Raw genomic sequence first — 115,343 nt, 5'->3', positions numbered from 1 at the left:
TTAAATCTTCAAAGATATTTTTGGATCCAAATTTAATTCTTGCCCACTCTGCAATGCAGAAACACAAAAGATAAACAGTGACATCTAAAATTGATAAGCCCTACGTTTTAAGAGTTGCAGAACTAATATATACTAAAATAATTGAGATAAAAAATGAAAATCCTGAAGTTAATAACATCCAAGCATTTGAGATTTTCATGACAACAAAAGATTATGATTTTATTAGCTCAGGAGAATTTCATGAAAATTGGATATCAGAATTAAAAGATAACGATTTTATTGATAAAATTACTGGTAAGAAAATTAATGAAGAAACATTAAGACTTTTAGATATTCAAAAAGATTCTATGGTTAAATTTTTGCTTAAAATACCAAAGTTATACTACACAAAAACCCATTTCCCTCTGGAATTATCTCAAAGAGCCTTTAATCATCTTTGGAGAGTTTGTGAAAGTTATGAAATGTGGTGTAAAGAAACTAAGCAAAAAAATTTGATTAAATTAAATTTAATTGATTAAATTTAAATTTATTAATTACAGTGATTAAAGTATTCCCATTTATATTTATTTTACTTTGGTCATCAGCATTCATAACTACAAAACCAATCATTGATTACAGCGATCCTTTTGCTGCATTAGCCTTTAGATTTGCACTAGTAGCATTTGGTTTTTTAATTTTTTCTATTTATTCAAAGCAGAAAATAATTGTAAGTAAGAAAAATTTTTTACAATCTTTTTTTAGTGGAGTTCTTTTTCATGGATTTTATTTAGGAGGTGTTTTTTATTCAATTTCTATTGGAATGCCCACTGGCCTTGCCGCTTTAATTGTAACACTTCAGCCAATACTAACTAACGCATTAAGTGGACCAATACTTAAAGAGAAGGTTTCTATTAAACAATGGATAGGTGTTTTGCTAGGATTTATTGGAGCATCATTGGTTCTTGGTTTTGAAATTGGGTCAAAAATTCCAACTGCTGGATTAATTGCAACTATTATAGCTTTGATAGCAATAACAAGTTCAACTCTTTGGCAAAAAACAATAAGCAACAACCTACCCTTATCAGTAAGTAATATGAACCAAGCACTTGGAGGTTTTTCATTTCATTTATTAATTATAATTTTTTTTGCTGATCCTTACATTGAATTTTCAAAAACATTTATAATTGCAATGAGTCATCAAATTTTTTTAGTGTCCTTTGGAGCATTCACAATACTCATGTTCTTAATTAAAAAAAATTCTGCAAGCAAAACAGTTTCAATATTTTTTTTAATTCCTACTACATCTGCATTCATGGCATGGTTATTTTTAAATGAGAAATTATCTAATTTAGATCTTTTAGGATTTTTTATAGCTACTATTGGTGTTTATATTGCTACTAGAGAAAAATAATTACTTTGCAATATATCCAAATTCTAAAGATGCATCTGTTATTGAGTGATAAAGAGATTCACCAAAACTTCTTAATCCAAATATTCTAAATTTATCTGGATCATCATCAAGCATGTCTATAGTAACCGACATTCCGTTGTAAGTAGAATTTAAACATTGATTTTTTTCTAGCTCACCAAAATTAAATGGGCATCCTTTTTTTAAAACTTCCTTGGCTTCCTTACCTTCAATTTCAATTATTGCTTTTGAATGAGATATGTCTGTTATTGCAAAATCATTATCATTAAATTTTTGCTCTATTTCATTTAAAGTGTCCTTTTTCTTAGAAACTAAAATCCAATTTCTTGGACCGTTCCAAAGTATTCTTGTGTTATCATTGGAGCTAACTATAGATGGATTATCTCTTAAATTTAGGCCATCTACCTGCATATTGTCTAATGATGAGTTTGAACTTTTATACTGAACTATCTGTACAATTAATAAATTAGTAGTTTCAGATATTGAAAGTAAATTTTTATCATCTTTACCTTCAAAATCTCCAAATTGACCTTTTGCATGCACATTATTTAAAGCTGAAATTAAACTCATGATCTAACTCTTTCTCCTTTTGGATCAACATAATGTGATGAAACTATTTCTACTGGAATAACTTTGTTTTTTAATGGAGACATTACAAATAATTTTTCTCCAATCATATTTTTTCCATCTTTTAATATTGCTAGTGAAAATGGATTATCATGCTCAACACTCCAACAAGAGGCTGAGATATGACCTAATTTTTTATTCGGCAAAGGAGCCTTAGCGTCTTTAACTAAGTGTGAACCTTCTGGAATACTAGTTTTTTTATCCAATGGAACAACGCCTACAATTCGCTGTCTATCTTCAGCTACAAAAGCTGCTCTCTGCAATGATCTTTTTCCAATAAAGTCTTTCTTTTTACTCAATAACCCTTCTAATGCATTGTCGTAAGGAATTGTTCTTCCATCTAATTCAGAACCTGCAACATGCCCCATTTCAATTCTAAGTGTAGACAGTGCTTCAGTTCCATATGGTTGAATTTGAAACTCTTCTCCAAGTTCAATTATTTTTTCCCACATAAATCTTCCGTTATCAGACTCAACATTAACTTCGTAAGCTAATTCACCTGAGAATGAAATTCTAAATATTCTAGCTTTAACACCAAATAAATCACCCTCGACATACCCCATAAATGGAAGACCTTCATTAGATACATCTGTTTTAGGAAACAATTTCTGTAATAAATCTCTTGATTTAGGACCAGCTATGGCAGCTCCCGCCCATTGCTCAGTTGTTGAAACTACATTTACATTAAGTTCAGGCCAAACAAGTTGCAAATAATACTCTAAATGCGAAAGCACATTCGCTGCTTGAGCAGTAGTTGTTGTCATGTGATAGTGGTTTTCTGAAATTCTAGTAGTTGTACCATCATCCATCACTATCCCATCTTCTCTTAACATCACTCCATATCTTGCTTTTCCAACAGGTAACTTCAACCATGCATTTGTGTATACTCTGTTTAAAAATTCAGCAGCATCAGGACCTTTAACGTCGATCTTACCAAGAGTTGTTACATCACAAACACCAACATTTGTTCTTACATTTTTCGCTTCTCTCTTTGAAGCTTCGAACAAAGTTTCGTTTCCTCTTTTATAGTATCTTGGTCTTAACCAAACTCCTGCATCAACAAAAACAGCGTTATGCTCTTCATGCCAATTGTGAATTGGAGATTTTCTTGTTGGTTTTGAATGCTTTCCTACTTCTCTACCAACAATAGCACCTATTGAAATAGGTGTATAAGGAGGTCTAAAAGTTGTGTGGCCAACAGACGGAACAATTTTATTTTCAATCTCAGATACTAATTGTAATCCATTTAAATTACTTGTTTTTCCTTGGTCTGTTGCCATACCTAAAGTGGTATATCTTTTTACATGTTCAATTGATCTATAACCTTCTCTTAATGCAATCTCTACATCAGAAACAGCAACATCATTTTGAAAATCTAAAAATCTTTTATAACTTTTACCTTTTGGTAATGGAACACACCAAAACTTATCATGTTTAGAATATTTTTTTTCAACTACATTTGGAATAGATATTTCGTTATCTTTCTCAGTAATTTTTTTTGATAATTCTTTTCCTTTTTCAAATGATGTTTTTAAAGTTTCTTCTAGTGTAAATACACCATTAGCAGCTCCCAAAGTTGTTTCATTTTGTTTTGAAACTCCTGGAACAAACGCGTCTATCTCTTCATTAAATTTAGTTTTATTTCCTGATTGTGATGCCAAATGAATTGTAGGTGTCCAAAATCCAGAAACACATATACAATCACAATTTATATTCTCTATTTTACCAAGTGTTTTCTTGTCTTCAGAAATAGTTGCCACATCAGCTGATTTTACTTTTTTATAACCTTGTGCTGCAACTACTACATATGAATTTTTAATATTAATTCCTAAATTTTTTGCTTCATCAATAATTTCTGATTGTGGATTTGATCTTGAATCTAAAACTATAGGCTCAACTCCATGTTTTTTAAATTCAATTGCAGTTTCATAGCCACTATCATTGTTTGTAAATACTAAAGGTTTTTTTCCAACTAAGACGCCATAAACTTTTAAATATTCTTTAGCTGCAGATGAAAGCATTACACCAGGCGTATCATTATTTCCAAAAACAATTGGTCTTTCAATTGAACCAGATGAAATTAGAACTTCTTTTGCTCTAATATACCAAAGTCTTTTGTTTGGATGATATTTTTTAGTTTTAGGTAAATGATCACTAACTTTTTCAGACATTACTAACATGTTGTGATCATAGTATCCAAAAACTTGAGATCTATTTTTTACGGTTACATTAGGCATCTCTTTTAATTCTGAAATAATACCGTCTGCCCAATCTTTTCCAGACTGGTTACCGATATTCACATCGCTCGTTAATAATGAGCCGCCATATCTTGGTTTATCTTCAGCTAAAATAACTTTGGCTCCATTTTTAGCTGCAGAATAAGCGCTCGCTAAACCTGATGGTCCAGATCCAGCAATTAAAAGATCACAATACTCATATTTATGTTCGTATCTCTCTTTATCGTGTTTTGTTGAAGCTACACCTAATCCAGCTGCTTTTCTGATAAATGGCTCATAAATTTTATACCAAAAGCTTTTTGGCCACATAAAAGTTTTGTAATAAAATCCAGCAGGTAAAAATATCTTTAAAAAATTATTTATTGCTCCAATATCAAAATTGACACTTGGCCAACAATTAACACTGCTTGCCTCTAATCCTTCAAACAATTCTTGTTCGGTTGATTTAATATTTGGCTCCGTTTCACCATTTCTATAAAGTTGTACAACAGCGTAAGGTTCATCAACACCTGCACCAAAAAACCCTCTAGGTCTGTGATATTTAAAGCTTCTACCAACTAAATGAACACCATTTGCCAGTAAAGCTGAAGCTAATGTATCACCTTCGTATCCAAAATAAGATGTACCGTTGAACTTAAAAGAAATTTTTTTATTTCTATTTATTAAGCCACCTGTTTCTATTCGATAACTCTGAGTCATTAAGCAATTTCTTCGTTAGCTTTATAAGTTTTAAAAATTTCGTGTGTTGCAGTATCTCTTTCAACTTTTATCCACTGTCTGCAACCAGATAAATGCTGCCAAAGTTCTAAATGTTTTCCTCTGGGACTAACTCTATTGTATACGAAATTATCCCATTCTTGATCTGTAACTTCTTTATTAAGTTCTGGTCTTTTAACAGTAGCATCTCCGCCATAAGAAAATTCATTTTGAGATCTCATTCCACAATGTGGGCATTTAATATGTAACATTTATGAAATCCAAGTTTTTGTACCAAGACCTTTTTCATCAATAAGATGACCTGTGCTAAATCTATTCAAACTATATCCTGCATTTAATTCATGTACTCTATCTTGAGCAATGGTATGTGCAAATGTCCATCCTGATGCTGGAGTTGCTTTAAAGCCTCCGTAACACCATCCACAATTTAAATACAAACCTTCAATGTGAGTTTTATCAATTATTGGTGAACCATCCATTGACATGTCCATGATCCCGCCCCAAGTTCTTAACATTTTTAATTTACTTAAAAATGGCATCATCGCAATTCCTTCGGTTAAAACATGTTGTAATGTTGGAAGATTGCCTCTTTGAGCATAACTATTGTAACCATCAAGATCTCCACCCATTACCATTTCACCTTTATCTGATTGACTAATATAAAAGTGGCCTGCACCAAAAGTTACGACTTTATCTAAAACTGGTTTTACTGGTTCAGAAACACAAGCTTGTAAAAGATGAGTTTCAATTGGCAAAGTCATATTTAGTTTTTCTGCTAAAATATTTGTGCTACCTGCAACGCATAGACCAACTTTTTTTGCCTTAATATTTCCTCTAGATGTTCTGATCCCTTTTATTTTTCCTGCGGAAACATCAAAACCTGTGACTTCACAATTTTGAATTATATCTACCCCCATAGAGTCTGCTTGACGCGCATACCCCCAAGCAACTGCATCATGACGAGCAGTTCCAGCACTTGGTTGCATCAATCCACCAAAGATCGGAAATCTTACGTTATCTGAAAAGTCAGCCATTGGAATTAATTCTTTTACTTCTTCTCTGTTTAAAAGAACTGCATCAATTCCGTTTAATCTCATCGAATTTCCTCTTCTTGCGTATGCATTCATTTGTGCATCTGAGTGTGCAAGATTAATAATTCCTCTTGGAGAAAACATTACGTTGTAATTTAAGTCCTGACTCATCTTTCTCCATAAATCCATTCCGAACTCACTGAAAAGACCATTTTCATCATGCATGTAGTTTGATCTGATAATTGTAGTGTTACGTCCAACGTTTCCACCGCCAATCCATCCTTTTTCAATGATGGCTACTTTTGTAATTTGATGCTCTTTAGCTAGATAATACGCTGTAGCCAAACCATGACCACCACCTCCGATGATAACAACATCGTACTCTTCTTTTGGATTTGGATCTTTCCAAGCTAAATCCCAATTTTGATGGCCTGTTAATGCATTTTTAACCAAGCTAAAAATAGAATACTTTTGCATACTAGAATTTTATATTAATGAATTTAAATAGTTCTTATTTTTTTTATATATATATTTTAGAAGTTTCGAAAAATCTCAAATAAGATAATTATTATGCAAAAAAATTTACAATAAAGGATAACGAATGAGCGAAGTAAAATCAGATATACAGATAGCTAGAGAAGCTAAAATGCAACCAATAAATGATATTTTAGCAAAGATAAATGTACCTGATGAAAGCTCTGCGTTTAGTCCTATGGGCAGACATATTGCAAAAATAAATTTAGAATATTTAGAGCAACTAAAAGACAAGCCAGATGGAAAATTAATTTTAGTCACTGCTATTACTCCAACCCCAGCAGGAGAAGGAAAAACTACAACTTCGGTTGGATTAAATGATGGTTTAAATAAAATTGGAAAAAAATCTATCGTGTGTCTTAGAGAGCCAAGCTTAGGTCCTTCTTTTGGTATGAAAGGTGGAGCAGCTGGTGGAGGTTATGCTCAAGTCGTTCCAATGGAACAAATAAATTTACATTTCACAGGTGACTTTCATGCAATTACATCTGCTCATAATTTATTATCAGCATTGATCGATAATCATATTTATTGGGGAAATAAACTGGATATCGATGTTAGAAGAATTGTTTGGAAAAGAGTTATGGACATGAATGATAGATCGTTAAGATCTATAAATATAAATTTAGGTGGTGTAGCAAATGGTTTTCCAAGAGAAGATGGATTTGATATTACAGTTGCATCAGAAATAATGGCAATCTTTTGCTTATCAAATGATTTGGAAGATTTAGAAAAAAGAATTGGAAATATAACTATTGGTTATACTAGAGATAAAAAACCAGTTTATGCGAAAGACTTAAATGCTCAAGGTCCTATGACAGTTCTTTTAAAAGAAGCTATCAGACCTAATGTTACACAAACTTTAGAAAACAATCCTGCAATTATTCATGGTGGTCCATTTGCGAATATTGCTCATGGTTGTAACTCAGTTATTGCAACAAAGACTGGTTTAAAATTAGCAGACTATGTTGTAACCGAAGCAGGATTTGGTGCTGACCTTGGTGCAGAAAAGTTTTTAGATATTAAATGTAGAAAATCAAATTTAAAACCGAGCTGTGTAGTAATTGTTGCAACTATAAGAGCTTTAAAAATGCACGGTGGTGTTGCTAAAGATGATTTAAAAAATGAAAATGTTGAAGCTTTAAAAAAAGGGTTAGTAAATTTAGAAAGACATATTCAAAATGTTAAAAAATTTGGTTTACCTGTAGCTGTAGCAGTTAATCATTTTATAAAAGATACTGATAATGAAGTAAAAGCACTTATAGATTTTTGTGATAATTTAGGTGTTAAAGCTAGTCTATGTACTCATTGGGCAAATGGTGGTGAAGGTACAAAAGAATTAGCAGCTCATGTTTCAGAATTGTGTGAAAAAGATGAAGCTAAATTTCAATTTTTATACGAAAGCAAAACACCTTTGTTTAAAAAAATAGAGACTATTGCAAAAGAAATTTATAGAGCAGATGAAGTAATCGCTGATACAAAAATTAGAGATCAACTTAAGAATTTTGAAGAAGCTGGATATGGTGATTTACCAATTTGTGTTGCAAAAACTCAATACAGTTTTTCAACAGATCCAAATCTTAAAGGAGCGCCGACAGGTCATGCTTTACCAGTGAGAGAAGTAAGGCTATCATCAGGAGCAGAGTTTATTGTGGTTATTTGTGGTGCAATCATGACTATGCCCGGATTACCTAGAGTTCCTGCAGCTGACTCTATTAAACTTAATGAAAAAGGTGAAATTGAAGGATTATTCTAAGTTAAGATAATTTAACCAATTCTCTAATTCTCTCATTCTGGAAATTTTATCTAATTTTTTATTTTCTATTTCTATATTTTTAATGTGATCATCGATATGATTTTGGTCTTCAAAAGCACCACGTTCTATAAGTCTATCTTTTCTAAAAATAATTAAGTTAATCATCTTGTTGTAAGTAATTTCTGGATGATACTGAAGGCCCCACACATCACAATTTCCAATTTTAAAATTTAAACCTTGAACGTTATTAATTGGGTTCGAAGCGAGCAGTGTTGAATTTTCTGGAAGAGTTACAACTTCATCAAAATTAAATGCTGGAGTATTAAACTTTTTATTTTTGTTTTTATATAATGGATGATTTAAACCATTTTCATTAATTTCAATATCTCTTGCAATCCCTCGGTGTGACCCCTTCTCAGCTTTTTTTACCTCACCACCAGCAGCAGTTACTGCAACTTGCATTCCCCAACAAATCGCTAGAACTTTTTTAATTTTTTTCTGACACTCTTTCATAAATTCTATTTGTCTTAAAATTTCAGGTGTCTTGTTATAAATATTTAAACTACTTCCACCCCAAATAAGACCATCATAACTTTCTAATGGATCAATATTCTCGCTTATATTTTCATCTGAAGATGGATTGACTACATCTATATTTAGTTGATCAGTAAAATGAGAAAGACTATGTTTTAAGCTTTCAGTATGAGTTTGAATACCTGCTTCTGTAAAACTTTGATTTTCCTCTTGTAAATTACCTTCTACTACCAAAATTTTCTTCATTAAAATAATTCTCCTGAAATACTTTTTTTATACATCTCTTTTAAATCTTCTTTTGTTATTTTTTTTGGATTGCCTCCTGTAGATGGATCTTCAAATGCCATTAAAGAAAGTTTTTCTAAATCAATTTCATTACAATCCATAACATCTGAAAGTTTATGAGGAATATTTAATTCTTTACGCAAATTTAATATCCATTCTAAAAAGTTTTCAAATGTACTATTTAGATTAAGATAATTACAAATAGACTTAATTCTGTTTTCAATAACTGATTTATTAAAAGTTAGAACATAAGGCATAAATATAGCGTTACTTAAACCATGATGTACATCAAACTGTGCATTTATTGGATGACTTAAAGAATGTATTGCACCAAGACCTTTTTGAAAAGCAGTAGAACCCATGCTAGATGCCGCTAACATTTCAGATCTAGCTTCTATGTTCTTACCATTTTTATAAACTTCTATTAAAGAATTTTTAATTAATCTCATACCCTCAAGTGCAATTCCATCTGCCATTGGATGAAATCCAGGTGCACAAAAAGCCTCGAGATTATGAGCAAGTGCATCCATTCCTGTTGCAGCTGTTATTCTTGGAGGAAGATCTTTGGTTAAATTTGGATCTAAAATTACAATAGAAGGTAAAATTTTTGGATGAAAAATTATTTTTTTTATTCCTGTTTCTTCATTAATGATGGCTGAAGCTCTTCCTGTTTCTGAGCCTGTTCCTGCGGTAGTTGGAACCGCTATAATTGGAGAAATTTTATTTCCATCAGCTCTTGTCCAATAATCACCTATATCTTCAAAATCCCATATAGGTCTTTTTTGACCGCACATAAAAGCTATCCCCTTTCCGACATCTAATGCACTACCTCCACCAAATGTAATTACTCCATCACAGTTTTTTTCTATATATAAAGAGACCCCTTCCATTACGTTTTTTCCAGTTGGGTTTCCTGAAAATTGTGAAAATACTTGTAAATGATCAAAGTCATTTTTTAATTTTTCAATTACTTTTGAAGTCATTGGTAGATTTAAAAGATCCTTGTCAGTTACAAAAAGTGGACTTTTAATTTTTAAGCTCAAACAAGCGTTTGAAAGATCTTCAATTTTACCTGCTCCAAACCAAATAGTAGTAGGATAATTCCAATTCATATTATTTTTATAAAAAGAATATATATATTTGATTAATTAATCACTTAAAAATTAATTATTGATTAAATCTAAATATAATGCAGCAGACCAAGAAAAATTATTAGCTCCATAAGGAGTTCCTGATTTACAACTGTAGTATTCATGAAAATCCTTTTCATGTATTAAATCCAATGTGTGTGATTTTATTTTATTAGCAAATTCTAGATCTTTTTCTAATAATCCTTTGTATAAAATCCAATTACAATTAATCCAAACAGGTCCTCTCCAATATCTTATCTCCTCAAAATATTTGCTATCAGGTTTTATTGACGAAAAGAAATATTTTTCATTCGAATTATACTTTTTTAAACTTTGAATTACCGAGTTATTTATTTCTTCATTTTTTAAATCTGCAAACAATATGAAATAATTTGTAATTGAAGGGATTTCTAATGATTGCTTATTTAAAACATCAAATGAGTAAAATGAATTATCACCTTTGTTATATAAACTAATTAATTTATTTTCAGTTTTTGTTATTTTTTTTTCAATTGAAGTACATTCAATATTATTTTTTGTAGCAATATAAACTAGATCTTTGCAAGCTTTCAAAAACAAAGAATTAAAACCTATATCAGCAACATTAAACATTGAAATATCATAGAGTTTTTCAGGATTATATTTTTCATTTCTGAACTTATTTAAAAGAGTAATGTAACAATCATAATCTCTTTTAAGCGGTCGTACGTCACTGCTTGAAACATCTAAATCTCTTCTTTTGTATTCTAGATTTTCTTCAATTAAAATTTTACTTAAAGGAAAATCCCATAAAGGTGAATTATCTGTGCCACTTTCCCAAGGATGTAATATAGAAACTAAACCAGTATCATTTGGGTCTCTAAATTTGTAAAACCATTCTAAATAATTTTTTGTTTTTTTTACTAAATTCAAAATTCTTTCCATTTCACTAGAACTAAATTCATGCTTATCCAACATTAATTTTAAAATACTTGAGACTATAGGTGGTTGAGTTATTCCAGATGATGGAATTTTATCACCACACTGCCAAGTATTATGATTTGGAAAATAATTTTCATCCTTATGATGAAATAAAATATGAGGAACCATACCATCAGACCATTGTCCCTCGAACAACTTTTCTAGCTCAACTATTGCGTATTCTTTATTAAAATAAGAATAACCAAGTGCTATATATGCTGAGTCCCAATTCCATTGTGCTGGGTATAACTTATTATTTGTAGGCAGAGTGTATCCCTCACGCCTATTATTTAATAAAATATTTTCAGCTTCTCTTTTTAACAAACTCATTAACCCTTAACGCTCCCTGATGTTAATCCACTAACTAAATATTTTTCAAAATAAACAAAAATAAATAAAATTGGTAAAGTTACAACTACTGAACCAGCCATTAAATATTGTCTTGGCGTTTCAGCTCCTACATTTAAGAACTGTATCGCTCTTGATAGTGTAAATGAGCTAGGGCTATCTAAAAACATCAGTGAAAATAAAAATTCATTCCAAGCAATCATAAATACATATAATGCTACAGAGGCAATTGCTGGTAAACTTAAAGGTAAAATGATTTTAACAATTATTCCAAACCAATTTTGTCCATCCATTATACCTGCCTCTTCAAGTTCTTTTGGTATGCTTTTGAAATATCCTTGGAGCATATAAATTGCAACTGGCAGTGTTGTGGCAGTATAAATAATTAATAATCCAAATACAGAATTTCTTAAACCTAACTGGCTAAAAACAGTGTAGAGAGGAATTACTAACACTATCGCAGGAAACATATATATAATTAAAATAGATGTAGACAAAAAGTGTTTTCCAAAAAAGTTTAATCTTGCAACTGCATAAGCTGCTGGGATCCCAAGTAACAATGTAATTATAACCGTACCTACTGAGACAATTGAACTATTAAGCATATACTTACCAAAATTATATTCAGTAAAAACTATAATATAAGATTTGAATAAAGATTTTATATTTTGTGTAAAATCGATACTGAAATCTAAAGGATTAATTAATAAAAGAGCTTGAGTTTTGAAACTTGTTACTAACATCAAGTAAAATGGGAATAAAATTACAAAAGAAAAAAAGATTATTCCAAACAAAGTTAGAAAATCAAAAAATATAATTTGTGCTGAAAAATCATAACTAAAATGTTTCTTGTTATAATTAAATAGCTTATTAACAAAAAATAATAGGATCAGAAATGTACCTATATAATGCCAAATAGGTAAAGAACTATTAATAAAATAATCAATCAATACAAACATAGATGCTAATAAAATTACTTTAAATAACTTGTTTAATTTTTCACTTAAGAAAATTGAAACAATAGAAATTATAATTCCGCTTAAAAAATAAAAATTGAAATTTAAAGTTTTAAGTTCAATTCCTTGTAATGTAGAAAGAATTTTCCAAATAGAAATTAGAGAAAATAAAAAAAATGAAGAAATTAAACTAAAAGTAATAATTGATTTAACTCTCATTGGCTCTTTTTCCTATCAGTTTAAAATAAATTAACATGAAAAATAAAAGTAATATTACAATCACCATTGATACTGCCGATCCCATACCAATATTTCCTATTGAAAACCCCTGTTCATAAACATTAATTGGAAGTGTTCTGGTACCTGATGCACCACCTGTTAATAGAAAAATATCCTCAAACTTGTTAAAATTCCAAATAAATCTAATCATAAATAAAATTGAAATCACTGCTGTAATCTGCGGCAATGTTATATTCATAAATTTGGTGTAAGGACCTGCTCCATCAATATCTGCCGCCTCATAAAGTTCTTTAGGAACTGCTTGAAGTCTTGCTAAAATAAAAAGGAAAGCCAAAGGAAAATATCTCCAGATTTCAAAAATAATAACAGTTGTTAACGCTAATCTTAATTTAAATTCAAAACCGAAAATAAAAATAGATACATACTTTTGACCTAACAAATTTATTGGCTTATCTATAATATTATAATTCAGTAGCAGGTTATTTAAAGTACCACTATTAGGATCCAATAAAAGCTCCCAAGTAAATGCCAAAGCAACGACAGGAGCTACATAGGGAAATAATAACGTACTTCTAACAAAGCTTCGACCTCTAAACTTTTGATTTACCATTTGGGCTGACAAAATTCCAAAAACAATTGCACCCAGTGTTCCAAAAAAAGTATAATAAAATGTTGTTAATAATAAATCTTTAAATTCATAGTTTGTGATTACTTTTTTAAAATTTGACAAAGTAAAATCACTTGTCAAAAGAATGTTATCTGCTTTTCCTTTTAAATTAGGTTTATTTAATTTAAATTGTTTTTTATCAATTTTTTCACCATTTTTTGTTTCAAAAAAAATTACAAATTGCTCTCTGTATTTTTTTGACCAATTACCAAAATCACACTGAACTTTATTTGATAGAAACTTGCATCTCTGATCTAAATCAATTGGTTTAACATTACTTGGGAATTTATCGTGGAATTTAACATTTCTAATATCTTGAATTAAGGAACTATTTCTTAATTTATAGATAATCTTAATTTTTGTATCTTCGTTTTTAATTGATTTGACTAATTTTTTTGCTCTTGGCTCTGGAATTCTTATATCTTTTAATTGAACTTCTTTAAAACTAATCCAAACGTTTGAAAATATTGGAAATAATACTATTGCAAATACAATTAGAACTGCTGGCAAAGTTAAAGCATAAGCAGTTCTTTTTTCTATTTTTGAAAGTGAATTACTCATAAAAAAAGCGGATAATTAATATTATCCGCTTTTTTATAAAATTAAAATTAATTGAACTGTGCTAATGCAGTATTGATCATATCAACTGCCTCATCAACATCAATTTGATCATCAATATATAATCTTGTTATTCTATTAATGAATTGAGAATTGATAACTTTAGAAGCTCTAGAAAGTTCACCTTCTTTAACTCCCCATCTGCTAGCAGTATCTAAACCAGCTACAATGTTATCGATAACATCTGCTGAATAAAGATCAGTTAATGGAGCCTTTCTATCCACTCCTACTGGAAGTTTTGACCAAGCTTTAGTATACGCAGCTGGATCACTTGCATTACCTCTTCTTACAGGAAATTTTCCTTCAGGAGCAATTGCTAAAGTTGAAGTATATCCTTCATCCATTGAATAAAGAATAAACTGTTTAGCTTCATCAGTATCTGCATCGGCTGTTATACCAAAGTATCTTACGTCTGCCCAAGCAGCACCTTTTTTATTGTTCGGTCCACTAAAGTTTGTAATGAAACCAGTTTTTGATGCTAACTCACTTGAAGTTGGATCGTCATTTATTGTTGGAGGAGCAGAGTCTCTTAAACCTGCTAACTCATCCATAATAAATGGAGACCAGATAATCATTGGAGTTTTACCTGCAAAATATAGTTCTCTAGATTGTTTCCAGTATAATTCACCTTCTGGACTAGCTTTTGCAATTGTTTTGTAAAACTCTAAAGCTTTTTTAAGTTTGTTTCCTTGTTTTTTGATACCACCTTTTTTAACTACGTTAACTCCATTAGCCAACAATACATGTTCTAAAACCTGACTCATAAAGTTTTCGTCCGTTTTTGTAGCAGCAACAAATCCAAACATATCATTTGATGATAGTGTTTCTATTGCTTTAGTGATATATGCATAACTAGTTGGTGGCTCTAAACCAGCTTTCTCAAAAAGATCTTTTCTATAAACGATCATTTGAGTCCAACCATCAACTGGAACAGCAGCAATTTTTGATCCTTGCTTAGCCATATTTAAAGCACCAGGTGCAAAAGTTTTCTTACCTAATTCTTTAACAACATCATTGTTAGCATCAACATCTAAAATTCCTGCTTCAGCCCATGGCAATACATATTGTAGTGTATGATAAATTACATCAGGTAAATCACCTGCTGCAGCTGCAGCTGTTGCTCTTTTACCTAATTCTTTTTCATCGATTGGAATAACTTCAACTGCAATACCAGTTTTTGCTTCAAAGGCTTTGGCCATATCTTCTTGCTTCGCCATTCTTGCTGGTTGAGTTTCAGTTGTCCAAAACTTGATATCTGCAAAAGCAACATTGTTTATAAAAAATGTTACAGCAGATAATAATATTAAAGTTTTTTTAAACATAATTACCTCTTGTTAATTATTTTTTTTTAAACCTTAATATTTTTTAGAAAAAATTTCTTATGCAATAGTGTCATCCCTGTTATGGGGTAATTTTAAAAACTATAAAAAAAAACCTTTATTTAAAGGCTAAATTATTGCTGTCGAATAAATGGCATTTGCTCAGATCAAACCCCAAACTAAGACTATCTCCAACGTTGACTTTACTGGCACCATCAGTTTGGACTACTAATGGCTCCCCCTCTTTTTCTAGATATAAAAAAGTAGATGAACCTAATTTTTCAATCACGAATACCTTACTCTCCCAACATTTTTCACCACTATTTATTAAGATATGCTCAGGTCTGATACCAATTTTTACGTTATCTCCAGGTGAAACTTTATCTGAAGTTTTTGGAACAATAATTTTTCCTTGTCCTGAAATTTCAACTTCTGTTCCAGAATTATTGGAACTTATAACTTTAGAATTAATAAAGTTCATCTTTGGAGAACCAATAAATCCACCTACAAACAAATTTTCAGGTTCGTTGTAAAGTTTTAAAGGTGATCCTTTTTGAGAAACAATACCTTGATCTAATACAACTATATCATCTGCAAGTGTCATTGCTTCTGTTTGATCGTGTGTAACATAAATCATCGTCGCATTTAATTGATCATGTAATTTAGCCAATTCTACTCTCATCTGAACTCTTAAAGCTGCATCTAGATTAGACAAAGGTTCATCAAACAAAAATACTTTTGGTTTTCTTGTAATGGCTCTACCAATTGCAACTCTTTGTCTTTGTCCTCCTGACAATTGCTTTGGTTTTCTCTCTAAGTATTCTTCAATTTGAAGAATTTTAGCAGCTTCCATAACCCTTTCTGTAATTTCTTCTTTAGATTTTTTTTCAATCTTTAATCCAAAAGCCATGTTATCAAAAACAGTCATATGTGGATACAATGCGTAAGATTGAAATACCATTGCGATATTTCTTTCTTTAGGAGGAAGATCATTCACAACTTGTCCATCTATTGAAATTGTTCCTGAGTTGATCTCCTCTAAGCCTGCAATCATTCTTAACATTGTTGATTTACCACATCCGCTTGGTCCAACTAATACAGTGAAAGATTCACTTTTAATATCTAGAGACACATCTTTGATCACATGTGTAGATCCAAAAGATTTATTTATGTTCGAAATATTTATCTCAGCCATCTTAAATTAATATTTATATTGTATTTTTAGTTTATTTTTGATTATATTTATTTAGCATATTTATAAACTGGAGAAAACACAATGAGCAAAATTGCAATTATTGGAGCAGGACCCTGTGGTCTATCAATGTTAAGAGCATTCGAACACTTAGAAAATAAAGGTGAAAAAATTCCTGAAATAGTTTGTTTTGAAAAACAAGAAGATTGGGGAGGTTTGTGGAACTATAATTGGAGAACAGGTAGTGACCAATATGGAGATCCAGTTCATAATAGTATGTATAGATATTTATGGTCAAATGGGCCTAAAGAATGTTTAGAGTTTGCTGATTATTCTTTTGATGAACATTTTGGACAACCAATTCCTTCTTTTCCGCCAAGAGAAGTTTTGCAAGATTATATTCTTGGAAGAGTAAGCAAAGGCAAAATTAAAAATAAAATAAAACTAAACACAAGAGTTACAAATATAACTTTCAGCAATGAAAAATTTGAAATAACCTATCAAGACAAAGTTAAAGATGAAATTTCAAAAGATACATTTGATTATTTAGTTGTTTCTACTGGTCATTTCTCAGTTCCTTTCATTCCTGAATATAAAGGAATGAATTCTTTTCCAGGAAGAATAATGCACTCACATGATTTTAGAGATGCCGAGGAATTTAGAGGAAAAGATGTGATAGTTTTAGGAAGCAGTTATTCAGCTGAGGATGTTGCTCTGCAGTGTAATAAATACGGGGCTAAAAGTGTAACTATTGGATATCGAAATGCACCTATGGGATTTAAATGGCCTAAAGGTATGAAAGAAGTTCATTATCTAGATAGATTGGAAGGAAAAAAAGCAATTTTTAAAGATGGTACTGAACAAGATGCAGATGCAATAATCTTGTGCACAGGTTACTTGCATCATTTTCCATTTTTAGATGAAAGTATTAAGTTAAAAACACATAACAGATTATATCCGCCGAAATTATATAAAGGAGTTGTTTGGCAAGATAATCACAAACTTTTATATCTTGGTATGCAAGACCAATTCCATACTTTTAATATGTTTGATTGCCAAGCTTGGTTTGCAAGAGATGTAATTATGGGAAAAATTAAAATGCCAAGTGCCGATGAAATTAATAAAGATATCAATAAATGGGTTGCTATGGAGGAAAAATTAGAAAACCCAGATCAAATGATTGATTTTCAAACTGAGTACACAAAAGAACTTCATGATATGTCTGATTATCCAAAAATAGATTTTGAATTAATCAGAAAACATTTCAAAGAATGGGAACATCATAAAGTAGAAGATATCTTAACTTACAGAAACAAATCATTTTCATCGCCTGTCACAGGTTCTGTTGCACCTATACACCACACTCCATGGGAAACTGCAATGGACGACTCGATGAAGACATTTTTAAATAAATAATTAATAGTTAACTTTTAATTTTTTATTTTTTGTGATTGCACTTAATAGTGCATGCATAAGTGGTATTTTATTTTTATTAATTTTTTTCAATATATAGGGTGCTATCTCTCTAGCAAGATCTGCGCCCTCAACTGTATCATTTTGCATAAATTTATTTTTTGCAACTTTAAAGGTAAAACCTTTTCCTAAATATTCACCCATTTTACTGTTTCTACCTCCAACAGCACTAACATATAAGTCGCCCACTCCAGCTAACCCATGAACTGTTTCTTTTTTACCTCTGAAATATTTTATTAAATATTCCATTTCATCTAATGATTTTCTAAATAAAGCTGAAGCAGTATTTTCACCTTCGCCCGATCCAATAATCATTGAATATATATTTTTAATTGCAGATGAAAATTCAACACCTTTTACATCACTTGAATATTCTGTTTTGTAATATTTAGTTGAGATTAATTTTCCTATATTTTTTGCAATATTAATATTCTTGTTTGCTATCACGGTGTAACTTTTGATTTTTTTTGCTAACTCTTTTGCCAAACAAGGTCCTTTTAAAACTGAAATATTTAAATTTTGATTTCCTTTGTTTAGCTGCTCAGACATAGTAATAATTTTTTTATTATTTCGATCATATTTAAGACCCTTGGTCAAAATGAGAATAGAAACTTTTCTCTTTATATTTTTTAAATGCTTTCTAACCATTTCAATTCCAATAGAACTTACTGCAACAACAACTAAGTCCCATTTTTCATTAAGTAAGTCTGATGAAAATTTTTTGACAGAAACTCTTTTAGATAACTTAAGTTTTAATGCTGGATGAAATTTTTTTTTGGTTATTAATTTATTTAAGAGATCTTTACTGTAAGGCTCGGTTAAAGTTACTTTATGATTATTATCAGCAAGGGGAAAAGTGAATGCAGCACCCATTGCGCCAGCTCCTATTATTAAAACTTTTTTCATAAGACTAGTTACGCTAAAGTTTTTTTAATTGCTAGTTTCCATCCTGCTAAAAGTTCATTTCTTAATGTTTTTTTAATATTTGGTGAAAAAACACGATCTTTTTTCCACATATTTTTGATTTGATTTAAAGTTTTATATTCTCCTATTTGAAGTCCAGCTAATAAAGCTACACCCAAAGCAGTTGTCTCTAATATTTTTGGTCTAACAACTTTTAAATTAATAATGTCAGCTAAAAATTGTGTGAACCAATTATTTGCAACCATTCCACCATCTACCTTAACTATTCTTGGTTTCAAACCATCTTTATTCATTGAATCAAACAAATCAAAACTTTGATAACCAACTGATTCTACTGTTGCTCTCACTATACTTTTCCAATCACTATCTCTTGTTAGTCCTGTAATTACTCCTCTAGCATCTGGTCTCCAATAAGGTGCTCCCATTCCACTAAAAGCTGGTACAACAAAAACACCGTCATTAATTTTAGATGATTTTGAAATCTTTTCAGTTTCAGGTGCTTTTTTGATCAATTTTACTTTATCTCTTAGCCATTGTACTCCTGCACCAGCTATAAAAATTGAACCTTCTAAGGCGTAAGTATTTTTATTATTTAATCGATAACAAATAGTAGTCAGTAATTTATTTTTTGAATTAATTTTCTTTGGACCGGTATTCATAATAACAAACGCACCAGTACCATACGTGCTTTTTATAGATCCTTTTTCAAAACAAGTTTGTCCAAATGCTGCTGCTTGCTGATCACCAAGAACTGCAGAAATTGAAATTTCAACTCCTGTAATTTTTTTGTCTGTTTTTCCAAAATTATCTGCTGAGTTTTTAACTTCTGGTAAAATTTTTTGTGGAATATTTAGTTTTTTTAAAATTTCTTTGTCCCATTTATTATTATTGATATTATACAGCATTGTTCGGCTTGCATTAGATGCTTCAGTTAAATGCTGCTTACCTTTTGTTAATTTCCAAATCAAAAATGTATCTACAGTCCCAAATAATAAATCATTTGAACTAAGAAGTTTTTTTGAAATTTTAACATTGTCTAAGATCCATTTAATTTTAGTTGCTGAAAAATATGGATCTATAAATAATCCAGTTTTATTTCTAAATGAATTTTCATAATTTTTTTTCTTAAGTAATTTACAGTAGTCTTGAGTTCTTCTATCTTGCCATACAATCGCATTATAAATTGGCTTTCCTGTTTTTTTATTCCATAGAATTGTGGTTTCCCTTTGATTTGTAATTCCAATTGTAAGTATGTGACCTTTTAATTTTTTTGCTTTATTTATAACTTGTTTTAAAGCTCTAAGTGTTGTGGACCAGATTTCATTCGGATTATGTTCTACCCATCCATTTTTTGGAAAATATTGTTTAAATTCATATTGTGAAACAAAAACAATATTACCTTTTGTATCAAATAAAATTACTCTTGAAGATGTTGTTCCTTGATCGATAGAAATAATAAATTTTTTCAACGGACTAAGCTATACCTAAGTGTTTTTTTCTTTTCTCAACCCAAGTTCTAATTAAATTATCAAAAATCAATCCTATGAAAGCAACACAGATACCTAAAGTTAAGCCTATTCCAGCTCCGTTTTTATCTGACAATGCCTTTAAAATGTACTGACCAAGATCTTCTGTTCCAATAAAAGCTCCGATAATGACCATAAATAAAGCAAATACGATTGTTTGATTTATCCCAAGCATCATATGTGGGAAAGCTAATGGAAATTCAATCTTAGTTAATCTTTGAAATTTATTAACGCCAGACATCGTTGCTGCTTCATGCAAACCAGCAGGTACACTTCTTAACCCTTCAATAGTATATCTGGTTGCTGGAATTGTAGCGTAAACAATTACAGCAATTAATACTGAAGTATCTGTAATTCCAAACAGCATCATTACAGGAATTAGGTATACAAATGATGGGAAAGTTTGAAAAATATCACAAACCCCTAACATAAATGCTGCAGACTTTTTGTTTTGAAAACATAAAGTTCCAACCGTAAAGCCTATTAAACAAGAAACGACTACTCCAAAAGTTGCCATGTACAATGTAACCAATGCTCTATCCCACCAAGGACTTAATGCTATAAATAAAGTTAAAGCAGCAACAACTAATGCTGATCTAATTCCTCCAATTAAATAACCAGCACCTACAGCTAACACTAAAGTAGCAACAGCTGGCATTCTTAAATATAAAGCTCTCATTGGTTGAAGCACTTCTGTAATTAACCATGTATTAAATGCTTTTATATAAACAAAAAATGTATCAAAAATCCAATCTACACCTTTATTCCAAAAATCAGCTGTTGAAAATCCTTTGTTATGTGGAACTTCAAATAAATAATTAAATGTATCTTTAAAAATAAATGTTCCGATATAAGCAAGAATAGCTCCAACAATTATTGATCCACCAAAAAATATAATATTTTTATTTCTTTGGAAGAAAGTAAGATTGCCGAAATAATCTTGTTGTTGATTTGCCCACGCTAATGACATTTTATCTAATAGAATTGCAATCAAACTAATACATAAACCTGCTTCAAGAGCTAACCCGATGTTAAGTTGGTTTAAAGCAAGCAATAGATTAAATCCTAATCCTTTAGCACCAATAAACGCAGAGATTACCGCCATTGAAAAGCAAACCATTATCACTTGGTTAACTCCAATTAAGATATCCCTCCTTGCAGTTGGGATAAGAACTTTGGTCATTAACTGCCAATTTGTACAACCACTCATTCTTCCTGCTTCGATGACTTCTGGAGGAACTGCTCGTAGTCCAAGAATAGTTAATAAAATCATTGGAGGTACTGCTACTACCATTGTAATTATTACAGCTGCATGATCACCAACACCGAACAAAACAAGGGCAGGAACTAATACTGCGTATTGAGGCATTGTTTGCATCACTAAAAGAATTGGATACAAAGCATTTTCAACTCTTTTACTTTTGTAAGCAGCAATACCTAAACTGATACCGAATGCAAATGACAGAGGAACAGCTACTAATATAAAAGAAAGTGTTTGCATTGAAGGTTTCCACTGACCAAAGATTGAAATATAGACCATTGTTAAACCTGCAAATAAAGCAAGTCCTATACCACTCAGTTTATATGCAAGTATTGTCGCTCCGGCTGCAACGATAGTCCAAGGTAAACCTGGTAATTCTAACCAAGGATAAGCATCAATAAAATCCCAGCTAGTGAATGCTACTATAGTTTCTAATCCACCAAGCAAAATTTCTCTAATCAACTCAATCAAAAACGTCATAAAAGACGTTAAATTTCTACTAATTTCTAATAACAGTGGTCTCGTTTTAAACTCTTGAGTATCTTCATTCCAAAACTCCATTGGCATCCACTCATTCATCAAGAAAAATAAAGTGTCGTTTATCCAAATGGGCAACCAACCAAGTAAAGGTGGTAATCTCCAAAACACATCGAAAGCATAATATCGGACTTCTTTACCTAGAAAAAAATAAACACTTTGGTTAGGATCTTTTACAAATTCTGCTTGGCCTCTTATAAATTTATAAGTTTCAGGAACATCTATTGCAAAACATAGAGCAAAAAATACAACCAGCAAAAATATCCATTGAAACAACTTTGGGTATTTTTTTAAATATTCCATGGTTTAGCTACTATTTTTTCTTCCTCCAAAAACTGTATCAATGATTGTTGAAGGTTTTATTGAACCAATAATATTGTTATTAGAGTCAACCACTCCTACAATTTTTTCTTGGGTAAGAATTTTTTCTGCAACATTTTCGATAATGTCGTCTTTTGAAACTTTTATATCTCCTAAATTATCTTTATTTGAACTATCCATTACATCTTCAATGACTAAAACTTTTTCTCTTGGAACTTCTTCAGTAAATTTTCTTACATATTCTGTAGCTGGATTTAAAACAATGTTGGCAGGTGTATCTAACTGTTCTATAATGCCATCTTTCATGATCGCAATTCGATCAGCTAATTTTAAAGCCTCGTCAAAATCATGAGTAATAAACATAATTGTTTTTTGTAATTTTTCTTGCAATCTTAAAAACTCGTCTTGCATTTCTTTTCTTATTAGTGGGTCTAATGCTGAAAACGGTTCATCTAAAAACCAAATATCAGGTTCCACTGCTAAAGATCGAGCAATCCCAACTCTTTGTTGTTGACCTCCTGAAAGCTCTCTTGGAAAATAATTTTCTCTTCCATCAAGTCCAACTAGTTTAACCATTTCCATTGCTCTACTAATACTATCCTCAGTCTTAATACCCTTTATCTGAAGTGGGAAAGCAATATTTTCTACAACCGTTTTGTGAGGCAACAAGGCAAAGCTTTGGAAAACCATTCCCATTTTATTTCTTCTAAGCTCAATTAATTCTTTATTATTCAATTGAAGTAGATCTTGACCTTCTATGAAAATTTTTCCTCCAGTTGCGTCTGTTAATCTTGAAATACATCTTAGTAATGTTGATTTACCTGAACCAGATAAACCCATTACTACTAGCATTTCTCCTTTTGAAACTTCAAACGAAGCGTTGTTAACTCCAACTATGCAGCCGTTTTCTTGAAATGTTTTTGCATCTACATTACCGTTAGATTCTTCAAGCATTTTTTTGGCATTCTCACCAAAAATTTTATAAACTGACTCACACTTAATAACGGTCTCAGACATAAATCTTCTCAAAGTTATATGAAATTCAATAAAATTTAAATGTTAATTATTATAACCTTTCATCATTAAAAATTCTTAATATAGTAAACTCTAGTATCAATACCTGTACTTAAAAAACTCAAAGCTTCTCCACTAACAGTAATAGTTTCATCTACCCCAACATTGTTTCCACTTACCGTAAAACCTGCATAACACTTGCCTTTTTCTTGATCCCATTTGACAAAAGTTTCATCAATTTTATTTCCGTTTATTGTATAAATCTCGTGTGCTCTAAAATTTAAAAAATTAGCACCCATAATTGCTCGTTGTGGAATTAATTTCGTAGCTTTACATACTTGCTCATATACCTCATCAGTTAATCTATAGTGGTCAGTTCCATCGAAGGATACTAAAATTCCTGAAGGTAATTTAGATATTAATTCACTTAGTTTTCTTTCTTCAGCAATTCTTTGTTCTTCCAATTTCATTTTTTCTACAAGCTCGTCTCCCCCTCCAAATATTCCATTTAAAACAGCAAAAAAAGCTATCACTATTGCAGTAACAATAACTAAACCAATAAATTGCTTTGTTGAATTTGAATTGTCCTCAGTTTTATTTAAACTATTTTCGTTCGACATTACTCTTGTAACTTTCCGTTTATCCAAGTACCTGATTTTTGTTTACCGTCTGCCCAAGTAAATGTTCCTTGTCCATTCATGAAACCGTTGGACCATTCACCTTCATAAGTAGATCCATCAGGAAAAGTTAAAATTCCTTTTCCACTCCATTGACTATTTTTAAATTCACCTTTGTAAATATATCCGTTAGGCCATGTCTCAACTCCTTGACCTTCTTTTTTTGTTGCAACCCACTCACCTTCATAAGTTGTCTTGTCGGTATAAATCCATTTGCCAAAACCATTTTCACAGTTTCCTTCTTTGCATCCTGTACTTCGAGCAAATGCAGATGAGTTAATTAAAGAAATTAAAAATATGAAAATTAGAAATTTTTTCATTTTGTCACTTTACACAAATTAGAATAAAAAAAAATCCCCCCCAAACAAGTTGGGGGAGATTTTAATTTTTTTAACTTTTACCCTTATTTAGTAAAAGGTTTCCAAACTGACTCGTTGTCAGCTAACCATTTTTTAGCTGCATCTTCGTGAGTCATTTTATCAACATCAACTAAAGCTGCCATTGCACCAATATGACTTGTTGAGAATGACATCTTTTTAAATGCTGCTGCTGCATCTGGGTGAGTTTTTGGGAAATCCTCATGAACAGCTTTTTTCAAGTATCCATCAGGAGAACCACATTTACCATCACCACCATCTTCTGGTCTGCAACCTGCTGTGTATGGAGGGAAGTCAATAAATGTAAAACCAGCACCATCTGTAAAGTTTGGTGTCCAGTTAAAGATTATAGTTCCTCTTCCTTCTTTTTCAGCAGCTGCTAATTCAGCCCAAAGTGCATCTGCACCTCCAGCAAATTTAACCCACCAAAGATCACCTAAACCTAAAGCTTCAACTCTTTGCGGAATTAAATCACCATGCCAACTTTGAGGTCCTTCCAACATTCTTCCTTTCCCATCTGGAGAGTCAGGTGTTGTAAAGTTTTTAGCACAGTCTGGATTTTTTAAAGCTGTCCAATCTGGTAGACCTGGGCACAAACCTTTTTCAACAACCCAGTTTGGGTAACCCATATCTTCAAGAGTTCTTGCCTCATGATCACCCCAGTCAAGTAAACCACCTTTATCTAGAGCAGTAGTAAATGACTTACCGAATGCAGACTCCCATACTTCGTGAGAAATAGTTACGTCTCCAATTCTTATTGATTCATAAACTGCTTGTGAGTCAGCGTTTACATATTTTACGTTGTTACCCATGCTTTCAAAAATTCCACCAATAACGTAAGCCATTACAATTTGAGATGACCAGTTATGAGTTGGTATTACGATGGGCTTTTTGCTATCAGCGTTAGAAATTCCTGAGAAACTTACTACAGAAATAACTAGAGCAGATAATAATGACATTATTTTTTTCATTTTTTTCCCCTCTATTAATATTAATATTAACACTTTATGTTAAAACGAATAGCTAGGTAAAGAATTATTAGTTCTAAAAAATATATATATATTTAATCAATAAAAATGGTGATAAAAAATATATCAATATTAAAAAATTTTAAAAATGTTTGGAACAAGTAAAGACATTAAAAATCCTGGACTAAATATTTTACCACCTGGAGTTGAACGACATATTGTAAATGGTGGCGCTCTTACTGCTTTTCAAATTTTTCCAGATGATGAAATAGAAATAATCAACGATGAAGGAAATCAAATTTGTGAAATAATTTGTTTTAATAAAGATGGAAAGTCAGAATTAGGAATTTTAAATTTAAGAGAAAACAGTCAAAAAAATTTCATAAGAGACATTTTATATGGAAAAGATGAAACAATCTTAGCAACAAATTATCAATTAAAAAAAAGAAACTTAAATATAAAAGAGTCTAAATCATCAATAGTTTTTGATCTTGATACAAAAGCTGATGAAAAGATTAAACTTAAGTCAAAAGATAAATGTTATGCAATCTTTGCTGCACCAGGTGAGGATATGGACGTTACCAAACAAAATCCACCAACAGATTTAACTATTTTTATTAAAAGAGCGAAAGTTATAAATGATAAAGAGTTGAGTGTTATACCTGATCCAGTTTTTGAACCACTTTATGAAGAAAACATAGATAAAGAAACTTCAACATCATATCAGGTTAAAGAAGGAGATTACATTCAAGTTATAAGTCCTACTGGAAGACAATGTTCAGACTTTGTAGCATTTGATACAAAAAAATTAGAAAAAGGAATAGAAAAAGGATTGGATTGGCAAACAACTAGAACTTTTATGGGAAATACTTTTCCTGGTCCTGGATTACATTCAAAATTTTATGATACTGATCATGAACCCTTAGTAGAGGTAATAAGAGATACAGTTGGTAAGCATGATACTTTTAATCTTGCATGTACTTCAAAATATTATGAAGATGCTGGTTATTTTGGTCATCCTAATTGCTCTGATAATTTAACTGAGAGTATGTCTAAATATGGAGTTCAAAAACAAAAGGGATGGCATGCAATTAATTTATTTTTTAATACATCAGCTGCTGGATTAAATTCAGTAATATCTGATGAATCTTATTCTAGACCTGGTGATTATGTAATGTTTAGAGCATTAAAAGATTTAACAATCGGTACTACGGCTTGTCCTAGCGATATTGATGCTTGTAATTCATGGAATCCTACTGAAATTTTTGTTAGAACTTACGATAAAAATAAGGAATTTAGAAAATCTTTTGCTTTTCGAATGAAAACAGATTCAGAAAAAAAACTAACTAGAAATTCAGGTTTTCACGAACGTACATCTCAACTTACAAGAAATTTTGTTGATGCAAGAGGTTTTTGGCTTCCAAATGATTATACAAAACACGGAATAGTAAATGAATATAATGCCTGCAGAAACGATGCGGTATTAATTGATTTATCTTCACTTAGAAAATTTGAAATAATAGGTCCGGATGCTGAGGAATTATTAAACTACACACTTACCAGAAACATTAAAAAATTATCAGTTGGCCAAGTTGTATATTCTGCAATGTGTTATGAAAATGGAATGATGTTTGATGATGGAACATTATTAAGATTAAGTGAAACAGGATTTAGATGGATATGTGGTGATGAGTATGATGGAGAATGGTTAAAAGAAATAGCGAAGAAAAAAAATTTTAATGCGAATGTTAAAAATTCAACCGACCAAATTAGTAATGTTTCTATACAAGGTCCAAAAAGTAGAGATATTTTAAAAAAGATAATTTTTACACCACCCACTCAACCATCTATTGATGAACTTGGTTGGTTTAGATTTACAATTTGTAGAATAGAAGAATTACAAGGTATTCCACTAGTTGTTTCTAGAACTGGTTATACAGGTGAGCTTGGTTATGAAGTATGGTGTCATCCAAACCATGCTCCTGAAGTTTGGGATAAATTAATGGAAGCAGGAAAAGATGACGGTTTAATTCCTGCTGGTTTTGCTGCTCTTGATAAGCTTAGAATAGAAGCTGGATTAATTTTATTTGGAAATGAATTTGATGGTCAACAAGATCCCTTTGAAGCAGGGATAGGTTTTGCGGTTCCTTTGAAAACTAAAGAAGAAGACTTCATTGGTAAAGAAGAATTAATTAAAAGAAAAAACAATCCTCAAAAAAAATTAGTTGGCTTAGAATTGATTGGAAAAGAAATTGCAGGTCATGGTGATTGTGTTCATATTGGTAGAGCTCAAGTGGGCATTGTTACAAGTGGATGTCTATCATCAACTCTAAATAAAAATGTAGCTCTTTGCAGAATAGATGCTCAATATTCAGAAATTGGAACAGAAGTTGAAATTGGAAAAATAGATGGTCACCAAAAAAGAATTAGTGCAAAAGTCGTAGGATTTCCATTCTATGATCCAACTAAATCAAGAGTAAGATCTTAGAAAATGCCAAAAGAAAAAAAGACCCTTTTAGATTTTTGGGAAGAACAAATGAAACAGTCCCATACCTCTAGTAATTATTTTTTTAGAAAGTCACCTTCTCACTATCACATGATGTTATTAGTTATGTCAGCTTTTAAAGAAGGAACAAAATTATCTGTTGAAGAATTAAAAACAAAATTATTTAAAACATCTAGGCCAAAATCAGCATTAATAATTACAGAGGCATGTGAAAAAGGATTCTTTAAACTGGAAAAAACTTCAACTGACCAGCGAATTAAAAATATAGTCCCAAGCGACTCGTTTATTAAAGAGTTTAATGACTATTTAGATACGCTCAAAAACATTAGTTATTAAATAAATTTTGATAACTGAAAAAAATATCTAATTTTTATATATAAAATTTACTTCTATAAATAATTATATTAATTGCTCGCATCAAAAAATAGTGTTTTGATATGACGACATTACCTTCAAAAGCAAAAGTAGTGATAATCGGTGGTGGAATACACGGTTTAAGTACTGCATGGAAACTTTCAGAAACTTACAAAAATCCTGGCGACATAGTTGTATTAGAAAAAAAAGATACAGCCGCTGGTGCAAGTGGAATTGCATGTGGAGTTGTAAGAAATAATTATTTTCAGCCAGCAATGAGAGAATTGATGGCTCATTCTGTTTCGGTTTGGGAAAGTGATCCTAAAGCATTTAAATATAATCCAGTTGGATATTTGCAAATATCTCCGGAAGTAATGCATGAAGATGTTGCAAGTATTTATGAACAACAAAAAGCAATTGGATATGAGTCAGTTTTTATTGAAGGTGAAAAAGATTGCACAAATTACATGAAGGGAATATTTGATGATTGGCAGGCTCAAGGCATTACTTCTGTACTTCATGAGAAAAAAGGTGGATACGCATTTAATAAAGACTCAATTAAAGCCCTAGAGAACAAATCTACATCTAATGGTGTTCAAGTTATGAAAGGTGTAAGAGTAACTGGTTTTAAAAAAGGAAGTAACAGTCAAGCAGTAACTGGTGTTGAAACTGACAAAGGAACTATTGAGTGTGAACAAGTAGTTGTTGGTGCAGGACCATGGGCTAGAGATTTTTGGAATATGTTAGAGTTACCAAAGACAGCTCACATAAAAGGTAAAGATGGTAAGATGCATGAAACAGATATGTGGACTTACTGGATGCTTCAAGAAGGAGTGATCGGTGTTGAACCAGATTTCTTAAAAACAAATGACGGTAAACAACCGCCTGTAGTTCACGTTGACTCAACAGCTCCTTTATACTCTGACAAAACAAAAAAATTACTAACAGATAAAATTTGGGGAATTTATTATAAACCTGATATTGAAGGTTTAGGTGTACAAGGTGGAACTTCTCCTTACATTGTTAAAAAACATTTTGATCAAGTAAATGTTGATCCTTATGGAATTGAATCTCCAGAGTATCAAACAACAGACGCTTTTAGTGAAATGTGGTGTTCAGCACTTGCACATTGCCAAAAAAGATTTGAAGGAAAATCAGACTTATACAGAAAAGGACCATCAGGTGGTTTAGGATGTATGACACCAGACTCTTTTCCTATCTTCGATAGATTTTTTGAAAACGTTTACATGATTGCTGATGCTAATCACGGATATAAAATGATTGGTGTTGGTGAACTTGTTGCAAAAGAAATTCTTGGTACTGAAAGTGATTTATTGAAGCCGTTTAGATTCAACCGTTACGAGAAGGGTGAACTTCATCCTACTTCTAACAGTCCGTTCCCTTGGAGTTAAACTCTAAGCCTAGACACAAATAAAGTTTTCAGCTACGCTTGAATAATTAATAATTCATTGAGGGGTGAAAATGACAGATCTAGAAAAACATGTTAACCAGCCAGGTAGAGCCAAACTAGTAAAAAAAGTTCGAGAAAAAATTAACGAACTTGGAATAACTTATATTTATTATCAATTTATTTCTGTAACAGGAAGAGTTGTAGGTAAAGGTATACCTGCAGACCACTGGGAAAGAACAGCAGAAAAAGGATTTCAATTAGTTTACGGAGCAACAGCAAACTTATTTTTAGATCGTCATAATAACTACATTGGTTATGGTCCAGAAGCTATGGAGCTTGTTGGAATACCTGATCCTGAAACTTTTGTGCAATTACCTTGGGACAAAAGAGTTGGAAGAGTTTTTGTAACATGTTTTAGAAACAGAGAAGAAAGACAAAATCCAGGCGGTCACTTAACTTCAGACTGTAGAGGAAATCTAAGAATTTTCATGGATGAATTTAAGAAAAAACATGGTCTAGAATTAAGAGTTGGTACTGAGCCTGAAATGATGTGGTTAACAAAAAATGAAGATGGTACCCCTACAGGTAAAGGTTTTTCTAAACCATTCTGTTATCACATTGATCAATTTGAGTCGTTAAGACCAGTATTTATGAAGGTAATTGAATATGCAAAAGCGATGGGACTCGATATGATTCAAGGGGACCACGAAGATGCACCAGGTCAATTAGAATTAAACTGGACTTATGATAACGTCTTAAGAAACGCAGATAGATTATCTACATACAGACAAATTTGTGCTCAAGTTGCAAGGGAACATAACTTGATAGCTTGCTTTATGACTAAACCTTTTATGGGAGTTTCTGCAAGTGGATGTCATACTAATATGTCTTTGTGGAAAGGTGGAAAGGTTAAAGTAAACAAACTTGGAAACAAAACACTTCCAGGTGTCGAAGAAGTATTTAGTTATGTAGAGGGTGGAACAAATACTTTTATGCCTGATACTAAAGACATGCAGCTACCAGGTAAAATTGGTTTGCAATCAATTGCAGGTATCATGGAACACTTGCCGGCACTAACAGCATTGGGATCTTCTACAGTTAACTCTTATAGAAGATTATGGGACCAAGGTTTCTGGGCGCCAGTTTATGCTGACTGGGGATACCAAAATAGAACATGTGGATTAAGGGTTTCTGCACCAGGTAGATTTGAATACCGATCAGTAGACTCTATGCATAATCCATACTTATTAGGTGCAGCGTTACTAAAAGCATGTGATCATGGAATTAGTAAAAAATTAAAACCAGCTGCTCCTGAGTCTAGAAATATTTACGAAGCTCAAAAGGCTGGTAAAGATGTTAAGAAACTTCCATTAAGTCTTGGTGAAGCTTTGGCTAGACTTGCAGAGGATGAAGTAATTAAATCTGCAATGCCAGATGAAATGTATAAAGTTTTCCATTGGTACAAAAATGATGAGTGGGAAAGATTCTTGGGTGCTACAACTCAATGGGATCTGGATACTTATCTTGATTGCTTACCGTAGGTCGTTAATTAATAGATAGATAGAAAGGTATAAAGAATATGTGTGGGATAGCAGGATTAATTCATAGAGGAAAATCCTCAAATGTTGGAAGCGAATTACAAGGAATGCTTCAAGCGTTAAAACATAGAGGTGAAGACTCAACTGGATATGCTTTGTATGGAGATACAGATGGCAAAAATTTCATCATGCGTTTTAAAGTTGGTGAGAACGTTGGAGAAGGAAGTTCGTCTATTATGGAAGATGTTTCTGTATATGATGAAAGAAAAAAAGTTGTAGATCAAACTCTAGCTGAGATGGGAGCTAAAGTTGTTAAAGAAGAAAGAACACTTCCCTACTCTTTAAGATATGAGATTGATTACAACACAAAAGATTTGTTAGATTTTTCTCAAAGAATAGAAAGCATTCCAGGTGTAGAGATTCTATCTATGGGTAAATCATTAGAAGTTATTAAAGATTTAGGTAACGCGAAAATGGTTTGTGACAGATATAGCTTAGATAAAGTTGTTGGAACTCATGCAATAGGTCATGCTAGAATGGCAACTGAGTCTGGTGTTGATATCAAATCTGCCCACCCTTTCTGGGGCTATCCTTTTAGTGACGTTTCTGTAGTTCACAATGGTCAGTTAACAAACTATTGGAACAACAGAAGAGTATTGGAAAATAAAGGAATGAGATTTATGTCTGAGTGTGACTCAGAATTAATCGCAGTTTATCTTGCTGAAAAAATGAGAGATGGCGCAACTTTAGAAGAAGGTATGAAAGAAAGCTTAACTGGTTTAGATGGTGTATTTACTTACTTCGTAGCGACAAAAGACTCTTTAGGTATGGCAAAAGACACTATGGCTGCAAAACCTTTGGTTTTATATGAATCAGATGATTTAGTTGCAATGGGATCAGAAGAGATAGCTATTAGATCTGTGTTACCACAAGAAATAGACACATATGATCCATTTGATGGGGAGGTTAAAGTATGGCAAATCTAAAAACAGTATCTAAAAAATCTAAAGCCCAATCAATGGGTATGCATACTGAGGTTTTAACAGGAAGAACTCAACAAAAATTCTTTAATCCTGATGAAGCTGAAAACTTTTATTATTTTGGAACATACGATGTAGATTTTAATAAAAGAACTGAGCTTGATGTAAAAGATATGACAGCTCCAGAAGCTAATAAGGAAATTGATAATTTAATGAGCCAAGGTTACGGAACAATTGTGATCAAAAACCCTCAAGGAAAACACAGTTTAGGTGTTGGTATTTTAAATAAACTTAATTTAATTTTTGAAGGAAGTTTAGGATACTTTGGCATGGGTTCGTGCGATGGTCCAATCGTTAGAATTAACGGAAGAGTTGGTTGGTCATGTGCTGAAAACCTTATGGCTGGAAAAGTAGTTATTGAAAAAAATGCTGGCTCTTGTTTTGGTGCGGCTATCAGAGGTGGAGATTTAATCTGCAAAGGTAGCGTTGGTGCTAGAACTGGTATTGATATGAAAGGTGGAACTATCATTATTGGTGGAGATGCTGGTGCATTCACTGGTTTCATGATGCAGAGAGGAAGAATAATAATTCTTGGTAATGTTGGAATTAATTTAGGAGACTCGATGTACGATGGAACTATTTTTGTTGGTGGTGAAATTGGATCTTACGGAAGTGATGCAGTAGACGCTGAACTAACAGATAGTGACCAAGATTGGTTAAAAAGAAAATTAAAAGTTGCAGAAATTGGTGAAAATTTTGATGTAAGTAAAATGAAAAAAATTGTAGCTGGTAAAAAACTTTGGAATTACGATAATTTAGAACCTACAGAGAAGAAGGGAGCAATTTAATGCCTAAGAAGAAAAGTAAAAAAAATGGTAAAGGTGTTGGTGGAAAAGCTGATGTCCATGCACATGAAGAAGGAAAAAGAAATAAAAGTCTACTAGGACATAATGCTATTTTTACTCCTGAAGTAATAGACGACATTCACATTAAATCTCAATTAGGAAGATACAGAATGCGTGGAATGGCATTAATGAAAAAAATTCCAACATTCGATGATTTGGTATTTTTACCTGGAACACTTACAAGATTTGTAATCGAAGGTTATAGAGAAAAGTGTGAAACTAAAACTGTAATTGGTCCAAGATGTGAAAACCCAATTGAATTAGATATACCTGTTTACATTACAGGAATGAGTTTTGGTGCACTTTCATATGAAGCAAAAACAGCTTTAGCAAGAGGAGCTACTATGGCAGGAAGCGCTACTTGTTCAGGTGAAGGTGGAATGATACCAGATGAAAGAAGATATTCAGAGAAATGGTATTACCAATGTATTCAATCAAGATATGGTTTCAATCCACATCATGCTCAATTAGCAGATGGAATTGAAGTGTTTATTGGACAAGGACAAAAAGTTGGTATGGGTGGACACTTAATGGGTCAAAAAGTAACTGACCAAGTTGCTGAAATGAGATCATTACCCTCTGGTATTGACCAAAGATCACCAGCTAGACACCCTGACTGGTTAGGTCCAGATGACTTGGCTCTAAAAGTTGAAGAGTTAAGGCAGTTAACAAAAAATAAAGTTCCAATTCAGTTAAAACTTGGTGCATCAAAAGTTTACGACGATGTACGTATGGCTGCAAAATGTGATCCAGACTCTATTTATTTAGATGGTATGGAAGGATCTACTGGAGCAGGACCTCACATTGCTGCTGCAAACACTGGAATTCCAGGAATTGCTGCTATTAGAGAAGCAAGAAGAGCAATTGATGATGTGGGTAAAACTGGAAAAGTAACATTAATTTATGCAGGTGGAATAAGAGATGGTGCTGATATGGCTAAAGCTTTAGCACTTGGTGCTGATGCAATTGCAATTGGTACTGGTTCAATGATTGCACTTAATTGTAATAAAGATATTCCAGAAGCTGATTTCGAAAAAGAAATGGGTGTAAAAGCTGGAGAGTGTTATCACTGCCACACTGGAAGATGTCCAGTTGGTGTTGCTACACAAGATCCTAAATTAAGAGCAAGATTAAATCCTGATGATGCAGCATTGAGAGTATATAACTATCTACACTCAATGACTTTAGAAGCTCAATTATTAGCTAGAGCTTGTGGTAAGACGAATATTCATTCGTTAGAACCAGAAGATTTAGCAGCTTTAACTTCTGAAGCTTCTGCATTAGCGAAAGTTCCACTAGCAGGTACAAACTACACTGTTGGTGTTGATAACTATCATAAAATATAAGAGGTAACGATGGCTAAAAAGAAAACTAAAAAAACTAAATCAAAAGCTAAAGTTTCAAAAGTTAAGTTTGGAGAAAAAAAACAAACTGCTAGAGAAAAAATGATAGGCCAGTCGATTGGTTATAGATATGACGTTAATCTGTTGCCTGATTATAAAAAAATAACTCCATTCTTAAAAAAATATATTGAGGCAATGGGATGGGATGATTTAAATTGGTTGGAAGATGTACACATGGGTTACGAAGAAGGAAGACCTGCTGTGTTTTGTAGAAATGCAAATGGATGGGTAACAATTCCAAAATCAATTAAACTTCCTAACAATCAACAAGACAGAGACATGATTGCAAGAGAGCTTTTAGTTAAATTTCAAATGTCTCCAAAACATCCTCTTGTTGATTTGAAAAAAGCTTATTTAAAGTTTTAATACTACAATCAAAAGTTGATTTATTTTAAAAAAACCTAGTTTAATAACTAGGTTTTTTTATGCTCTTTATATTTGTATCGAACCATAAAATTTTATATGATTTTTAAAACTAATATGGGGAGAGAATAATGACTGATCAGTTAGCTGCTCTTACTACCATATTTACAGAATTCTACTATTGGGTAACAGTAGTACTGATGTTTTTAATTCACGTCGGATTCTGTATGTATGAAGTTGGAGCTTCTCGATACAAACACCATCAACATACTCTTATGAAAAACACAATGCTGATACCTTTGGTAACAGTAACTTGGTTTTTATTTGGTTGGTGGATTTACTGGGCTTTTCCAACAGGACCTGGATTAGCACCTTCAATAATGAATGAGAGTACTGCTCTAATCACAGATGAGTCTGCGTTTAGTGCTACTTGGTATACAGCTACAAGTGAACTTATGGCAATCAATCTAGGAGATCACATTTCTGGTGTCTTCTGGGCTGCTTTCCTTCTGTTTTCTTGGACAGCTGCTTCTATCGTTTCAGGAGCAATCATTGAAAGAATTACAACTTTTGCATTTGGTATTCTAGCAATTGCAATCGGATCTGTATTTTGGACAATTGATGCTGCTTGGGGATGGCACTTTGATGGATGGATGTTAAAACTTTTAGGATATCATGATGCATATGCATCAGGAGTAATTCACGCAATTGCAGGTGGATTTGCTTTAGGTGTTCTTGTGGTTTTAGGTCCAAGAATTGGAAAATTCTCATCAAGTGGTGAACCTAGAAACATAGGGCCTAGAAATCCTTGGTTGGTAACAGTTGGATTATTTTTAATTTATACTGGTTTCTGGGGATTTTATGCTGCATGTAACATTCCAATTTTCGACTTAGGTCCAGAATATGGAATGGAAGGTATATCTTATTGGACAGCTACAAACATTTACGTAACTCCTACTACACTTAGTGGTATTACCTTTAACTTCTTGATGTCATTATCAGGAGGATTACTGGCCGGATATTGGATTGCTAAAGGTGATCCTTTCTGGACATACTCTAGTGGACTAGCAGGTGTTATCTGTGCTTCAGCTGGAAATGACTTATATCATCCAATTCAATCAATGATCATTGGTATGATCGGTGTTGTGATTGCATACAAACTACATTACTGGGTTGAACGAAAGTTCAAAATTGATGATGCAGTTGGTGCAGTAGCAGTTCACGGTTATGCAGGATTTGTTGGTCTTGTAATTTGTGGTTTTGTTTTATGGGGCTACCCTTCATCTGGTTACAGTGTGGGTGCTATGTGGGATGGAACTACTTATGCAACAATCAATCCTGTAGGACAGTTCATTGGAGCAATAATTATGTTTGTTGTTCTTGGACTAATACCAGGCTATGTCATAGCTAAAGTGCTTCATGGTATGGGTAAATTAAGAATCCCACGTGAGGTAGAAATAGCTGGACTAGATTATGAAATGATGGAGGCTGCTAAAGAAGATGAAAAAGCAGTTTCATCTGCAACCAGGTAAAGGAGAAATATATGGCTACAGTAACAAACTGGATAGATCACCTTAACAAGCCAGCTGAGGAAGTGGTTGGTGCTGTTTACCCTGGTGCTGGATCTAGTGAAGGAATACTAGTAATCATTGCTGTAATCTTATGGATTGGTTGGCATGTCTTGACTGCGAAATCTGAGAGTGATGAACTTTCAAGATTAGCTAAAAAGAAACATGGTGCTAACGACCATAAAAGCAATATTACTGATTGGTAATTAAAATTAAAAGAAGGCGTCACATAATTTGTGGCGCCTTTTTTTTTGGAAAAAATTATGAAAGATCAGAATGATGAAGAATTAAGACCCTCTAAAATGAGAGGGGTAGCTTTTCCTAAGGCGAAATACGGAGTTATAGCTGCTGTGATAATTATTGTAGTGGTTAATCTAATCTACTATAAGGAATTTTTAATATCTTTATTTAAATAATCTTAAGAAAATTATGTGTGGAATAGTTGGAATTTATTTAAAAACAAAAAAATACGAAAAACATTTAGGTAAATTTTTATCTGGAATGCTAGATGGTATGGCAACAAGAGGACCTGACAGTGCAGGATTTGCAATTTACACCAAAGAAAATAATAAAAATTATAAATATTCAATTTGTCTTAACAAATTAGAATTCAGCGAATTTAAAAAAAAAATATCCAAATATCTAAAAGGAATAAAATTAAATAACTACTCAGATCATGTAGTTTTAGAAACAAGAGAGAAACCTGCTAAAACTCTTAATTTACTTAAAGAAAAAATACCTGAAGTTTCTTTGGTTGGTTACGGAAAAAGTATTAATATTTTTAAGCAAACTGGAAATCCTAAAGATGTAGTTAAAAAATTTAAACTTTCCTCTTTTTCTGGAACACATGGAATTGGACATACAAGAATGGCAACTGAAAGTGCAATCACAACTGAAGGGTCTCATCCCTACTCTACATCAGAAGATGAATGTTTAGTGCACAATGGTTCTTTATCAAACCATAACAATGTAAGAAGATCACTAATCAAAGAAGGTCAAAATTTTAATTCAGAAAATGATACTGAGGTCGCAGCAGGATATATTTCAAATCAAATATCAAAAGGGAAAGATTTAGAAAAAACTTTAAAAAATAGCTTAAAAGATCTTGATGGTTTTTATACATTTATAGCAGGAACAAAAAATGGCTTTGCATTGTTAAGAGATGAAATCGCTTGTAAGCCAGCAGTTGTTGCTGAAACAAAAGATTATGTTGCAGTCGCATCAGAATTTCAAGCAATGGCTCATCTTCCAAATGTAAACTCAGCTAAAATTTTTGAACCAAAACCTGGTGTGGTTTATCACTGGTAAAATATGAAGTTTGATTTAAATAAAAAAACACTTAGAGAGGTTAATAATCATCTGCAAAATATTGATCGAAAAAAAAATAATAGAAAATTTGAAATTTTAAATCCTCAAGGACAACATGCTATATGTGCAGGATTAAAAGATGATATAGATATTAAAATTAAAGGACATGCTGGATATTACTGTGCTGGTATGAATCAAAAAGCAAATATTATAGTTGAAGGAAATGTAGGAACTGGCGTTGCTGAAAACATGATGTCAGGTCAAGTTGTTGTAAAAGGAAATGCATCTCAATCTGCAGGTGCAACAGGTCATGGAGGAGTATTGGTTATTGAAGGTGATGCAAGCTCTAGATGCGGAATATCAATGAAAGGTATTGACATTGTTGTAAAGGGTTCTGTTGGTCATATGTCAGCATTTATGGCGCAAAAAGGAAATCTTGTGGTCATGGGGGATGCAGATTCTGATCTGGGGGACTCTATTTATGAAGCTAAAATATTTGTAAAAGGTAAAGTTAAAAGCCTAGGTGCAGATTGTGTTGAAAAGAAAATGGATAAAAAAAATATAGATGAATTAAGTAAACTATTTAAAAAACTTAATATTTCAGAAGATCCTAAAACTTTTAAAAGATACGGATCGGCTAGAAAATTATATAATTTTAAAATTGATAATGTTGGATCTTATTAAATGAAAAAAAATCTTAAAGAATTTAAAACATTTCCAAGCTCAACCATTAAAGAGATACAAAGAGCTGCTAATGAAGGAATTTATCAAATAAGAGGTTTGGGAGCTAAACGTAAAGTTCCAGATTTTGATGATTTAGTTTTTTTAGGAGCATCAATGTCAAGATATCCATTAGAAGGTTACAGAGAAACTTGCAATACCTCAGTAGTCTTAGGAGATAGATTTGCCAAAAAACCAATTGAATTAAACATTCCAATTACAATTGCTGGAATGAGTTTTGGGGCCTTAGGAGCAAATGCGAAGGAAGCTCTTGGAAGAGGTGCTTCTGCAATGGGAACTTCTACAACAACAGGTGATGGTGGTATGACTAAAGAAGAAAGAGGTTCATCAAAATATTTGGTTTATCAGTTATTACCATCAAGATATGGAATGAATCCAGACGATCTAAGAAAAGCTGATGCTATTGAAGTTGTTGTTGGTCAAGGTGCTAAACCAGGAGGTGGTGGAATGCTTCTTGGACAAAAGATTAACAAAAGAGTAGCAGGTATGAGAACTTTACCTGAGGGAATAGATCAAAGAAGTGCATGCAGGCACCCTGATTGGACAGGTCCTGATGATCTTGAAATTAAAATTCAAGAATTAAGAGAAATAACTAATTGGGAAAAACCAATTTATATTAAAGTAGGTGCTGCTAGACCTTATTACGATACAACATTGGCAGTAAAAGCTGGTGCAGATGTAGTGGTGTTAGACGGAATGCAAGGAGGAACTGCAGCTACTCAAGATGTATTTATAGAACACGTTGGAATTCCAACTTTAGGAGCTTTAAGAGAAGCAGTTGATGCACTTAAAGAATTAAATATGCATAGAAAGGTTCAATTAATTGTATCTGGAGGAATAAGAACTGGGGCTGATGTTGCAAAAGCAATGGCATTGGGTGCTGACGCTGTATCTATTGGGTCAGCAGCAATGATGGCTCTAAATTGTAATGCAGAATTGTACGTTGATGATTATAAAAAACTAGGAACTGAACCTGGATATTGTCACCATTGTCATACAGGTAAGTGTCCGGTTGGAGTTGCAACACAAGATCCTAAATTAGAAAAAAGATTAGACCCAGTAGAAGGTGGAAAAAGAATTAAGAATTATTTAACAACTTTAACTTTAGAGTTGCAAACATTGGCAAGAGCTAATGGAAAATCAGATGTAAGAAACTTAGAACCTGAGGATTTGGCGGCCCTAACTGTTGAAGCTGCAGCAATGGCAAGAGTTCCATTAGCTGGTACAGATTGGATACCAGGAAAAAAATAATTGAATTCAACTTTTTAAACAAGTAGGATTAATTATGCCAAAAAATTTATCTCAAATTGCAAAGCAAAAAAAAATAAAATATTTTTTAATTAGTTTTGTAGATCTATTTGGAGTTCTGAGATCAAAATTAGTCCCTGCCCAAGCAATTGGTGAAATGCAAAAAAATGGTGCAGGATTTGCTGGATTTGCAACATGGCTAGATATGACACCAGCTGATAGTGACATGTTCGGTGTGCCTGATCCAGACAGTTTAATTCAATTGCCATGGAATAAAGAAGTTGGTTGGTTAGCATCAGATTTATATATGGATGGTAAACCAGTAAAGGCATCACCAAGAGTAATGCTTAAAGAGCAAATTAAAAAAATGTCTCAAAAAAAATTACAAATGAAATCAGGTGTTGAGTGTGAATACTTTTTAATATCAGAAGATGGAAATTCAATAGCTGATGGAAGAGATATCCAGTCTAAACCTTGCTATGACCAGTCTGCATTAATGAGAAGATATGAATTAATCAAAGAGATTTGTGATTGTATGCTTGCTATGGGATGGAAGCCATATCAAAATGACCATGAAGACGCAAACGGTCAATTCGAAATGAATTGGGATTATTCAGATTCACTTGTCACAGCAGATAGGCATGTATTCTTTAAGTATATGGTTAAAAGTTTAGCCGAAAAACATGGTTTAAGAGCAACATTCATGCCAAAACCTTTTCATAATTTAACAGGTAATGGTTGCCATGCACATGTATCAGTATGGAATGGAAAAAATAATAAATTCTTAGATAAAAAAGATGATCTTGGGCTTAGTAAATTAGCCTACAATTTTTTAGGTGGTATAATGAATAACACTCAAGCTTTGTCTGCTTTTTTTAATCCAACAATAAATAGCTACAGAAGAATTAATGCACCACCAACAAAATCTGGTGCAACTTGGTCACCAAGCAGTATTTCCTATACAGGTAATAATAGAACTCATATGATCAGAATACCGGATCAAGGAAGATTTGAATTAAGATTAATGGATGGGTCTGCTAACCCTTATTTGTTACAAGCAGGAATAATTGCTGCTGGTCTAGAAGGTATAAATAAAAAGCTAAATCCAGGAAAACCACTTCACTGCAACATGTATGAAGATTTTAAAAAATATCCTAATTTAAAAAAATTACCTAACGATATTGAACAAGCCATAAAAATGCTTGAAAAGAGCAAATCCCTATCAAATGCTTTTGGTAAAGATGTTATTGCTAGCTATACAAAATTAAAAAGATCTGAAATTAAAAATTTCAAAAGCTCATCAACTTTTAATAAGAGAAAACCTGTAACTAAGTGGGAAAAAGACAACACCCTAGATTGTTAAAAAATGACTGTTTTATCTAATGGTCATCAATGGAAATTAACTGAATTTGTAGATAATAAAAAATATTCATTTGATAAAGATCAAATTTTAAATTCATTAACCTCAAAAGACCTGGATGATGCGTACAATTCTATCTCAAAATGGGAAGGATACTCCCCTACACCCTTAATTAAATTAAACAAATTAACAAAAGAATTAGATTTAAAAAATATTTTTTATAAAGATGAAAACAAAAGATTTAATTTAAAATCTTTCAAAGCCCTAGGAGGAGCTTATGCAGTTGAAAAAGTTACTAAAGGAAATAAAGAAATAGTTGTAGCGACCGCTACAGCTGGAAACCATGGTAGGTCTGTTGCTTGGGGTGCAAAAAGATTAGGTTTAAAATGTAAAATTTTTATAAGTGAATTTGTAAGTGATGCAAGAGGCAAAGCTATGGAAGCACTTGGTGCAGAAGTTATAAAAGTTAAAGGTAATTACGAAAATTCTTTGATTGAATGCATAAAACAATCTACAGAAAATAATTGGCAAATTGTTCAGGATGTTGCTTGGAAAGATTATATACTGGTACCCAAGTATACAATGGCTGGTTATTCAGTCATGATGAAAGAAATAGCTGAACAAACTAATAATGAAAAAATTTCTCATATTATTTTACAAGCTGGAGTTGGTGGTATGGCTGGTGCAATGGTAGCTGGGATAGCGAGATACCTAGATAATATTCCAACGATAATTGTTGTGGAACCTGATAGTGCGGCTTGCGTAATGGAAAGTATTAAAACTGGAAAAATAGAAAAAATTGATATTAAACGAGAAAGTTTAATGGGCGGGATGTCGTGTGGAGAAGTTTCACTTGTGCCATGGGAAATCTTAAAAAACTCAGTTAAACACTGTATAAGTTTACCTGATGATGATATTGCAAAAACTATGAAATTACTTGGAAATGCAAGCTTTAGTGAAGAGAGTATAATTGCAGGTGAAAATGCTGCGCCAGGTGTAATTAGTTTAATTGCAAGCTGCGAAGATGAAACGATTAAGACAAAAATTGAGCTTAATGAAAATTCTAATGTATTAATTTTTGGTTGTGAGGGCGATACCGATCAAGAAATGTATCAAAAATTAGTAAATCAAAAATAATTATAATGAAAAGCACAGGTATATTTTGGATTAGAGAAGATTTTAGAATTGATAATAATCCAGCTCTTTCCTTTGCAACTAATAATCATGAGAATGTAATTGCGTTATATATTTATAACAATAATGAATTTGATAAAAAAAGAGAAGCTCAGAAATGGTGGTTATTTAAATCATTAGAATCAATAAAAACAGAACTTTCAAAATTTAAAATCAATCTAGAAATTTTAAAAGGTGATGAGTTAGATATTTTTTCGAAGTTTAAAAAAAAAGATGATGTGTGCATCTATTGGAATAAAATTTATGAACCAGATGTTATATCTAAAGGAAAAAAAATAAGAGATCTATTTATAAAAAACGAAATAGAATACAAATATTTTAAAGGAAATATTTTAAATGAATTTCAAGAAGTAACTAAAAATGATGGTACACCATTTAAAGTATTTACACCTTTCTGGAGAACAGCTGAACAAATTTTTCAAAATCAACCTCCAAGTAAAAATTACACTGTAAAAAAGAAAACTAAAGCCATCAATTTTTTTAAGAATTCTTTAGATCTCAAAAATATTTTACCAAATAAAAAATGGTATGAAAAATTTGATAAATATTGGAAAGTTTCAGAAAATGATTCTCAAAAAATTCTAAAAGATTTATTAGAAAATAAAATTAAAGATTATGGGACAAATAGAGATATCCCTTCTATAAATGGTACTTCTAGGTTGTCCCCATATTTAAAATTTGGTCAAATTCATGTAAATACAATTTGGAAAAAGTGTAGTGAGCTAAAATCAAAAGGAATAGGATATAGAAAATATATAAATGAACTGGGTTGGCGTGAGTTTTCTCATAGTCTAATTAATTACTTTCCTGAATTCTTAAAAGGAAACTTTAGAAAAGAATTTGACAAATTCCCATGGGCTAAAAATGAAAAGTTTTTAAAAGCATGGAAAAAAGGTATGACAGGTTATCCGATAGTTGATGCTGGTATGAGAGAATTATACGAAACTGGATGGATGCATAATAGAATAAGAATGGTCGTTGGATCCTTTTTAGTAAAACATTTGAGAATTAATTGGGTAGAGGGAGAGAAGCATTTTAGAAACTGCTTACTTGATTTTAATAAAGCTAATAATGTAGCACAATGGCAATGGGTTGCAGGTTGTGGAGCAGATGCTGCACCATACTTTAGAATTTTTAATCCTATTCTTCAGGGTGAAAAATTTGATAAGGAAGGAATTTATGTAAAAAAATGGGTTCCTGAATTAAATAAAGTTCCTGCAAAATTTATCCACAAACCTTGGGAAATGGAAATCAAATATCAAGAGGCGATTAAAACAATTATAGGTAAAGACTATCCACAACCAATAGTTATTCATGAAAAAGCAAGAGCTGCTGCATTGGATGCATTTCAATCTCTGAAGAAAAAATAACTTATTCTCCCAAAAAATGATGAATTATAGATCTTTTTTGAGACTCTAATCTATGTTCAAACAGATAGAGACCTTGCCAAGTTCCCAGTAGTAATTCTTTATTTTTAATACTAAGAGAAATTTGATTATTCGTTAATGCGGATTTTATATGAGCTGGCATATCATCTTTACCCTCAGTTGTATGAACATAAAGCGAATTATCCATTGGTGCTAACTTATCAAAATATTTAATCAAATCAGTTTGTACATCTGGGTCGGCATTCTCCTGTACAATTAAAGACGCACTTGTATGCTGAATACTTAAATTTAAAATTCCATTCTTAAAATTATTTTCATTTATCCAATTAAGAGTTTGATCTGTAAATTCATATAACTTTTGACCATTTGTGTTTATTTGAAGATTAAAAAATTCTTGTTTCATGAATTCATCACTTTAGATGTTAATTCGTATAATCTACTGATTGTTCTTTCAAATGGTTTTTCTAATAGTTTTGATGATGTAAATTTATCCAAACTTTGATTAGCTGTTACTGCAATTGGAATACTATTATCATAAATTATATCTAATAAAGTTATAAACCTTTGCTGTTGGTTAGAATTAAAATTATCAAACTGTGGTATTTGATCGATTACTATAAAAACACAATTTTTAATAATTTCTAAATAATCTTCAGCACCTAAATTCTGATCACATAATGTTTTAAAATCAAATCTAGCCACTCCTTCATAAAAATTTTCTATTTTAAAATTTCTTCCTTTTACATTAATTATTTTCTCAGTTTTATTTTTATCTTTAGTAATAGTTCTAAAAAATTTATTTATTTTAAAATTAGTTTCTTCATCAAGTGGAAAAAAGTATCTATCTTGAGAATTGTTAGATTTTCTATAGTCATCTTCAATTACAAGTTCGTATTGAAAAGATTGATCCTCCATTATTTTTATAAATGGTTTGAACTGATCTCTTTGAAGACCATCTTTGTAAAGCTCAGAGATTTGAGTATTTGAGGTTACGATTATTTTTATATTTTCTTTGAAGATTTGATCAAATAATTTTCCTAAAATCATAGCATCAACAATGTTGGTTACTTGAAACTCATCAAAGTAAATTATAATTGCTTTTGATTTTAAATCTTTAACAAATTCATTAATAATATTTTCTTGTTTGCTATCTTTTCGCTCATGAACAAAATTATGAAAACTCAACATAAACTCATTAAAATGTAATCTTAATTTCTTATGATCTAATTGATCAAAAAAGAAATCTAAAATCATTGTTTTGCCTACACCAACATCTCCGTATAAATAAAATCCCTTTTTAAAAGATTGGCTTTGAAAAATTTTTGATATTAATGATTGGAAATTACCCTCGTAGTATTCTTGTAATTTTTTTACTAAATCTATCTGACTAGGATTAATTTCTAAATTTTGTTTTTTACAGTGAGATATAAAATCTTTTTCAAAAGGTAAGGCCATCAACTTCTTTTAGTTTTAAAATCAATTCCATATTCTGATCGTGGTCCTTTTCGTAAACCAAATGGTCCTGGAATAAATATTGTCATTGGTTTTGTACCTGGTTCTAAATCAACTCTATGAAAAGCATTTGCTGATCTAAAACCAATGTATCCTGGCTTTCTCCAAAATCTTCCATTTTTTGTTGTTTCCCAGTACCCTCCTCTTAAAATTATTGTAATATATGGGCACAAATGGTTATGAACCCCATCACCATGATCATCATCTAACATTTCATGAATTAATATATTAAATGGAAACCATTTAGGTCTATTTCTGAATATCACATAATATCTATTCATCCACGGTTTCGCTTCTTCAAATTTTGGGTGTGATGGTCCTCTATCTAGAACTACTTTTTTTCTTCCGATCTTTTCTAAAAGTTTCAAGATCATATTTAATTGTATTGTACGATAGAACCGTTTCTAACTACATACAAATTATTATTAAATATAAATGGTTCTGAAACAATGTCTCCAGAAACTTTTTCTACATTTAAAACTTTTCCTTCACTTAAATCAGCAATTATTATTTTTCCATCAGAATTTGTTAAATATAGATTGGTATTACCTATAACAAAACCAACTGGTTCAATTTCTTTTCTTTTTTTAATTTTATAATTTTTAAAAAGATCTGTAATTCTAAGTATGTTGCCATTGTTTTTTTCAACTACATACAAGTAACCATCATTCGAAACTGTAAAAATCAAATTACCAGTAATTATAGGAGTAACATTTGAATTTAAATTATTTATCCAATTAACGACACCTGTTTTTACATCCACCGAATAAAATTCATTTTTATTATTTGAAAAAAATATGGATTTTCCATCTGATACTAGTTTTGATGTTTTGAAATTATAAGTTTCATTAATAATATTACTGCTTTGAGTTGGTAACTGCCAAGTGATTAATCCAGTCTCAATATCAACTGCTGTGATATCTCCAATTGAGTTACTAAACACCACCATTTTGTCAATTAAAATTAATGAATATTTTGCATTTGATATTGTAAAAGAATCTTCTGTTTGCAAATTCCAACATTCAGATCCGTCTTCAATTTTATAGCATCTCAAAGTATTTTTATAATCAACAACAAAAATTTTGTTTTTATAACTTTTGATATCTGAATTAAATGGATAGGTATTATTTTTTGTCCAATTCAATTCACCTGTTTCAAGATTAATCGAATAATATTTAGCAATACTGTCTGTAATGAATATACTATTTTCTTTAATTGCAAAATTTAACTTTGGTCTTAATTTTTTTTCTGACTTGGTGTAATAATTTTTTTTCCATAACACTTTTTTATTATTATCATATCTAATAATTGTACCTTTTTTATCAAAGAAAATTAATCCATCTGATAGGAAAATTGGTTTATAATTAAGATTATTTATTTCATCTAACTTTGAAAATTTAAAATTACCTATTTTTTCTAATTGGCCATCATAGCTTTGGGCACCGTAGTTATTGGTATTATCTATTATTTTGTTGGTTGTTCTTAATCCAGATAAATCGAGTTTAACTTCTTGATTAAATTCAGAGGCTTTTACCTCTTCCTCTGCAAATATTTTTTTTACATTTTCTTTTTCCGATAAATCTTTTTCCTTATCTTTCCAAATTCTTGAATTTTCATTGAAAGAACAATTATTTAGAAGAAAAAATGTAATAAATAATGCTAATAGTCTAATCACTCAAATCTCTGTTTAATCTTTTCTCTGATTCTATTCTTATATCTGGATTTGGATTTTCTAAAGTCATTATTTGTTGAAAAAATTCTTTTGCTTTTTGTTTTTGATCTTGTGAATAAAAATATTCGGCCATTAAGTATAATGCATGCGATTTCCATACACTTTCTGAATTAATTAATGGATTTAGCATATTTAGTAAATCAGCTTCATTTGCCTGATCTGCATTAAATAGTGCCTTTTTATAGATAACTAAATTTTTAATTTCTTTATCTAGTGATGTTTCATCGATTATGACATCAAATAATTTATTAACTTCGCTTTGATCAGAAAGGAGGTTGTTATCAATTACAAAATAAAGAGAGAGCGGAGAATAAGTTGGATCTTTTTGATTAATTATCTCCAATAATTTATTTAAAGTTGTCTCTTTAGCACTTTCAGAATGATCAATAGTAATTGCATTAAAATTATCAGATATCTGTCTTTTTTTATCAGTTGTATATTTATCATAACTGTAAACACCTATTACAACCAAAACTAAAACAATAACTGAAGAAATTAGAACCTTTTTGTTATTAACAAAAAAGTTCTTAATTTTTTCGTTTCTAGTATTTGCATTTATTATTGATAAATCTTCATTCATATCAAATCATGTTCCTTAGCACATATTGGAGAATTCCTCCATTTTTATAATATTCCAACTCATTTTTAGTATCTATTCTAGATAAAGTCTTCACTTTTTTAATTTCTCCAGAGATATATTTGATTTCTATAGTAACTTCATCAGAAGGATTTATGCCTTTTTCAATATCAACTACACTTATTAGTTCTGAACCAACTAAGTTTAAGCTTTTTCTGTTTTCTCCATCTTTAAATTGCAGTGGTAAAATTCCCATTCCAATTAAATTTGATCTATGAATTCTTTCAAAGCTTTCAGCAATAACAGCTTTTACTCCTAAAAGTTTAGTTCCTTTAGCAGCCCAATCTCTCGAAGAGCCAGTTCCATATTCTTTACCACCTATTACTACTAAATCAGTTCTTCTTTTTTTATACTCAACAACTGCATCATAAACGGGCATTACTTTTTCTTCAGGATATAATTTTGTAAATCCACCTTCTGTTCCTGGTGCCATTTCATTTCTAATTCTAATATTTGCAAAAGTTCCTCTCATCATAACTTCATGATTTCCTCTTCTTGAGCCATAAGAGTTATAATCTTTAGGTAAAATTTGATGTTCCATAAAATATTCTCCAGTTGGACTATCTTTTTGTATGCTTCCAGCTGGTGAAATGTGATCTGTTGTTATCATATCACCCAATATTAATAACGGCCTTGCATCTTTGATTTCTTTAAATCCTTCTGGCTCATCAGACAAACCTTCAAAGAACGGTGGTTTTTTTACATAAGTTGAACCTTCATCCCATTTGTAAATACTGCTTTTTTCAGTTTTAATTTGTTGCCATTGAGTAGGACCGTCGGAAACATTTGAGTATCTTTGGATAAACATATCAGCATTCAAAGATTGTTTTAAAGTATCCTCTATTTCTTGATTTGATGGCCAAATATCTTTTAAAAATATATCTTTCCCATCTTTATTTTTGCCAAGAGGATCTCTGTACAAATCAAACTCCATATGTCCAGCTATTGCGTAAGCAACCACCAATGGTGGAGAAGCTAAATAGTTTGCTTTAATATGTGGGGAAATTCTTCCTTCAAAATTTCTATTTCCTGATAGTACAGAAACGGCGTGAATATTTTCTTTTTGAATCGCTTCTACTATATTTTTAGGTAATGGTCCTGAGTTTCCAATACAAGTAGTGCATCCGTATCCAACTAAATTAAAACCTAATTGATCTAAATAAGTATTTAATCCAGCTTTTTCTAAATAGTCAGTTACTACTTGAGATCCAGGTGCTAATGATGTTTTAACCCATGGTTTAACTTCTAATCCATGCTCAACAGCTTTTTTAGCAAGCAAACCTGCTCCAATTAAAACATTTGGATTTGAAGTATTGGTACATGAAGTTATAGCCGCAATTAAAATTGAACCATCTTGAATTTCATAATCAGTATTTGAAACTTTTGATATTGATTTTTTATCTTTATTAGTTGCTTCAGATAAAACTTTTTTAAATGAAGTTGGTGCATCAGTTAACAAAACTTTATCTTGAGGTCTTTTTGGCCCAGATATAGTTGGTACAACCGTAGACATGTCTAATGAAATTACATCAGTAAATTCTAAATCATTACTTGCCCATAACCCTTGTTCTTTGGCGTATTTTTCAACTACTTCGACAGTGTGCTGATCTCTTCCTGAAAATTTTAGATATTTTAAAGTTTCATCATCTATTGGAAAAAAACCACAAGTAGCACCGTATTCTGGAGCCATATTTGCAATAGTTGCTCTATCTGCAAGAGTTAGATTTTTTAATCCATCTCCATAAAATTCTACAAATTTTCCAACAACACCTTTATCTCTTAACATTTTAACCACTGTTAAAACAAGATCTGTTGCCGTTGTACCTTCGGGCATTTTATTTTTAACTTCAAAACCAATCACTTCAGGTATCAACATAGATATAGGTTGGCCTAACATTCCTGCTTCTGCTTCAATACCACCTACTCCCCAGCCCAAAACAGAAAGTCCATTAACCATCGTTGTATGGCTGTCTGTACCGACAAGTGTATCTGGAAATATATATTTCTCACCTTTAAATTCTTCAGACCAAACTACTTTAGATAAGTATTCTAAATTTACCTGATGACAAATTCCTGTTCCTGGAGGGACAATTCTAAAATTATCAAAAGCTTGTTGTCCCCATTTTAAAAATGAATATCTCTCACCATTTCTATTGAATTCTATATCTACATTTTTTTCAAATGAATCTGCTTTTGCAGATTGATCAACTTGAACAGAATGATCAATTACAAGATCAACTGCTGATAATGGGTTGATTGTATTGGGATCTTTATTTTTTTCTTTAACAGCCTCTCTCATTGCAGCTAAATCTGCAACAGCAGGAATTCCTGTATAATCTTGAAGCAAAACTCTAGCAGGTCTATATGCAATTTCAGTTTTTGATTTTTTTGACTCCAGCCAATTTTTAATAGCGTCTATTTGAGATTTTGTAACACTCAAATCATCTTCGTATCTTAATAAATTTTCTAATAAAACTTTTAGAGATTTTGGAAGTTTATTAATTCCATCGAGCCCATTTTTTTCTGCTTCGCTTAATGAATAATAATTATACTCTTTGTTGTTGATATTAATTTTTTTAAGAGAATTATAAGAATTTTTGTTTCCTGGTGTCATATTTTATAAATAAAAAGTTATTATGCTTGTTAAAAGAAGCAGTGACATAGCATAATTAAAATAATTAATAAATTTCTGATTTGTCGCAAATTTCCTAAAGAATTTACCCAAAAATGTCCAAAGAGTTATACTTGTTACCGAGACTAGTAAAGCCATAACAAGAATTTGAGTCGTGTAACTTACAAATTTTTCTCCTGGGTTTATGTAAGTAGATACAAGAATTATAGATGCAATTACACCTTTTGGATTTAGAAATTGAAAGATAAAAGTTTCATGAAATTTAATCGGATTTTTATTTTTATTTTCTTGATTTGATGGACCTGAAAAAGAAATTTTATAAGCTAAATAAATCAAAAATAGCGTTCCTAAATATTTTAATATTTCTTGAATTAAAGGATAAAGCTTAAATATATTTATCAAACCTAAAGCTAGGCATAATAATAAAAATGGAAAACCTAGGGTAACCCCGATTATATGTGGAAGTGTTCTAACTATACCAAAGTTAAAACCAGAATAAAAAGCTACAAAGTTATTAGGACCAGGTGTAAATGCAGCAACAATTCCAAATAAAGTTATCGAAAGAATTTCAGGATGCATTGCTAAGCAATTGGTAAACCATTCTCAGCTTTTTGTGACGGGTGTACTAAAGTAACTTTTCCTTCAGCATCTATTGCTCCTAAAACCAATACTTGTGAAACTACACCAGCAATATTTTTCTCAGGAAAATTACAAACTGCAATGACTTGCTTTCCTTTTAAATTCTCCTCATTATAATAATGAGTAATTTGAGCTGATGATTGTTTGACGCCAATTTCACTCCCAAAATCTACTTCAACTACTAAAGATGGCTTTCTAGCCTTTTCATTTTTTTTAACTGAAATAACAGTGCCAACTCTAATATCTACTTTGTCAAAAGTGTCATAGGTAATTTGCTCTTTAATCATAATATAATATAGTGTTTTAAGTATATGAGTATAGATAACAATTTATATGAAAAATCAATCAAGATTTTAACTGACTTAATTGCATTTAAAACTATCTCAGGCCAAGATAATAGTAATTTGATTGATTATTGTGAAAATATTTTAAATAACATCGGAATAGATGCTTTCAAAGTTTACGATGACGATAAAAAAAGAGTTAATCTATTTGGAACTTTAAAAGCAAAAAATCAAAGCACAAAAAAACCAATCATTTTATCAGGACACACTGATGTGGTTCCAGTTTCTAAAGGATGGAGCACCGATCCATTTGTTGCAACAATTAAAAACGATAAGCTTTATGGAAGAGGATCATGTGACATGAAAGGATTTATTGCTTGTACACTCGCTTATGCACCAATATTTAAAGAAAGTAATTTAGATAGAGATTTACATTTCTGTTACACTTTTGATGAAGAGACTGCATGTATTGGTGCTCCTCTGTTGATAGAGGAATTGAAAAAAAGAGATATCAAAAATGGAATTTGTATAATTGGAGAACCAACTACAATGAAAATAATAGATGCTCACAAAGGTATGAATGAATACACAGTTCATTTTGGAGGACTAGCAGGACATAGTTCAAAGCCACATTTAGGAGTAAATGCTGCAGAATATGCTACTAGGTATGTTGGAAAACTTTTAGAAATAAGAGAACAGTTAAAAAAACGAGTTAAAGAAAATAGTATCTTTGATCCTCCACATTCAACCTTATCAATTGGGGGCATTAAAGGTGGTATTGCACATAATGTTATTGCAGACAAATGTAGTGTTGAATGGGAAACAAGGCCAGTTGTAAAAGAGGATGGAGAATTTGTAACAAATGAAATTGATAAATATGCAAATGAAGTACTGCTCCCGGAAATGAAAAAGGTATTTCCTGATTCTTACATAAAAAAAGAAACGATTGGTGAAGTGGTTGGGTTTAATAGATTAGATGAATCTGAAGCATGTGAATTTGTATCAAATATAACTGGTGATAATTCAAGGGAAGTGGTTTCTTTTGGAACAGAGGCCGGTTTATTTCAAGAACTAGGAATTAGTACAGTTGTTTGTGGACCTGGATCCATAGAACAAGCTCATAAAATTGATGAATTCATAGAATTAAACGAAATGAAAAAATGCCTTAAATTTTTAGAAGGTGTAAAAGATAAATCAGTAAATTAACTCCAACCACCTACTGCTTTTACCTCTAAAAATTCTTCTAAGCCATGTTCGCCAGCTTCTCTACCAATACCAGAGTGTTTAAAACCTCCAAAGGGTGCATCAACTGCAATACCAGCTCCATTAACATCTACCATTCCAGATCTTAATTTTCTAGCCACTCTTTGAACTTTTTCAGAGTCTTGGGTTTGAATATAGTTTGTTAATCCATAAGAAGTATCATTTGCAATTTTAATTGCCTCTTCCTCTGTTTCAAATGGGATAACAGATAGAACAGGTCCGAAAATTTCAGTCCTTGCAACATCCATATTGTTATCTACATCTGCAAAAACAGTTGGTTTAACAAAGTAACCTTTATCTAATCCATCAGGTTTACCTGTTCCTCCAGCAACTAATTTTGCTCCTTCATCAATACCTTTTTGAATTAAAGTTTGAATTTTATTATATTGAGTTTCTGAAATAACTGGACCTATGTGTTCTCCTTCTTTTTTAGGATCACCAACTTCAAAATTTTCAGTATATTTTTTTAATCTCTCAATAGCTTCATCATACATTGATTTTTCAACCAACATTCTTGTTGGGGCATTACAAGATTGTCCAGAATTTCTAAAACATCTTAAAGCACCTCTTTCAATTGCTTCTGGATCAGCATCTTTAAAAATTATATTTGCCCCTTTACCACCTAATTCTAAGCTTACTCTTTTAAAATCTTTAGCAGCGTTTTGAGAAATCAAAGCTCCAGCTCTTGTTGAGCCTGTGAAAGAGATCATATTAATATCTGGATGGCTTGTAAGAGCATCGCCTGTTGTTGCTCCATCACCATTAACCAAATTAAACACACCTTTTGGAAATTTTACCTCATCAATAATTTCAGCAAGTATCATTGATGAAAGTGGCGCTAATTCTGATGGCTTTAATACCATAGTGCAACCTGCCGCAATTGCTGGCATTACTTTTAAACAAACTTGGTTCATTGGCCAATTCCAAGGTGTTATTAATGCACAAACACCTTTAGGTTCATAAATTAATCTTTGGTTAGGAGCGTGTTCTCCCAATGGTTTTTCAAATTCGAAATTTTTCAAATATCTGATAAATGATTTAATATGACTTGCTCCTGTTCCTGCTTGTAATTTTGTGGCAAAATCTTTTGGTGCACCCATTTCAAGAGTTATGGCTTCTGCAATATCTGCCCATCTTTTTTTATAATTTTCATAGAGTTTTTCTAATAATGTGATCCTTTCTTCTTTAGAAGAAAAAGCCCAAGACTCGTTTGCATCTTTTGCTGCACTAACTGCTAAATCAACATCTACTTTATTTCCTAAAGTAATTACAGCACAGTTTTCTTCTGTTGCTGGATTGATTACTTTAATTTCTTCAGCACTATTTGGTTTAACCCATGCTCCATTAATATAAAAATTTTTTTTGTCTAACATGATTTAAAATTATCCTTTCCTTATGATTTTGCAAATAAATTTGTTAATTCGTAAACTATTGTTGCAGCTGCAAGAGACGTAACTTCAGCATGATCATATGCCGGTGAAACCTCTACAACATCAGCTGAAACTAAATTTAATCCAGACAACCCCCTCAATACATTTACCATTTCTCGTGTAGTCATTCCCGCAATTTCTGGTGTACCTGTACCAGGTGCAAAAGCTGGATCCAAAACATCAATATCTATAGATAGATAAAGTGGATTATCTCCTACTCTTTTTCTAATCCTTTCTGCAATTTTATCTATTCCTTCAGTTTGAAATTCATCACAGTGAATTATTTTAAAACCAAAACTTTCATCATTTTTAATATCATCTCTACTATAAAGAGGTCCCCTTATACCAACATGCATTGAAGCATCATCTAAAAATAAACCTTCTTCTCTTGCTCTTCTAAAAGGAGTTCCATGTGTATATGGAGCGCCGAAATAAGTATCCCAAGTATCTAAATGAGCATCAAAATGAACTAAAGAAACTGGTCCTTTATTTTTTTTATTAATTGCTCTTAGCAGTGGCACTGCAATTGTATGATCACCACCTAAGCTAATTATTCCACCTACTTTATTTAATAAATCAGTTGCTCCCTCTTCTATTTGTTTAATAGCTTCATCAATACTAAATGGATTGCATGAAATATCGCCAGCATCAGCAACTTGTTGAATTTTAAAAGGCTCCACATCATAACTTGGATGATAATTTGTTCTTAGATGTCTAGATGCTTGTCTTATACTCTGAGGACCAAATCTCGCCCCTGGTCTATAACTGGTTCCAGCATCAAACGGAACACCAACAATCGCTACATCACAGCTCTCAACATCTCTCAATTCTGGTAATCTTGCAAAAGTACTTGGGCCAGCATATCGAGGTACTTTTGTTCCACTTACCGGTTGAATAGGGTTTTTGTTTCTTTCTTTTGTCATTTTTTAATAATCTAAGATAATATTATCTAATCTAATTCGTCTATAAAAAATTAATGAAAATTATTATTTTATTCATCTTAATATTTCAGTTTTCACATGTAAATGCTGATGAAATATACAATCTAATCAAAATTCCGAACTTACAAATCTATAAACTAAAAAATGAGAACAATATCCGTTATTTAAATGCAAAAGGAGATTTTAAAATAGGAGTAGATGACAACATTACCTGCAATAAGACAAATCAAGAAAATCTTAATACAAAATTTCCAATCATTGAAAGAAATATTAAAAGATATAATTCTAAATTTCTTAAAAAAATAGATTTAAAATATGTTGTATTTTGTGAAGGTTTATTTATTTCGAACATCAATACTGGTGGAATACCAGATAACAAAAATAGAACTTTAATATTAGATATAAACTTTAACGAAAAATATTTTGAAAGAATGATTCATCATGAAATTTTTCACATGATTCAAAATAGTTATGAGAATGATTTTAATGATAAAAAATTTTCTTTATTTAATAATTCTGATTTTAAATACGCTGAATGCTCCACTTGCTCAGATAGATTAAATTTAGATTTATATAAAAATACCAATGGTTTTTTAACAGAATATTCCAAATCAATTCCATCAGAAGATATGGCTGAAATCTTTTCTTTTTTAATGGTTAATAAAAATTTGATTGAAGAGAAAATAAAAAACGACCCTATATTAAACAAAAAGGTTAATTTTATTAAATTAAATATATCTAAAATAGATGAAAATATTTTATGATTAAAACAATTAAGGCATCAAAATCAGAAAAAATTTTATTTATTTTTTTAATAGTCTTAGCCGTTTCTGCTTTTTCATCTTTTTTTTTATTAAAAAATAAATGTCTATTTATAGACAACAATGATTTAAAAAAATTAAACTTTAAGAACCCAAATAATATCGCTGTAATGAATTTAGAATGTGGAAACGTTATTATTGAGTTATATCCTGACATTTCTCCAAAAGCTGTCGAAAGATTTAAAACGCTAATTGAAAAAAAAATGTATGATGGTTCGGCATTCTATAAAGTTGTTGAAAATACTTTAGTTCAAGCTGGTGATATTGAATTTGGGAATATTAAATATTTAGATTACTCAAAAATTGGAAGTGGAAAATCAGGATTGGGATTATTGAAATCAGAACTTAGTGACGATTTTGAATTTACTGAAGGTAGTGTCGGTTTTGCAAGATCAACAGAATTTGACTCTGAAGATAGTGAATTTTTTATTACCTTGAAAGATATCCCAATTTATCAAGGAGAATACACTCCACTTGGAAAAGTAAAGTTTGGTCTAGATATTCTTAAGAAAATTAAAACAGGTAATAAAGCAATCTATGTACTTAGACCTGATTATATAAACACTTTTAGAATGTTAGAGACTAATTAACTAAAGGTTTTCCGGTTGAAAGAGTATGTTTAATTCTATCTTGAGTTTGTTTGGTTTCTATCAATCTCATAAAAGAATCTAACTCTAACTTATAAAGATCATCTTCTGATAAAGTTTTATCTAAATTTGTATCACCACCACTTAAAACATTTGCAAGTTCAGTTCCAACATGCATTCCATGATCTAATATTATTTTATCATTATATAATTTCTCTAAAACTTTAATCATCTTTTCTTTCAAAGGTTTTCCAGATAAATTAAATTTACACTCTTCTGGAGGAACAAAATCGTTATTTTGATGAATAAGTTTTCTCGCCTCTTCAAAAAGACTGTTTCTATTCATGATTTTTTTATCCTCAGGTTTTAAGTATTTTAAAGGCTCAGCTTCTACTGGAGAAGTTGCAGTTTTTGCGTATCCAATAATATCAAATACTTTTAAAGGAGCATAATCAGGATCAGATTTTGCTTCTTCTGTTTGTGACCATCTCCATAACATTTCTTTACATCCACCTCCAGCTGGCACCAATCCAACAATTGTTTCTACAAGACCAACCACAATATTTGTGTGTGATGCAACAAAGTTACTTTGAACTAAAACTTCAAAACCACCACCTAAAGTAAGACCGGAAGGTGCAGACACTACCGGGTACTTAGAATATTTTAATGTTTTGCAAGTATCTTGGAAGTATTTAATAAATTTTTCTATAGATTTGAAATCATTCTTATCTGCAAAATTCATCGTATAACTCAAATTCACACCTGCAGAAAATTGCATGCTTTCATTCATAACAATAAGTGGTTTGTCAGTTGCATTTTTTAATGCATCCATTGAATCATAATCTAGTGCACAAGCTTTTGTAGTAAATTCGACTATATTAAAATCTTTAAAACGGTGAATTTCAGCAGAATTATTTTTATCTACTTTTATTGCTGTTGGTCTAATTTTTCCTAGTGTTTCAATATCAGTATATAATTGTCTTTCTCCATAAAAGTTTTCATCTTTTGACTTAGATAAATTTTCTAAAAATTTATTATTTTCAAAATTATCTATCCTTAAAAAAAAGTTTTTAACTCCAATTGATTTTAACATTTCAAAAGGACCCATTGCCCAATTGAAACCAAGTCTCATTGCTTCATCTATATCGTTGAATTTGTCTGTAATTCCTGGAACTAAAGAAGACGCGTATTTAATTATTTTAGAAACTACTTCCCAAGCATATTCTCCATATTTATCTTTTCGATTAATTAAATTATTTATATCTACTGTTTCAATACCTAAATCTATTTTTTTTGAGGTTGTATATTCACCTGTTTCTAAATTGATAGCCTCTAATATTTTCTGGTTTTCATTTTTATTCATTCTATAAAAACCACCTTTTCCTTTACGGCCAGCGTAACCAGTATCAATCAATTTTTTTACTAATGGAATTTCTTTTGCAACAGTTTGAAATTCATCATTATCAGAAAGCTCTTTAATGAAACTTTTTAAAACATCAGCCATTAAATCAATTCCAATTAAGTCATATAAGCCAAAAACTCCTGTTTTAGGTATGCCCATTGGTCTTCCAAAAACTGCGTCAGCTTCCTCTATTGATAGTTTCATTCTAAATGCTTCAGTCATTGCTACCTGCATTGCATAAACACCTATTCGATTTCCTAAAAAACCAGGTGTATCATTACAAACGATAGCACCTTTACCTAATTCAATTTCACAAAATTTTTTAAGAGAATTAATTTTATTCAAATCATTATTTTCATTTTTTACAATTTCAAGTAAACCCATGTATCTAACTGGATTAAAGAAATGAGTAATGCAAAAATCTTTTTTTTCTTCTTCTGTTAATTTTTCTGATAAAACTTTTATTGGGATAGATGATGTGTTTGATGAAACAATTGCTCCCTGTTTTCTATTCTTAAATATTTTTTCATAAATATTGTGCTTTATATCAATTCTTTCAACAACAGCCTCAACAACCCAATCAGCTTCTTTCACTACATCAAAATTATCATTAATATTTCCAACTTTAATATTTTTAATTTTGGTTTTATCTAAAAGTAATGGAGGTCTTGATTTATGAATTCTGTCTCTAGCTTTTTCAGATATTTCTGTTGTTAAATCTAAAAGAGTTACAGGTACATTTGCGTTACACAGGTGCGCTGCAATTCCACTACCCATCGTACCAGATCCAATAACAACTACTTTTTTTATATCCATAATAAATAAACTTCTATTGAATTAATCAAAAACTTGAAATAAGACAAATTTCCTGATTAATTAAATTGGTAAGCTATATAAATTAACACAATATTAAAGAGAAAAATGTACAATTCAGTAATAGCTGGTTACTCCAGATCACCTTTTGCAATGGCAAATAAAGGGAAATTAATAGATGTAAAACCAGTTAATCTACTAGCTGAAGTAATTAAAAATCTTGTTTCACAATCAAAAATTAATCCAAAAGAAATTGATGATGTTGTTGTTGGCTGCGCTTTTCAGGTTGGTGAACAATGTTTTAATATTGGAAGATTAGTAACTTTTTTATCAGATCTAGATATGAGAGTTCCTGGCATGTCTGTAGATAGATGGTGTGGATCTTCAATGGAGGCAATTCATATAACAGCAGGAAAAATAGCAATGGGATCAGGTAAGATGTTTATCTGTGGAGGAGTAGAAAGTATGACAAGAGTTAGAACTGGATTTGATCCTTTGCCCTACCCTTATTCTGATGAAGAAAAACAAAACCCACATTTATATTTATCAATGGGAATTACTGCAGAGAATGTTGCAAAAAAATATAATATTTCAAGAACTAAGCAACAAGAGTTTTCTTTAGAAAGTCATAGAAAAGCAAATGAAGCACAACAAAAAAATAAATTTAAAAACGAGATTACTAAAATAGGTGATTGTGAATTAGATGAAAATATAAGACCTAATAGCACAATGGAAAAATTAGATAGTTTAAAGTTGGTGTTTGATCAAAATGGAACTGTAACAGCTGCAACTTCGTCTCCTCTAACTGATGGAGCTGCTGCAACTCTGATATGTGAAGAAAATTTTGCAAAAGAGAATGGTTTAGAAATTCTTGGGAGAATAAAATCTACTGCTGTTGAAGGATGTGATCCAAACTATATGGGGTTAGGGCCAATTTCAGCGACCAAAAAAGCTTTGGAAAGAGCTAAACTTTCAATAAAAGACATTGATATTGTGGAGCTAAATGAAGCTTTCGCATCTCAATCACTAGCTTGTATCAAAGATTTAGAAATAGATATTAATAAAGTAAATTTGGATGGTGGAGCAATTGCTTTAGGGCATCCATTAGGTGCAACTGGTGCGAGGATAACAGGAAAAGCTGCACAACTTTTAAAAAGAGAAAATAAAAAGTACGCTCTTGCTACTCAATGTATTGGTTTGGGAATGGGAATTGCAACAATAATTGAAGCGGTTTAATTTTATCTATTAATTCCTCTTAATCTTTCAGATCTTCTTCTTAATAGTTCTGCACTAATTAATATTAAAGTTGAAAGAATAATTAAACATGTTGCAACAGCTAAAATTGTTGGACTAAGCTGCTCTCTTAAACCAGTCCACATTTGTACTGGAATTGTAGTATTTTCTAAACCAGCAAGAAATAAAACTACAACTACTTCATCAAATGAAGTTACAAATGCAAATAAACCTCCTGAAATTACACCTGGTAATATCAATGGAAGAGTAATTTTCATAAAAGTGTTTACAGGGTTACTACCTAAGCTAGATGCAGCTCTTGTTACACTATGATCAAATCCTGATAATGTTGCTGTTACAGTAATTACAACAAATGGAGTTCCTAGTATTATGTGAGCAAACACTATTCCTGTATGTGTAGCTGCTAAACCAACTTTTGCCATGAAAAAGAATATTGCAACACCTGATATAATTAATGGAACAATCATAGGAGAAATAAGAGTTGCCATTATAATTCCTTTATAAGGCATGTGCCTACTGCTTAAACCTAACGCAGCCAATGTCCCAAGTATTATCGATCCTATCGTTGCAAATATTGCAATTATAAAACTATTTTTTGCAGCTAGTCCCCATGGGTTTTTAGTTCCATAAACCATATCCTTATACCATCGTAAAGAAAAAGCATCAGGATCAAGATTTTTCATTCCTTCTGAAAAAACTAAAAATTCCTCAGCATTAAATGATAATGGAAATATTACAAATAGAGGCGCGACTAAAAAGAAAAATACAAAAGCACAAATAGCTAAATAAAAATAATGCCAAATTCTATAACGCGTTTCTGTATAACTTGGTAATGCCATATTTATCCTAATTTAATATTGTCTACCCCAACTAGTTTATTATAAATCCAATAAATAACTAAAACTCCAGTTAACAACATTAATCCCATCGCTGATGCAAAGCTCCAATCTAATGTTGTTTTCATATGATAAGCAATCTGGTTACTGATTAATGTTCCAGACGCACCGCCAACTAATGCTGGAGTAATGTAATATCCAATTGCTAAAATAAATACTAACAAACATCCTGCTCCTATTCCTGGAATAGTTAATGGAAAATATACTTTCCAAAAAGCGACGAATGGAGTTCCTCCTAAAGATTTCCCTGCTCGCATTAAACTTGGAGAGATTGTTTTCATAACACTATAAAGTGGAAGAACCATGAAAGGTAATAATATTTGTGTCATTGCCACATAAGTTCCAACTTTATTATACATCATCTCTGGTCTGTTATCGTCAGCAACCAACCCTATCATGACAAAAAAATCATTAACGACTCCTTGTTGCTGTAACAAAATCATCCAACTCGCAGTTCGAACTAGCAATGAAGTCCAGAATGGAAGAAGAACACAAATCATCAAAAGATTTGAATACTTCATTGGCAATGTTGCTAATAAATGTGCGATAGGATAACCCATTACAAAGCAAAATAGAGTTACAAAAAAAGCAATTTCAAGCGTTCTTAACCACAAAATTCTATGAATTCTTCTATCTTCATCTACTTGCGCTATACTTCCATCAGCAGCATAATACATGTCCATACCTTTTAAATATTTAGCTAATGTATAAGGTGGCGCTGTTCTTTTTATAGCCTGCCAATATTCAACGTTACCCCAGTTCTTATGAACCTTTATCATTTGTTCTTTGAAACTAGCGGTTTCGTCTATTTTTTTTCTTTTAATATTTCTGAAAAGTCTTTTCGTTGTTGAGTTAAAACCATTTTTCTCTTTATTTAATCTTTGCCCAAGTTTTCCATGCTCTTGGTTTTCAACTAAAACCTTATAATCATAATAAAAACTCTCAAACACTTCCTCTGATGGTAATTCTTTTCCATCCCATGTTTCCATAGATTTAAATGTCTTTGGAAGCATATTTGTGATCATTTTGTCATCAATACTTCTGGTAAACATTTCACCAATTGGAAAAATGTAAGTAATTACTAAAAATAAAAGTAGAGGAGCTACTAGAAGAAAAGCTTTAATCTTATTCTTCCGTTCAGCTTTTTTTAAACTGACCTCGAGTGGTATTCCGTCAGTTGTTAAAATTTGTTTTGCCTCAGAGCTCATAAAAAAATAGGGCGGTTAGTTAATAACCGCCCTAAATATATTATATAAATTCAGTGATTAAAACTGAAATTATAGGCCTGCTTTAAAAGCTTCCCACTTCTCACCAATCTCTGTTCCATAGTCAGCCCAGAAGAATGGGTCTACTAAGAAATAGTTTTTAGTGTTAGCAGGAGCAGTTGGCATTTGAGGCATCATTTCTGTTTTACCATCTTTGTACCATGGCTCACCAGCAGTGATTACATCAAGAGAAGATTTTCTCCATGGAGCGTATGCAATGTACTTCGCACTACCAGCTAACATTTCAGTGTTAGTCATCATAGCTAAAGCTTTCATAGCATTCTCTTGGTCTGGACCACCATCAACAAGTGCGAAATATTCGTAGTCAAGACCTTGACCATCCCATACTTGTTTAATTGGAGCACCTTCACCAACTTCAGCATTAAAGAATCTTCCGTTCCAACCAGTTGCCATAACAACTTCACCAGCAACTAATAATTCAGGTGGTTGAGCACCTGCAGACCAGAATACACATCCACCATTTGGATCTGTACAAAGTTTCTTAATTTTGTTTAACGCTCTGTCGATTCCACCGTCTTCTAAAAGTTTTCTGTAAACTCTAGTTCCGCCGTCACCTAACTTCACGCCATCCGCAGCTAAAGCAATTTCTAAATTAGTTAAAGCACTAGTATAGATTGCTCTTTTTCCTGGGAATTTTTTAGTGTTAAAGAAGTCTTTAATTGACTTTGGCTCTTTACCACCGAATGCTCTTGTATCAAAAGCATAGTTCCAAGAATATAAGATGTTTCCTACAGCACATTCACTTGGCATTCCTGTGAAGAAATCTTCACTTGCAGGAGTTCCATCTGGTGCAGCTGGGAAGTCTTTGTCAAAATCAAATTTAACAAATAAACCTTCATCACATCCGTTAATTGTATCGAATGCAAACAGGTCTATGATATCCCAAGTAATAGCACCTGCTTCTTTCTGTGCTTTGATTTCTGATAAACCACCAGAGTAGTCAACCCAGTTGATATCTACTCCAAGTGCCTTAGCAGTTGGATCACCATACCCTAACTTTTGAGACTCTGTATAAGCTCCACCCCAAGATGCAACAGTAACTGCAAATGCTGATGAAGTTATTGAAAGAGCAAAAGAAAGAGCAAGTAATAATTTACTTAATTTTTTCATTATTCCTCCGTTTAAACGTTAATATAAATTAATTTATATAACGAAAGTACACCAAAATGAGCAAGTGAAGTCAACAGCTCATTTTATCTTATAATGATTTGGGTTTTTTAATTGATGCTATTTTGGATCTAAAGCTCTAGCATCAACACTGTTCCAACCAATGTTGATATCTTCTTTTACTTTTAGCTCAAGGTTAGAGGTGCTGTTTGGTACTTTTAAAATAAACTCAGAACTACCAAGTAAGTCTAGTCTAACTCTTGTGTGGTCTCCATGGTAAATGACTTCTTCAATTTTACCAGTAAACATATTATCCATTTTATCAGTTGGATTTATCAATGCTCTTTCTGGTCTTAAAGATACTGTAGTTTTTTCACCTTTTGATTTTACCGAAATAGGGTTAGCTAATATTTCTGCATTACCTAATTTAACTTTACATTTATCTTTATCTATATCGGAGACCTCACCATTAAATGTATTATTTTCACCTATAAACTCTGCAACAAAAGAATTTACTGGTTTCTCATATAGTTCTGCTGGATCAGATAACTGTTGAACTTTACCATCATTAAATACAGCTATTCTGTTTGACATAGTAAGAGCCTCACTTTGATCATGAGTTACATAGACAACAGTTACGCCAATACTTTCATGAATATGTTTAATTTCATACTGCATGCTCTCTCTTAAATTTTTATCTAATGCACCAAGTGGTTCATCCATTAAAACAACAGCTGGATCAAATACTAGTGCTCTTGCAACAGCAACCCTTTGTTGTTGTCCTCCAGAAAGTTGTGCTGGCATTCTAGACTCAAATCCATTTAAAGAAACCATCGATAAAGCTTTATCTACTTTTTTATCAATTTCATCTTTTTCAACTTTTCTTACTCTTAAAGGAAAAGCTAAATTTTCATAAACTGTCATGTGAGGAAATAGTGCATAATTTTGGAACACCATTCCAATTCCTCTTTTGTGAGGTGGAATATTTGAAATAATATTTCCATCTAATAAAATTTCTCCATTAGTTGGAGTTTCAAATCCAGCTAACATCATTAGGCAAGTTGTTTTACCTGAACCAGATGGTCCAAGCATCGTTATAAATTCACCTTCAGCAATATCTAATTGAAGATCTTTAACGACAAGTACTTTACCGTCATAACTTTTATCTACTTTATCAAATTTTACGAATTCTGGATTTTTAGACATAAAGTTGATTATTAAACATTTGTGAAAGTAGAATTCAATAGTAAATTAACTCTTGATATGAAGCTCTTTTGGAAAATTACAAAATAACTCTGAACCGTTTTCTGTAACCCTAATAGCCTCAGACGCCTCAACACCCCAGTCACCAAATTGCATCACAGCAATCATATGGAAACAAACATTTGGCTCAAGAACTGTCTTGTCTCCTTTATATATATTAAGAGTATGCTCTCCCCAATCAGGAGGGTAACCAATCCCTATTGAATAACCAGTTCTTGATCTTTTTTCGATACCGTATTTATCAAGTATTTTCCAAAAAGCTTGAGCAACATCATCTACCGTATTTCCTGCTTTAATTGCACTAATACCAGAGTTTAAAGCTTCAATAGTTTTATTCATCGTATCTATTTTTAATTGATTAGGTTTTCCAAGCAAAACTGTTCTCGCCATAGGAGCGTGATATCTTTTATAAACTCCAGAAAGTTCAATAATTGTTGCTTCTCCCTCAACAAATTTATCTTGAGTAGCGGTTAAATGTGAAGCAGAAGTACCTTTTCCTGTAGGAAGAAGAGTTGCAATACTTGAATATTCACCACCAAATTCCTCTGTTCCGTAAAAAAGTGCTTTTTGAATTTCACCAACCGCATCACACTGTCTGACACCAGGTTTGATTACCTCCATTGCAGTTTTCATTCCTTGTTCTGAAATTTTTGCTGCTGATTTCATATAATTTATTTCTGCATCAGATTTTGTAAATCTTGCCCAATTCACCAATCGATCGCTGTCTTTTATTTTAGCATTTGGCAAACCTTGTTTTATTTTTTCATAACAAAAAGCAGTAAAATAGTGAGCATCCATCTCTAACCCGATTGATAGATTATCCCATTTTCTTTCTTTAATTATTTCAACTAATCTATCGTAAGGATGTTTTGGCCAAGTATGAATGTACTCTTCATCATAAACTAAAATATTTTCATCTTTTAAATAAGTTTTTATATAAGCCCCACCTGCATCTTGAGCTCTCACAAAACATAATGGTTCATCAGCATTTACATGAACGATTGCACATTGAGCATAATAGAATGACCAAGCATCATAACCAGTTAGATAATATAAATTATTTGTATCATGAGAAATTAAAAGCTCGATGCCTTTTTCTTGCATCATTTTTTGAACTTTTTTTAATCTTTGTTTGTATTCTTCTTTAGTAAATGACATTAGTTTACCTCAAATAATTTTCCAAATCCCTCAACAGAGTTATTTTTATTTATTTTTACAAGTGTATCCCAAATTAACGCTTGATTGCTAGATAAAACTATTGTGTTTAATTTTTTTTCAAGTTTATCAATAATTGGTAATACAGGTAATGCTGTACATGAAACAAACAAAGCTTCTGCCCCATTTAAATCAATTTTAGATAATACTTCATATAAATAATCTTGATCTACTTTACCAATGTCATAATCAGCTTCGATATCAAAGTAAGAATTAGAGGTAATTTCAAATCCCTCAGTTTTAAAATATTCTAAAACCTCATCATTTAATTTTTTACTATAAGGTGTGAACAAAGAAATTTTATTTATATTTAATTTTTTTAAAGCTTTGATTGCTGCTGTGCTAGGCGTTGTAACATCAGCCATTGGTTTTGCTGCTTTTACTTTTTGTTCAATAGAATTATATCCAGCTGCAATGGTCCCAGAAGTACAACCATAAACAACACAATCAATATCTTGATCTGGCAAAATATCTTTTGCAACCTCAGTTACTTTATTAGACATTTTAATCAGGTTTTCTCGAGTTAATGGATTGTAACATTCAATACGGTTTACAAAAAAATCAATTTCCCTGTCTTTTATGACATTAATGAAATCTCTCTCAATCATAAAATCACTTGCAAGAGCTATTAAGCCAACTCTTGGATTTGATTTACTAATGTATTTTGGATCTATTTTTGTTGAATTCATATTTTAAAAGATGAATATATCAGAAGTTCTTTAATAATCATTAATATTAAATTAACGACATGAATTTAAAAGATACCTTCATTGCATCGCTGGTTCCGATTTTTTTAGGATTTGGTTTTGTCATTGCAAAACCAGCATTTGAATCTTTTCCACCAATTTTATTAATGGGTTTAAGATTTATATTTGCGGCATCAATTTTAGTCTGGTGGTTTCCAATACCGAGAGGATATTTATTAAAAATATTCATAGCATCTTTAATAGCAAATACTTTACAGTACAGTATTACTTACTCTGGTTTAGACTTAATTGATGCATCATCTGCGGTTTTGTTAGTACAAATGGAAGTACCGTTTGGAGTTATTTTTGCTTACTTTATGCTTAAAGAGAAACCAACAGTTAGGGCTTTAATTGGTATTGGTATAGCGTTTATCGGTGTTTATGTTTTAACTGGATCACCAAATTTAGATGGAAAAATTATTGGTATTGGATTGACCATACTAGGCTCTGCTATTTGGGCTCTTGGGCAAGTAATGGTGAAACCTTTAAGTAAAGAAATTAATCCTTTAGCATTAGTTGCTTGGATGGCATTATTTTCTGGTCCAATTTTAATTCTATTATCAGCGATCATTGATGGAAATACTATTGAATATTTTGCTAATGCAGAAATTAATCATTGGATAATTGCAATCTACATTGGTTTTATAATGCAGCCAGTTACATATGGTTGCTTTTATTATGTCATAAAAAATAATCCAATTTATAAAGTTCTACCAATTGTAACTATGGGAATTCCTCCAACAGGATTGTTGGCTGCGATTTTTCTTTTAGGAGAAGAACCGACAAAAGAATTGTTCATTGGTGGAGTAATAATAATTATTGGTGTCATATTAATAGTTTTTACAAAAAATAAAAAAGAAGAGGTAAAATAATGAAGATAGGTTTTGTTGGTCTAGGAAATGTAGGTGCTAAACTTGCAGGAAGTTTGTTAAGAAATGGATTTGACTTAACAGTAAGAGATGTAGATCAAAATTTAACAGATCAATTTAAAAATTTAGGTGCAAAAGTTTCAAATTCTGGAAAAGAACTTGCAGAACAAGTTGATCTTGTAATTACTTCTTTGCCATCTCTAAAAGTAAGCGCAGAAGTTATGGAAGCTGAAGATGGAGTACTTCAAGGCCTTTCTGAAAATAAAATCTGGCTTGAAATGAGTACTACTGATGAAGCTGAGGTAAAGAGAATTGGAGAAAAAGTAATTGCAAAAAACGCTATACCTTTAGATGGCCCAGTAAGTGGTGGTTGTCATAGAGCTGCAACAGGAAATATTGCAATTTTTGTAGGTGGTGAGAGAAAAGCATTTGAAAAAATTTTACCTGTCTTAATAGTCATGGGAAGAAAAGTTTTACATACTGGTGAATTGGGCACAGCAAGTACTCTTAAAGTAATTACAAATTATTTAGCCTCAGTACATTTGGTTGCTTTAGGAGAAGCTTGGACAGTTGCTAAAAAATCTAATCTAGATCTTGAAAAAACATTCAAAGGAATAGCTGCATCATCAGGAAATTCATTTGTTCATGAAACAGAAAGTCAGGTAATCTTGAATGGTTCTTATAATATAAATTTTACAATGGATTTAGTTTTAAAAGATACAGGTTTATTTGATGATCTGGCCAAAAAATTAAATGCTCCACTAGAGATATCTCCAAAAGTTGTTGAAATATTTAAAGATGGACAAAAAAAATATGGGTCTAGAGCCTGGTCTTCTATGATCGTAAAAAGGATGGAAGATTTAAATAATATTGATTTTAGAGCTAAAGGTTTTCCAGAGGAGTTAGTTGATAATGAGCCCGAGGAAAAAGGATATGAAATCTAAATAGTATGCTAAAATAAAATTATGTTAGATAAAAGAAAATTTTATATTGACGGTGAATGGGTAGATCCAATTAAGAGGAATGACTTTGATGTTATCAATCCATGTAATGAAGATCCATGCGCAGTAATTTCTCTAGGATCCACTGAAGATACAAATAGAGCTGTAAAAGCTGCAAAAACAGCATTTGAAACTTGGAAAGAAACCTCAAAAGAGGAAAGAATTAAATTATTAGAAAAATTATTAACTATTTACAAAAAAAGATTTAATGAAATGGCAGAAGCTATTTCATTAGAAATGGGTGCTCCAATGGATTGGTCGAATGATGTTCAAACAGCATCAGGAAGAGATCATTTAGAAGATTTTATTCTAAGACTTAAAAATTTTAACTTTGAAGAACATTTTGATGAAAAATCAAATAATCATATTTGTTATGAACCAATTGGAGTTTGTGGATTAATAACTCCCTGGAATTGGCCAATAAATCAAATTGCTCTTAAAGTTGCTCCGGCATTTGCAACTGGTTGTACAATGATTTTAAAACCCTCAGAAATTGCTCCTATATCGGGAATGTTGTTTGCTGAAATGATTGATGAAGCTGGTTTTCCTAAAGGAGTTTTTAATTTAGTAAATGGTGATGGGGCTGGAGTTGGATCGGATATTTCAAGTCATCCAGATATTGATATGGTTTCTTTTACAGGCTCAACAAGAGCTGGAAAGTTAATTTCTAAAAATGCTGCTGATACAATTAAAAGAGTTTGTCTTGAGCTAGGTGGTAAAGGTGGAAATATTGTTTTTGCTGACAGTTATAAAGATGCAGTGAGAGATGGTATCAGAAATGTAATGAGTAATTCAGGACAATCTTGTGATGCGCCTACAAGAATGTTGGTTGAAAAATCTATTTATGAAAGAGCAGTAAAAGAAGCTGTTGATGAAGCTAATAAAATTAAAGTTGATCAAGCGACTAAAAAAGGTGATCACATTGGTCCTGTAATTTCAAAAGTTCAGTACGATAAAATTATAAATCTTATTGAAAGTGGAATTTCTGAGGGAGCAACTTTGGCTGCTGGAGGACCAGAATTACCCAATGGTTTAAATAAAGGATATTTTATTAAACCAACTATTTTTACAGATGTTACTAATGAGATGAGAATTGCAAAAGAAGAAATCTTTGGGCCTGTTTTATCAATTATTCCGTTTGATACTGAGGATGAAGCAGTGAAAATTGTAAATGATACTTCTTATGGTTTAGGAAATTATCTTCAAACTGATGATAAAGAAAAAGCTCATAGAGTTGCAAAAAAATTAAGATCAGGATGTGTTTATATAAACGGTAATGCAGCTGATGTTGGAACACCTTTTGGTGGTTACAGGCAGTCCGGAAATGGAAGAGAAGGAGGAGTTTGGGGATTGGAAGAATTTTTAGAGTTAAAAAACGTAACTGGTTGGAATTAATTTGAATTTCTCAAATACCTTAATCTTCCAATAATTTCATCACGATCCATGTAATATCCTTGTAGATGTCTGTGACCAGAATTTGGATCAAATTCAGTTCTCCCATGAAGCAATCTTCTATTGTTGAAAGTAAATATATCTCCTGGCCCTAATTTAAATTTAATTTGAAATTTATCATCGTGTAATAAATTTCCAAATCGATGATGAGCTTTATAAACTTTGTCCATTAAATCAGGATGGCAATCTAAGGCATCCATAGTTGCAACACTAAATCTAATGTCGTGATAATCATTATCTTTAGTTAAAGAAATTGCTGGCGCATAATAACTTCTTACTGACTCTTGTGTATAATCCATATCTCGAAATTTGAGGTGAACATTAACTAGTGTATCAAAGATTTCCTTTTCATTTTTTCTTAAATAATCAGCAACTGCAAATCCATCTACAGCTGAAGAATCTCCACCATTTGCAGAATTAACCAGGCAGTGAAGGAATTGATAACCTGGAGGTGTTTCAAACCAAGGTAAATCCATATGATTTCTCAAAGCATGTGCTGTATAAGCAGAATTGTTTGGTTTTGGAATATTAATTACCTCAAATGGAGTTTTAAAAAAAGTTTCTCTAGTATGACTAATTCTATTTAAAACTTTAAATCCAGAGTTCTCATCTGTCGGTGCATTTTTTACAATTGCAATTCCAGTATGATGCAAAAGTTCCAACCATTTAATTAAGCCTTCATCTGAATTAACGATTTCATCATGATCAATTTCTACAGATTTTAAATGATCTTGAAGAGAATTATCCCAAAGCTTGTAGGGTGATTTGTATTCCAAATTGTTTTTAATTGTATAACAATTATCTCTCAGCCATTTTTGATCATAATAACTAACATGATCTCCCTCACTCCACACAATTTGGAGTTTACCATCATTGTTTAAAGAAAATTTTTTAGGATTTATATCTTTAGATACTTTGAGAATGTTAAACATTCTATGACGAGAATCTTTATCGTGTGCTGTAGGACAATTATCTCTTAACCACAAATAATTAAACTTACTTTTTTTTCCATCACTCCAATCAACTTCTAAATTAGTAGAATTTTTAGTTATATTTTCAATTTTATAATTTTGTTCCATCAACTTTTATAATTTGAATTTTCACGATCTAATTTTCTTAATAATGCAGCCCACTCTGTTTTTCCATCATAATTATAATCATCTGAATTACTCATATTATCCCAAAAATAAGCAGCTTTTTGTTTGTCTATTTCATGTTTATTTAATCCCATAGATAAGTTTTTAACTTGAACAGTACATGCTTGTTCTAAATAATATGCTCTAAAAAAAGCTTCTGCAGCAGTTTTACCTACAGTGTAGTATCCATGATTTCGTGTAATTAAAATATCATGCTTCCCTATAAGGTTTTCAAATTTTTTTCCAAAATCTTTATCCTCAACAAATTCGTAATCGATATATCCAATTAAATGATTTAAATAGACTGCTGCTTGTGAAAGATGCATCAAACCTTCTTTAGTTCCTCCAACTGCCATAACATCATTAGCATGTCCGTGAACATAAAAGTTAACATCAGAACGTGAATTAAAAATCCATTGTGCAAGATTGATACAACCATCATTTAACCATGGTCCATCTGAATTTATTTTTCTACCATCTTTATCAATCTTTACTAAAGATGATGCTGTAATCTCTTCATAAAACATTCCATAAGGATGAACAAAAGAACAATCTTTATCTTCAGCTGATCTAGCTCCAGCACATTGATTAGCTAAATCTGTCATCCCATACATGTGTAAAATTCTATAAAGGGCAGATAGTTCGCATCGAATATCTTGATCTGATTTGGTCATAAATTAAATGATTATTTAAATGACTAGCAAAATCAAACAAAATCGAATTTATAAAAATCAATTATCAGTTGTATAGAAATTGTTTTACATTATGCTCTATGAACTGTTAGAACTTAATTGATGTCAAAAATTGAAATCAACAACGTATATAAAATCTTTGGTAATAATCCAAAATCAGTGCTTCCAATGGTCAAGGAAGGTTCAACTAAAGATGAAATATTAGAAAAAACTGGGCACACAGTTGGATTAGATAATGTTTCTCTTAAAATTGAAGAAGGTGAAACGTTTGTTTGCATGGGTCTTTCGGGCTCAGGAAAATCTACATTAATTAGACATTTAAATAGACTTATAGATCCAACTGATGGTGAAATTTTGGTTGAGGGCACAAATGTGATGTCGCTTGATAAAGAAAAGCTTATTGAGTTTAGAAGACACAAAATGAGTATGGTCTTCCAAAGGTTTGGTTTATTCCCGCACAAAACAGTCTTGCAAAATGTTGGGTATGGTTTGGAAATGCAAGGTAAGTCCGAAGATGAGAGAAATAAAATCTCAATGGAAAAAATTGATGCTGTTGGATTAAATGGATTTGAAAATCAATATCCAAGTCAATTATCTGGAGGAATGCAACAGCGAGTTGGTTTGGCAAGAGCATTAGCAACAGATACGGATATAATGTTGATGGATGAAGCTTTTAGTGCTCTAGATCCACTAATAAGAAGTGATATGCAAAAACAACTTATTGATCTTCAATCAGAATTAAAAAAAACAATTGTATTTATTACTCATGATCTTGATGAGTCATTGAGATTAGGTGACCATATTGGAATTTTAAATTCAGGAAAATTAGTACAAGTTGGAACGCCAGAAGAAATTATAATGAATCCTGCAGATGATTACGTAAAAGCTTTTGTTAAAGATGTGAATAGAGCAAAAGTGATCAAAGCAAAAATAATTATGAAAAATTTAAATGATTCTGAAAATATAGATAAATCAAACGTTATTAAAGTAAATGAAGATCAATTTATTGAAGAATTTTTACCTCAAATAGTTTGTTCAGACTCAAATTGTGAAGTAGTTGATAAGAACGGTAATATTAAGGGTTATATTACTAATCAAGAATTACAGTCTTCTTTAACTAAATCTTAAAATAATATTATTTAGCAAATCTTTTATATTTTGGAAGTTTGTCATTGATTTGATAAAAATCTGACTTTGAACCTACAAATATATTTCTAAAAGTTTTTAGTTTTGTTTTACCATCAAACATTCCTGCGGAAATTGAAACATTGTCAGATTTATCAACTTTAAAAAATATACTTGCCCCACATTTATTGCAAAAACCTCTCTTGGAATTCTTAGATGACTTAAACCACTTTAAAGTAGTTTTGTTTAAAAATTTAAGTTCTTTGTCTTTAATATTTGTATAGGCTCCAAACACACCATGAGTTTTTCTGCATTGCACACAATGGCAATTAGATACACTTCTTAGTTTATTAAGTGTTTTAAACTTTACACCTTTACATAAACAACTGGCTGTTAATACTTTTTTCATAAAAATCTTATTATATGATATTAATATTAAATTAAAAAATTAAATGTCAGTTTTTCTTAAAAGCTTCAATATCACAAAGAACTGGGTTGATTATAACAATCATATGAACATGGCTTATTATGTTTTGATATTTGATGAAGCATGGGAAGTAGCGCTTGAAAAGTTTAAAATGGGAGCAAGTGCAGCAAAAAATCTTAATAGAAGCACTATGGTTGTCGAGACAAACACTAAATATATTAATGAGGTCAAAGAAGGTGAAACTGTTGATATAAACCTCACTTACTTTGACCATGATAAAAAACGATTACATTTAAAAATGGAAATGGTTACAAAAGAGACTAAAAAAATCTCAGCATCGATGGAATGGATATCTCTATACATTGATCTCAACAAAAGAAAGGTAACCGAATTCGAAGAAGAAAAGTTGAAGTTGATGGCTAATTTTATAAAGGAAAATGAAGCTGAATTTTCAAGTGAAAATCTTTTGTTCTCTTCAAAACTGAAGAAATAATTAAATATTATTCATTATCTTATTTTGGTATAGGTGCGAAATGAGTACCGATAATAACTCTAAAGGAATTGTTCTTATTATTATTGCAATGACTTTATTTGCAATGCAGGACTCATTGATCAAATTTATATTTGAAAAAGCTGCATTATATGAAATTTTTTTTGGTAGATACTTTGTTGCTGCAATTTTACTGTTTTGCTACATCAAATTTAAAAAACAAAAAGTTAGTTTAAAAACTCACTATCCAATATTAACTTTAGTAAGAGTAGTTTTACATTTTTTAGCTTTTTCTGCATTTTTTATTTCACTAACTTACATGCCGTTAGCAACAGCTAATGCACTTTTTTTCTCCTGTCCTTTTTTTGTTTCAATCTTTGCCAAATTTTTTTTAAAAGAATTTATTGGAATTAGAAGATGGTCTGCAATTGTATTTGGTTTTATTGGTGTGTTTATAGTTTTAGATCCAAATTTTTCAGATTTTGAATACAAAAGTCTGCTTCCTGTCGGATGTGCATTTTTTTATGCAGCCTCGATGACAATTACAAAATACACCTCTGATAAAGATGATGTAAATACTCAATTATTTTATTTCTATTTAATTGCGCTCATATTATGTGGAGTTATTTATCTGTTTATGGGCAATGGTCAGTTTAACAATTCTAATTTTGATCCAACAACTCAATTTATTTTTAGAGAATGGTTTTCTAATTTTGATTACACATGGAAATTTATATTATTTTTTGGTGTAGCAGCATCAATTGCTTTTCTTTGTATATTTTCCGCATACATAGTTGCCTCTCCATCGGTTGTTTCTTTATTTGAATACTCTCTAATTATAATGTCGATGATACCTGGGTATTTCCTATTTAATGAAATTCCATCTGGAAGAACATTTCTAGGTGTTGCCTGTATAATAGCAGCAGGAATATATATCTATTTAAGAGAAAGAGTTAGAGAGCAATACATTGCTACGGAAACACCAATTAGAAGATGACCAAAAAGTATATACCTACAATTAACATATCATCACTTATTAAAAATAATTTTGAGACCCAGAGTGCGTTAAAAACAATTAAAGAAATTGAGAAAGCTTGTGTAAATATAGGTTTTTTTCAAGTGACTGGACATGGTCTCAATTTGAAAGAAATTAATAAAATATGTGGAATAGGAAACAAGTTCTTCAATTTGTCAGACAGTAAAAAAAGGAAATTATCACCAAAAAAATGGAATAAAAAAAATAGCAATCTTTACAGAGGTTATTTTCCAAATGATGTAAATGGAAAAGAAGGTTTGGATATAGGAGATTTAAAAATTACCAAGAAATATTCTTCAAAAACTAGAAACCAATACATTGAATATTTAGATCTAAATAAATGTTTTAACAAAACTTCTATTAAGGCTTTGAATAAATATTTTGAAAATATTTACAATTTAAGTGAAACTTTATTTAAAAGTGTAATTAAATTAAATAAACTTGATCCAAATATTTCAAACAAAGCTTTTTCAAGGTTAAAAACTTTAAGTACTTTAAGATTTAATTATTATCCAAATCAAACAAGGCCAGTGGAGATATCAAAACAAGATGGAGTTGCACTTGGATGTGAAACGCATGTAGATAGTGGAATATTTACAGTTCTATATCAAAATAAAAAAGGTGGTCTTCAAGTACAGAATAGAAAAACGAAAAAATGGCATGATGTACCATTTAATAAAAAAGCTTTGGTGGTAAATACAGGAAGAGCTTTAGAGTTTTTAAGTAAAGGTAAATTTAAAGCCACAAATCACAGAGTGCTATGGAACAAAAGCAAGAGACTTTCCATTCCATTCTTCTTTGAGCCTTCTTATGACTTTAAAATGAATAAATCTTTCCTTAATTCAAAAAAATATTCTAATACAGGTCAGATTTACGAAAAATTTCTAAATCAATCTTTAAAAAAATTTATTGAATACCAACGTTAGAATAATCTAAGTCGTTGAAAATTTATTATTACATTTTATAAACAATTTAGTTTGATGTCTAAAGTATTTGATTTATTCATAATAGGTGGCGGTATAAATGGATCTGGTATTTCAAGAGATGCTTCTGGAAGAGGTTTGTCTGTATGTTTAGCAGATAAAGGAGAAATAGGAGGCGCAACTTCTTCTTGGTCAACAAAATTAATTCATGGTGGTCTTCGTTATCTAGAAAATTACGAATTTAAATTAGTAAGAGAGTCTCTTAAAGAAAGAGAAATTGTTTATAAAATTGCAAAACATATTTCAAAGCCAATTCCATTTATTATCCCTCATACTGATAAAATTAGACCAGCATGGTTAATTAAATTTGGTTTGCATTTGTATGATAATTTGGGTGGGAAAACTAGCATTCCAAAATCAAGAACATTAGATCTTAATAAAAAATTTCCTTATATTCTTAAAGAGAAATACAAAACTGGTTTTCAATATTACGATATTCAAATTGATGATAAAAAATTAACAAAACTAAATGCTAAAGATGCAAAAAGAAATAAAGCCAAAATACTAGAATACAACAAAGTTAAAAAAGCTGAAATTATTAATAATGAATGGGTCATTAGTCTTCAAAATAGAAAAAAAATAAAATCTAAAGTTTTAATCAATGCATCTGGACCATGGATAAATGAAACTTTGCATAAAAATATAAAAATAAAATCTAAAAATAAAATAAGATTAGTTAAAGGAAGTCACATCATTACTAAGAAATTATACAAAGAAGATGTTGCATTTACATTTCAAAATACAGATAAAAGAATAATTTTTGTAATTCCCTATAAAAAGAAATTTTCATTAATTGGAACAACTGAGGTGGAAGTTAAATCGCCAGAAAATACTGTAATATCAAAACAAGAAACTCAATACTTAATTCGGTCCGTGAATAATTATTTAAAAAAACAAATTAGCAAAAAAGATATAGTTGATACTTATTCAGGAATAAGACCTCTAATAGAGGATTTTAAAGAGGCCTCAAAAGTTACAAGAGATTATGTTTTTGATTTACAAATTGTAAAAAAATTGCCACTTTTAAACATTTATGGAGGAAAACTTACTACATATAGAAAGTTATCTGAGAAAGTCCTATTAGATCTTAAAAAGTTTTTACCCAAAACAAAAAAAGGCCCATGGACAGATAAAAAGAAGCTTTTTTAGATTTCCACTGCTATTAAAAAGTGATATCGTTATTTTATAAAGCGATACATAACTCGTCGTTAAAATCAAAGATTTACGAAAGTGGGATCGGTCGTCTTTAAATTAACTTTTAAAGGAGGCTTTATGAAATTTGGTTATTTTTGCAATACCACTAATTGGACACACAAACCATTTCATCAATTATTAGACGAAACTAAAGAAATCACAGAATATTGTGATCAAAATAATTGGAACTCTATTTGGTTTACTGAGCACCACTTTAATCATGAAGGAATGGAGTCATGCACTAACCCAATAATGATGGGAGTAGATGCGGCTGCAAGAACAAAAAATATTAGAATAGGACAAGCTGCAAATGTAATTACATTTCACAATCCTATAAGACTAGCAGAGGATATTGCTACGCTAGATCAACTTTCAAAAGGGAGAGTTGAGGTTGGTGTTGCTAGAGGAATTTATGGAAGAGAAGCAATCAATTTAAACAAAGAAGCTGATCTTAAAGACCAAGCAAAAAACTTCAGATTGTTTGCTGAAACACTTGAAGTGCTAAAAAAAGCATGGAGTGAAAAGTTTTTTAGTCATCAAGGTGAGTTTTATACATATCCTTCTCCAAATTATGTTTGGCAGCATGATATGAGTCCTCCAAGTGAAGAATTTATGAATATGGAAGATAACACGATGAAAAAAATTAGTGTTTTGCCACAACCTTTTCAGAAACCTTATCCTCCTATTCATCAAGTAGTTGATGGAATTAGATCTATTGAGTGGGCAGCTGAGAATAATATTAATATTATAATGTGGATACCAACAGTAAAAGCTCTAAAGGCAAAATTTGAAGCTTATAAAAATAAAAGATCTGAGGTAACCAAAAAAAATATTCCTTTAGGTGAAGGTGTATCTCTAGTTAGAGATATGTTTGTAGCTGATACAATGGAAGAAGCTAAAGAAAAAGCTGGTGAACACATGGTAAATTATATGCGTTGGGTTTGTCATTGGCGTGGTCTAGGCAATCATATGGATCCAGGTGAAGAACTTCCAGAAACTAAAGGTAAGCTAGATTTATTGAATTATGAATTTTTACACAAAAGAAATATGTTATTTGGAACGCCTGAATATGTGATTGATAAAATTCATGAATTAAAATCTGAATTAAATTTACAAAACCTGCAAGTTTGGTCAAACTTTCCTGGAGTAAAACATAAAGATTGCATGAAAAGTATTAAACTTTTTACAGAAAAAGTTATGCCTCATTTTCAAGATGATTTAGGAACTGAAGTTAAAAAAGTTTCGTGATCAATTCCAAAAAAAAAATAAGCGGTGGTCAAGCTGCCGTTAGAGCTCTTAAGAGAGAAAAAACTAAACACGTTTTTGGTTTAATAGGTTCTGCAACAATGGAAATGTTTGATGCTCTTTATCATGAAAAAAGTATAAAATTTATTGGAGTTAGAGACGAAAGAACAGGCACTCATATGGCTGATGGATATGCAAGAGCATCAAATAAGCATGGTGTAATTATTGCAGGTCAAAATGGACCAGGTGCAACAAATTTAGTAACTGGAGTAGCTCAAGCAAAAGCTGCTTTCTCTCCCGTAGTTGCAATTGCAGGTTCTTACTCAACAAAAGATAAAATGGAAGATGCTTTTCAGGGGTTAGATCAACAATCCTTATTTGCTCCAATTACAAAAAAGACTTGGACTGTAAAAAATTCTAAGATTGTTCCTAAAGTAATTGGCGATGCCTTTCATTTATCAATGAAACCAAGAAGAGGACCTGTTTGTATCAATCTTCCAAGAAACATATTGGCGGAAAAAAATAATTACAATATTAATTTAAATAAACCTTCGTTCTTAAGTGAAAGTAATCTTAAAGGAAATAAAGAGAGAATAAATAAAGCAACTAAATTGCTACTGAAATCAAAAAATCCGGCAATAATTGTTGGGGCTGGAATTAAATATAACTCAAAATATAGAGAAGTTATTAAATTGGCAGAATTGCTTAATGTTCCAATTGTTACAGCCGCAGGTCATGGAGATGCCATACCATTTAATCATAAATTAAATGCAGGGCAAATGGGACCAAGAGGCAATCCTGTTGCATCAAGATTAGTCAAAGAAGCAGATATTATTTTGGCTATCGGTACACGACTAGGATTTAATTCAACATTTTACTCTTATGAAAATATAAATAAAAAAGCAAAAATAATTCAAATTGAATTAGAAAAAAAAATGATTGGAAAGTATTTTCCAGTATCAATAGGAATTCATGCAGATGCTGCAACAGCAACTGTTCAATTATATAAAGAAATTAAAAAAGAAAAAATCAAATTAGATGTAAAAAAATGGACTGAATTGTATTTTAAAGAAAGAAAAGAATTTTTAAATAATAGAGAAAATGAAAATTTAGGAAAAAATTTTCCAATCCAACCAAAAGGTTTGTTTAAACAACTAAGACAAGTTTTACCTAAAAATTCAGCGATCACTTTAGATGCAGGAACCTTGTGCTTACAAGCAACAGACGCTTTAGAATACTATGATCCCCCTTCTTTATTTACACCCCTAGATTTTGGCCTAGTTGGTTTTTCATTCGCTTGTGGACTTGGTGTCAAAGTTGCAAAACCAAAAAAAACAGTTGTAAGTTTGATGGGCGATGGTGGTTTTGGAATGACTATTTCTGAATTAAGCACAGCTGTTGAATATGGAATAAATACAACAACTATAGTGATGAATAATCAAAGTTGGGGAGCCGAAAAAGCTTATCAAAAAGATTTTTTTGGTAAAAGATATTTAGGTGCTGATATAACAAGTCCATCTTTTGATAAAGTTGCTGAATTATATGGGGCAAAAGGATTTAAAGTTAAAAAAGTTTCTGAAATAAATGAAGCAGTTAGAGCTGCAATAAAAAGTAATAAACCTGCTGTGATAGATGTTGATGTAGATCCGAAAGCATTATACAGTTTTAGAAGAGATAGTTTTCAACATAGAATTAAAAAATGAAATTAGAGCTAAGAAAATTTTCAAAATTTGTAGACAAAACTTATATTGAAGGAGGCAAGGAAGCAAAAGAGCCTGTATTATTAGTATCTGTTGCTGCAGTTTTTAAAAATCCATGGCATGGTCAAGGATTTGTTGAGGACTTAAGACCAACAATTTTAGATCTGGCTCCTAAGTTAGGTGATTTACTTGTTCCAGAATTAATAAAAGAAATAGGATCTCCAGAAAAAATATTAGCATATGGTAAAGCAGGAGTAGTTGGACTGGATGGAGAAATAGAGCATGCATCTGCTTTTATTCACACTTTGAGATTTGGAAATAAATTTAGAGACGCTGTGGGAGGCACATCTTATTTAAGTTTTACAAATACAAGAGGACCAGCAGGATCAAAAATTTCTATTCCAATGATGCATAAAACTGACTCTGGGTTAAGACCTTATTATCTAACACATGAATTTACTATACATGATGCACCATTTAATGATGAGGTGGTAATTGCGATAGGTGGAGCATCTAGTGGGAGAGCACATGCTAGAACAGGTGATCGATATCAAGATATGAAAGAAATGGGTATTGAACCCAAATAAATCTTGATGACCACTGGAACTACTGCTTCTGGAACTTTTTACTCGTATAATAAGAAAGACCAAGAAATTCCAATTGTATTTGTTCATGGTGTAGGTTTAACCCACGAGATTTGGAAACCTCAATTAGATTTTTTTAATGATCATAGTACTCTTGCATATGATATTATTGGTCATGGAAAATCATCTTTAGATAAGGAAATAATTTCGTTTGATGACTTTTCGGATCAATTAATTGATTTAATTAACCACCTTAATATAAAAAAAATTCATTTGGTTGGTTTTTCAATAGGTTCTTTGATTGCGAGGAATTTTGCTATCAATCACAGTTCACATTTACAATCACTAACTCTTTTATGCTCAATATATAAAAGAACCGAAGAGCAACAAAAAATTGTAAATCAAAGATTTGAACAAGCAAAGAAAGATCTTAAATTGTCAAGACAAGCTCTTAAAAGATGGTTTACAGACAAGTATATTGAAAACCATCCAAGTATTTATGATAAAATTAGCTCTATTTTAGCAGCTAATAATATGGAGCATTTTCTGAAAGTTTATGAGCTGTTTGTAAAACATCAAAATGATGAGGATTTTAATAAAATTCAAAATCACACTTTAGTTATGACTGGAGAATATGACATAGGCTCTACAGTTAAAATGTCTCAAGAATTAAATGCTTTAATACCAAAAAGCCAATTAAAGATAATCAAGGATGGAAAACATCTTTGTGGTATTGAGTGTGCCGATGATGTAAATTTATCTCTTAACAATTTTATCAAAGAAAATGAGTAAACTTAAAAAATATCAAATGTATATTGATGGACAGTGGGTAGATGCTGAAAACAATAAAACATTTGAAACTTTAAATCCTGAAAATAATGAACCTTGGGCAATTGTTCCCGAAGCAAGTGCTAAAGATACTGATAAAGCAGTTAAAGCTGCACAAAAAGCATTCGAAGGTGAATGGCCTAAATTACTTCCTAAGGAAAGAGCAAAATTTTTAAGAGCTATTGGGGACCAGTTAAGAGAAAATGCAGAAATGCTTGGGGAAATAGAAACAATAGATACAGGAAAATTGTTTAGAGAAACAAAAAAGCAAGCAATCTATATTGCAGAATACTATGATTACTACGCAGGTTTAGCTGATAAAGTTGAAGGTACAGTTTTGCCAATTGATAAACCAAATATTCAAGCAATAACCACTAGAATACCGATAGGTGTGGTGGCAGCTATTATTCCTTGGAACTCGCAAATGTTTTTAACTGCTACTAAATTAGCTCCAGCACTTGCAATGGGAAATACTGTTGTAATTAAATCATCAGAACTAGCACCTGCGGTATTATTTGAATTTGCCAAATTAATTGAAAAAACTGGGATACCCAAAGGAGTAGTAAATGTCATAACTGGATTTGGAGACCCATGTGGAAAAACTTTAACAACGCATGATTTAGTTGAAAAAATTGCTTTCACAGGTGGACCAGAAACCGCAAGACATATAATTAAAAATTCAGCAGAAAATCTTTCTGAAGTAAGTTTAGAACTTGGAGGAAAAAGTCCAGTGGCTGTTTTTGATGATGCCGAGCAAGAAAATGCAATTAATGGAATTACAGCAGGAATTTTTGGAGCAAGTGGTCAAAGTTGTATAGCTGGTTCAAGACTTTATATTCAAAAAGGTATCTATGACGAATTTTTAAACAAACTTTCTGAAAGAGCTTCTAAAATTAAAATAGGAGCACCTATGGATCCTGAAACTGAAATGGGCCCATTGAGTAATTTTAAACAATTAGAAACAATAGAAAAAAATATTAAAGAAACTATTGATCAAGGTGGAAAAATTAAATGTGGTGGTGAGAGACATTCTTTTTCAAATAAAGGTTATTACTTTCCACCGACTATAATTGAATGTGATAATCATAATTTACCTGTTGCAGAAAATGAATTATTTGGACCTGTTTTATCTGTAATGAAATTTGATACTGAAGAAGAAGTTATCTCAAAAATGAATGACAATCAGTATGGATTATCTTCTGGAGTATATACCAGCAATTTATCTAGAGGTATGAGAGTATCAAAAGCAATTAGAGCTGGAATAACATTTGTTAATACTTACAGATTAATTTCACCGTCAGCTCCATTTGGAGGTATCAAGGATAGTGGATACGGTAAAGAGGCAGGAATTGACTCAATTAAAGATTATACAAGAGTAAAAACAACTTGGTTCTACACATCAGATGAACCATCTTTAGACCCGTTCTCTATTAGATAATAGTTTAAAATAAGCCAATTTTGTCATTGAATATTCAGATTATTCATACTTAAATTAAATTTTATAAATTGTTAACAATAATGAGGAAGATAATGAGAAAACTATTTATCGCTGCATTTATGTTTGTATCAAGCTTTGGTTCAAACGTTATGGCAGACGGACATTCGATCAAAATGGGAATCATTTTAGGATTTACAGGTCCTATTGAATCTCTTACTCCAGCTATGGCTGCATCTGCAGAGCTTGCATTTAAAGAAGCTTCAGATTCAGGTTCATTACTTGGTGGAAAAAAAATTGAAGCAATGAGAGCAGACTCAACTTGTGTTGACTCAGCAGCAGCAACAGCGGCAGCTGAAGGTTTAATTTCAGGTGGTGTAGCTGCAATTATGGGAGCTGACTGTTCAGGTGTAACAGGTGCTATTGCAACAAATGTTGCTGTACCAAACGGTGTTGTAATGATTTCACCTTCAGCAACCTCTCCAGGATTAACTACTCTAGATGATAATGGATATTTCTTTAGAACTGCTCCATCAGATGCTAGAGGTGGTCAAATTTTAGCTGACATTACTAAAGACAGAAAAGTAAAAAGCATTGCAATAACTTATACTAACAATGACTATGGAAAAGGTTTAGCTGATGTTTACAAAGCAGCAGTTGAAGCTCATGGTATTAAAGTTACAACTGTAACTGCTCATGAAGATGGTAAAGCAGATTACTCATCAGAAGTAGCAACTCTTGCTTCTGCTGGTGGTGATGCTGTAGCAGTTATTGGTTATCTTGACCAAGGAGGAAAAGGAATTATTCAGGCTTCTTTAGACTCTGGTGCGTTTGATACTTTCGTATTATCAGATGGTATGATTGGTCAATCATTAGTTGATGCATTTGGTAAAGACTTGAGCAAATCATTTGGATCTCTACCAGGTTCTACTGGTAAAGGTGCTGGTGTATTTGCAGAAGTTGCAAAAGCTGGTGGTATAGATTCATCTGGTCCTTACACTGGAGAGTCTTACGATGCAGCTGCTTTAATCGTTCTTGCAATGCAAGCAGGTAATTCTGCTGACAGAGCATCTATTGCAAAAAATGTAATGGATGTTGCTAACGCTCCTGGTACTAAAATCTACCCAGGTGAATTAAAGAAAGGTTTAGACTTACTAGCAAAAGGTAAAAAGATAAATTACGAAGGTGCTACTGGAGTATCTTTTACTGAAGTTGGTGAAGCTGAAGGTTCTTTCTTAGAGCAAGAAGTTAAAGGTGGAAAATTCAAAACTAAAAAACAAAGATAATTTAAATCTTATTTTAAAAAGCCCTGGTAAATTAGTTTGCTGGGGCTTTTTTTATATCTGCTCTCAAAATTACAAATAAAATAATTATCAAAAAAGGAATGCACATAAAATTTACTATTTTCCAACTCAACAATGAAATTAAAATTCCTGCTGATAAACTTCCAATTGCTGTAGCAGAAAAAACTATTAGATCATTAAATCCTTGGGCTTTAAATTTTTCTTGCTCATTATAAGTGGTAACTAACAAGCTGGTTCCTGAGATATATAGAAAATTCCATCCTATACCTAAAAATATCAACGAGGCAAAATAATTTATAAAAGTTGGTTCAAATAAGCTTAATGATATTGTCAAAGCATAAAAAAAAACTCCCATGTACATTATATTTGAAAAACCAAATCTCTTTATTAGGTTACCTGTGAACAATGATGGGAGAAACATTCCAAGTACGTGAAATTGGATAACCAGTCCAACTTTGTCTACACTTAATTTATGGACATAATGCATACTAATTGGAGTAGCTGTCATTAAAAATGCCATAACCACATAACCAAAAGTAGCAGCTACCATTGCTTGTAAAAATTTTGGATCAGAGACAAATTCTTTGTAAGTCCTAACATTGGAATATGTTGAATTATTTTTATTAGTAATTTTTGAATTTTTATAAAAACTTAAAAAAATTGCAGGCATTATAGTAAGACATGCTAATGCGATATACGATCCAACATAAACATGATCACTAATTAAATCTTTTGTTTTATTTGCTAAAGTAATTCCTATAAATGCTGAAACAATTCCAGCTAACAAAAGCATAGAAACTGCCTTGGGTGCTTTATCTTTTTCAACTGTTTCAGCTGCTGCAAATCTATACTGATGAATGAAAGCCATTCCAGTACCAAGTAAAAAACAAGAAAATGAAAATATTATGAAGCTATTAATAAAGATTGAGTAAGCAGCAAGTAAACAAGCTAATGAGCTACCTATAGATGCCAAAACAAAACCTAAACGTCTGCCAATAATTGACATAACTTTTGCAGCAAAAATAGTAGAGATTGCTATACCAACTACATAAATTGAAGGAGGAAAAGTAGCTAATGATTTAATAGTTGAAAGCTGACTTCCAATTATTCCACTTAAAAAAACTGTTACATTGGCTGCTGTAAAACCAAAAACTTGGCTTGAAATAAGAAGCGAAAGATTTCTGTTCATTAAAACATATACTTGTCAGCCATATACATAGCCCAAGCAATTGCAGCACCTAAAATAATATATTTCATTTTTAATTATTTTATTTCTATTTTTTCTGGAAGTATACCTTTAGGACGGTACCTCATTATGAATAACAAGCCTAATCCCATCAATAAAAATCTAAAATAAGGAACACTTTCAATAAGATGAGCTTTGATAGCGTTTGTTTCAGGAATGCCTAATGTAAAGAAGTTAATTAAAAACATTGAAATTGGTGCTGCTTCAATCCATAAAAACCATACAACAAAGCCACCTAAAATTGCGCCAAAGTTGTTTCCACTTCCTCCAACAATTACCATTACCCAAATTAAGAATGTATATCTCATTGGTCTATAACTTCCTGGTGTAAATAATCCATCCTGAGTTACTAGCATTGCACCTGCAATTCCAACAATTGCTGAACCTAAAATAAATATTAGCAAATGTTGTTTCACAACATTTTTACCCATTGCATTTGCTGCTTCTTCATTATCTCTTATTGCTCTCATCATTCTTCCCCATGGAGAATAAAGAGCTTTCTGCGTAAGAATTAAAAGTATTATAACGACAACTAAAAATAAACCTGAGTAACAAAGTTTAACAAATATTGAAGAGCCTTCTATTACGAATTGATTTAAAGCTGCTTGTCTTTCAGATAAATCAGTAATTAGATCTAACTTACTAGATTTAAACTTTTCTACTAAATTTATAAACCAATCAGTGGTCTGCAGATTGACCTCATATGGTGCTGGCCTCTTTAAGCCAATAACATTTTTAACACCTCTAGTTAACCAGTCTTCATGCTTAATTATTGCTATTACAATTTCTGAAATCAATAATGTTGCAATTGCTAGATAATCAGCTCTTAAACCTAAAGCAACTTTTCCAACTATGAAAGCTAAACCTCCAGCAAATAACGCACCTACTATCCAGGAAAAAATGATAGGTAAACCAAACCCTCCAAGAAAACCAGTTGTTGCAGGATTTACAGCTTCAATTTTTTCAATACCTGGTTCTGCTGTAACTCTGATAATTATGATAGCTGCAATAATTAGAGCTACAATACTGTAAGTTCTTAATTTTGATTTCTCAAAGTTTTTCAAAATAAATCTGATAACTAAAACCATTACAATGATGAGCCATAAGCACATTAAAATATCAAATCCACCAGCTCTCCATGCTTCTTGAACAGGATCAACTGAAATTATTACTGCAGCGAGACCTCCTAAAGCAGTGTATCCCATTATTCCAAAATTTATTAAACCAGCATAACCCCATTGTATGTTTGCACCCATAGTCATAACTGCTGAAATTAAACAAAGATTAAATATGGATAATGCAATATTCCATGATTGAAAAATTCCAACTAATAGGATCAGAACCATCATGATACTGTACGCTGCAATAACGTTTAAATTTTTTCTCACAATACTTTCCCTTTGAATATTCCTGATGGTCTATAAAGTAAAACAATCACCAGGATTGAAAATGAAACTGCAAATTTGTAATCTGTCGAAAGTAATTGAACTAAGCCCTCTGGCTCCATACTTTCAGGTAATATATACATAAAAAATTTCTTATATGCATAAGTTAATAAAATTTCTGAAAAAGCAATCACATAGCCACCCAAAAATGCACCAAAAGGATTTCCAATTCCTCCAACAATTGCTGCAGCAAAAATAGGAAGCATATTATTAAAATAAGTGAAAGGTTTAAAACTTTTATCTAAACCGTACAGAGCTCCTCCAATAGTAGCTAAAATTCCTGCAATTACCCAAGTTACCAATACTATTTTTTTAGGATCTATACCTGAAAGCAAAGCAAGATCTTCGTTATCAGAGTAAGCTTTCATGCTTTTTCCTGTTTTAGTTTTATTTAAAAACCAGAATAATAAAGAGACTAAGATTATTGTAACAAAAATAGTAATCACCTGAGTAGATTTAAGTGCAAGTCCTTCATTTAAACCTGTCATTTCTTTAAATTCTCTAGCCTTGATAATAAATTTTTCTCCATCAAAAAATCTTCTATCTCCTGGACCTATTATAATTCTAACAACTGCTTGGGTCACAAACATCACACCGATACTAACCATAGCAAACTGAACTGGAGGACTTTTTTGAGTTCTGTAATACTTAAAAACAAATTTATCGATTGTAAGCATGTATAAAATCATAAAAAAAATACCAAATGGAAGTGCAATTAAAGCTGTAGGCAGAACTCCAAGAGAAATGCCCAAAGATTGAAAATACCAAGTGAATAAAATTGTCATCATGGTTCCAAATGACATCATGTCTCCAGTTGCAAAATTAGCAAATCTTAGAATTCCATAAATTAAAGTAACAAAAATTGCACCCAGGGCTAATTGAGAACCATAAGTAAGTCCTGGAATAAAAATATAATTTAGTAAAAGAATTATTGCATTAATAAGATCCATACTATCCTCCTAAGAAAGAGCTTCTTACTCTTGGATCGTTCAATAATTCTTTACCAGTCCCTGAATAACGATTTTCTCCAGTAACTAAAACATAGCCTCTATCAGAAATGTTTAATGCTTGTTTAGCATTTTGCTCTACCATTAAAATAGCAACATTAGTTCTTTTTACTTTAACGATATGATCAAACAATTCATCCATAACAATTGGTGATACCCCTGCAGTTGGTTCATCTAACATTAATACTGTCGGTTTAATCATTAACGCTCTTCCAAGTGCAACTTGTTGTCTTTGACCACCAGATAATTCACCTACCATTTGGTTTCTTTTTTCTCTAAGGATTGGAAATAATTCATAAATCTCCTCAATAATATTCTTTATCTCAGAGTTTACTAAAAAGGCCCCCATTTCTAAATTTTCCTCAACTGTCATTCCCGCAAAAATATTTTTGGTTTGAGGAACAAATGAAATTCCTTGTTTAACTCGATCTTGTGGAGAAAGTTTTGAAATATCTTTACCATCAATTTTAACCGATCCAGATTTTAAATTTAATAAGCCTAACATTGCTTTCATAGCTGTAGATTTTCCAGCACCATTAGGTCCTAGGATAGAAACAATTTCTCCTTTGTTTACTTCGACAGAACAAGAATTAATTATATCTGGTCCATTTCCATAACCACCAGTCATCTCTATTCCTTCAAAATATGCCATTAAACTTCATCCTTTAATTTTGATCCTCTGCCAAGATAACTTTCTATTACCTTTTCATCTTTTTTAGCTTCATCAACTGTACCTTCAAATAAAACTGACCCTTCAGCCATAACAATTACAGGATCACACAATCTTCCTATAAAATCCATGTCATGCTCAATCATACAAAAAGTATAACCTTTTTCTTTATTTAGCTTTTCGATTGCAGTGCCGAGATCTTTTAATAAAGTTCTATTTACTCCTGCCCCTACTTCATCCAATAATACTAATTTTGCATCAACCATCATAGTTCTTCCAAGTTCTAACAATTTTTTTTGACCTCCAGAAAGATTTCCTGCAAGCTCATTTGACAAATGCCCTAGATTTAAGAATTCAACTACTTCTTTTGCTTTTTCTTTAACTTCTGCCTCCTCTTTTGCAACTAACCCTGGCTTAAATAATGCTGTCATTAGCTTTTCGCCTGATTGATTTCCTGGGACCATCATTAAGTTTTCCAAAACAGATAAATTTGAAAACTCATGTGCTATTTGAAAAGTTCTAAGTAAACCTTTTGAGAATAATTCATAAGATGGAACATCTGTGATATTTTCTTCTTCAAAGATTACAGTCCCACTTGAAGATTTTAAATTTCCAGCAATTAAATTAAATAAAGTTGTTTTACCAGATCCATTTGGACCAATTATGCCTGTGATAGTTCCTCTTTTAACTTTAATAGAACAATCAGAAACCGCCGCAAGTCCTCCAAAGTATTTTGATAAATTATCTATCTCTAAGATATTTTCAGACATTTATTTATCTAATCTTTTGTAAATACTATTTAAAGTTTTCTCTAATGATTTATAAAAACCAGCTTTTGTCAATTCATTGACACCCTGCTCGTTTAATCCCTTAGGTGTTTGCGATTCTTTAACTAACTCTCTTAAGTTTTCTTTAGAATGTATAACAGCATCTTCTGACAAAGCTAAAAATAAAGAAGTAATATATTTTTGAGCATTATTTCTTTTTACCCCTTTTTTAACTAACCAATCAGACATTACTCTTTGCATTTCATAAAAAGGTGCCATCATTCCAGAAGTAGACCAAAAGTTTATTGAAGATTTTTCATTTTTGATTTCTACAGTAGTTCCTAAATGATTAAAAAAAGCTTTTACTTTTGAATTTGGAGGACAAATTGGAACTGGTCCTTTCTTTAATGATATTGGTGGCAAAGGAATTGCTCTTACTATTTTTGCTTTTACTTTAATGGCCTTTTTTAGCTGTGATAGAGTAATTGTAGATATAAAGCTAACAATTGTTTGACTAGACTTAAATTTTAAATCTTTAATTATCTTCTCTCCCACCGTAGGTGTAATAGATAAAAATACCCAAGTAGATTCATCAACAATTTGTTGATTATCTTTAGCAATAACTATTTTTTTGAACTTTTTTTTTAAACTTTTGGCAATCTGCTTATTCCTTGGAGAAATTATTATTTTTTTATATTTAAGGTTAGATTTACAAATTCCAGTTATTACTGAAGATGCAATTTTACCCGTACCAATAAAACCTAAAATCATAATATTTTGATTACTTTATATTGATTATATTGAATTAATTAACAAAAAAAGAACCTCTAATACGCAACAATTCTCTGCTTAATTCTTTATTTTCTTTGAAGGGTTTTCTTCCATGAAGCCAAAAATAATTGTTTGCAATTATAGAACAACCAACCGGTAGCTTTGTAATTACTTTATTTTCACTTCCTTCCAGAGCATCAGATAATCTCTGTAAAAAATTACCCTGTTCCATGTTTTTTGGTTCAGGAAATTGGTCGATATATGAAATATGTGGTCTTCCTTTATCATCTGAAGAAAAAACTGGATGCTCAACTTTATAATCTACATTTTTACTCTCAGGTGAGCTCCAAAGAAAATCTTGTTTACCCACAGGATCATTTGATAGTTCTTTGCAATGTTCCCAATCATCTAAATGCAACATCGCAGTCTCTCCACCCTCTACATTTTCTTCTTCTAACTTTGTCATAATTAACCAATCAGTAATTTCTTTAACATAAGTTCCATCTGTATGAAGATCCATATTACGGTAAGCTTTTCTTAAATAAGAGTCACTCCCGTCTTCGTGTTTAACATGAAAACGAGCATAGTATTTTCCTGCCATTGAATCATGGTTAGGATTTCCAATTAAATAGGCAATAGCTGTTGATAATTTTACTAAAAATTTATCATTAATTTTTGGTGAAATATTTTTTGGTCCAATTATAAAACAACCAGTTGAACGATCTCTAATTATTGAGTTCATTAGTTTACTAAGTTTATTTTCTGTTAAATCATCTAAACTTTTTGCTATTGTAAACCTTGTAAAAGGCTTTAGTTCTAAAGCTGTTAAGTCGAATTTATTAAATGGAAAAACTAATTTCTTAATAATCTCATCAGTAATTTTAATATTTAAAATTCTTTTTGATTTATCATGTTCTTGAATTTCTAAACCTGGTATTTTTTCCATAAGAAACCTTAAGTTAACTTTTTTAATAAATCAATTTTATTTAGAAATAATTAACTAATATTGCCATACTTATAGCAGAGAAAATTGTGGGATAAACATAATTTTTTTTAGAAATAAAAAAAACAATTAAGGATAGTACAACAACAACAAATCTTACTAAGTAGCTTGAGTCATCCATTACACCAACTGGAAAAATTATTGTTCTTGCAATTAGAGCTGCTAAAGTTGCATAAGCTAAACAGTTAAACCATTTAAATATCTTAGAAGTTTCTTTAATACCCTCTGAGCTTACTGCCCCAAGAAATCTTGATAAAAAAGTTGCAAGGGATGTCACTAAAATTGCTAAAACGATACTAGTTGACATTTTTTTCTCCCACTAAATAAGCAATAGTCCCACCAACTACTCCGCCTAATAAAATAGACCATTCTGGTGAAAAAAAATAAAAAATAGGTCCCAAAATAATTCCAAGTAAAACTGATAAAGTTACTTGTCTTGTTTTTGACGCTCCTACCATCATGCATAAAAAATATACAGGATTTAAAATAGCTAAACCCATCATCATTTCTTTGTTTAAATATTCTGAAAAATAAAAACCTATTAAAGTCCCAATTACAGCAACACTCCAAGTAGCGCTTCCAATCCCTATCCAATAATCAATTCTATATTTTTCTGGAATAGTCTTATAATTACTCTTCATAATCAACCAAGCTGATACAGCTATGAAATGACATGAAAAATAATATTTCCACTTTGGTTGATCTTCATGCATCATTAATGGAAACAAAGAAACAGCCATTGGATATAAACGAGCATTAACAAACCAAACTGCTAAAAAAATATTTAACAAAGAAGCGCCAACCAATAAAGACTCTGCCATAACTAGAGATCCTGGCAATGCATAAGTCAGCATGGTAGAAAAAATGCTTTCTTGAATATTGAAGCCAAGATTTTTTAAAAGAGCTCCTATAGCAATAAAACAACAACCTAAAGCTATTGCTGGGCTATCGTGAGCTAGTATTGATTTATAGCCTTTAAAAAAGAAATCTTTGTTTATCATTAGCCACCAAGGAATAGTCTACCAACATCAGGGTTTTGTAATAACTCATCCCCTTTGCCAGCAATTGCAGTTTGTCCAGATACCAATACATATCCAATGTCTGCAAATTCTAGTCCTTTTTTGGCATTTTGTTCAACTAATATAATAGTTTTCTTTTCATTTTGCTGAAGATCTCTCAAAATTTCAAAAACCATATCAATATATCTTGGTTCTAAACCAATTGATGGTTCATCAACCAACAATACTGATGGCTTCATAACTAATGCTCTAGAAATTTCTAAAAGTCTTCTTTCTCCACCAGATAAAACTTTAGCAGGCTGATTTCTTCTATTCCTCAATCTCTCATATTTTTCTAAAATTCTTTCAGCTTCTTCAAAAGACTCTTCAGTTTTATCTTTAATATATCCACCCATTAATAAGTTTTCTTCAACTGTCATATCTGGGAATACTGAGTTATCTTGTAAAATATATGCAATTCCAACTGATTTTAATTTTTCAGCTGGCGTAAGATTTGTAATTTCTTTTCCTTCTATTTCAATTTGACCAGAGAAGATATTTGTAAATCCATAGATTGAGTGAAGAATTGTAGATTTACCAGCTCCATTTGGTCCAATCAAACACAATGATTGTGCTTTATTCACAAATAAATCAAAATTATGTAAAATTTCCATTTTACCATACCCAGCATTTAAATTCTTAATTGTCAGATGTATTTCATCTGGAGACAATTTTTTTAAATCTTCTGGCGTTGGAGCTTTTCCTAAAACTTCATATTGATTTGACATTATTGGGCTCCTAGGTATGCATCGATAACTCGCTTATCGTTTTTAATTTCATCTGGTGAACCATTTGCTAACATTTTACCGTGAGCTAAACAAAATATATTCTCAGCTAATTGCATTATCACTCTCATATTGTGTTCAATAACCAAGAGAGTTATGCCAAAATCCTGATTTACTTTTATTAATCTATCTATAATTCCATTGATTAAAGTTGGATTAATTCCTGCTGTTGGTTCGTCTAGCAATAGCATTTCTGGTTCATTCATTAATGCCATAGCAAGCTCTAAAAGTTTTTGTTGTCCGAAAGATAAATCTCCTGCTCTAAGTTTTCTCTTCTGATATAAGCCAACAAAATTTAGTAAATTTTCTGCTTTTTCTGTAAGCTCTTGAGGTATTTTTGAAAACAGTTTTAATAAACTTTCATCACTACCTTTATGACTAATAAGCATATTATCAATACAGTTTAGTTTTCCATAAATTCTTGTTTGTTGAAATGTTCTTAATAATCCCAACTTTGCTATTACGGGAACAGGGAGTTCAGAAACTTCTTTTCCATTAAATTTAATTGAACCCTGGTCAATTGGATAAGTGCCTACAATTGAATTAAACAAAGTTGTTTTTCCTGATCCATTCGGGCCAATCAATCCTACAATTTTACCTTTTTCAACTGACATGGAGATATCAACATTAGCTTTTACTCCTCCAAAAGATTTACTTACATTATTAACTTCTAAAATACTCATTTTATCTCTACCTGAGCCTTTCGATCAGCTTCATCAACTACTTCTCCAAATCTATGAGGATATTTTTCTCTCAACCATCCCATTAATCCCTCAGGGAAATAAATCACAATCACCACAATTAAAACTCCCAAGGCTACATACTGCCAGCCTAGGAAGAACGTCCAAAATCCTTCTTTAAAAATATGGAATATTGTTGCACCGATAACTGGTCCCCAAAGAGTTCCTTTGCCACCTAATATTGCCATCAAAACCATGAACACTCCCATTTCTCTTCCATCAAAAGCAACGTCTGTAGAGTCGATATATCCAACTAGTCCACCCATTATTCCTCCTGCAAGACCACAGAAAAATGCAGAAATCATCCAACCAATAATTTTATATTTCATTGTTGCAATTCCCATAGCTTCAGCCTTGTCTTCATTATCTCTGATTGCATTAAGGATTAATTTAAATCTAGTAGAGTAAATTGCTTTAACTGCAACGAATGTAAGTATCAAAACTAAGAAACTTAAAAAATAGAAGAACTCTCCTCTAGCTTCTAAGCCTCCTACGTTAGGAAAAGGTGGAGTGGTAAAACCTTGCCCTGCTCCAATAATTTCAATTCCTCCAGAAATTTCACCAGCAGCTACTCCTAATCCTAGGGTACAAATAGCAAAGTAGTGACCTCTCAATCCTAAAATTGCATAACCAATTAAACCTGCAACAATAGTTGGAACTACTGCGGCAACAACAAGTCCCATCGCCATACCTTGGAAAAATTGGGTAGGAGTATGTACAAATGTTTTTTCACCACCACTTTCAGTCCATTCTGCTAATGGAAAAAACATTCCAACTTGAACAGAAGCACACAAATACATACCCAGTCCATAGAACAAAATATTTCCAAATGTATTGTAGCCCATCTCTCCGCCTTGAATATTCCAAGTAGTTGCAAGAACAATTAGAATGCAAAGAATTGATAATTGAACTTTGAATGCTGGAAATATAAATGGTGCTGCTAAACCAAATATTAAAATTCCTATATAAAGTATTAAATTATTTTTGTTCATATAGACTATTAATTTTTTCTCTGAAATTTTGATCTACTGTAAAATAATGACCATCTTCATCATGTACACTTGAGCCTGATGAATGATATTCATCTAAGTGTTTTTTAAATTTATCTATGTCAACTTCAACAGATTGACCTTGATTATCATTGATTTTAACTTTCCTCATTTTAAGTACTCTCTTTTTCTTGAAAGTTTAAATCTTCTATAAACTAAAATTAAAACTAGTAATAAAAATACTGATCCAATTCTAAATTCTGTTCCCAAAATATAATCTGCAAATTCCTCAAAAACTCCTAATCCCATACCTGACATTGCAACCCCTGGTAAATTTCCTAAACCAGCAACAATTACAATCATAAAAGATCTAATAGTATAAGGTAAACCCATATAAGGGTGAATAGTGAATGTTATAGAAATCAAAGCTCCAGCTACACCACATAAAGCAGCATTAATTCCAAAAGTTGCTGCATATACTTTTTCAGTATCTACTCCTAAAATTTTTGCAGCACGTGCGTTTTGAGCAGTTGCTCTAATTGCTCGTCCAAGCTTAGATTTTTTCATATAAATCACTAAGCAAACTGCAAATAAAATACTGATAAATGCTGAAAATATTTTTGAATTAGGAAGAACAACATTATTATCGAACAACATTGTTGTACCATAATGCGAATTTGCAAGCACAACATCTGCACCAAATGCAAAGTTCATTAATTGCATGAATAAAATACTTATTCCAAATGTAGCTAAAATTGAGATAAATAAATCTCTATCGACTACTTTATTTATAACCAGTTTATAGATCGCAATACCTACGAAATACATTATAATTGGAGCAACAATTACTCCCCATGCTGGATGAATACCATAAAGATACATAAAGTACGCAATGTATCCTCCTAAAATAACAAGATCTCCTTGAGCAATATTAATTATATTCATAACACCCCATTGAAGTGCCATTCCATAAGCAATTAATGCGAACAATACTCCTAAAAGAATACCATCCAAGCAAGCTTGAACAGTTATCATTGGGTATTGAAATACAAGAAAATCCATAAAATCTTTTTTGGTTTATATAAAAAAAAGCCCCCTATTACCAGGGGGCTCAATTTTTAATTATTATCTTTCAGACCACTTAGGCATTGGGTGAATTAACTTAGCAGATGCCCATTTTAATGGAGCAACAACTTTGTTTTCACACTTACCAGCATCATCACACATTACTTGGAAAAGTACCATTGGCTTATCAACGTTCTGACCGCCAGGTGCAAATTTAATATTTCCATAGAATGTTTGCATGTTAGTAGCTGCAAGAGCATCTCTTACTTTCTTTTGATCAAAAGAATTAGCTCTTTCAAATGCATCTTTGAACACCAATAACGCAGCTGAAGACTCAGCAGATTGGTATGGTGGATCATATCCAAACTCTTTCTCAAAGTCTGCAGCATAGGTCATTCCATCTTTAAAGAAATCATCTTTATAAGTCAGAGATTTATGCCATTGAGAAGCACATAGTGCATACTGAGAATTAGCACCATGTTGTTTTGATAATTTCGCTGCATCACAGTGAGTCATAGCCAACATTGGAACATCAACCTTCATTTCAGCAATTTGTCTTACTGCAGTCAATGCACCTTTAGTATGACCTGATACAACTAAAACATCTGGTTTCATTTGTTTAACTTTAACCAAAGTTGCAGCCATATCATTTAACTCTTTAGGCAGTTTGTCATCGATGATGATTTCAGATCCAGTTCTTTCTGCGGCATCTAAAATACCTAATCTAACATCCTGTGAAAAAGCATCTTGTTCAAATGCTTGAGCAATTCTTACTGGTTTTCCACCATTTAGCTCAACTGCTGTTTCAATTGCTACATCAAGATATAAGTTTGCCGGAGCTAATACTGCAAATAGATATTTGTAACCTTTGGTAAATAAAGATCTAGAAGCACCATTCGCCTCTACCATTGGAACACCATATTTTTCAGTTACAGGTGCAATAGCTTTTGTAAGACCTGAACTGTATGGGCCAAGCATAAACTCAACACCATCTTGTGAAATTAATCTTTCTGCAAGCTGTGCAGCTCTCTTAGGGTTTGATTCATCATCGTAATAGATAATGTCAAACTTATAAGTTTTTCCACCAACTTTTACACCACCCATGCTATTAATTCTGTCAACGGCCATGTTATAACCATTTTGAGTATGAACACCATTTGATGAGTACTTACCAGTTAAGGAAATTGCAGCACCTAAAATAATTTTGTCACCAACTACTTTTGCAAAAGATGCAACAGAAGTTGAAAATAAAATTACTAATGCAGAAACAAAACTTAAAATTATTTTATTTAACTTCATTTTATTTCCCCTTTAATTAATTAATTAATGTCCAATTAAATAAACAATTTTCATATAATGCAAGTAGGAATAAAGACTTAGTATGAGTTTAATACTGTTGTGTAATAACAATAATTCCAGCAATAATGACTAAAACACTCGCTGAAATTGTATTAATAGTTTTCGGATTTGCAGTAATCCATTTAATCAATTTTTGTGCAAGTATTGCGTAACCAATCAGAGATAAAAAATCTAACACAATGTAAGTTGTAATTAAAATTATAAATTGACTTAAAAGATTAGAACTAAAATCAATAAATTGTGGAAATATAAAAGGAAAAAACATCCAAGCTTTAGGACTGGTTCCTGCAACTAAAAATCCATCTCTAAAAAAAGATAAATTACTTTTTGTGACTTCTTCCTTATCTTTTAAATTTTTTGGACGAGACTTATAAATATCATAAGCAAGATATAAAATGTAAAGAACTCCAATCCATTTAAAAATATTGAGGATTAATGAATTTTCTGAAAAAAAAGAACCTATTACAAAAATTACCAAAGTAGCTTGAATTAAATTTGCAGTAACATCTCCAAGCGCTGACCAAACACATTTCCCTACACCATAATTCATTGAGTAAGAAATTATAACTATTCTAGGAGTGCCGGGAGTAATGAATAAAAAAATGATAATCTGTAAATAAAGTATGAATTCTAAAGGAAGCATATTTTTAGAGAAGATAGTCCTTAAAAACCGGGAGCTAAAGATGGCTAAGAAGGACTATCTAAATCATAATATCAGAGGGTAAAAAAAATGCATTAAATTTTTTTTTCAAATATAAAGGATTTATGAAAAAAAAAGGCTACACCCCAGTAACTAAAGTTAAAAATCCTGAACCCAGTATTGATGACCCAGACTGGGTAATTTGGGCGGCATGGGCAGACAGAATTACTTTTGAGGAAATTGAGAAAAAAACGGGGAAGCGAGAATCTGATGTAATTAAAATTATGAGAAGATCTTTAAAACCATCATCATTTAGATTGTGGAGAAAAAGAGTAAATCAAAAAAGTATCAAACATAGAAAAAAATTTGAATATTCTAGAAAAGAAATCACTAGTAAAATCAAAAAAGGTGACTATCTATAAGTCATGAAAAAAATTACCATGTATACTGGCCCCCTATGTAACTATTGTGAGGCTGCAAAAAGATTATTAACAAGAAACAATGCTCCATATAATGAAATTGATATTTCAAAAGTTGAAGGTGCAATGGATGAAATGATTAAAAAAGCAAATGGAAAAAGAACAATTCCACAAATTTTTTTTGATGAGCAGCATATAGGTGGCTATGATGAAGTAAGGGCTCTAGAAAAAGAAAATAAACTTCAAGATTTGTTAAAAAATTAAAATTATTTTTAAGCTTTTGGTTTAAAAACTAAACAGACACCATTATTGCAATATCTTTTTCCAGTTGGCTCTGGACCGTCATCGAATATATGTCCATGGTGACCACCACATTTTTTACAATGATATTCTGTTCTTCCATAACCTAAATGATAATCTGTTTTTGTTTCAAAAACATCTGGTAAAGATTCATAAAAAGATGGCCAACCAGATCCACTTTCATATTTAGTATTTGAGTCAAATAACTTCTCACCACAATTTGCACAATGAAAACTTCCTTCTCTTTTTTCATGATTAAGTTCACTTGATCCAGCAAGTTCTGTGCCTTCCTCAAATAAAATTAATTTCTGTTCAGCGGTTAGGTTGGGGTTAATTTTTTTTGTCATATTCAAATATACTTAGCACAAGTTTGATGCAACAAAGAGTGCAATTCTACTAATTTTTCAAAATCTTTATTGTATCCTCCTCCTAAAACTCCACAAAAAGGTATTCTTTTTGAATAAAAATTTTCTATTACAAGCTCATCTCTAAACTTTACACCTTGATCGGAAATTTTTAATTTTCCTAATCGATCATTGAAATGAATGTCTACTCCTGCGATATAAAATACAAAATCAAAATTTTCTTGATTTAACTCTGTTAAATAGTGCTTTAAAGTTTTGATGTATGTATCATCCTCTGTGTTGTCCTCTAGCTCTACATCTAAATCACTAATAGATTTTTTTGCAGGATAATTAGTTTTTGAATGCATGCTAAATGTAAAAACGTTTCTATTTTCTTTAAAAATATCTGAATTGCCATTTCCTTGATGAACATCAAGATCTACAATTAAAATTCTATTGGCCAGACCCCTGTTAAGTAAATAATGAGCTGCAACTGCTACATCATTAAATACACAGTAACCAGCACCACCATTGTAATTAGCGTGGTGACTCCCTCCAGCCGTATTACAAGAAATTCCATAATTAATTGCAAGTTTTGATGCCAACACAGTACCCCCTGTTGCAACCAAAGATCTCTTAACAACACTATCTACCAAAGGAAAACCTATTTTTTTAACACCATCTTTATCTAAAGTTTTATTTTTGATATCACTTATATATTTTTCAGAGTGAGCAAACTTTAATGTTTCAGATGAGCATGGATAAGGTTTGTGAAATTTTTTGACTACATTTTTTTTAATTAAATAATTTGCAAGTTCACTAAATTTATTTATTGGAAATTTATGATCATCTCCAATTTTTGCAAAATAATCTTCGTGATTTACAACTGGTAACTCCATGGTTACTCTAAAACTCTAATTGGCTTTCCATTAACACAAGCCTCTAATCCCTCGATCATTTGATTGTAAAAAATACTGTAATTTTCTGCTGTTACATATCCTATATGCGGAGTTAACAAAGCGTTAGGTAAAAATCTTAATTTATTATTTTCAGGCAAAGGTTCTTTTTCATAAACATCGATTCCAGCTCCAGCAATTACATTAGTTGATAATGCTATAATTAAATCATCTTCATTAACTATTGGGCCTCTTGAGGTATTAATTAAAAAAGCTGTCTTCTTCATATTGTCTAACTCTTTTAATGTTATGCAATCTTTGTATCTCTCTCCACCTTGCACATGAATGGATAAAACATCTGAGTTCTTAATTAAATCATCTTTGCTACATGGCAAGACATCGAGCTCTTTGCATTTATCTAAACTTAAATTTTCACTCCAAGCCATAACTTGCATTCCAAAAGCTTTTCCAATTTTTGCAACTTCACTCCCTACTCTTCCCAATCCTATTAATCCTAATATTTTTCCTTTTAGCTCAACACCAATAGTAGTTTGCCAGTATCCTTGATACATATTATCAAACTCTTCTTTAAAATTTCTAGCTAAGCCAAGAATTAATGCCCAAGTTAATTCTGGTGTTGGATTGATATTAATATCTGTTCCACAAACTATAATTTTTCTTTTTTTAGCAGCCTCAAGATCTATAGATCTATTTCTTAATCCACTTGTGATAACAAATTTTAAATCACTTAAATTATCAATAAGATTTTTTGTAATTGGAGTTCTTTCCCTCATTATCAAAAGAGCCTCAAAATCAGCTAATTGTTCAATAGCATCTGCCTCATCTACAAAAGGTTCACTGAAAATTTTAAATTCATATTTTCCAGATAATTTTTCTAAATCAACAAATTGTTGAGCAACATTTTGGTAATCATCTAATATAGCAACTTTAAGCATTTTTAATTTTTTTGTTTGATAAAAATAGACCTAATATAATTAAAATAGACCCAATTAAATGAAAAAATAAAAATTTTTCATTAAAAAGTATAATTGCAAAAATTGTGCTGAATAATGGAATTAATGATAAAAAAATTCCTGCCCGATTAGCTCCAATTATCGCAACAGCACCTGCCCAACAATAGTAAGAGCCAATACTTGGAAACAAAGCAATATAAAATAAAATATAAAAAAAGTTACTATTTATCTCTACAACTTTATCTTGAATTATATCGATAAAAAATAGAGGCAAAAGAAATATTAGGCCAAACGTGCATATGATTTGTACAAGGGCAAGTAGAGAAACATCAAAATTTCTTTTTCTTAAATATGCTGAATAAACTCCCCATGCAATTATCGCACCTATCATAAATAAATCTCCTTTATTAAAATTTAAAGAAAGCAAAATATTAAGATCCAATCGTGTGATAATAGCTAAAATACCTAATACAGAAATAAACAGGCCTGATAATTGAAAAATATTTGTTTTTTCAATTTTTAACAAAAAACAAACTAAAATTATTGTGACTGGTATTGCAGTATTAAAAAGAGATGCATTGATTACTTGGGTATGATTTAAAGCATTATAAGTAAATGAAGTGAATATACAAACACTGGTAAAGCCAAGGATAAAAAATAAAGATAAATTTTCTTTAATTTTATACTTTAATTTAAATATCTCCTGATAGGTAAAGGGAAATAAAATTATCCACACAAGACACCATCTTAAAAATGAAAGAGTATTTGGTGGTATGTTTTGCAAGTATGCAAACTTCGCAATTGTAAAATTGCCTGCCCAAAATAATGTTGCACAAACCAACATTAAATATGCTTTGGCGTTCTGACCCACTTAGCTAAATCTTAACGAACTATAAGGTTTTAAATCTAAGTTTGTATTTTCGTTCGCAATCATTCCTGAAACAATCTTTCCAGAAATTGGGCCTAAAGTCCATCCTAAATGATGATGTCCAAAACAATAATAAACATTTTTATAATTTTTTGATGGCCCCATGACAGGTAAAAAGTCTGGTAAAGTTGGTCTAAATCCTAACCACTCATCCTCATGCTCGGGCAAATCACCAAGCATATATTTTGCATTATTAATTAAATTTTTTACTCTAGATTTTGACAAAGGATTTTCTAATCCACCAAATTCAACTGTACCAACTACCCTTAATCCTTGTTCCATTGGTGTAATTCCAAAACCACGGTTTGAAAATATTACTGGTCGGCTTAATAAATGATCACAGTTTTTAAAATGGACATGGTATCCTCTTTCAGTATCTAGAGGAATTTGCTCATCTAAATTATCAGTCAATTTTTTAGAAAAAGCGCCGCAAGCAATTACTGCTTTATCAAAAACATAACTTTGTGTTTCAGTTTTAAAAATTGGTTTTTCCTCATCAAATTTTATATCTTTAATATTTACTTTGTTAAATTTTCCACCTTTTTGTAAAAATAGATCAAATAATTTTAAGAGAATTCTTTTTGGATTTCGAGCATGTCTTGCATAAGGATAGTAAACTCCAGCATGATAGAAAGGTTTAATATGGGGTTCTAAATCATGAATTTCAGCTTTGTTAACTAGTTGCTGCTTTACTCCCAGTTCATCTCTAACTCTAATTTCTAATTCTCTACTTTTTAAATCTTGATAATTCCAGATATAAAGTATTCCTTTGTTTTCCACTAATCCTTCAAGATCTATTTCATCAAATAATTCATCATAAGCTGGTAAAGCTAAATCTAAAATTTGATGCATATTTTTTGCAGTATGCATCATCTTTGTTTTTGTAGTGTTCATGATAAATTTCATGAACCATGGAATCATTTTTGGAACATAATTCCACTTTAAAGCTAGAGGGCCTGTTGAACTTAATAACATAGCCGGAACATCTGCTAAGACATCAGTTCTATTTAAAGAAAGTGAAGCATACGGCGAGAAATGTCCTGCATTTCCATACGAGGCTGCTTGGCTTCCAGGATTATCTCTATCAAATATTGTTACATTAAATCCCTTTTTTTGAAGGAACAATGCATTTGAAACACCTTGGATACCTGCACCAACTATTCCAACCTTAATTTTATTATTCATAAGGACGTTATACAATTAAAAAATTAAAGTTTCATAGTGACAAATTATGCTTAATTAAATTAAATATTTTAAGCAATCATCTGTTTGTGATTTATCTTGGCACTTAGAACAATTCCGAACCCTATCATAGTTGCTAACATAGAGGAACCTCCATAGGACATTATCGGTAATGGAGAACCAACAATTGGCAATAAACCTAAGACCATTGAAAGATTTACAACAATGTAAATGAATATTGCAAAAGCAAATCCAAAACAGAATAACCTTGAAAAATTGCTTCTTGAGATAGCACCTATTCTCAAAATTCTGATAATAATAATTGAATACAAAATTAATAATCCTACTGATCCTATAAATCCAAACTCTTCAGAAAATAAAGTGAATATAAAATCAGTATGTTTTTCAGGTAAAAAATCCAAATAACTTTGTGTGCCTTTTAAAAAACCTTTACCCTCTAAGCCACCAGAACCTATAGCTATTTTTGACTGAATTATTTGATAACCAGCGCCCAATGGATCTCTATCAGGGTCTAAAAAAGTCAATATTCTCAATTTTTGATAAGGCTTTAAGAAAGAAATTACAAAAGGTAGTGATATTAAAAAAACTATAAAAGAATAAATAAAATATTTTATCTTAACGCCTCCCAGCCATAAAACAATTAGTCCACTTGATGCAATGAGAATTGAAGTTCCTAAATCTGGTTGTGAGAGCACCATAATAATTGGTATTAAAATTATAGTTATAACTGTCATGATACTTGTAACTGAGTTTACATTTTCAATTTTAACCCTGTGATAATATTTTGCTAAGCAAAGTATAATTGCTATTTTCATTAACTCGGATGGCTGTAAATTAAATAAATATAAATCCATCCATCTTCTAGAGCCTGATGATTTTATTCCAAAAAAAGAAACATAAATTAGTAAAAGAATTACAGCTATATAAAACAAGTATGATAAGTTGTGCCACCATCTAATATTAAAAAACGCAATTAAAATCATTAAAGGGAAAAAAACTACTATTTTACTAAAATGACTTTTTGTATGAAATAGAATTTCTCCTCCATCTGTTGAGTACATCACAAATAAACTTAATATTGAAAGTAAAAATATACTTATCAGTAAAATATAATCTAACTCTTTAACCTTTTGCCAAAAAGTAAGTTCATTATTTAATCTATCGTGTTGAAACATCAAATTTCTATTTCCTCAAAATTTTTTTGTTTATTTCTTAGATCGTTTCTATCAATTATTAATTTGAACAATTCTTTTGCGATTGGTGCTGCAGTTTTACTTCCTGAGCCACCATGCTCAACTATAATACTTAATGCGTATCTTGGATTAATATACGGACCATAAGCAACAAATAATGCATGATCTCGATCTTTATAGGGGATTTGCTCAATTTTAAGATCAAGTTCTCTTTCTCGCATGCTAATTCTCTTAACCTGTGCAGTACCAGTTTTGCCAGCAAATTGATATTTTGGATCGTCAATTCTAGATTTGTATGATGTGCCGTATAATTCATTAGTTGAACTAAACATGGCCTCTTGAACAATTTTTATATTTTTGGGATTCTCAATTAATTTTTTTTCTTGAGAAAATAAAGACTCTTCTTCAAATTTATTTCTAGCTTCTTCGAAAGAAACAGCGTTATTATCAACTATTATTCTTGGTTTTATAGAGTAGCCTCCATTAGCAATCTGAGCTGTCATAAGACATAATTGAAGTGGAGTTGTTTGCGTATAACCTTGACCTATTCCAGTTATTAATGTTTCTCCAAGCACCCATCCTTTCCCGAGATTATTTTTTTTCCATTTAGTGTTTGGAAATAAACCTGATTTTTCAAAATCAAAATAATCTCCTAACACTTTTTTACCAAGTCCAAATTTTTCAGCTGTTACATTTAATCGATCTACTCCCAGTAATCTTGCAACTTCATAAAAATAGGTATCACATGATTGTTTCATTGCATTTTTTAAACTTACAAATCCATGACCTTTTTCTTTCCAACAGTGAAAAGTCTGTCCATAGAGCTCCATCTTACCAGTGCATTTAACTTTAAAACTTGGACTAACAATTTTGTTTTCTAAGGCAGATAAAGCTACAATTGGTTTTATTGTAGATCCTGGAGAATAAAGTCCTGCAAGTGTCTTATTTACTAGTGGTTTTAATGGATTATTTCTAATTAATGCCCAATCATCATTACTTATTCCAAATAAAAATTTGTTTGGGTCATAAGAAGGAGAAGAGTACATTGCGATGATATCACCAGTATAAATATCCATTACACTTATTGATCCAGCTCGGTCATTTAAAAGTTTTCCACAAGCTTTTTGAACCTCAGTATCAACAGTTAATCTTACTCTTAAACCTTGTTTGCCTTTTTGATGTTCAAGTTGATTAATTCTTTTCCCATAAGCGTTTACTTCATATCTTTGGATAGCATTTGTACCAATCAAGTAGTTTTCTAAAGTTTTTTCTAGACCTAATTTTCCAATTTTCATACCTGGAACAAATCTTTCTTGAACAGTTTCATTAGCTAAAATTTCTTCCTCATTAGGTTGACTGACATATCCTAGAATATGAGTATAAGTTTCGCTAAAAGGGTAATTTCTTGAAATGGTCATAACTGGTTTAACACCAACTAAGTCATATAAATAATTATTTATTTTTAAAAAATCACTCCAAGATAAATTTTCAGAAACAATAATACTCTCCCAAGGTTTTAATTTATTTTTTGATTTTACAATTTTTTCTATTTTTTTATCACTCAGGTTAAGTAGAGTTTTTAATCGACTTAACAAATAATTGAAGTTCTCAACTTGTTCAGGAATTATATGAAGTTGATATACTTTTAAATTTCCGGCTATGACATTGCCAAAATAATCCACTATATCGCCTCTTATTGGTGGCAACTTCCACTCTCTAATTCTATTTTTATCTGAAAGAGTAAGATATTTTTTATTTTCATTAACTTGCAGAGAAAAAAGTCTGGCTATAATTCCTGTAAAAATAATTACTTTTGCAGCACCAATAATAAACATCCGTCTATTAATTACGTCTGTTTTTCTAATACCTGAATTACCACTAATCATTCTGTTTATTTGAAATATTGTTATTTAAAATGTTAAATAAAATAAAAAATAATGGGTAAAATAGAAAAGTAAAACCAGAGTTTATTAAGTAGTCCATATAATCTACCTGATATAAAAATACTAAGTCTAAAATTATTACTTGAATTGAATTGATAAGCAAAACAGCAATAATAAAAGAAAGCCAATCATTTATGAATTTTGGACTTAGTGTAATTTGTCTAATATACGAGGTAATGGCACAGATTAGTAAATAACAAAAACTGCTTATTCCAATTGGAATACCAATTACTACGTCGTTAATAATTCCTGCTAAGAAAATTGAGAAATATCCTAAGTAATCTGGATTTCTTAAGGTCCAAAAAAAAATTAAAATAAAAATGAAGTTGAATGAAAAATAATCTAACTTTAAATAATTAAAGTCAAATTCATTAAACACTGAAAAAAACAAAAGAATAATTGGCAAATATGAGAGGAATGATCTAAAAAATGTGCTTTTATTCAATGAAGCCATTATTGACCCTCCCTTATTTTAAATTGTACAATCTTTACAAAACTTAATTGTCCAAAATCAGAAAAAAAACTTAGTTGATCTGAACTATTCGTTATTTTACCGACTGGAATACCTGGTTTAAAAATACCGGCAAGACCAGAGGTATATACAACAGCCTCTTTTTCAATCTGATTTTCTTTGTACTCATCTTTGGTATATTCGATTATCCCATGATCCTTACCAGTTCCAGAGGCTACAGCTTGTAGAAATGGGGGCTGAATTACTACTGGTATTTTGCTATTTAAATCTGACAGAAGTAGAGCTCTTGAATTTGAATAATTTACCTCAATAATCTGACCGACTAAATAATTTCGATCCATTACTGCCATTCCCATTTTTACATTGTCTTTAGTTCCTCTATTCAAGACTATTGATTTTAAATATGGACTTTCTCTATCAATTAAAACTCTTGCAAATATATCTTCTGAATTTATGCTTTCATCAATCAACTCTCTAAGTCTTTTATTTTCAGCAGTTAAAATAGTATTTAATACTTTAATCTCATCTGTATTCTCTATTTTAATTAATTGGTTTTGATGATTTTTATAAAAATTTAGGTGTGATTTAATTTTAGATATTACCTCTTCAATTTTATTTTCTGGGACAGATACAACGTAAGAAGATCTATATATTACCTCGTTAATTCCTAATTTAACAAGTTGAATTAGTTTAAAATTAAAATTACTTAAAATTATTACAACAACAGATAAAATAATTAAGCTTATAAGCGAAAACTTTTGTTGATCTTTTTTTTTTAAAAAAACTGATCTTAAGGCAATTACAAAGTCATCTCTGCCTTTTACCATCTTTTAATATTCAGATAACATAGTAGAAAAAGTTTCTTCCTGATCCAAAGCTTTACCTGTTCCAACTGCAACACAAGATAATGGATCATCAGCAACATGTACTGGTAAACCTGTTTCCTTTGAAAATCTTTTATCAATATTTTTTAATAAAGCTCCACCACCTGTTAAAGTAAGACCCATATCTACTAGGTCGGCGGATAATTCAGGAGGAGTGTTTTCTAAAGCATCTTTGATTGCACTAACCATTTCTTTCAATATATCATTTAATGCTTCAGCAGTATCTTCCTCGGTAATATTTACTTCTTTAGGAGTGCCTGATCTTAAATCTCTACCTTTTACTGGATAAGTGTTAGTTCCTGTTGGAACAGCTGTACCCATTTCCTTTTTAATTTTTTCAGCAGTAGTATCTCCGATAAGCAAATTGTATTCTTTTCTCATATAATTAACTATTGCTGTATCCATCGCATCACCTGCAACCCTCAAAGATTTAGAATAAACCAATCCACCTAGTGACATAACTGCTATCTCACTAGTACCACCACCTATGTCAACAATCATTGACCCAGTGGCTTCTGAAATTGGAAGACCAGCTCCAATAGCTGCAGCAATTGGTTCTTCAATTAATTGAACTCTTCTTGCTCCCGCAGCTAATGCGCTGTCTTGAATTGCTTTTCTTTCAACTGGTGTTGAACCAGTTGGTACACAAATTAAAATTCTAGGATTGGCAAAAGTACTTCCTTTATGAACTTTTTTTATAAAGTGTTTGATCATCTCTTCTGTAACTATAAAGTCTGCTATAACACCATCTCTTAAAGGTCTGATAGCACTAATATTCCCAGGTGTTCTTCCAAGCATTGTTTTGGCTTCATCACCAACAGCTAAAACATTTTTCTTTCCGCCTTGATCAACAATTGCAACAACAGATGGCTCATTAAGAACAACACCTTTTCCTTTTAATACTACTAGTGTATTTGCTGTTCCAAGATCAATCGCCATATCTTGGCTCCATACCTTTTTAACGCTATCGAATAATCCCATTATATTCCCCTTACCTTTTGACTTTCTTGCTCCATTGGAGCTGTTTTATCTCGTTTAATTATCATTTTATTTAAAGCATTTATGTAAGCATTTGCAGAAGCAACTAAAGTATCAGTATCTGCTGCTTGACCTACAGTAGTTTTTCCATTTTCCTCAATTTTTACACTTACGGTTGCTTGAGCATCAGTACCTTCGGTTACAGCATGCACTTGATAAAGCTGTAAATTTACATCATGAGGATAAAGAGTTTTTATACATTTAAATATTGCATCAACTGGTCCATCTCCAGTTTCTGAAGCTTGTTTTACATCTCCGTATACATCTAAAGTCATCTCTGCTTTTTGAGGTTCTCCTGTACCAGCAAACACTTTTAATGATTTTAAATTAATTGCACTAACTTTATTATCAACAATTAAACTATCATCGACTAATGCAATAATATCTTCATCATAAACATGTTTTTTCTTGTCTGCTAAAACCTTAAACTTTGCAAATGCATTTCCTACTACATCGTCTGTTAAATCTGGATAACCCAAACTGTTTAATTTATCTTTAAAAGCATGACGTCCAGAATGTTTGCCCATTACTAATGAGGTTTGTTTTACTCCAACACTCTCTGGGGTCATAATTTCATAAGTCTGTCTATTTTTTAACATTCCATCTTGATGAATGCCTGCCTCATGTGCGAATGCATTTTTTCCAACAATTGCTTTATTATATTGGACTGGAAATCCAGTAGCATTTGAAACTATCTTTGACGCCTTGCTTAACAAAGTTGTGTTAATTCCAGTTTCATAAGGCATCAAGTCCGGTCTTGTCTTAATTGCCATTACAACTTCTTCTAATGCAGCATTACCTGCTCTCTCACCTAAACCATTTATAGTACATTCAATTTGTCTTGCTCCTGCTTGAACACCTGCTAAAGAATTAGCTACTGCTAAACCTAAATCATTGTGGCAATGAGTAGATAAAATTGCTTTATCAATATTAGGAACTTTATTTAAAAGTGTTTCAATGATCGTTGTAAACTCAGATGGTATCGTATAGCCGACAGTATCAGGGATATTAATTGTTGTTGCTCCATTTTTAATTGCAAGCTCAACTGTTTTACACATATAATCCATATCTGTTCTTGTCCCATCTTCACATGACCACTCAACATCATCAGTAAATTTTCTTGCATAAGAAACATGTTTACCAATTGACTCATAAACATCTTCAGGTGACATATTTAATTTATGCTTCATATGTAAAGGACTTGTAGAAATAAAAGTATGTATTCTAAATCTAGGAGCATGTTTTAGTGCTTCGTAAGCTCTATCAATATCTTTTACTGAATGTCTAGATAATCCTGCTGGAATAGAATTTTTTAAAATCTTACTAACTTCAGAAACAGCCTCAAAATCTCCTGGTGATGCTATAGGAAAACCCGCTTCGATAATATCAATTCCCAGTTCATCAAATACTCGAGCAATCTGAATTTTTTCTTCCAAACTCATTGATGCGCCAGGTGATTGCTCCCCATCACGCATAGTTGTATCAAATATAAATACTTTATCCTTATCGCTCATAATAAAAATTTTTGGAAAATCTATAATACAATCTATAAGAGAGATTGCAAAATAATTAGTATAAATAGCTAAATTTTTTAGTCCATTTTAGGTGATACAAATATTAATTATAAATAGACTCAATTTTAGGCATCAAGTGCAAAAGTTCCTTTGTGTATTCATGGCTAGGGTTCAAAAATAAATCCTCAGTATTTGAAACTTCACATAACTTGCCATCTTTTAGAACTCCAATTCTATCACACATTTGTCTTACAACCGGTAAGTCATGGCTAATAAATAAAATAGTTAAATTTAATTGCTCTTGAAGATCTTTTAACAAATTTAATATTTGTGCTTGAATACTAACGTCTAGTGCAGATGTGGGTTCATCACAAACTAAGAGCCTTGGCTGAGTTGCTAAAGCTCTTGCAATCGAAATTCTTTGTCTTTGACCACCAGAAAATTCATGTGGATATCTATCTGCTGATTTTTGAGACATTTCAACAGAGTCTAATAAATCATAGACATAATTATTTAGATCAGAATTAGATATCGAAGGATTGTGAAGTGTAATAGGCTCAGCAACAATATCTTTTACTTTCAATCTACCATTTAGTGATGAATAAGGATCTTGAAAAATCATTTGTATTTGTTTTCTAAATTTCATTAGTTCTGACCTGTTTTTTATCTTTGTGATACAGGTGTTATCAAAAAATATATCACCTGATGAAGGTTTAAACAAATTTACAATCATTTTTGCAATAGTTGATTTTCCACTACCACTTTCACCTACCAATCCAAATGACTCACCTTCTTTTATTTCAAACGAAACATTATTTACAGCCAAAACAGAATTTTTAGAATTTTCTGTAAAAAAATTGTCATCAAAACTTTTATTAAGATTTTTAATTTGAACTAAATCTTGGTTGGTAATTTCTTTTCTAGTCCATCTATTCAAAATTTTGATATTATTTTCTTTATTTTTTTTGTTTTTTTCTACTATTACAAATCTTGAAATTTTCTTGTTAGTAGGTGGAACCGAGCTTACAAGACTTTTGGTATAACTTTGTTTAGGAGTTGTTAATATTTTTTTTGTTTCACCAATTTCAACTAAATTTCCACTTTTCATCACAGCTACACGATTGGCAGTTTCAGCAATAACACCCATATCATGAGTGATTAAAATCACAGCCAAGTTTCTTTCTTTTGTGAGTTTTTTAATTAAATCTAAAATCTGTGATTGAATAGAAACGTCTAAAGCAGTAGTGGGCTCATCAGCTATTAATAATTCTGGTTCACAGCATAAGGCTAAAGAAATAACCACTCTTTGTCTCATTCCTCCCGAAAACTGATGAGGATAGTTATTAAATCTTTTTTCAGCATCCTTAATTCCAACTTCTTTTAATAAATTAATGGATTTATTTTTTGCTTCCCCTTTGCTTAAATTTAGATGAGTTTGTATAGTTTCAATTAATTGTTCACCAACTGTTAATATTGGATTTAAAGATGTTTGTGGGTCTTGAAATATTAATCCAATTTTATTACCTCGATATTTAATTATACTCTCTGAGTTTTCATGAATATTTAAGTCTCCCAAAATTACTGAGCCACTTGAAACCTTTCCTGGCTCATCAATTAAATTAATTATAGCATTTCCAACAGTGCTTTTTCCAGAGCCAGACTCTCCAACCAATCCTAAAATTTCGCCCTTATTTACCTCAATATTAACGTTTTTGGCTGCGTAAACAGTCTCTTTACGCATTTTATAATCAACACTTAAATTATTTATTTTTAAAAAACTCATTTTTTTAATTTTGGATTTAAAGTGTCTCTCATCCAATCTCCTAATAAATTAATGGAAAAAGCTAAAATCACCAAAAAAATTGCTGGAAAAAATGTAATCCACCATTCTCCTGAAAATAAAAAATCATTTCCTAATCTTATTAATGTACCTAAAGAAGGAGTTGTTGGTGGAACCCCAACACCCAAAAAACTTAAAGTCGATTCTGCCAAGATAGCAAGAGCTAGACCAATTGTACCGATGACCAAAACTGGTCTCATAATATTTGGTAAAATATGTTTAAACATAATTACTATATTTGAAACACCAATTATCGTTGAGGCAGAAACATAGTCTTTATTTTTTTCTACCAAAGTTGCTGCTCTAGATACTCTTGCAAACTGTGGCCATTCGGAAATTCCAATAGCAAAAATTAAAACATAGATCGCCATTTCATCATGCATTTCTCTTGAAATTAATCCTCTTGCTATTCCATCAACCAATAGTGCCATCAATATACTTGGTACAGTCAACTGAACATCTGTAAGTCTCATTACTACCATTTCATATTTTCCACCAAAATATCCAGCTGTTAATCCTAAACCAACACCAAGAATTAGACTAAATATAATTGCAGCAAAACCTACAATAAGAGATATTCTACATCCATATAAAATGGTTGATAACATATCTCTTCCTTGACCATCTGTTCCTAGAATAAATTGTGCTAAACCATCTTCTGTCCAAGATGGTGGTGTAAATGCATCCATCAAAGATAAAGATGATGGATCAAAAGGAGTGTAAGGTGTTAAAAATTCAATAAAAAAAGAACAGAAAAAAATAATAAATAAAATTGCTGAAGATATAATTGCTGTCGGAGATTTTATGAAGCTATGATAGATGTCACTATCCTTGATTCTTTCCCATCTTGTTAAATTTAAATTATCATCCACTTGCGGTATCTCCTTTAACTCTAATTCTTGGATCAATAAAATAATATAGGATATCAACTATAAAATTTATCATCACAAAAACAAATGCGATGAAAACTAAATAAGCTGACATAATTGGTATATCTACAAACTGAACAGCTTGAATAAACAAGAAACCCATTCCAGGCCATTGAAAAACAGTTTCAGTAATAATTGAAAAAGCAATTAAAGTTCCAATATTAATTCCAGCAATTGTTATTACAGGTATCAAACCATTTTTTAACGCATGTTTATATTTAATACTATCTTCACTAATTCCACGTGCTCGAGCAAATTTTATATAATCAGTTTGTAAGATTTCCATCATTTCAGCTCTTACTAGCCTGATGATATATGTCATTTGAAAAAGACTTAATGTAACTGATGGAAGAATTATCGCTTTAAGACCTGAAACTGTTAAAAAACCAGTTGTCCAAAATCCTATATCAATAACTTCTCCCCTACCAAACGAGGGGAGCACTCCTAGAATTACTGCAAATAAGTAAATAAATAGTATCCCAATTACAAATGTGGGCAGTGACACTCCAAGCAATGAAATTGCTAAAACAAAGTCGCTTAAAAAACCCTTTCTATTTATTCCCGTATAAACTCCTAAAAAAGTTCCTGTCACTAATGCTATCAAAGCAGAAATTACAACAAGCTCAATAGTAGCTGGCAATCTCTCAACAATCAGTTCAGACACAGGTCTTCTTAATTGATATGAGATACCAAACTCTCCTTTAGACGCATTAATTACAAATCTTGAAAATTGAACATGAATTGGATCCATTAAACCCAATGTTTCTCTTAATTCAGCTCTTTCTTCATCTGAAGTTTCTTCTCCTACCATGTTGTTTATTGGGTCTCCAACAAAATTAAATAAAGAGAAAGAAACAAAGGCAACAACTAGCATTACCAAAGCTGATTGAAATAATCTTTTAAAAAAATACTTTATCAATTTTTGAGGAGTTTAAATTTATAAGCCCCTTATAAATTTAAGGGGCTTATAATAGTTTTAATTTAATTTACGCTAGCAGCTCTAAATAACGGTTCGTTATTAGGTCTGATAGGAACGTTAACGTTACTTTTAGATGCCCAAGAAATTACTTGGTGGTGTAAAGGTAGATATGCGATATCATCTTTTACAATTCTCCAAGCTTTTGCAATTGCAGCATTTCTTTTATCTAAATCAACTTCACCTTCCATAACTCTAATTGCAGCATCTACATCAGGGTTACTGAAATTAACTTTATTCCAACTAGCACCTGTTTCATATAAATAATGAAATACATAATGACTATCTAAAGTTGGCACACCCCATCCAAGCATATAAAAATCACCTTGGTCATCTTTTAGCTCTTTGAAGTGTTTACTTTTTGTTTGAGCAAACAAGTTAACGTTAACTCCAATTTTACCCAACATACCAACAACAGCTGTACAAATTGCTTCATCATTTACATATCTATCGTTAGGACATCTTAGTTCAACATCAAACCCATTAGGATAACCTGCGCTAGCTAAAAGTTTTTTTGCTGCATCAACATCATAAGGTAATCTTTTATCAAGTTCTGTTGTATAACCATTTACACCTGGGAATGTAATTATTCCAGCTGGCTCACTTAGACCTCTCATTACTTTTTTCTTGATAGCCTCAATGTCAATTGCTTGATAAAGTGCTTGTCTGACTTCTTTTTTCTTGAAAGGATTATCACCAGTATTTCCAGTTCTTAATTTATCTGCTGCTTGATCCATTCCTAAAAAGATCGTTCTCATCTGCGGTGTACTTACAACTTGATGTCCTGAAGAAGAACCAATTCTTTTTAAATCTTGAACAGGCGCATCAGTCACTAAATCAATCTCGCCAGACAATAAGGCAGCTACTCTTGTTGCAGCATTTTTAATTGGAAGTAACTCAATTTGCTTTATGCCATCATCTTCCATATCACCCCACCAATGCTTATTTCTTTTAAACACTGTTTTTGTGTTCGGTTCTCTCAAAGTAATTTTAAATGGACCCGTTCCTAAGGCGTTAGTTGCTGAAAAAGTTTCTTGTCCTGCATCCCAATTTTGTGGAGACATTGCAAAATTTTTCTCAGACCAAGCTCTAGACATTATAAATATGTTTGATAATTGATTTAAAAGTATAGGGTTTGGTTTACTTGTTGTGATTTTAACAGCATATTCACCAACTGCTGTCACATCAGATATAGTACTAATATATTCTTTGAAATCAGATGTTCTTTGTTTAGCTCTTAATATACTAAATACAACATCAGCTGATGTCATTTTAGAACCATCAGAAAATTTTACATCCTCTCTTAAATTAAATATCCAAGTATTAGGATCTGTAGCTGTCCATTTTCTTGCTAACGCTGGTTCAATTTTCATATCTACTGCTCTTTGAACAAGAGCTTCATAAACTTGTCTAGATACTTGAGTAGTTGGACCTTCGTTTTGTGCGTGTGGATCTAGTGTAAGACTGTCTCCTTGCATTGACCATTTGATGGTTTTTGCCCATGCTGAAGAAAATCCAAATACTATAAGTAATGATAGTAATATTCTTACTAAATTTTTAGTCTTCATAATTAACCTCTTTTTTAAATTTATAAAAAAATTATAAGTGAAAAAAAAAGATTATTACAGATATAAAATTCTATTAATAATTAACTTTTATCGCTATCGACTAATTTTTTCTTACTTATCCAAGGCATCATGGCTCTTAGCTCTGCCCCAACTTTTTCTACAGAATGTTCAGCCAATTTCGCTCTAGTTGCTAAAAAGTTTTTTTGACCAGTTTTGCACTCATCCATCCACTCTTTGGTAAATTTACCTGACTGAATATCTGCTAAAACTTCTTTCATTCTTTTCTTTGTTTCTTCCTTATTGATAATTCTTGGACCGGATTGATACTCACCATATTCAGCAGTATTTGAAATTGAATAATTCATATTTGCAATTCCGCCTTCATAAATCAAATCAACAATTAATTTAACTTCATGAACTGTTTCGAAATATGCCATCTCTGGTTCATACCCAGCTTCAACTAAAGTTTCATATCCATTTTTAATTAGTTCAACTAAACCACCACATAAAACAGT

112 protein-coding genes (2 of these 112 cut by a window edge) are annotated in these 115,343 nt (G+C 31.3%); 42 read left to right on the top strand and 70 right to left on the bottom strand.

Features of this window, described 5'->3' with window-relative positions:
* The 3 genes in view from ACTTBK_RS00890 to ACTTBK_RS00880 are tightly spaced (at most 20 nt apart) and all read left to right on the top strand, a layout consistent with a single transcriptional unit that may run on beyond the window.
* Positions 1 to 74 carry the 3' portion of an aspartate/glutamate racemase family protein gene (locus tag ACTTBK_RS00890; protein WP_440618179.1) on the top strand. The gene continues 673 nt to the left of window position 1, outside the view, so only the last 74 of its 747 coding nucleotides appear in the window; its start codon lies off the left edge, out of view; its stop codon occupies positions 72 to 74.
* A gap of 3 nt (positions 75 to 77) precedes the next feature.
* Positions 78 to 518 carry a hypothetical protein gene (locus ACTTBK_RS00885; protein ID WP_440618178.1) on the top strand — a complete coding sequence of 147 codons (441 nt, stop codon included), beginning with the start codon at positions 78 to 80 and terminating at the stop codon, positions 516 to 518.
* Positions 519 to 538: 20 nt separating this feature from the next.
* Positions 539 to 1,390, top strand: a complete 852-nt coding sequence (locus tag ACTTBK_RS00880) for a DMT family transporter (protein ID WP_440618177.1) — start codon at positions 539 to 541, stop codon at positions 1,388 to 1,390.
* Here the strand turns inward: ACTTBK_RS00880 and ACTTBK_RS00875 are convergent, their stop codons facing one another.
* Genes ACTTBK_RS00875 through ACTTBK_RS00860 form a run of 4 tightly spaced genes read right to left on the bottom strand, consistent with a single transcriptional unit; the run spans position 1,391 to position 6,497 of the window.
* A complete protein-coding gene (locus ACTTBK_RS00875; protein ID WP_440618176.1) occupies positions 1,391 to 1,978 on the bottom strand; it encodes a sarcosine oxidase in 588 nt (195 codons plus the stop codon).
* Complete coding sequence (locus ACTTBK_RS00870; protein ID WP_440618175.1) at positions 1,975 to 4,971, bottom strand: sarcosine oxidase subunit alpha family protein; 2,997 nt, start codon at positions 4,969 to 4,971, stop codon at positions 1,975 to 1,977. Before ACTTBK_RS00870 ends, ACTTBK_RS00875 begins: the two co-directional genes overlap by 4 nt.
* Entirely contained in the window at positions 4,971 to 5,240 is a 270-nt protein-coding gene (locus tag ACTTBK_RS00865; protein ID WP_075506172.1) for a sarcosine oxidase subunit delta, read from the bottom strand. The genes ACTTBK_RS00870 and ACTTBK_RS00865 overlap by 1 nt, the downstream gene beginning before the upstream one ends.
* Positions 5,241 to 6,497 carry a sarcosine oxidase subunit beta family protein gene (locus ACTTBK_RS00860; protein ID WP_075506173.1) on the bottom strand — a complete coding sequence of 419 codons (1,257 nt, stop codon included), beginning with the start codon at positions 6,495 to 6,497 and terminating at the stop codon, positions 5,241 to 5,243.
* Positions 6,498 to 6,621: 124 nt separating this feature from the next.
* Between ACTTBK_RS00860 and ACTTBK_RS00855 the strand changes: the two genes are divergently transcribed.
* On the top strand, positions 6,622 to 8,307 hold the full coding sequence (locus ACTTBK_RS00855; RefSeq protein WP_440614111.1) for a formate--tetrahydrofolate ligase: 1,686 nt from the start codon (positions 6,622 to 6,624) through the stop codon (positions 8,305 to 8,307).
* On the opposite strand, the gene ACTTBK_RS00850 is transcribed toward ACTTBK_RS00855, so the two are convergent.
* The 7 genes from ACTTBK_RS00850 to ACTTBK_RS00820 form a co-directional block, all read right to left on the bottom strand.
* On the bottom strand, positions 8,299 to 9,087 hold the full coding sequence (locus tag ACTTBK_RS00850; RefSeq protein ID WP_440618174.1) for a type 1 glutamine amidotransferase: 789 nt from the start codon (positions 9,085 to 9,087) through the stop codon (positions 8,299 to 8,301). The two genes, ACTTBK_RS00855 and ACTTBK_RS00850, sit on opposite strands and share 9 nt — an antisense overlap.
* A complete protein-coding gene (locus tag ACTTBK_RS00845) occupies positions 9,087 to 10,238 on the bottom strand; it encodes an iron-containing alcohol dehydrogenase (protein WP_440618173.1) in 1,152 nt (383 codons plus the stop codon). The genes ACTTBK_RS00850 and ACTTBK_RS00845 overlap by 1 nt, the downstream gene beginning before the upstream one ends.
* A gap of 51 nt (positions 10,239 to 10,289) precedes the next feature.
* A complete protein-coding gene (locus ACTTBK_RS00840; RefSeq protein WP_440618172.1) occupies positions 10,290 to 11,546 on the bottom strand; it encodes an MGH1-like glycoside hydrolase domain-containing protein in 1,257 nt (418 codons plus the stop codon).
* On the bottom strand, positions 11,546 to 12,739 hold the full coding sequence (locus ACTTBK_RS00835) for a carbohydrate ABC transporter permease (protein ID WP_440618171.1): 1,194 nt from the start codon (positions 12,737 to 12,739) through the stop codon (positions 11,546 to 11,548). The genes ACTTBK_RS00840 and ACTTBK_RS00835 overlap by 1 nt, the downstream gene beginning before the upstream one ends.
* The gene (locus ACTTBK_RS00830; protein WP_440618170.1) at positions 12,729 to 13,988 is read right to left on the bottom strand and encodes a carbohydrate ABC transporter permease; all 1,260 of its coding nucleotides are present in this window, start codon (positions 13,986 to 13,988) and stop codon (positions 12,729 to 12,731) included. Before ACTTBK_RS00830 ends, ACTTBK_RS00835 begins: the two co-directional genes overlap by 11 nt.
* 47 nt (positions 13,989 to 14,035) lie before the next feature.
* Positions 14,036 to 15,367, bottom strand: coding sequence for an ABC transporter substrate-binding protein (locus ACTTBK_RS00825; protein WP_440618169.1), 1,332 nt, complete (start codon positions 15,365 to 15,367; stop codon positions 14,036 to 14,038).
* Positions 15,368 to 15,482: 115 nt separating this feature from the next.
* The gene (locus tag ACTTBK_RS00820) at positions 15,483 to 16,559 is read right to left on the bottom strand and encodes an ABC transporter ATP-binding protein (protein WP_262590405.1); all 1,077 of its coding nucleotides are present in this window, start codon (positions 16,557 to 16,559) and stop codon (positions 15,483 to 15,485) included.
* An 81-nt stretch (positions 16,560 to 16,640) separates the two neighbouring features.
* On the opposite strand from ACTTBK_RS00820, the gene ACTTBK_RS00815 reads away from it, so the two are divergent.
* On the top strand, positions 16,641 to 17,972 hold the full coding sequence (locus ACTTBK_RS00815; RefSeq protein ID WP_440618168.1) for an NAD(P)-binding domain-containing protein: 1,332 nt from the start codon (positions 16,641 to 16,643) through the stop codon (positions 17,970 to 17,972).
* Here the strand turns inward: ACTTBK_RS00815 and ACTTBK_RS00810 are convergent, their stop codons facing one another.
* The 7 genes from ACTTBK_RS00810 to ACTTBK_RS00780 form a co-directional block, all read right to left on the bottom strand.
* Positions 17,973 to 18,935, bottom strand: a complete 963-nt coding sequence (locus ACTTBK_RS00810; RefSeq protein WP_440618167.1) for a 2-dehydropantoate 2-reductase N-terminal domain-containing protein — start codon at positions 18,933 to 18,935, stop codon at positions 17,973 to 17,975. It lies immediately after the preceding gene.
* Positions 18,936 to 18,943: 8 nt separating this feature from the next.
* Positions 18,944 to 20,422, bottom strand: coding sequence for a glycerol kinase GlpK (gene glpK, locus ACTTBK_RS00805; protein ID WP_440618166.1), 1,479 nt, complete (start codon positions 20,420 to 20,422; stop codon positions 18,944 to 18,946).
* Positions 20,423 to 20,426: 4 nt separating this feature from the next.
* Positions 20,427 to 22,580, bottom strand: coding sequence for an ABC transporter permease (locus ACTTBK_RS00800; RefSeq protein WP_440618165.1), 2,154 nt, complete (start codon positions 22,578 to 22,580; stop codon positions 20,427 to 20,429).
* 3 nt (positions 22,581 to 22,583) lie between these two features.
* Complete coding sequence (locus ACTTBK_RS00795; RefSeq protein WP_440614094.1) at positions 22,584 to 23,615, bottom strand: quaternary amine ABC transporter ATP-binding protein; 1,032 nt, start codon at positions 23,613 to 23,615, stop codon at positions 22,584 to 22,586.
* Between the two features lie 65 nt (positions 23,616 to 23,680).
* On the bottom strand, positions 23,681 to 24,232 hold the full coding sequence (locus tag ACTTBK_RS00790) for a hypothetical protein (RefSeq protein WP_440618164.1): 552 nt from the start codon (positions 24,230 to 24,232) through the stop codon (positions 23,681 to 23,683).
* On the bottom strand, positions 24,232 to 24,609 hold the full coding sequence (locus ACTTBK_RS00785) for an MORN repeat-containing protein (RefSeq protein WP_440618163.1): 378 nt from the start codon (positions 24,607 to 24,609) through the stop codon (positions 24,232 to 24,234). Before ACTTBK_RS00785 ends, ACTTBK_RS00790 begins: the two co-directional genes overlap by 1 nt.
* 83 nt (positions 24,610 to 24,692) lie before the next feature.
* On the bottom strand, positions 24,693 to 25,637 hold the full coding sequence (locus ACTTBK_RS00780) for an ABC transporter substrate-binding protein (RefSeq protein ID WP_262590397.1): 945 nt from the start codon (positions 25,635 to 25,637) through the stop codon (positions 24,693 to 24,695).
* Positions 25,638 to 25,782: 145 nt separating this feature from the next.
* On the opposite strand from ACTTBK_RS00780, the gene gcvT reads away from it, so the two are divergent.
* The 17 genes from gcvT to ACTTBK_RS00695 all read left to right on the top strand — a co-directional run bounded on the left by gcvT (position 25,783) and on the right by ACTTBK_RS00695 (position 43,883).
* A complete protein-coding gene (gene gcvT / locus ACTTBK_RS00775; protein ID WP_440618162.1) occupies positions 25,783 to 28,122 on the top strand; it encodes a glycine cleavage system aminomethyltransferase GcvT in 2,340 nt (779 codons plus the stop codon).
* A gap of 3 nt (positions 28,123 to 28,125) precedes the next feature.
* Positions 28,126 to 28,476, top strand: coding sequence for a hypothetical protein (locus tag ACTTBK_RS00770; RefSeq protein ID WP_440618161.1), 351 nt, complete (start codon positions 28,126 to 28,128; stop codon positions 28,474 to 28,476).
* A gap of 101 nt (positions 28,477 to 28,577) precedes the next feature.
* Positions 28,578 to 29,906: an NAD(P)/FAD-dependent oxidoreductase gene (locus ACTTBK_RS00765; RefSeq protein ID WP_075506192.1), complete on the top strand. Its 1,329-nt coding sequence runs from the start codon at positions 28,578 to 28,580 to the stop codon at positions 29,904 to 29,906.
* A 70-nt stretch (positions 29,907 to 29,976) separates the two neighbouring features.
* Positions 29,977 to 31,446 (top strand): glutamine synthetase family protein, encoded by a 1,470-nt coding sequence (locus ACTTBK_RS00760; protein ID WP_440618160.1) that lies wholly within the window; start codon positions 29,977 to 29,979, stop codon positions 31,444 to 31,446.
* Between the two features lie 38 nt (positions 31,447 to 31,484).
* Entirely contained in the window at positions 31,485 to 32,429 is a 945-nt protein-coding gene (locus ACTTBK_RS00755; protein ID WP_440618159.1) for a glutamine amidotransferase, read from the top strand.
* Positions 32,417 to 33,271, top strand: coding sequence for a GXGXG motif-containing protein (locus ACTTBK_RS00750; protein ID WP_428079748.1), 855 nt, complete (start codon positions 32,417 to 32,419; stop codon positions 33,269 to 33,271). Before ACTTBK_RS00755 ends, ACTTBK_RS00750 begins: the two co-directional genes overlap by 13 nt.
* Positions 33,271 to 34,674 (top strand): FMN-binding glutamate synthase family protein, encoded by a 1,404-nt coding sequence (locus ACTTBK_RS00745; protein WP_075506196.1) that lies wholly within the window; start codon positions 33,271 to 33,273, stop codon positions 34,672 to 34,674. The genes ACTTBK_RS00750 and ACTTBK_RS00745 overlap by 1 nt, the downstream gene beginning before the upstream one ends.
* 9 nt (positions 34,675 to 34,683) lie before the next feature.
* Entirely contained in the window at positions 34,684 to 35,097 is a 414-nt protein-coding gene (locus tag ACTTBK_RS00740) for a hypothetical protein (protein ID WP_440618158.1), read from the top strand.
* 128 nt (positions 35,098 to 35,225) lie between these two features.
* Positions 35,226 to 36,626 (top strand): ammonium transporter, encoded by a 1,401-nt coding sequence (locus ACTTBK_RS00735; protein ID WP_440618157.1) that lies wholly within the window; start codon positions 35,226 to 35,228, stop codon positions 36,624 to 36,626.
* A gap of 11 nt (positions 36,627 to 36,637) precedes the next feature.
* Positions 36,638 to 36,868 carry a hypothetical protein gene (locus tag ACTTBK_RS00730; protein ID WP_440618156.1) on the top strand — a complete coding sequence of 77 codons (231 nt, stop codon included), beginning with the start codon at positions 36,638 to 36,640 and terminating at the stop codon, positions 36,866 to 36,868.
* Positions 36,869 to 36,925: 57 nt separating this feature from the next.
* A complete protein-coding gene (locus ACTTBK_RS00725) occupies positions 36,926 to 37,078 on the top strand; it encodes a hypothetical protein (RefSeq protein WP_440618155.1) in 153 nt (50 codons plus the stop codon).
* 13 nt (positions 37,079 to 37,091) lie between these two features.
* A complete protein-coding gene (locus ACTTBK_RS00720; RefSeq protein WP_440618154.1) occupies positions 37,092 to 37,970 on the top strand; it encodes a class II glutamine amidotransferase in 879 nt (292 codons plus the stop codon).
* A 3-nt stretch (positions 37,971 to 37,973) separates the two neighbouring features.
* Positions 37,974 to 38,654, top strand: coding sequence for a protein glxC (locus ACTTBK_RS00715; protein ID WP_440618153.1), 681 nt, complete (start codon positions 37,974 to 37,976; stop codon positions 38,652 to 38,654).
* Positions 38,655 to 39,962, top strand: a complete 1,308-nt coding sequence (locus ACTTBK_RS00710; RefSeq protein ID WP_440618152.1) for an FMN-binding glutamate synthase family protein — start codon at positions 38,655 to 38,657, stop codon at positions 39,960 to 39,962.
* A 34-nt stretch (positions 39,963 to 39,996) separates the two neighbouring features.
* Positions 39,997 to 41,322: a type III glutamate--ammonia ligase gene (gene glnT / locus ACTTBK_RS00705; RefSeq protein WP_440618151.1), complete on the top strand. Its 1,326-nt coding sequence runs from the start codon at positions 39,997 to 39,999 to the stop codon at positions 41,320 to 41,322.
* 3 nt (positions 41,323 to 41,325) lie between these two features.
* On the top strand, positions 41,326 to 42,456 hold the full coding sequence (locus ACTTBK_RS00700) for a diaminopropionate ammonia-lyase (protein WP_440618150.1): 1,131 nt from the start codon (positions 41,326 to 41,328) through the stop codon (positions 42,454 to 42,456).
* A 5-nt stretch (positions 42,457 to 42,461) separates the two neighbouring features.
* Positions 42,462 to 43,883: a cryptochrome/photolyase family protein gene (locus tag ACTTBK_RS00695; RefSeq protein ID WP_440618149.1), complete on the top strand. Its 1,422-nt coding sequence runs from the start codon at positions 42,462 to 42,464 to the stop codon at positions 43,881 to 43,883.
* A gap of 1 nt (position 43,884) precedes the next feature.
* Here ACTTBK_RS00695 and ACTTBK_RS00690 read toward each other — a convergent pair whose 3' ends face one another.
* Genes ACTTBK_RS00690 through ACTTBK_RS00655 form a run of 8 tightly spaced genes read right to left on the bottom strand, consistent with a single transcriptional unit; the run spans position 43,885 to position 51,337 of the window.
* The gene (locus ACTTBK_RS00690; protein ID WP_440618148.1) at positions 43,885 to 44,304 is read right to left on the bottom strand and encodes a secondary thiamine-phosphate synthase enzyme YjbQ; all 420 of its coding nucleotides are present in this window, start codon (positions 44,302 to 44,304) and stop codon (positions 43,885 to 43,887) included.
* A complete protein-coding gene (gene zapE, locus ACTTBK_RS00685) occupies positions 44,301 to 45,356 on the bottom strand; it encodes a cell division protein ZapE (protein WP_440618147.1) in 1,056 nt (351 codons plus the stop codon). The genes ACTTBK_RS00690 and zapE overlap by 4 nt, the downstream gene beginning before the upstream one ends.
* The gene (locus ACTTBK_RS00680; RefSeq protein ID WP_440618146.1) at positions 45,356 to 45,787 is read right to left on the bottom strand and encodes a hypothetical protein; all 432 of its coding nucleotides are present in this window, start codon (positions 45,785 to 45,787) and stop codon (positions 45,356 to 45,358) included. The genes zapE and ACTTBK_RS00680 overlap by 1 nt, the downstream gene beginning before the upstream one ends.
* A gap of 2 nt (positions 45,788 to 45,789) precedes the next feature.
* On the bottom strand, positions 45,790 to 47,088 hold the full coding sequence (locus ACTTBK_RS00675; RefSeq protein ID WP_440618145.1) for an outer membrane protein assembly factor BamB family protein: 1,299 nt from the start codon (positions 47,086 to 47,088) through the stop codon (positions 45,790 to 45,792).
* Positions 47,081 to 47,725: a tetratricopeptide repeat protein gene (locus ACTTBK_RS00670; protein WP_440618144.1), complete on the bottom strand. Its 645-nt coding sequence runs from the start codon at positions 47,723 to 47,725 to the stop codon at positions 47,081 to 47,083. The genes ACTTBK_RS00675 and ACTTBK_RS00670 overlap by 8 nt, the downstream gene beginning before the upstream one ends.
* 1 nt (position 47,726) lies before the next feature.
* Positions 47,727 to 50,396, bottom strand: a complete 2,670-nt coding sequence (acnA, locus tag ACTTBK_RS00665) for an aconitate hydratase AcnA (protein WP_440618143.1) — start codon at positions 50,394 to 50,396, stop codon at positions 47,727 to 47,729.
* Positions 50,397 to 50,399: 3 nt separating this feature from the next.
* Complete coding sequence (locus ACTTBK_RS00660; protein ID WP_440618142.1) at positions 50,400 to 50,993, bottom strand: LysE family translocator; 594 nt, start codon at positions 50,991 to 50,993, stop codon at positions 50,400 to 50,402.
* A gap of 2 nt (positions 50,994 to 50,995) precedes the next feature.
* Entirely contained in the window at positions 50,996 to 51,337 is a 342-nt protein-coding gene (locus tag ACTTBK_RS00655) for a tRNA-binding protein (protein ID WP_440619473.1), read from the bottom strand.
* A 27-nt stretch (positions 51,338 to 51,364) separates the two neighbouring features.
* Here ACTTBK_RS00655 and argE point away from each other — a divergent pair, with 27 nt between their 5' ends.
* Positions 51,365 to 52,543 carry an acetylornithine deacetylase gene (gene argE / locus ACTTBK_RS00650; RefSeq protein ID WP_440618141.1) on the top strand — a complete coding sequence of 393 codons (1,179 nt, stop codon included), beginning with the start codon at positions 51,365 to 51,367 and terminating at the stop codon, positions 52,541 to 52,543.
* Here the strand turns inward: argE and ACTTBK_RS00645 are convergent.
* Together ACTTBK_RS00645 and speB are read right to left on the bottom strand one after the other, a co-directional pair.
* Positions 52,540 to 53,973 (bottom strand): aldehyde dehydrogenase family protein, encoded by a 1,434-nt coding sequence (locus ACTTBK_RS00645; RefSeq protein WP_440618140.1) that lies wholly within the window; start codon positions 53,971 to 53,973, stop codon positions 52,540 to 52,542. The two genes, argE and ACTTBK_RS00645, sit on opposite strands and share 4 nt — an antisense overlap.
* 20 nt (positions 53,974 to 53,993) lie before the next feature.
* Complete coding sequence (speB, locus tag ACTTBK_RS00640) at positions 53,994 to 54,953, bottom strand: agmatinase (RefSeq protein WP_440618139.1); 960 nt, start codon at positions 54,951 to 54,953, stop codon at positions 53,994 to 53,996.
* A gap of 53 nt (positions 54,954 to 55,006) precedes the next feature.
* Here speB and ACTTBK_RS00635 point away from each other — a divergent pair, with 53 nt between their 5' ends.
* Positions 55,007 to 55,735 carry a putative zinc-binding metallopeptidase gene (locus ACTTBK_RS00635; RefSeq protein WP_440618138.1) on the top strand — a complete coding sequence of 243 codons (729 nt, stop codon included), beginning with the start codon at positions 55,007 to 55,009 and terminating at the stop codon, positions 55,733 to 55,735.
* Positions 55,732 to 56,382: a peptidylprolyl isomerase gene (locus ACTTBK_RS00630; protein ID WP_440618137.1), complete on the top strand. Its 651-nt coding sequence runs from the start codon at positions 55,732 to 55,734 to the stop codon at positions 56,380 to 56,382. The genes ACTTBK_RS00635 and ACTTBK_RS00630 overlap by 4 nt, the downstream gene beginning before the upstream one ends.
* Here ACTTBK_RS00630 and ACTTBK_RS00625 read toward each other — a convergent pair.
* The gene (locus ACTTBK_RS00625) at positions 56,375 to 58,597 is read right to left on the bottom strand and encodes a 3-hydroxyacyl-CoA dehydrogenase NAD-binding domain-containing protein (RefSeq protein WP_440618136.1); all 2,223 of its coding nucleotides are present in this window, start codon (positions 58,595 to 58,597) and stop codon (positions 56,375 to 56,377) included. The genes ACTTBK_RS00630 and ACTTBK_RS00625 overlap by 8 nt on opposite strands.
* 105 nt (positions 58,598 to 58,702) lie before the next feature.
* Between ACTTBK_RS00625 and ACTTBK_RS00620 the strand changes: the two genes are divergently transcribed.
* On the top strand, positions 58,703 to 59,830 hold the full coding sequence (locus tag ACTTBK_RS00620; RefSeq protein ID WP_440618135.1) for a thiolase family protein: 1,128 nt from the start codon (positions 58,703 to 58,705) through the stop codon (positions 59,828 to 59,830).
* A gap of 2 nt (positions 59,831 to 59,832) precedes the next feature.
* On the opposite strand, the gene ACTTBK_RS00615 is transcribed toward ACTTBK_RS00620, so the two are convergent.
* The 6 genes from ACTTBK_RS00615 to ACTTBK_RS00590 form a co-directional block, all read right to left on the bottom strand.
* A complete protein-coding gene (locus tag ACTTBK_RS00615; RefSeq protein ID WP_440618134.1) occupies positions 59,833 to 60,687 on the bottom strand; it encodes an ABC transporter permease in 855 nt (284 codons plus the stop codon).
* Positions 60,688 to 60,689: 2 nt separating this feature from the next.
* The gene (locus ACTTBK_RS00610; protein ID WP_440618133.1) at positions 60,690 to 61,952 is read right to left on the bottom strand and encodes an ABC transporter permease; all 1,263 of its coding nucleotides are present in this window, start codon (positions 61,950 to 61,952) and stop codon (positions 60,690 to 60,692) included.
* Positions 61,953 to 62,021: 69 nt separating this feature from the next.
* A complete protein-coding gene (locus ACTTBK_RS00605) occupies positions 62,022 to 63,140 on the bottom strand; it encodes an extracellular solute-binding protein (RefSeq protein WP_440618132.1) in 1,119 nt (372 codons plus the stop codon).
* Positions 63,141 to 63,257: 117 nt separating this feature from the next.
* Positions 63,258 to 64,343, bottom strand: a complete 1,086-nt coding sequence (locus ACTTBK_RS00600; RefSeq protein ID WP_440618131.1) for an ABC transporter ATP-binding protein — start codon at positions 64,341 to 64,343, stop codon at positions 63,258 to 63,260.
* A 45-nt stretch (positions 64,344 to 64,388) separates the two neighbouring features.
* Entirely contained in the window at positions 64,389 to 65,558 is a 1,170-nt protein-coding gene (locus ACTTBK_RS00595) for a M24 family metallopeptidase (RefSeq protein WP_440618130.1), read from the bottom strand.
* Entirely contained in the window at positions 65,558 to 66,304 is a 747-nt protein-coding gene (locus tag ACTTBK_RS00590; protein ID WP_440618129.1) for a maleate cis-trans isomerase family protein, read from the bottom strand. Before ACTTBK_RS00590 ends, ACTTBK_RS00595 begins: the two co-directional genes overlap by 1 nt.
* A gap of 59 nt (positions 66,305 to 66,363) precedes the next feature.
* On the opposite strand from ACTTBK_RS00590, the gene ACTTBK_RS00585 reads away from it, so the two are divergent.
* The 3 genes from ACTTBK_RS00585 to ACTTBK_RS00575 are packed head-to-tail and all read left to right on the top strand — an operon-like array spanning position 66,364 to position 69,626.
* Positions 66,364 to 67,233: a DMT family transporter gene (locus ACTTBK_RS00585; protein ID WP_440618128.1), complete on the top strand. Its 870-nt coding sequence runs from the start codon at positions 66,364 to 66,366 to the stop codon at positions 67,231 to 67,233.
* Positions 67,233 to 68,174, top strand: coding sequence for an NAD(P)-dependent oxidoreductase (locus tag ACTTBK_RS00580; RefSeq protein WP_440618127.1), 942 nt, complete (start codon positions 67,233 to 67,235; stop codon positions 68,172 to 68,174). The genes ACTTBK_RS00585 and ACTTBK_RS00580 overlap by 1 nt, the downstream gene beginning before the upstream one ends.
* 21 nt (positions 68,175 to 68,195) lie before the next feature.
* The gene (locus tag ACTTBK_RS00575; protein ID WP_440618126.1) at positions 68,196 to 69,626 is read left to right on the top strand and encodes an aldehyde dehydrogenase family protein; all 1,431 of its coding nucleotides are present in this window, start codon (positions 68,196 to 68,198) and stop codon (positions 69,624 to 69,626) included.
* Here the strand turns inward: ACTTBK_RS00575 and ACTTBK_RS00570 are convergent.
* Positions 69,623 to 70,762 carry a TauD/TfdA family dioxygenase gene (locus tag ACTTBK_RS00570; RefSeq protein WP_440618125.1) on the bottom strand — a complete coding sequence of 380 codons (1,140 nt, stop codon included), beginning with the start codon at positions 70,760 to 70,762 and terminating at the stop codon, positions 69,623 to 69,625. The genes ACTTBK_RS00575 and ACTTBK_RS00570 overlap by 4 nt on opposite strands.
* On the bottom strand, positions 70,762 to 71,493 hold the full coding sequence (locus ACTTBK_RS00565; RefSeq protein WP_440618124.1) for a class II aldolase/adducin family protein: 732 nt from the start codon (positions 71,491 to 71,493) through the stop codon (positions 70,762 to 70,764). Before ACTTBK_RS00565 ends, ACTTBK_RS00570 begins: the two co-directional genes overlap by 1 nt.
* A gap of 120 nt (positions 71,494 to 71,613) precedes the next feature.
* Between ACTTBK_RS00565 and ACTTBK_RS00560 the strand changes: the two genes are divergently transcribed.
* Positions 71,614 to 72,639 carry a quaternary amine ABC transporter ATP-binding protein gene (locus ACTTBK_RS00560; protein WP_440618123.1) on the top strand — a complete coding sequence of 342 codons (1,026 nt, stop codon included), beginning with the start codon at positions 71,614 to 71,616 and terminating at the stop codon, positions 72,637 to 72,639.
* Positions 72,640 to 72,646: 7 nt separating this feature from the next.
* Here the strand turns inward: ACTTBK_RS00560 and ACTTBK_RS00555 are convergent, their stop codons facing one another.
* Positions 72,647 to 73,045 (bottom strand): GFA family protein, encoded by a 399-nt coding sequence (locus tag ACTTBK_RS00555; protein ID WP_440618122.1) that lies wholly within the window; start codon positions 73,043 to 73,045, stop codon positions 72,647 to 72,649.
* Between the two features lie 43 nt (positions 73,046 to 73,088).
* On the opposite strand from ACTTBK_RS00555, the gene ACTTBK_RS00550 reads away from it, so the two are divergent.
* The 10 genes from ACTTBK_RS00550 to ACTTBK_RS00505 all read left to right on the top strand — a co-directional run bounded on the left by ACTTBK_RS00550 (position 73,089) and on the right by ACTTBK_RS00505 (position 83,844).
* On the top strand, positions 73,089 to 73,556 hold the full coding sequence (locus ACTTBK_RS00550; protein ID WP_440618121.1) for a thioesterase family protein: 468 nt from the start codon (positions 73,089 to 73,091) through the stop codon (positions 73,554 to 73,556).
* Between the two features lie 40 nt (positions 73,557 to 73,596).
* Complete coding sequence (locus tag ACTTBK_RS00545) at positions 73,597 to 74,550, top strand: DMT family transporter (RefSeq protein WP_440618120.1); 954 nt, start codon at positions 73,597 to 73,599, stop codon at positions 74,548 to 74,550.
* Positions 74,547 to 75,515, top strand: coding sequence for a 2OG-Fe(II) oxygenase family protein (locus tag ACTTBK_RS00540; protein WP_440618119.1), 969 nt, complete (start codon positions 74,547 to 74,549; stop codon positions 75,513 to 75,515). The genes ACTTBK_RS00545 and ACTTBK_RS00540 overlap by 4 nt, the downstream gene beginning before the upstream one ends.
* A gap of 54 nt (positions 75,516 to 75,569) precedes the next feature.
* A complete protein-coding gene (glpD, locus tag ACTTBK_RS00535) occupies positions 75,570 to 76,721 on the top strand; it encodes a glycerol-3-phosphate dehydrogenase (RefSeq protein WP_440618118.1) in 1,152 nt (383 codons plus the stop codon).
* A 123-nt stretch (positions 76,722 to 76,844) separates the two neighbouring features.
* The gene (locus ACTTBK_RS00530) at positions 76,845 to 78,014 is read left to right on the top strand and encodes an LLM class flavin-dependent oxidoreductase (RefSeq protein WP_440618117.1); all 1,170 of its coding nucleotides are present in this window, start codon (positions 76,845 to 76,847) and stop codon (positions 78,012 to 78,014) included.
* Positions 78,011 to 79,714 carry a thiamine pyrophosphate-binding protein gene (locus ACTTBK_RS00525; protein ID WP_440618116.1) on the top strand — a complete coding sequence of 568 codons (1,704 nt, stop codon included), beginning with the start codon at positions 78,011 to 78,013 and terminating at the stop codon, positions 79,712 to 79,714. The genes ACTTBK_RS00530 and ACTTBK_RS00525 overlap by 4 nt, the downstream gene beginning before the upstream one ends.
* On the top strand, positions 79,711 to 80,298 hold the full coding sequence (locus tag ACTTBK_RS00520) for an amino acid synthesis family protein (RefSeq protein WP_440618115.1): 588 nt from the start codon (positions 79,711 to 79,713) through the stop codon (positions 80,296 to 80,298). The genes ACTTBK_RS00525 and ACTTBK_RS00520 overlap by 4 nt, the downstream gene beginning before the upstream one ends.
* Positions 80,299 to 80,304: 6 nt before the next feature.
* Positions 80,305 to 81,087, top strand: coding sequence for an alpha/beta fold hydrolase (locus ACTTBK_RS00515; protein ID WP_440618114.1), 783 nt, complete (start codon positions 80,305 to 80,307; stop codon positions 81,085 to 81,087).
* Positions 81,080 to 82,561, top strand: coding sequence for an aldehyde dehydrogenase (locus tag ACTTBK_RS00510; protein WP_440618113.1), 1,482 nt, complete (start codon positions 81,080 to 81,082; stop codon positions 82,559 to 82,561). The genes ACTTBK_RS00515 and ACTTBK_RS00510 overlap by 8 nt, the downstream gene beginning before the upstream one ends.
* 92 nt (positions 82,562 to 82,653) lie before the next feature.
* The gene (locus ACTTBK_RS00505; RefSeq protein ID WP_440618112.1) at positions 82,654 to 83,844 is read left to right on the top strand and encodes an ABC transporter substrate-binding protein; all 1,191 of its coding nucleotides are present in this window, start codon (positions 82,654 to 82,656) and stop codon (positions 83,842 to 83,844) included.
* A gap of 31 nt (positions 83,845 to 83,875) precedes the next feature.
* Here ACTTBK_RS00505 and ACTTBK_RS00500 read toward each other — a convergent pair whose 3' ends face one another.
* The 16 genes from ACTTBK_RS00500 to ACTTBK_RS00425 all read right to left on the bottom strand — a co-directional run bounded on the left by ACTTBK_RS00500 (position 83,876) and on the right by ACTTBK_RS00425 (position 97,410).
* The gene (locus tag ACTTBK_RS00500) at positions 83,876 to 85,051 is read right to left on the bottom strand and encodes an MFS transporter (protein ID WP_440618111.1); all 1,176 of its coding nucleotides are present in this window, start codon (positions 85,049 to 85,051) and stop codon (positions 83,876 to 83,878) included.
* A 74-nt stretch (positions 85,052 to 85,125) separates the two neighbouring features.
* On the bottom strand, positions 85,126 to 86,457 hold the full coding sequence (locus ACTTBK_RS00495) for a branched-chain amino acid ABC transporter permease (RefSeq protein WP_440619471.1): 1,332 nt from the start codon (positions 86,455 to 86,457) through the stop codon (positions 85,126 to 85,128).
* A gap of 35 nt (positions 86,458 to 86,492) precedes the next feature.
* On the bottom strand, positions 86,493 to 87,503 hold the full coding sequence (locus ACTTBK_RS00490) for a branched-chain amino acid ABC transporter permease (protein ID WP_440618110.1): 1,011 nt from the start codon (positions 87,501 to 87,503) through the stop codon (positions 86,493 to 86,495).
* Between the two features lies 1 nt (position 87,504).
* A complete protein-coding gene (locus ACTTBK_RS00485) occupies positions 87,505 to 88,212 on the bottom strand; it encodes an ABC transporter ATP-binding protein (RefSeq protein ID WP_440618109.1) in 708 nt (235 codons plus the stop codon).
* Positions 88,212 to 89,000, bottom strand: coding sequence for an ABC transporter ATP-binding protein (locus ACTTBK_RS00480; RefSeq protein WP_440618108.1), 789 nt, complete (start codon positions 88,998 to 89,000; stop codon positions 88,212 to 88,214). The genes ACTTBK_RS00485 and ACTTBK_RS00480 overlap by 1 nt, the downstream gene beginning before the upstream one ends.
* A complete protein-coding gene (locus ACTTBK_RS00475; protein WP_440618107.1) occupies positions 89,001 to 89,768 on the bottom strand; it encodes a pyrroline-5-carboxylate reductase in 768 nt (255 codons plus the stop codon).
* 34 nt (positions 89,769 to 89,802) lie between these two features.
* Positions 89,803 to 90,714, bottom strand: coding sequence for a glutarate dioxygenase GlaH (gene glaH, locus ACTTBK_RS00470; RefSeq protein ID WP_440618106.1), 912 nt, complete (start codon positions 90,712 to 90,714; stop codon positions 89,803 to 89,805).
* A 40-nt stretch (positions 90,715 to 90,754) separates the two neighbouring features.
* Positions 90,755 to 91,078, bottom strand: coding sequence for an AzlD domain-containing protein (locus ACTTBK_RS00465; protein WP_262590333.1), 324 nt, complete (start codon positions 91,076 to 91,078; stop codon positions 90,755 to 90,757).
* On the bottom strand, positions 91,068 to 91,772 hold the full coding sequence (locus ACTTBK_RS00460; RefSeq protein WP_262590332.1) for an AzlC family ABC transporter permease: 705 nt from the start codon (positions 91,770 to 91,772) through the stop codon (positions 91,068 to 91,070). Before ACTTBK_RS00460 ends, ACTTBK_RS00465 begins: the two co-directional genes overlap by 11 nt.
* A complete protein-coding gene (locus ACTTBK_RS00455; RefSeq protein WP_440614039.1) occupies positions 91,772 to 92,557 on the bottom strand; it encodes an ABC transporter ATP-binding protein in 786 nt (261 codons plus the stop codon). Before ACTTBK_RS00455 ends, ACTTBK_RS00460 begins: the two co-directional genes overlap by 1 nt.
* Positions 92,557 to 93,297, bottom strand: a complete 741-nt coding sequence (locus ACTTBK_RS00450) for an ABC transporter ATP-binding protein (protein WP_075506243.1) — start codon at positions 93,295 to 93,297, stop codon at positions 92,557 to 92,559. The genes ACTTBK_RS00455 and ACTTBK_RS00450 overlap by 1 nt, the downstream gene beginning before the upstream one ends.
* A complete protein-coding gene (locus ACTTBK_RS00445; protein WP_440618105.1) occupies positions 93,294 to 94,346 on the bottom strand; it encodes a branched-chain amino acid ABC transporter permease in 1,053 nt (350 codons plus the stop codon). The genes ACTTBK_RS00450 and ACTTBK_RS00445 overlap by 4 nt, the downstream gene beginning before the upstream one ends.
* Positions 94,333 to 94,515 carry a hypothetical protein gene (locus ACTTBK_RS00440; RefSeq protein WP_262590330.1) on the bottom strand — a complete coding sequence of 61 codons (183 nt, stop codon included), beginning with the start codon at positions 94,513 to 94,515 and terminating at the stop codon, positions 94,333 to 94,335. Before ACTTBK_RS00440 ends, ACTTBK_RS00445 begins: the two co-directional genes overlap by 14 nt.
* A complete protein-coding gene (locus ACTTBK_RS00435; RefSeq protein ID WP_075506246.1) occupies positions 94,512 to 95,405 on the bottom strand; it encodes a branched-chain amino acid ABC transporter permease in 894 nt (297 codons plus the stop codon). Before ACTTBK_RS00435 ends, ACTTBK_RS00440 begins: the two co-directional genes overlap by 4 nt.
* A 63-nt stretch (positions 95,406 to 95,468) precedes the next feature.
* Positions 95,469 to 96,707: an amino acid ABC transporter substrate-binding protein gene (locus ACTTBK_RS00430; RefSeq protein WP_075506247.1), complete on the bottom strand. Its 1,239-nt coding sequence runs from the start codon at positions 96,705 to 96,707 to the stop codon at positions 95,469 to 95,471.
* Positions 96,708 to 96,795: 88 nt separating this feature from the next.
* A complete protein-coding gene (locus ACTTBK_RS00425) occupies positions 96,796 to 97,410 on the bottom strand; it encodes a LysE family translocator (protein ID WP_075506248.1) in 615 nt (204 codons plus the stop codon).
* Between the two features lie 122 nt (positions 97,411 to 97,532).
* Between ACTTBK_RS00425 and ACTTBK_RS00420 the strand changes: the two genes are divergently transcribed.
* Positions 97,533 to 97,829 carry a TIGR03643 family protein gene (locus ACTTBK_RS00420; RefSeq protein WP_075506249.1) on the top strand — a complete coding sequence of 99 codons (297 nt, stop codon included), beginning with the start codon at positions 97,533 to 97,535 and terminating at the stop codon, positions 97,827 to 97,829.
* Positions 97,830 to 97,832: 3 nt separating this feature from the next.
* Complete coding sequence (gene grxC / locus ACTTBK_RS00415; RefSeq protein WP_075506250.1) at positions 97,833 to 98,090, top strand: glutaredoxin 3; 258 nt, start codon at positions 97,833 to 97,835, stop codon at positions 98,088 to 98,090.
* 8 nt (positions 98,091 to 98,098) lie between these two features.
* Here the strand turns inward: grxC and msrB are convergent, their stop codons facing one another.
* The 16 genes from msrB to ilvC all read right to left on the bottom strand — a co-directional run.
* Positions 98,099 to 98,473 (bottom strand): peptide-methionine (R)-S-oxide reductase MsrB, encoded by a 375-nt coding sequence (msrB, locus tag ACTTBK_RS00410; protein WP_075506251.1) that lies wholly within the window; start codon positions 98,471 to 98,473, stop codon positions 98,099 to 98,101.
* Positions 98,474 to 98,475: 2 nt separating this feature from the next.
* Complete coding sequence (locus tag ACTTBK_RS00405) at positions 98,476 to 99,369, bottom strand: histone deacetylase family protein (protein WP_440618104.1); 894 nt, start codon at positions 99,367 to 99,369, stop codon at positions 98,476 to 98,478.
* Positions 99,370 to 99,371: 2 nt separating this feature from the next.
* Positions 99,372 to 100,322, bottom strand: coding sequence for a D-2-hydroxyacid dehydrogenase family protein (locus tag ACTTBK_RS00400; protein WP_440618103.1), 951 nt, complete (start codon positions 100,320 to 100,322; stop codon positions 99,372 to 99,374).
* On the bottom strand, positions 100,315 to 101,211 hold the full coding sequence (locus ACTTBK_RS00395; RefSeq protein WP_440618102.1) for a DMT family transporter: 897 nt from the start codon (positions 101,209 to 101,211) through the stop codon (positions 100,315 to 100,317). Before ACTTBK_RS00395 ends, ACTTBK_RS00400 begins: the two co-directional genes overlap by 8 nt.
* A complete protein-coding gene (locus ACTTBK_RS00390) occupies positions 101,212 to 102,453 on the bottom strand; it encodes an NAD(P)/FAD-dependent oxidoreductase (protein WP_440618101.1) in 1,242 nt (413 codons plus the stop codon).
* 68 nt (positions 102,454 to 102,521) lie between these two features.
* A complete protein-coding gene (gene rodA / locus ACTTBK_RS00385) occupies positions 102,522 to 103,646 on the bottom strand; it encodes a rod shape-determining protein RodA (protein ID WP_440618100.1) in 1,125 nt (374 codons plus the stop codon).
* The gene (gene mrdA, locus ACTTBK_RS00380; protein WP_440618099.1) at positions 103,646 to 105,550 is read right to left on the bottom strand and encodes a penicillin-binding protein 2; all 1,905 of its coding nucleotides are present in this window, start codon (positions 105,548 to 105,550) and stop codon (positions 103,646 to 103,648) included. The genes rodA and mrdA overlap by 1 nt, the downstream gene beginning before the upstream one ends.
* On the bottom strand, positions 105,543 to 106,061 hold the full coding sequence (gene mreD, locus ACTTBK_RS00375) for a rod shape-determining protein MreD (RefSeq protein ID WP_440618098.1): 519 nt from the start codon (positions 106,059 to 106,061) through the stop codon (positions 105,543 to 105,545). The genes mrdA and mreD overlap by 8 nt, the downstream gene beginning before the upstream one ends.
* The gene (mreC, locus tag ACTTBK_RS00370) at positions 106,061 to 106,906 is read right to left on the bottom strand and encodes a rod shape-determining protein MreC (protein WP_440618097.1); all 846 of its coding nucleotides are present in this window, start codon (positions 106,904 to 106,906) and stop codon (positions 106,061 to 106,063) included. Before mreC ends, mreD begins: the two co-directional genes overlap by 1 nt.
* A 3-nt stretch (positions 106,907 to 106,909) precedes the next feature.
* Complete coding sequence (locus tag ACTTBK_RS00365) at positions 106,910 to 107,944, bottom strand: rod shape-determining protein (protein ID WP_262590321.1); 1,035 nt, start codon at positions 107,942 to 107,944, stop codon at positions 106,910 to 106,912.
* The gene (locus tag ACTTBK_RS00360; RefSeq protein WP_440618096.1) at positions 107,944 to 109,515 is read right to left on the bottom strand and encodes a 2-isopropylmalate synthase; all 1,572 of its coding nucleotides are present in this window, start codon (positions 109,513 to 109,515) and stop codon (positions 107,944 to 107,946) included. The genes ACTTBK_RS00365 and ACTTBK_RS00360 overlap by 1 nt, the downstream gene beginning before the upstream one ends.
* A 103-nt stretch (positions 109,516 to 109,618) precedes the next feature.
* Positions 109,619 to 111,298 (bottom strand): dipeptide ABC transporter ATP-binding protein, encoded by a 1,680-nt coding sequence (locus ACTTBK_RS00355; RefSeq protein ID WP_440618095.1) that lies wholly within the window; start codon positions 111,296 to 111,298, stop codon positions 109,619 to 109,621.
* Positions 111,295 to 112,227 (bottom strand): ABC transporter permease, encoded by a 933-nt coding sequence (locus tag ACTTBK_RS00350; protein WP_440618094.1) that lies wholly within the window; start codon positions 112,225 to 112,227, stop codon positions 111,295 to 111,297. Before ACTTBK_RS00350 ends, ACTTBK_RS00355 begins: the two co-directional genes overlap by 4 nt.
* Positions 112,220 to 113,203: an ABC transporter permease gene (locus tag ACTTBK_RS00345; RefSeq protein ID WP_440618093.1), complete on the bottom strand. Its 984-nt coding sequence runs from the start codon at positions 113,201 to 113,203 to the stop codon at positions 112,220 to 112,222. The genes ACTTBK_RS00350 and ACTTBK_RS00345 overlap by 8 nt, the downstream gene beginning before the upstream one ends.
* Positions 113,204 to 113,265: 62 nt before the next feature.
* Positions 113,266 to 114,828 (bottom strand): ABC transporter substrate-binding protein, encoded by a 1,563-nt coding sequence (locus ACTTBK_RS00340; protein ID WP_440618092.1) that lies wholly within the window; start codon positions 114,826 to 114,828, stop codon positions 113,266 to 113,268.
* Positions 114,829 to 114,908: 80 nt separating this feature from the next.
* Positions 114,909 to 115,343, bottom strand: the end of a protein-coding gene (ilvC, locus tag ACTTBK_RS00335; protein ID WP_075506263.1) for a ketol-acid reductoisomerase. 588 nt of this gene lie beyond the right edge of the window; the window shows 435 of its 1,023 coding nt (coding positions 589-1,023); the start codon falls outside the window, past its right edge — the gene reads right to left on this strand; it ends in the stop codon at positions 114,909 to 114,911.

Source organism: Candidatus Pelagibacter sp. HIMB1493 (genome assembly GCF_052047995.1).
Taxonomy (GTDB): Bacteria; Pseudomonadota; Alphaproteobacteria; order Pelagibacterales; family Pelagibacteraceae; genus Pelagibacter.
The sequence above is the reverse complement of the archived record's forward strand: the minus strand, read 5'-3'. Positions and strand labels throughout refer to the sequence as shown.

What these genes read in the sequence shown, in the direction of transcription:
- ACTTBK_RS00725 (WP_440618155.1), top strand. Translation starts at nt 36,926, where the DNA reads ATGAAAGATCAGAATGATGAAGAATTAAGACCCTCTAAAATGAGAGGG.
- ACTTBK_RS00540 (WP_440618119.1), top strand. Translation starts at nt 74,547, where the DNA reads ATGACCAAAAAGTATATACCTACAATTAACATATCATCACTTATTAAA.
- ACTTBK_RS00530 (WP_440618117.1), top strand. Translation starts at nt 76,845, where the DNA reads ATGAAATTTGGTTATTTTTGCAATACCACTAATTGGACACACAAACCA.
- grxC (WP_075506250.1), top strand. Translation starts at nt 97,833, where the DNA reads ATGAAAAAAATTACCATGTATACTGGCCCCCTATGTAACTATTGTGAG.
- ACTTBK_RS00390 (WP_440618101.1), bottom strand. Translation starts at nt 102,453, where the DNA reads ATGAATAATAAAATTAAGGTTGGAATAGTTGGTGCAGGTATCCAAGGT.
- ACTTBK_RS00450 (WP_075506243.1), bottom strand. Translation starts at nt 93,297, where the DNA reads ATGAGTATTTTAGAAGTTAATAATGTAAGTAAATCTTTTGGAGGAGTA.
- ACTTBK_RS00435 (WP_075506246.1), bottom strand. Translation starts at nt 95,405, where the DNA reads ATGGATTTTCTTGTATTTCAATACCCAATGATAACTGTTCAAGCTTGC.
- ACTTBK_RS00710 (WP_440618152.1), top strand. Translation starts at nt 38,655, where the DNA reads ATGAAAAAAAATCTTAAAGAATTTAAAACATTTCCAAGCTCAACCATT.
- ACTTBK_RS00570 (WP_440618125.1), bottom strand. Translation starts at nt 70,762, where the DNA reads ATGGAACAAAATTATAAAATTGAAAATATAACTAAAAATTCTACTAAT.
- ACTTBK_RS00760 (WP_440618160.1), top strand. Translation starts at nt 29,977, where the DNA reads ATGACAGATCTAGAAAAACATGTTAACCAGCCAGGTAGAGCCAAACTA.
- ACTTBK_RS00505 (WP_440618112.1), top strand. Translation starts at nt 82,654, where the DNA reads ATGAGAAAACTATTTATCGCTGCATTTATGTTTGTATCAAGCTTTGGT.
- ACTTBK_RS00560 (WP_440618123.1), top strand. Translation starts at nt 71,614, where the DNA reads ATGTCAAAAATTGAAATCAACAACGTATATAAAATCTTTGGTAATAAT.
- ACTTBK_RS00795 (WP_440614094.1), bottom strand. Translation starts at nt 23,615, where the DNA reads ATGTCTGAGACCGTTATTAAGTGTGAGTCAGTTTATAAAATTTTTGGT.
- glaH (WP_440618106.1), bottom strand. Translation starts at nt 90,714, where the DNA reads ATGGAAAAAATACCAGGTTTAGAAATTCAAGAACATGATAAATCAAAA.
- ACTTBK_RS00480 (WP_440618108.1), bottom strand. Translation starts at nt 89,000, where the DNA reads ATGTCTGAAAATATCTTAGAGATAGATAATTTATCAAAATACTTTGGA.
- zapE (WP_440618147.1), bottom strand. Translation starts at nt 45,356, where the DNA reads ATGGCCTTACCTTTTGAAAAAGATTTTATATCTCACTGTAAAAAACAA.
- ACTTBK_RS00455 (WP_440614039.1), bottom strand. Translation starts at nt 92,557, where the DNA reads ATGTCAAATCAATATGAAGTTTTAGGAAAAGCTCCAACGCCAGAAGAT.
- ACTTBK_RS00695 (WP_440618149.1), top strand. Translation starts at nt 42,462, where the DNA reads ATGAAAAGCACAGGTATATTTTGGATTAGAGAAGATTTTAGAATTGAT.
- ACTTBK_RS00490 (WP_440618110.1), bottom strand. Translation starts at nt 87,503, where the DNA reads ATGGATCTTATTAATGCAATAATTCTTTTACTAAATTATATTTTTATT.
- ACTTBK_RS00620 (WP_440618135.1), top strand. Translation starts at nt 58,703, where the DNA reads ATGTACAATTCAGTAATAGCTGGTTACTCCAGATCACCTTTTGCAATG.
- ACTTBK_RS00835 (WP_440618171.1), bottom strand. Translation starts at nt 12,739, where the DNA reads ATGAGAGTTAAATCAATTATTACTTTTAGTTTAATTTCTTCATTTTTT.
- ACTTBK_RS00820 (WP_262590405.1), bottom strand. Translation starts at nt 16,559, where the DNA reads ATGGCTGAGATAAATATTTCGAACATAAATAAATCTTTTGGATCTACA.
- ACTTBK_RS00590 (WP_440618129.1), bottom strand. Translation starts at nt 66,304, where the DNA reads ATGAATTCAACAAAAATAGATCCAAAATACATTAGTAAATCAAATCCA.
- ACTTBK_RS00625 (WP_440618136.1), bottom strand. Translation starts at nt 58,597, where the DNA reads ATGGATATAAAAAAAGTAGTTGTTATTGGATCTGGTACGATGGGTAGT.
- ACTTBK_RS00340 (WP_440618092.1), bottom strand. Translation starts at nt 114,828, where the DNA reads ATGAAGACTAAAAATTTAGTAAGAATATTACTATCATTACTTATAGTA.
- ACTTBK_RS00635 (WP_440618138.1), top strand. Translation starts at nt 55,007, where the DNA reads ATGAAAATTATTATTTTATTCATCTTAATATTTCAGTTTTCACATGTA.
- ACTTBK_RS00690 (WP_440618148.1), bottom strand. Translation starts at nt 44,304, where the DNA reads ATGAAACAAGAATTTTTTAATCTTCAAATAAACACAAATGGTCAAAAG.
- ACTTBK_RS00460 (WP_262590332.1), bottom strand. Translation starts at nt 91,772, where the DNA reads ATGATAAACAAAGATTTCTTTTTTAAAGGCTATAAATCAATACTAGCT.
- ACTTBK_RS00565 (WP_440618124.1), bottom strand. Translation starts at nt 71,493, where the DNA reads ATGACCAAATCAGATCAAGATATTCGATGCGAACTATCTGCCCTTTAT.
- ACTTBK_RS00765 (WP_075506192.1), top strand. Translation starts at nt 28,578, where the DNA reads ATGACGACATTACCTTCAAAAGCAAAAGTAGTGATAATCGGTGGTGGA.
- ACTTBK_RS00815 (WP_440618168.1), top strand. Translation starts at nt 16,641, where the DNA reads ATGAGCAAAATTGCAATTATTGGAGCAGGACCCTGTGGTCTATCAATG.
- ACTTBK_RS00400 (WP_440618103.1), bottom strand. Translation starts at nt 100,322, where the DNA reads ATGCTTAAAGTTGCTATATTAGATGATTACCAAAATGTTGCTCAACAA.
- ACTTBK_RS00605 (WP_440618132.1), bottom strand. Translation starts at nt 63,140, where the DNA reads ATGAAAAAATTAAGTAAATTATTACTTGCTCTTTCTTTTGCTCTTTCA.
- gcvT (WP_440618162.1), top strand. Translation starts at nt 25,783, where the DNA reads ATGTTTGGAACAAGTAAAGACATTAAAAATCCTGGACTAAATATTTTA.
- ACTTBK_RS00575 (WP_440618126.1), top strand. Translation starts at nt 68,196, where the DNA reads ATGTTAGATAAAAGAAAATTTTATATTGACGGTGAATGGGTAGATCCA.
- ACTTBK_RS00555 (WP_440618122.1), bottom strand. Translation starts at nt 73,045, where the DNA reads ATGAAAAAAGTATTAACAGCCAGTTGTTTATGTAAAGGTGTAAAGTTT.
- ACTTBK_RS00790 (WP_440618164.1), bottom strand. Translation starts at nt 24,232, where the DNA reads ATGTCGAACGAAAATAGTTTAAATAAAACTGAGGACAATTCAAATTCA.
- ACTTBK_RS00445 (WP_440618105.1), bottom strand. Translation starts at nt 94,346, where the DNA reads ATGAACAAAAATAATTTAATACTTTATATAGGAATTTTAATATTTGGT.
- ACTTBK_RS00520 (WP_440618115.1), top strand. Translation starts at nt 79,711, where the DNA reads ATGAAATTAGAGCTAAGAAAATTTTCAAAATTTGTAGACAAAACTTAT.
- ACTTBK_RS00365 (WP_262590321.1), bottom strand. Translation starts at nt 107,944, where the DNA reads ATGGGATTATTCGATAGCGTTAAAAAGGTATGGAGCCAAGATATGGCG.
- ACTTBK_RS00670 (WP_440618144.1), bottom strand. Translation starts at nt 47,725, where the DNA reads ATGAATGAAGATTTATCAATAATAAATGCAAATACTAGAAACGAAAAA.
- ACTTBK_RS00610 (WP_440618133.1), bottom strand. Translation starts at nt 61,952, where the DNA reads ATGAGCTCTGAGGCAAAACAAATTTTAACAACTGACGGAATACCACTC.
- ACTTBK_RS00825 (WP_440618169.1), bottom strand. Translation starts at nt 15,367, where the DNA reads ATGTTTAAAAAAACTTTAATATTATTATCTGCTGTAACATTTTTTATA.
- ACTTBK_RS00420 (WP_075506249.1), top strand. Translation starts at nt 97,533, where the DNA reads ATGAAAAAAAAAGGCTACACCCCAGTAACTAAAGTTAAAAATCCTGAA.
- ACTTBK_RS00660 (WP_440618142.1), bottom strand. Translation starts at nt 50,993, where the DNA reads ATGCATCCTGAAATTCTTTCGATAACTTTATTTGGAATTGTTGCTGCA.
- ACTTBK_RS00615 (WP_440618134.1), bottom strand. Translation starts at nt 60,687, where the DNA reads ATGGCATTACCAAGTTATACAGAAACGCGTTATAGAATTTGGCATTAT.
- ACTTBK_RS00500 (WP_440618111.1), bottom strand. Translation starts at nt 85,051, where the DNA reads ATGAACAGAAATCTTTCGCTTCTTATTTCAAGCCAAGTTTTTGGTTTT.
- mreC (WP_440618097.1), bottom strand. Translation starts at nt 106,906, where the DNA reads ATGGTAAAAGGCAGAGATGACTTTGTAATTGCCTTAAGATCAGTTTTT.
- ACTTBK_RS00360 (WP_440618096.1), bottom strand. Translation starts at nt 109,515, where the DNA reads ATGAGCGATAAGGATAAAGTATTTATATTTGATACAACTATGCGTGAT.
- ACTTBK_RS00830 (WP_440618170.1), bottom strand. Translation starts at nt 13,988, where the DNA reads ATGAGTAATTCACTTTCAAAAATAGAAAAAAGAACTGCTTATGCTTTA.
- ACTTBK_RS00740 (WP_440618158.1), top strand. Translation starts at nt 34,684, where the DNA reads ATGGCTAAAAAGAAAACTAAAAAAACTAAATCAAAAGCTAAAGTTTCA.
- ACTTBK_RS00785 (WP_440618163.1), bottom strand. Translation starts at nt 24,609, where the DNA reads ATGAAAAAATTTCTAATTTTCATATTTTTAATTTCTTTAATTAACTCA.
- ACTTBK_RS00465 (WP_262590333.1), bottom strand. Translation starts at nt 91,078, where the DNA reads ATGTCAACTAGTATCGTTTTAGCAATTTTAGTGACATCCCTTGCAACT.
- ACTTBK_RS00810 (WP_440618167.1), bottom strand. Translation starts at nt 18,935, where the DNA reads ATGAAAAAAGTTTTAATAATAGGAGCTGGCGCAATGGGTGCTGCATTC.
- ACTTBK_RS00720 (WP_440618154.1), top strand. Translation starts at nt 37,092, where the DNA reads ATGTGTGGAATAGTTGGAATTTATTTAAAAACAAAAAAATACGAAAAA.
- ACTTBK_RS00680 (WP_440618146.1), bottom strand. Translation starts at nt 45,787, where the DNA reads ATGATCTTGAAACTTTTAGAAAAGATCGGAAGAAAAAAAGTAGTTCTA.
- ACTTBK_RS00485 (WP_440618109.1), bottom strand. Translation starts at nt 88,212, where the DNA reads ATGGCATATTTTGAAGGAATAGAGATGACTGGTGGTTATGGAAATGGA.
- ACTTBK_RS00755 (WP_440618159.1), top strand. Translation starts at nt 31,485, where the DNA reads ATGTGTGGGATAGCAGGATTAATTCATAGAGGAAAATCCTCAAATGTT.
- ACTTBK_RS00510 (WP_440618113.1), top strand. Translation starts at nt 81,080, where the DNA reads ATGAGTAAACTTAAAAAATATCAAATGTATATTGATGGACAGTGGGTA.
- ACTTBK_RS00580 (WP_440618127.1), top strand. Translation starts at nt 67,233, where the DNA reads ATGAAGATAGGTTTTGTTGGTCTAGGAAATGTAGGTGCTAAACTTGCA.
- ACTTBK_RS00515 (WP_440618114.1), top strand. Translation starts at nt 80,305, where the DNA reads ATGACCACTGGAACTACTGCTTCTGGAACTTTTTACTCGTATAATAAG.
- ACTTBK_RS00585 (WP_440618128.1), top strand. Translation starts at nt 66,364, where the DNA reads ATGAATTTAAAAGATACCTTCATTGCATCGCTGGTTCCGATTTTTTTA.
- ACTTBK_RS00545 (WP_440618120.1), top strand. Translation starts at nt 73,597, where the DNA reads ATGAGTACCGATAATAACTCTAAAGGAATTGTTCTTATTATTATTGCA.
- ACTTBK_RS00860 (WP_075506173.1), bottom strand. Translation starts at nt 6,497, where the DNA reads ATGCAAAAGTATTCTATTTTTAGCTTGGTTAAAAATGCATTAACAGGC.
- speB (WP_440618139.1), bottom strand. Translation starts at nt 54,953, where the DNA reads ATGACAAAAGAAAGAAACAAAAACCCTATTCAACCGGTAAGTGGAACA.
- ACTTBK_RS00750 (WP_428079748.1), top strand. Translation starts at nt 32,417, where the DNA reads ATGGCAAATCTAAAAACAGTATCTAAAAAATCTAAAGCCCAATCAATG.
- ACTTBK_RS00425 (WP_075506248.1), bottom strand. Translation starts at nt 97,410, where the DNA reads ATGCTTCCTTTAGAATTCATACTTTATTTACAGATTATCATTTTTTTA.
- ACTTBK_RS00780 (WP_262590397.1), bottom strand. Translation starts at nt 25,637, where the DNA reads ATGAAAAAAATAATGTCATTATTATCTGCTCTAGTTATTTCTGTAGTA.
- ACTTBK_RS00595 (WP_440618130.1), bottom strand. Translation starts at nt 65,558, where the DNA reads ATGTCATTTACTAAAGAAGAATACAAACAAAGATTAAAAAAAGTTCAA.
- glpD (WP_440618118.1), top strand. Translation starts at nt 75,570, where the DNA reads ATGTCTAAAGTATTTGATTTATTCATAATAGGTGGCGGTATAAATGGA.
- ACTTBK_RS00730 (WP_440618156.1), top strand. Translation starts at nt 36,638, where the DNA reads ATGGCTACAGTAACAAACTGGATAGATCACCTTAACAAGCCAGCTGAG.
- ACTTBK_RS00645 (WP_440618140.1), bottom strand. Translation starts at nt 53,973, where the DNA reads ATGTTAGACAAAAAAAATTTTTATATTAATGGAGCATGGGTTAAACCA.
- ACTTBK_RS00430 (WP_075506247.1), bottom strand. Translation starts at nt 96,707, where the DNA reads ATGAAGTTAAATAAAATAATTTTAAGTTTTGTTTCTGCATTAGTAATT.
- mreD (WP_440618098.1), bottom strand. Translation starts at nt 106,061, where the DNA reads ATGGCTTCATTGAATAAAAGCACATTTTTTAGATCATTCCTCTCATAT.
- acnA (WP_440618143.1), bottom strand. Translation starts at nt 50,396, where the DNA reads ATGACACCAGGAAACAAAAATTCTTATAATTCTCTTAAAAAAATTAAT.
- rodA (WP_440618100.1), bottom strand. Translation starts at nt 103,646, where the DNA reads ATGTTTCAACACGATAGATTAAATAATGAACTTACTTTTTGGCAAAAG.
- ACTTBK_RS00700 (WP_440618150.1), top strand. Translation starts at nt 41,326, where the DNA reads ATGACTGTTTTATCTAATGGTCATCAATGGAAATTAACTGAATTTGTA.
- ACTTBK_RS00840 (WP_440618172.1), bottom strand. Translation starts at nt 11,546, where the DNA reads ATGAGTTTGTTAAAAAGAGAAGCTGAAAATATTTTATTAAATAATAGG.
- ACTTBK_RS00495 (WP_440619471.1), bottom strand. Translation starts at nt 86,457, where the DNA reads ATGATGGTTCTGATCCTATTAGTTGGAATTTTTCAATCATGGAATATT.
- ACTTBK_RS00745 (WP_075506196.1), top strand. Translation starts at nt 33,271, where the DNA reads ATGCCTAAGAAGAAAAGTAAAAAAAATGGTAAAGGTGTTGGTGGAAAA.
- ACTTBK_RS00865 (WP_075506172.1), bottom strand. Translation starts at nt 5,240, where the DNA reads ATGTTACATATTAAATGCCCACATTGTGGAATGAGATCTCAAAATGAA.
- ACTTBK_RS00855 (WP_440614111.1), top strand. Translation starts at nt 6,622, where the DNA reads ATGAGCGAAGTAAAATCAGATATACAGATAGCTAGAGAAGCTAAAATG.
- ACTTBK_RS00715 (WP_440618153.1), top strand. Translation starts at nt 37,974, where the DNA reads ATGAAGTTTGATTTAAATAAAAAAACACTTAGAGAGGTTAATAATCAT.
- mrdA (WP_440618099.1), bottom strand. Translation starts at nt 105,550, where the DNA reads ATGATTAGTGGTAATTCAGGTATTAGAAAAACAGACGTAATTAATAGA.
- argE (WP_440618141.1), top strand. Translation starts at nt 51,365, where the DNA reads ATGAGTATAGATAACAATTTATATGAAAAATCAATCAAGATTTTAACT.
- ACTTBK_RS00870 (WP_440618175.1), bottom strand. Translation starts at nt 4,971, where the DNA reads ATGACTCAGAGTTATCGAATAGAAACAGGTGGCTTAATAAATAGAAAT.
- ACTTBK_RS00355 (WP_440618095.1), bottom strand. Translation starts at nt 111,298, where the DNA reads ATGAGTTTTTTAAAAATAAATAATTTAAGTGTTGATTATAAAATGCGT.
- ACTTBK_RS00770 (WP_440618161.1), top strand. Translation starts at nt 28,126, where the DNA reads ATGCCAAAAGAAAAAAAGACCCTTTTAGATTTTTGGGAAGAACAAATG.
- ACTTBK_RS00850 (WP_440618174.1), bottom strand. Translation starts at nt 9,087, where the DNA reads ATGAAGAAAATTTTGGTAGTAGAAGGTAATTTACAAGAGGAAAATCAA.
- ACTTBK_RS00845 (WP_440618173.1), bottom strand. Translation starts at nt 10,238, where the DNA reads ATGAATTGGAATTATCCTACTACTATTTGGTTTGGAGCAGGTAAAATT.
- ACTTBK_RS00475 (WP_440618107.1), bottom strand. Translation starts at nt 89,768, where the DNA reads ATGATTTTAGGTTTTATTGGTACGGGTAAAATTGCATCTTCAGTAATA.
- ACTTBK_RS00735 (WP_440618157.1), top strand. Translation starts at nt 35,226, where the DNA reads ATGACTGATCAGTTAGCTGCTCTTACTACCATATTTACAGAATTCTAC.
- ACTTBK_RS00405 (WP_440618104.1), bottom strand. Translation starts at nt 99,369, where the DNA reads ATGGAGTTACCAGTTGTAAATCACGAAGATTATTTTGCAAAAATTGGA.
- ACTTBK_RS00550 (WP_440618121.1), top strand. Translation starts at nt 73,089, where the DNA reads ATGTCAGTTTTTCTTAAAAGCTTCAATATCACAAAGAACTGGGTTGAT.
- glnT (WP_440618151.1), top strand. Translation starts at nt 39,997, where the DNA reads ATGCCAAAAAATTTATCTCAAATTGCAAAGCAAAAAAAAATAAAATAT.
- msrB (WP_075506251.1), bottom strand. Translation starts at nt 98,473, where the DNA reads ATGACAAAAAAAATTAACCCCAACCTAACCGCTGAACAGAAATTAATT.
- ACTTBK_RS00440 (WP_262590330.1), bottom strand. Translation starts at nt 94,515, where the DNA reads ATGAGGAAAGTTAAAATCAATGATAATCAAGGTCAATCTGTTGAAGTT.
- ACTTBK_RS00875 (WP_440618176.1), bottom strand. Translation starts at nt 1,978, where the DNA reads ATGAGTTTAATTTCAGCTTTAAATAATGTGCATGCAAAAGGTCAATTT.
- ACTTBK_RS00600 (WP_440618131.1), bottom strand. Translation starts at nt 64,343, where the DNA reads ATGTCTAAAAATCCAGAATTCGTAAAATTTGATAAAGTAGATAAAAGT.
- ACTTBK_RS00800 (WP_440618165.1), bottom strand. Translation starts at nt 22,580, where the DNA reads ATGGAATATTTAAAAAAATACCCAAAGTTGTTTCAATGGATATTTTTG.
- ACTTBK_RS00630 (WP_440618137.1), top strand. Translation starts at nt 55,732, where the DNA reads ATGATTAAAACAATTAAGGCATCAAAATCAGAAAAAATTTTATTTATT.